Raw genomic sequence first — 111,990 nt, 5'->3', positions numbered from 1 at the left:
TCTCTCTCCATTGCCCCTGTCACACCAGAGATCGATTGCTTCGCGGCCAACGTTGCGCTCAGAGCGTGTCTGCTCATCCTGCTCCCAGAGAAAGTCAGGCTGCAGCTCGGGAGGAACAAGCCAATCTTGAGGGACAGTAGCCCTTGCTGGATAATGCTCCTTCATGGCTCAAGCCTCCTTGTCAGAGGCGAGGCGCAAGAGCCAGGCCGGCAAAGGAACCGGGCGACCGTGCTCAATGTAGACGTGGATCACCTGGCCCTGGGCGACGACCTGCTCTGCTGCGTTCATAAACAGACATCGTGCAGCATAGCTGGTTTTACCGGGCCGATCAATCCAGGCCAGCAGCGTGAGAGTCTCATCCACCTGAACTGGTATGAAGTAGTCACACTCGCTATGGACCGCGGGCGTGGCGGCCCCTTGAGCCAGCAGCTCGCGGACCGTCATGCCGGCGCGACGCAGCAACTGGTGATGAGCCAGTTCGATCCAGCGGTAATACGAGTGGTAGTGGATCTGATAGCTGTCGACATCGGCCATCGAGACGAGGACCTGTAAGCTCAAGGCCCGCGGCGGAGGCTGCCAGATGGTGTCGGGCTTCACGGGAGATGCTCCTTCCCAGCCAAGGGCTGCAGGCGTTCGCGCAAGATTCGTCTCTGCAGCTTGCCGACGTTATCTTTCGGCAGCTCAGGCACAAATTCGATGCGCCGCGGATACTTGTAGAACGCCATTTGGGCCTTGCAGAAGTCCTGGAGAGCATGGGCGAGATCCTCGGAAGGCACCTGGCCCGGGCGCAGCACTACCACTGCTGTCACGGCCTGACCGCGGATCGGATCGGGCAGCCCAATCACCGCCGCTTCCGCAACGGCGGGATGGCGCGTCAGCACGTCCTCCACCTCCCTCGGCGCCACCTGCCTGCCACCAGTCACAATCATGTCGTCCAGCCGCGCATGGAACCAGAGCCAGCCCTCTTGATCCCAGATGTAGGCATCGTCGAGCAGACTCCAGCCCCCACGCACGTCCTGACGGGCCCGCTCCAGAATACCGCTATGCCGATGCACCCAATAGGTGATGCCGCTGGGGCCGCGGATCGCCAGACGCCCCGGCTGCTCGGGGTCTAGCAGCGTTTCGCCACTCACCGGGTCAACCAGGCGAGCCTCGTAGCCTGGCAGGGGACGACCAACCGACAACTGGGGCGCCACCTTCTCCCCCAGCAGATTGGAGTCGATAAACAGATGACGAATCGGCGTCATCCCAACGGTGTTTCTGACGGGGAAGCCTAGAGCCTGCTGCCAGCGCTCGTACGTGGCCTGATCCAGAATCTCACCGGAGCTGATGGCCTGGCGCAGTCGCAACTGCGGATAGCGCTCGCGCGGCGTCGGACAGACCTGGAGCATGATGCGGTAAATGGTCGCTGCCCCGGCCATAACAGTCGCGCCATACCGGGCTACGAGCTGCCAGAGCCGCTCACCGGAAGGGCGCACGGCATAGATGGCGCTGGCCCCGGCACGCAGGGGAAAGTTGATCTTTTCGCCGTTGCCAAAGGCATGACCGATAGGGGCATGCGTAAAGAGCACATCATCAGCAGTGACGGCGCGACTCAGGTTATTGAGATCCGCCAGCGCCACCTCAGCAGCATGGGTATGGAGGCAGCCCTTTGGCTGACCGGTGGTGCCGCCGGTGTAATAGATGCCACTGGCATCCAATGGCTGGGTGGGGTAGGTCGTCGCCTCCTCTGACTGGGTTGCCAGCAGTCGCTCAAAGCTCTCGTAGTCTCTCCCCGAGGCCTCGGGCCAGGCCACCACTGCCCGCAACTGGGGCGCCGCCGCGCGGGCCTGATCGACGTCGTCCAGGTAGTCACGATCAGAGACCACGACTGTTGGCTCGACATCGGAGAAAATAAAGGAGAGTTCTCGCGCTCGCTCAGCCGTGGCTGTGGGGACAATTAAGGCCCCGATCTTCCAGACCGCTAGCTGTACGATCGCCGCCGCAGGCACGTCGTTGAGCCGCATCACGACCCGCTCGCCAGGTCGTACACCCAGCGCCCGCAGGGCATTGGCACAGCGATTGACCGCTGCCTGCAGCCGATGGTAGGTCCAGATCTCCTCTCGATCGGCATCGATGATGGCCGTCCGTGGCCCCAAACCGCGCCGCACCGTGCGATCTAGCAGCTCGTCCGCAGCGTTGAAGATCTGGGCCCGCCTGATGTAATAGAGCCAGGGCACAGCGAAAAGGAACTCGGCCCGGTGTTCCGGCGGCGGTAGAAACTGCTCTGGTACGTTGGCAAAAGGTCGCTGCTCCATGAGATCGTCCTCCTTTTTAATAGGATCGCCCGGCCACGCTGCTCGTCCGATCTTGTCTACGCCTGAGAGGCGGCTGGCCAGGCAGGCGCTACGGACAGTAGACTGCCTGACTTCGCTGCAGACTGCGCTCACAGACCGCACGCTCTCTGTCTCGCTAGAGAGGAGAGAGTTGCCCCTCCTTCTCTGGATATTTACTTACTAGTAAGTAAGTATCGCCGGACTCCTTGACACCTCTCCTCTCCGCGTGCTATAGTTTACTTACTAGTAAGTAAGTCTACTGCGGAGACTGCCCCTTGTCAAGGGGGGAAGAAGGAGGAATACATGGCCACAGCACCTGTTATCGCAGCGGGGGTACGACCGCTTGCGCCGGAGGCTGTTGAGGATCTGGATGCCTTTATTGCCTGGTTGCAGGCGGGAGGACTGGTACAGGCTGGTGATCCGATGCCGGAGAGCTATCGCCAGCATGCCCTGCGCATTGCCTCGTTTCAGGCGTTAGCGGAGCTTGTGGGTGTGCTGCTCTTCTCCGACTGGCTTGAGCGAGTCCCTGCCTTTATCCGCAAGCAGATGATTACCGCCAAAGTGCAAGACGAAGTAGGGCATGGTCATGTCATGGCGCGGGTGGCCGAGGACCTGGGAGGAAACCGCTTAACCATCCTGGAAGATTATCTAGAGGGGCGGAGCAAGCTGCTCAACGTCTTCCATTATGAATTTCAGACCTGGCCCGAAATCGCCGTAGGTGCCATCCTGCAGAACTCGGCGGCCATCGTCCAGTTCCAGAGTCTGGTCAAAGGCAGCTATCTCCCCTACGTGCGAGCCTTGCGCAAGATCCTGCCCGAAGAGTCCTTCCACTTTCATCAGGCGCGCAACCTGATCCAGACCCTGCTTGAGCAGCGTGATCCTGTTGTGCGCCGTCAGCTTGAAGAGGGGTTAGCGCTCTGGTTCCCGCGCGTCCTGGCCTACTTCGGTCCGCCCGAGGGAGAGCGCTTCTGGAGCAACAAGATGGTGCAATTCCGTCTCAAGATGGCCAGTAACGAAGCGCTGCGCCAGGCCTGGCTCACCAAGATCGTCCCCGTGCTCGAACAGCTTGGTTTGCAGATCCCCGATCCGCGGCTGCGGCGCCGAGAAGATGGCACCTGGGAATACACCGAACCTGATTGGGAGGAAGTGCGGCGGGTCATCGCCGGGCAGGGGCCGGCCTCTGCGCGCCGTCGAGAGCAGGTACGCAGCATCTATGAGCGTAATCGCTGGTTAACCGAGATGATGGGCATAGGTGAGCAGCATGTCAAACCAGGTTTTTGAGGTCTTCGTGATCCTCAAGCGCGGCGACCCGGCGACGCACGTCGGCAGCGTGGTTGCGCCTGATCCCGTGCTGGCGCTCCACGAGGCCAAAGAGACCTATGTGCGGCGCACCGAATGTGTCTCGCTCTGGGTCGTGCCGCGCTCCGCCATCACCGCCTTTGCGCCAGAGGATGAGATCCTCTTTCAGGCTGCGCGCACCCGCGATTACCGCCAGGCGGGCTACTTTACGCGGCACGAGCGGCAGCCAGTGAGGCCAGCGCCGGAGCCAGACGGCCAGTCAGGAGAGACATTAGCGGTCTCGCATGGGGGAGCTGTCTCATGAGCGCCTGCCAGAGGCAGCATCCAGGGAAGGAAGGGAGCCACGAGATGGACCACGTAGCTGAGTTTGAGCTACGCGCCTGGGCTGATGACGAATTCATCGTCGGCCATATCCTGGGGAGCCGCATCATAGAATATACCCATCTAGAGGAATGCCTGGCCATCGGCTCGTTTGCCCAGGATGAGATGGCTCATGCGCGAGCGCTCTACGAATATACCGGCTTACACGATCGCGCACTCGACCGCTATGTCTTCTTCAGAGCGGCGGAAGAGTTCGTCGTCACTCCCCTGGCCACCTACCAGCCAGCGGACTTCCCGGAGCTTGTCGTCAAGCAGTATCTCTACGAGGTATTAGATCGTCTGCGCCTGCAGGCCATCAGCGAACGCTCGGGCCGGCAGCTGCAAGAGATTCTGCTGGTCATGCGCTACGAGGAGCATGTCCACAGCGAGCACTGGCGGCGCTGGTTGCAGGTCCTGGCCACCTCGCCGGCCCGCCCTCGCCTGGAGCAGGCCCTGCAGGTCGTCGGGCGTTATTGTGGCCTGCTCCCCTGGCAGCCATCAGCTCAGGTTCAGAGCTGGTATGGGCACTGGCGCCCGCAGGCCGAGCAGGAGCTGGCCGAGCAAGGGCTGACCCTTGGGGCCGCTGCTTCTGTCGACTGGCAGCAGCCCTTTGCTGCCTTGATTGAACATATGCAGTCGGTCTTTCGCGAGCGGCCAGAGGTGAGGCTAGGATGAACGAACAGCATGAGTGTATGAGCGATGTCGCTCTCACTGAAGAAACGGTTCTCCAGGCACTGGAGAGCGTTCTTGATCCCGAGGTACCGGTCAGCATTCGCCAGTTGGGCCTGATCCAGGGGGTGCATCTGGATGAGAATGAGATCAGCGTCGCCCTTGTGCCTACCATGCTGGCCTGCCCGGGCAGGGAGGTCATCGCTGAGGAGATCCGCCAGCGCTTAAGCCAGCTAGCGGGTGAGCGTCGCGTGGTGGTCACCTGGGAGACGCGCGTGATCTGGACGCCGCGGCGCATCACTACGAGCGGACGTCAGCAACTCCAGAGCTGGGGCGTCGTAGCACGCGAACCAACGCCCCACGGCGTGCGCTGCCCATACTGCGGCTCCTACCAGACGCGCCTCAACAACGCTTTTGGAGCGGCTGTCTGTAAAGCTCAGTTTTCATGTAGCACCTGTGGATCAGCCTTTGATGTGCTGCGCGGCGCCTTGCGACCCGTACCAGCGGAGGCTACCAGCCAGAGAGGAGACGGCGATGGATCTCTCCACGATTGAGCTACCTGATGTGACCTTCACAGTGGAGCAGGTCAAGGCCGCCGAGTTTGCGAGCGCCCTGGATACACAGCTCGCCACCGAGGCCGACGGCGCCGTCCTGGTCCCTATCGGGATGGTCTTTTTCGTGCTCTGCCGCGATAGCGCCACCATCTTCGAGCGCCTCGGGGTGCGCTGGGACCGTGCGCTCTTCGGTGGGGTCCGGCTGGAATATGCTCGTCAGATACGCGCTGGCGAGCAGCTTGTGGCCCGCAGCCGCTTTCTGAGCTATCGCGAGCGCTCCAGTGCGGAAGGGCAGCTTGGCATTCTGGAGCTGGAGACCTGCTACTCTGCCTCTGACGGACAGCTTGTGTTGCGGGAGGTCAGTACCCTGATTGCCCGCGGAGGACTGGAGCTTTCATGACTCTCTCATCTTCCTTACCGCATATCCTTCACGAGGACTGGTTTCAGGCGCGTGGTCAGCCGACCTTAAAAGGGTCGCGCTGTCCCAGCTGTGACGCACGCTACTTCCCACCGCGGCGATCCTGTCCTGGCTGTGGGGCCAATGAGCTGCTGCCCTATGAGCCGCCGCGCACAGGCCGTGTACTGGCCTGCACTGTCATCCATGTGGCGCCCGCCCCCTGGCAGGCTCCCTACGCAGTGGCGGCGGTCGAGCTGGATGATGGTCTTGTCGTCTATGCGCACCTGAGCGAGGGGCGCGTCCAACCCGGCACGCCGGTGACTCTCGATGCTCTGACGGTCAGGCGCGCCGATGGGGAGATCGTCACCTATGCCTTTCGCCCCTTGCCCGCCTCTGCTGGACTCCCGGCTGCCGCTGCCAGCGCAAGGCAGCCAACACCCCAGTCTCTCCCGCCAGGAGCCCGGCCCTTAGCGGCCCCAGTCTTCGTTGCCGGCGTTGGCATGGTCCCCTTTGGCAAGCACCCGGATGTGCCTCCGGAGATTCTGGCGTTGCGAGCCGGACTGGCAGCGGTGGATGATGCCGGACTTGATCAGCGGTCCGTCCAGGCCCTTTTCGTGGGCACGGCCTTCGGCGGGACAGCAATGGGACAGAAGATCTTGCGTCATGCCCCCTGGGGACAGCGCCCAGTGATCAACGTTGAGAACGCCTGCGCTTCTGGCAGCACGGCCCTGCTCGAAGCTGCCACCTGGGTGGCCAGCGGGCGCTGCGATGTGGCTCTCGCGATCGGCGTCGATGCCCCGGCCTCGCAGGGAGGAGGCTTGATTCCCTTGCCGCCGGATGATCCTCTGGCGGCGGTAGGCATTCCCCTGCCGGCCCTCTACGCTCTCACCGCCGATCACTATCTCCACCACTCTGGGGCCAGCGTGCGCGAGCTGGCGAGCCTGGTGGTCATAAGCCGCCGGCATGCCGCGGCCAATCCCTATGCCTTTTTCCGTGCGCCGGTGACCGTCGAGGAGGTGCTGCAATCGCGCCCGGTGGCCGAGCCGCTCACCCTCTTCCAGTGCTGTCCCAACGCTGACGGAGCCGCGGCGGCGGTGGTCGTCAGCGCTGCGCGCGCGCGCCAACTCGGGGCCAAAGTGCGACTGCGTGCCGGGCAGTTGCGCAGCGGCAGGGTTCAGAGCCGTTTCGGGCCGCAGAGTGTCGTCGCTCTGACGGCGCGAGAGGTCTATGAGGCCGCCGGTATCGGCCCCGAAGCGATCGCGGTGGCGGAGGTTCACGACGCCTATAGCTCGGCTTTGCCGCCAGCCCTGGAGAAGCTCGGACTGGCGCCGCCGTATGAGGCCGCGGCCCGTCTGGCCCGGGGCGACTATGACTATCAGGGGGCTGGCCCGGTGGTCAATCCCAGCGGAGGCCTGCTCTCACGCGGTCATCCCCCTGGGGCCACGGGCCTGGCCCAGGTCTTCGAAGTGGTCACCCAGTTGCGTGGTCAGGCCGGTGCCAGGCAGGTAGCTGGCGCGCATGTGGGACTCATCCAGAATCAAGGGGGAACAGTCCTCGACCTGGAAACCAACGCCGTGGCTATTCTACTTCTCACGGATTCATAACAGAGGAACGTGCCTTATGACCCCGTTGACACCGTTGCCAGTGGTCAGGCTCAAAGTGGACCGTCTCAAGATTGCCTGGATGGCGGTCGCCATCACGGACCCCAATCCGATCCACCTGGAGGACGCCGTCGCCCATCAGGCCGGATTCCCCAGCGTCATTGCTCATGGCACCTTTGCTATTGGCTTGATGGGCCTGCTCCTGACGCGCTGGGCTGGTCAACAGCAAGTGCGCCGTGTAGAGGCGCGTCTGCTGGAGCCTGTTTTCCCGGGCGAGGAGCTGCTTTGTCAGGGCGAGGTGACGGGCATCGAGGAGGATGAGGTACAGCTGCGACTACAAGTGCTGGCCGGCGAGCGGCAGGTAGCGGTAGGTTCGGCCACGGTCGCCAGGCCAGCCGCAGCCGGCCCACCGCTCGAGCGCGAGGTGAAGGCGCCGCTTGCCTCAGAGCCAGGGCCTGCCCTGTGAGAGAGAGAACCTTTTCCAGGTATGCCAGGGTTGCCGTCAGTCAGGTCAGAGCGAGCGCCCTGGCATACTGCTCTCCGTGGGAGAGGCAGGCGTCTCCTGGCGGGCGGCGGCACTTTTTTCCCTTGTCAGATTGGGGGAGAAGAAGGATAATAAATACTGCCAGGAGCGAGCACACAGGCGGCTCAGCAAGAGACAGGAGCGTCAACTTTGGTGGTGCTCTGCTGTCCAGCAGCCGTGCTGCGGGGAATTGCACTGTGCGCTCGGATGGATCGCGCGCGCAGTGCGAGAGCGAGACAGGCCCCGTCTAAACTCCTCTGTACCCAACTATACCTGGACTGATAGGAGAGTGCGTGACCTTCAATGACACAGATACAGCGCCGACCGGATTCTGTCCGTAGCCAGCAGACGGCTAGAGAACATGTCATCAGCCTGGCTGAGCGACTGCTCCACCCCCAGAGTTCCCACGAACAACGTTTGCTGGAGATTGTCAAAACTGCGGCAGCGGTCTTTCGTGAGCGCGGCTACGAAGCCGGTACCCTGGAAGATATCTCGCAACAACTGGGCATGACCCGCCCGGCTCTCTACCATTACGTACGCAGCAAGCAAGATATCCTCTTCCTGACTATCAATTATCTGCTGGATATCGCCCTCGCCGAGCTGAATGAATTAGAGCGCCAGCAGGACACACGGGAGCGCCTGCGCTCGCTGATCATCCATTTGATCACGCTGATTGGACGGGAGCGTAGCTTCTTCACGGTTTTCTTCCGAGACAAGGCGGGCCTGGAAGAGCCATATCTCTCACTGATTCGCGAGAAAGAGCGGGCCTACGTGGCAGCTTTTCGCCGCGCCGTTCGCGAGGCAATGACGGCAGGCATGCTGCCCACTATCCCCGAAGGGATAGCCACCCAGGCCATTCTCGGCTGCTGCAACTGGACCTATCAGTGGCTTGACCCGGCTGGACCCGTGCCGTTGGAGCAAGCGGCGGAACTGATTGCCTCCTTCCTTGTCGATCCCCACCCTATGCACCTCTCTGGAAAAGAAGACGCCTCAGCGGCAGCGCCCTCAGACGGCCAGGGACAATGAGCCGGTGGCAGAGGAGCACCGGGGGGGAACGCTGCGCGCCGCTGCCACCAGCACTGTGCCATGAATTCTGAGCAGGGCTGAGGCCCCTGCCTGCTTCACCACTCTATCCAGGCTCACTCGGCCTGTAGGGCATGGCCGGAGGACTGTTCGTAGTGCCTGAGGACCTGCTTGGCCAGCGATTCGAGGAGCATTTCGCTGGTACCGCCGGCAATGGTCCAGCCACGGATTTCACGATAGCGGCGTTCTGCCGCGTAATCTTTGGTGATGCCGCGCCAGCCGAGGACCTGAATGGCCTCATCTGCTGCCTGGAGCGCCACCTCTGTAGCCGCCAGCTTGGCCAGGGCAGTCTCATAGGCTGGAGGGAACCCGTAGTCGTCTGAGAGAAGGGCGGCGCGATACGTCAGCAGACGGGCCTGCTCCAGAGCCAGGGCCAGGCGCGCCACCCGCCAGCGCAACCCTTGAGCGGCGGCCAGCGGCGCCCCGAACTGCCGACGCTGCAGTAAATAGGGCACCAGTTGATCGAGCGCCGCCTGAGCAACCCCCAGCGAGTTGGCGGCGATCCCCAGGCGCAGCGCATTGTAGGCGCGCATCACCAGCTTAAAGCCGTTGCTTGTGGCGGGATCGCCCTCGATCAGCACCTGCTCGCGCGGCACCTCGCAATGTTCAAAACGGAGCGCTGCCTCGTGGATGCCGTTGCCCCCGATCTTCTCATAGACTCGCTCGACGGCAAAACCCGGCGTGTCGGCATCCACAAGCACAGCCCCCAGACCACGCGTGCCCTCGCCACCAAAGCGCACCACAACCTCAAAGGTGCCGCCGACGTCCCCGATGGTAGTGAAGCACTTGCGCCCATCGATCACCACCGACGTCGCCCGGACGTGTGCCCGCGTGCTTATCTCGCCCAGCGACGAGCCAGCCTCGTCCTCGGTGATCGCAATGCCAATGAGGCGTTTCCCCGCGACGACCTCCGGCAGGTACCTGGCCTGCAGAGCCTGGCTGCCTAAACGACTGATAGCATAGGATGGGCCATTCATGCAAATATGGGCGATTTCCGCTGTAGTCAGACAAACGCGCGCCAGTTGCTCAAGGACCAGCACGGCTTCCAGGCGTGAGCGCTCCAGGCCCCCGAAGGCTCGTGGCAGGGTAAAGCCAAGGAGTCCCTGCTCCGCCAGCGTCGCCACATGCTCCCAAGGAAAGATGCCCTCACGTTCCCAGCGCTCGGCGCTGGCCTGAAACTCAGCTTGCGCCAGCTCGTAGGCCCAGCGCTGCAGCTTCTGCTGCTCCTCTGTGAGCAGATACGTATTGTGCATGACTACCTCCAACTGCTGTGCTGCCTCGTCGGCAGCCAAGCCGACGAGAGGCCTGACCGATCCTCTATGCTCCTTGCCGTGCCGTTGTCTATCCGACCCGGCGACCGGCTATCGCTGAAGTCACAGAGGATGCCCCTGGCTGCAGGGTTGACAAACCCTGCAGCCCGTGGTTTAATTATACCATAGGTTGCGAACGAATGATCGTTCGCAAACACAGCAAAAGAGTCCGCCATAGGCTGCCGCAGAGGCAAAGAGGAGCGAGTGACATGACAGAGAATGCGGTACTGCTTGCGCGAGTGCAGGCGGGGCAGCTGATCGAAGCCGACGAAGTCTCCGAAGAATATCGGCAGCTTCTGATTGAGACCCTGACCATCACAGCCGACACCGAGCTGTTAGGGGCCCTGATGCATTACGACAACCTCTATCACGAGCGTGTTCCCGAGCCGTTTGTTGGCACCCTCCTGGCGATCACGCAGGACGAATTTGGGCATGCCCACATTGCCTATCGTCTGCTGGAAGACCTTGGGGTAGATATCGACTATCTCCTCTGGGAGCGGCCAGCGCAGCGTTTCAAGCATCCGTATGCGATGGACATGCTCTATACCACCTTTGCCGAATCGGCGCTGATTGGCTTCCTGCAGGATCGGGCCGGCTTCCACCTGCTCGGCGATGTCTACCGCACGACAAGCTACGCTCCCTGGAAGCGCGCCCTGGCCAAGGTTGACCGCGAGGAGGTCTTTCACATGCGTTTCGGCGAGCGGGCGGTAACGATGCTGGCGCGCAGCCCGGAGGGTCGGCAGCAGCTCCAGCAGGCTCTCGACTGGATGTTCCCCATTACGGTCGAGTGGTTTGGTCAGCCGGATCATCTGAAGCGGCGCGATCGCCAGCTAGAGTTTCGCCTCAAGAGCAAGACCAACGACCAGCTCCGGCAGGACTGGTTGGCGGAAGTAGTTCCTTTCCTGACCAGACTGGGGTTGCGCGTACCTGCCCATTACGACGAATCCCAAGGCGCCTATGTCCTTGATTATCCCTTCCCCTGCCGCTTCCTCCCGGAAGAAAAACGCTGGGATTTCTCCGCTCCCGTCTCCTGGGAGGAGGTGCGCGCTCGCTGGCGCCAGCGCGGTCCCTATAACGAGTACCTGGTCCAGACGCTGCGGACGGGTCGGACGCTGCTCACCGCCCTTCAGGCAGCAGGTGAGGTGAGCCAATGATGACCAGCACCGAACGTTTGATGCAGGCGCTGGCTGAGGTCCAGGACCCGGAGCTCTCTATCAGCATTGTCGACATGGGCCTTGTCCAACGTCTCCAGGAGCAGGAGGGGCAGGTGACTGTTGAACTGACGCTAACCTCTACGGGCTGCCCCTGCGCCGACTGGATTCGCGAGGATATCGAACAGCGTCTTCTGGCCGAGCCGGGCGTACGCGAAGTCAAGGTCGTTTTCTCCTGGGAACGGCCCTGGACGCCCCAGCGCTTGACGCTGCGCGGACGCCACGCCCTGCGTCAGCTTGGTTACGCGCTCGAGAGTTAACGTTAACCAGAGGCAGGGCGTGCCAGTGCCATGATGTCATCTCGACCGGAATACATGACGAGAGGAGAAACCGATGAGTAGTCTTGCTCATAGCGAGATCTACCAGGTACTGGCCCGGCGTAAGCCTGACGATGAGCTGCAAGTGATTGGATCTGTGCATGCGCCCACCCGTGAGCTGGCCATGCTCTACGCGGCCTGGACCTATGACGAAGAGACCTGGGCGGAGCTGCAGGTGGTGCGCCGGGGGAGCTTACGCCCAGTGGCGTTCGCGGTCGGCTCTCAAGCGGCGGTGGAAAAGGGAGCAGCCTCATGAGCGCTGTCAGTGACGAGGAGCTGAACCCTGCCATTGTCAAGCTGGTTGCCACACTGGTGGCGGCCAAACGGCGGCTGGCGCGTCACTATCTCGAATGGTGTGTGCGTGGCCCGGTCCTGGAAGCCTCGACCGCAGTCTCTGCAATGGCCCAAGAAGAGTATGGACAGGCGAGGGTGCTGGCCGGTCTGCTCGACGGGGAAGGACTGCAGACTAGCCTGTCGCTGCCGGCTCTTGTGCTCCAGCCCGCTCCGTGCTGGATCAGCCTGATTTGCCTGGCCGCGCTCTTTGATACGGCGGTGACAGAGGCCCTGGCTGTCACTGCCCGCTACTCACCCTCGCTGGCGCGGCGTGTGGCGAAGATCCTACAGGAGGAGAGCTTTCATCAGCTGTTTGCTCAGCAGTGGTTGCAGCTGCTGGGCCAGGAGGCAGCCTTGCGTCCGCGCCTCTTGCAGCAGGTGGAGCAGCTGCGGGCGCAGCTGTTGCCCTGGTTAGAGCAGCTTGATCAGCTGCTCAGCGAGGCTGTTCCGGCTCGCGAACAGTCAGCGCAAGCTGCGGTGGCCTGGCAGCAGCGCATGGCCGACTGGCTTCGCCAGCTTGCACCGCGCGGTGATGCTCCCGGGCCTCATATTCTGCCGGAGGGTGGCTCTTGAGCGTGCCCTCCACCCTCGATGGAGGCTACATGGATAGAATGAGTTCGGTGGGCGGGCTGCACCGTGATCCCGACTGTCCCTGGTGTGGCTCGCAGCGCGTACGTTGTCTGGCTATCTTTGGTCAGAGCCTCTTGAGTTCTACCTGGTATTGCGCTGATTGTCGCTCAACTTTCGAGCGGGTGCGCTGGGGCAGCGATCCTGGCGTCCTCAGCGGGGCCGGGCCAGGTCCAGGCTGGCCGCCTCATCCAGAAGAGCAGGCGTCGCCCGCCGATGAGCCATGACCTTGACCTGGTATTAGCCCTCTTCTACTTGTGTATATCCTTGGTCGACCTGGATCTGTAAGGAGAGAACTGTATGGCAACGCCCCTGACTTTTCGAGATCTCCAACTGGAATTTATCGCCACCGAGCAGCAAGGGCCGATCGCCTACATCAAGCTCAATCGCCCCCCGGTCAACGCCCATCATATGCCTATGCTGCTTGATCTGGAGCGTGCTATTCTGGCGGTGCGCTTCGATCCTTCTGTCAAAGTGGCCATCGTTACGAGCCAGCTCCCGCGCTACTTCTCAGCCGGCGCTGACATCCGCGTGATTCGCGATGAGGACCCTGAGCAGGTGGGGCTGCTCAGCCAGACGAGCAAAGAGATTCTGCAACGCATGCGCACCACAGCCAAGATTTTCATCGCCGGCATTGACGGGCACTGCATGGGCGGCGGCCTGGAAATCGCCCTGGCCTGCGACTACCGCATTGCCAGCAACGGCCCCTGGCAGTTTGGTTTACCGGAGGTTCAGCTTGGAGTATTGCCGGGCGAGGGAGGGACGCAGCTCCTGGGACGCCTGATTGGGCCTCATCTGACGCTGCGACTGAGCGTTTCCGGCGAGTCTTTCGGTGTCCAGAAGGCTCATGAGCTAGGCATCGTTGATGAGGTCTATGAGCCGGAGGCCTATGCGTCCAGTCTGCAAGCCTTTGCCGAGCGCATCGCTCAGGGGCCGACCAGAGCGATCGGCTTCATTAAGATGGTCATCAACGAGGGGCTTGATCTTCCCCTCCAGGGCGGTTTTGCTCTGGAGCGCGAGCTTCAGAATCAGCTGTTGCGTACTGAGGATGTGCGCGAGGGCGTGACCGCCTTCCTGGAGCGACGCCCGCCGCGCTTTCGTGGTAGGTAGCCCAGGCGGGTTCTTCCTTCATCTGCTTTCCTGAGAGAGCTGACCTCCACCAGCAGGCTGCGCTGAGGCCCCTGCCTGGTGTACCCTTGAGCGGACGGACAGTGACGTCTGCTGGCAGCGTTGCTGCGAGCATGGAAGGAGCGATAGATGCCATGCTGTCATCACACAACCGGCAGAGCCGCTACTGGGATGCCTACTGGCAACAGATGCCGCGGGCGGAACTAGATGCCTTCCATTTTCGCCGCCTGCAGCGTCTGATCGCCTTTGCCTATGAGCGTGTTCCTTACTACCGGCGGCTCTACCAGGAGGCGGGATTTCGCCCCGAGCATATCAAGACCTGGGACGACTTCTATCGGCTTGTTCCGGTGACCGATAAGCCGATGATCACTGAGGATCAGTACGGGCAGGGCTCCCTCTTCGGCTTCCAGGCTCTCCCTGCCGAGTATCATCGCTGGTTCCACCGCACATCGGGAACAACCGGCCAGCCATTGAACGAAGCCTTCAGCGGCTACGACCGGCTCATCGCCGCCTACGATAGCTGGTGTTGGGGGTGGTGGGACGTCGGCCTGCGCCCGGGTGACAGTATCTATTTCGCCTTTGGCTACGGGACCTTCATCGGCTTTTGGACGGCGACATTTTCCGCTGAGCGCATGGGTCTCACCATTATCCCAGGCGGCGGCCTCTCCACTGAGCAGCGTCTGCTGCAGATCCTTGAGCTGCATCCGACCTGTGTCTGCGCCACGCCCACCTATCTGCTCCATATGAGCCGGGTCGCGCGCGAGAAGGGGCTTCCGCTGCATGAGGCGGGGGTGCGCGTGCTGACGATGGCCGGAGAGAGCGGGGGCAATGTCCCCTCGATGCGAGCAGCGCTGCGCGCCGGCTGGGGCGATGTGCGCATCTGCGATATCTATGGCATCAGCGAATTGATTTTCCTGGCCACTGAATGTCGCGAGGCCAGCGAAGGCAAGGCTCTGGGGGTGCACGTGGCTGAACGCCACTGCCATTCGTTCGTCGCTGATCCGGCGACCTTCAAGCCTCTCTTTGAGGATGGGGCCGTTGGTGAGCACATCGTCACGACCTTCCGCCCAACACAGCCGCTCATTAAGTATCGCACCCATGATCTGGTGAGGCTGTGGCGCGCGCATGATCATGGCTGCGGCTGGACCTGGACCTTTCTGGAGGGCGGAGTGCTGGGGCGAACGGACTTTATGGTAACGATCAGGGGCACCAATGTCTACCCGACGGCTGTCGAAAACCTGCTCGGTCAGGTGGATGGTCTGACCCCCTATTACGAGATCCATATTGAGCGCCGTCAGGATCAGGATTGCATGTCTGTGGTGGTGGAGGCCGAGCCTGCGCTTGCCCGCGAGGTCTATCCTGCGCTGCAAGAACGGGCTATGCAATTGCTGCACCATGCGATTGGCGTTCGCATCGAGGTACAGGTGGTTGAGCCGCAGAGCCTGCCTCGCTATGAGCTGAAGTCGCGTAAGGTCATTGATCATCGGAGAAAGGGTTGATACTATGTTGTCCGACCCGGCTGCATCTGAGATGTCGCTTGATCCCATCAGTGCCGCCGAGAGCGAGCAGCTTTTGCGCGCCCGGAGACAGGAGGTTGCGCGTCGTTTGCAGGCGATTCGCAACGAGATCGCCGGGCTGATCGCTGAGGCTCCAAGTCCCGCCCTGGAAATGCTGCTCTGGCATGTGCTGGAGCATGTCTTTGTCGCGCAGGAGTACGCCGACCCGGAGACGGTGACAGAGCTGACGCCCTATGATCACCGGCTGGCCCTCGATCCCGCTGACGTGCCAGGCGAGGGACAAGGCAGGCCCTTCAGGACGCCTGCACCTCTTTCTTGAAAGACTGGGCGCTGGTCGGGACCAGCAGGCAGCAGGCCCTCGTGTAGATGAGGTTTCAAACAGCGAGTGACAAGAAAGGAAACGCTGTGCAAGCAACACGCTGGCGTTATCTGGCCGAGATGAGCTGGACCGAGCTGGATCGCCTCGATCGCGAGCGCACCGTGATCCTGATGAGCGCCGGGCCGTTGGAGCAGCACGGCCCTCATCTGCCGGTCGGCACGGATGTCTTTGCCGCCGAGGAGGTGACGCGCCGGCTCCTGGAGTATTTACGTGAGGCCACCGATTGGACATTGCTGCTGGCCCCGACTGTCCTGTATGGCTCGGCAGTGCTCAGTCGCCCCTACCCGGGGACAGTCTCAGTGCGGCGCCGTGTCCAGACCGATTATTGCACCGACATTCTGGCCTCCTTCGTGGAGAACGGTTTCCGCTGGATCATTGTGACTTCACAACACATGGACCCGCCTTATATTCTGGCATGGGAAGAGGCGTGCCAGCGGGTCAATGCGCGTGGCGGTCGCGCGCTGCATGGCTATGAACGCCTGGTCTTTGACGACCTCTTTGAGAGCGGCTCGTTATCCGCGGTCTTGGGCTGCGATGCCGAGGGTGAGAGCCATGCTGGCGTTTTCGAGACTTCACAGTTGCTGGCGACCCGTCCGGAGCTGGTACATCAGGAGGAGCTTGCGGCGCTGCCCCGGGTGCGTCTGGATTTCCTGGGCGAGCTGCGGCGGGCGCGCTCCTGGAGGGAGCTGGCCAACGGCCTGGGCTACACGGGCTATCCGGCCGAGGCCACGGCGGAGCGCGGCGAGTCCATCTATCGTCGTTACGTTGCGCGCTATGCGGCCCTGGTCGAGCAGCATCTTGCTGGGGCCGATGTCTGGTCGGCGCTCACGCTCACCCGCTGGTTCCCGTCTTGACCCAGCTTACTCTCATGCTGGAGAAAGGTCGGTATGTCAGCGGAAACACCACGAACTAAGAGCAATTGGCTACAGCAGGTGCGCGAACTGATCGCGGTCAAGGTCGGTGACGATGCTTTAGTCGAGCAGCGCTATCACGAGCTGATTGAGACGGCGACGTCGCTCTTTCTGGAGCGCGGTTTTCACGGCACCTCGGTGCCAGAGATTGCCAGGGCGATGGGGATGAGCGTGGGAGGTCTCTATCGCTACATCGCTCAGAAGGAGGACATCTTGCTGCTGATCCTGGCCAGTATTCTCTGGCAGTTTCATCAGGAAATCGAGCCAAAGCTGCAGCAGAATAGTGATCCTGCCGAGAAGTTACGTCACTCGATTGCAGCTTATTATCACAATATTGCCCGCAATACGGGCGGAGCCTTGCTAGCTTACCGCGAGAGCTATGTTCTCCAGGGCAAGGCACGCGACTTGCTCAAGCAGCTGGAGCTCCGCACCAATAGCATCTTCGAGGAGATTGTGCGCGAAGGAATCGCCCGCGGGGTATTTAAACCATACCCTCCTGACCTGGTAGCCTACAACATCATTATGCTGGCCCATGCCTGGGCGCTAAAGCGCTGGTACTGGTCTGGACGCGAGACGATCGAGCAGTACATCGAGATGCAAACCGAGTTTATCCTCTCGGCTTTGCAGCAGAGGTAAGCAGTCACGCTGCCGGCGGAGTCGTGCCAGGACGAGGAGAGAGGTGGCGCCCAGGCCAGCAGACGAGCAGAGGAGGAGCACGGCCATGAGCGATATTCCGCTGCCTCTCAGTGGTACTCCAATGACGCTGCCGACGCTTGTCGAGCTAGCTGTAAGCCGGACGCCCGATCAGCTTGCACTGGTAGAGCAGGAGCAGCACTATACCTATGCCCAGCTTTATAGCCAGGTCTGTGCCCAAGGCAACGCTCTGAGTGAGGCGGGAGTTGCTCCGGGGGAGCGAGTTATCACGGTGCTGCCAACGAGCGCGTCCCATGCGCTGCTCTTGCTGGCCATCTTTCAGATCGGCGCGGTAGCGGTACCGATCAATCCCCGTCTCAAGCCCGATGAGGTCGCTTACTGTATCGAGCATGCTCAGGCCAGGGCCGTCTGTTTTGAGAGCCGGACAGCTCCTGTGGTATTAGAGGCGGTTCGCAAGCTAGCGGCCTCCTGGCGGCCCCGGTTGCTGGCCGTCGGTGGCGAGATCTCCGCTCCGGAAGTGACGCCGTTGGACGTGCTCGCTCGTCAGGCAAGACGGGAGCGGCCCGCGGTCACTATTGACCCGACGGACCTCAGCCTGATTCTGTACACCTCTGGGACAACGGGTCGCCCGAAAGGGGTGACCATCACGCATGCCGCCTCGGTGGCGCGCGTGATGGGCCTGGCGCTCAACCACGGCCTCACGGCTCTGGCCGGCCTGCGGGTCTTGGGGCTGATGCCGCTCTTCCACACGGTTGGGCTGCACGGGGTCTTCCTGACGGCCCTGGCGCTGAACGGAACGTACTACCCGCTGGCCGAGTTTCAGCCAGCGCGGGCGCTGCAGTTGATCCAGGATGCCCAGATTGACTATCTCTTTGGCTCACCGACGCATTTTCATGCCCTGCTGTCTCACCCGGCCAGCCAGGAGGTGGATCTGAGCAGCCTCAAGCACTTGCTCTACGCTGGGGCCCCGATGCCAACGCCGTTGCTGCTTCAGTGCTCGCAGCGGCTCTGCTCCAACCTGACGCATATTTATGGCAATACGGAGACCTACAATAGCCTGTTCTATCGCCATGCGGCTGAGGCGCCGCAGGCGCTGGTGCCCGGTGTCTATCACCGCGTGCGCGTCGTCAGCATTGGTGGGGCGCCCGAGGATGAAGTGCCCGCTGAGGTGGAAGGTGAGCTGATTGTGGATACGCACTCGCCTGAGTCGTTTAGTGGCTACTGGCGCAATCCAGAGGCGACGGCGCGCTGTGTGCGCGATGGCTGGTACTATACTGGCGATGTCTGCCTGCGCGATCGGGCCGGTCGCTTCTTCATTGTGGGGCGCGTTGATGACATGATTATCAGCGGCGCCGAGAACATTCACCCGGCGGAGGTTGAGGAGGCGTTGCTTAGCCATCCTGGTGTGGGAGATGCTGGAGTAGTCGGGGTACCTGATCCACACTGGGGGCAGCGGGTAGTGGCCTTCATTGAGCGCCGTGATCCAGCGCTCACTGCTGAGGAGTTAGACCAGCATTGCCGGCAGCATCCGACGTTGGCCACCTTCAAACGCCCACGCCAATACGTGTTTGTCGAGAAGCTGCCGCGCAATCCCAGCGGCAAGCTGCTGCGTTTTCTTCTACGCGAGCAGGCCGCTCAGTCGGGCGCTGTCAGCGAACGTGAGCTGCTACCATAGCGGGCGATGAGCTCACCGGGCGTGGTCGAGGGCGGCTGGCCCAGCGCTTCATGCCAGAGAAGGCCTATGTGGCCCAGGACTGCCTCGGTCTCCATCTGCATACCACCTCTGGAGTGACGGACGCTGGTCGGCCACCACTCTCCTGGAACGCATGCGCTCCCAGGGCTTCGCTCTGATCGCCGTGACCGATCACGATCGCGTGGAGACACCCTGTCCCTGCTCCAGCAGTTGGGCAGCAGTGCTGCCTGCCGTCGAGAGCCGTGTCGTCTGGCAAGGGGAGAAGGAGGCTCCTGCACGAGGGTCTCGAAGACCGCGGGCGCGGTCTGGGTTCGTGCACACACAGCTTCTTTGAGTCAAAGGCATGCCAGAGATCCGTGCGCAGTAACTGCCCCGTGGTGCCGGCCCAGCGGCCCAGGGGGACGGGGATGTCCTGGCTGGTGACGTCCACGCAGCCGGCCTGCTGGAGCAGCGCTCCCAGGCGGCGCAGGACCACCATCTCAAAGCCGAGCTGGCGGCTGATGCCGACGAACCAGTCCAGCAGGCGCCGGGTGGCTGGCCCGGCGGGCTGGATGACATCGCTGGCCTTCACGAGTTCGATCCAGCCGCCAGGCCGCGTCACGCGCACCAGTTCCTGGACAACGCCGGGCCAGGCGTGAGCGGGAATGGCGGCCACCAGCAAGCGCTGATGGGTGGAGGTGAACTGGCCATCAGGGAAGGGCAGCCCTTCCAACACGTTAGCGCGCACGAAGACGCAGGTGGGCGGCACCGGCTGCGGCAGAGACGCGAGGGAGACGTCGCCCCCCACCACGAGGGCGTGGGGAAAGAGCGCGTGCATCTCGACGGCCCCGATGCCGCTGCCCACCCCCAGGAGAGGGCATGGAGGCGCTGACGCCAACGCGGCTCGCTGCGATCCCTCTGGGACCAGGCACCCGCATGGCGGGAGCAGGAGCTCCCTCACGCGTCCCCGGCAGCGCTCTCCCAGGCTCAGGAGCAGTCTCGCCCTTCTTGCGCGGCCCGTTGCCTCTCCCAGCACTGGCGCAGAGCGCGTGTCCAGGCGCGCATCTCTTCTTGCCCTCGTTCCAGATAGCTGGCACGCAGCGCCTCCGGTGGCGGATCGACTGCATAGACCGGCCTGATCCGGTACAGTCCCGGATGATGCCGCTGCACCAGCAGCCGCGTAGCGGGACAGCGGCAGGGCTGCTGGTCATAGAACGCGTCCAGCAGCTCCATCAGCCGCGCGCGCAGCGTTTCCTCCTGGTTCCACTGCGCCTGGGCCAGCTGCAGCTCGGCCAGCGCACGGTAGTAGCCATCGAGCGCGGCAGGGTCGCCGCTCTGGTGTGCCTGCTCCTGGAGCTGGCAGACCTGCTGCCACTGCTGCAGGTAGCGCCGGTGCAGCGCGCGATCGACCACCGTGACCCAGGGAGAGGGGGTGCCGTGGTCGAGGTGTCCTTCGCACGACTGCACAGTGGGAAAGCCGAGGAGGTTGAGCAGCACGACCGTCTCAAAGATGCCGGGGTCGATGGGCGTTCCGAGGGCATCCGTCAGCTGAGCCAGCGCGTCACAGGCTTCCTGCCAACTCGCACCGGTCCAGTCCAGCATGAGAGCAGTGAGCATCTCAGACCTCCACCTCGCCAGAGCCGCCACCTATCTGGCAGGTGTCGCCTTCCTTCACCAAACCGGTGCCCAGGCACCGGAAACACGTGACGGTACGGCGTTACCCCCAGTCATCGATGAGCTCGACGTGGCCCGTCCCCTGGCACCGGGGACACATGCCATCCGCAGTGAAGCCGGTCCCCTGGCAGTTGGGGCAGCTGATGCGCTTTCCCATACCGTCTCCTTTCAGGGGAGCAGGGGAGCAGGGCTACGCGTGTGCTGCGATTGCCCATCCTCCCTTCACATCCCAGCGTGCAAGACGCTTCTCGTGAAGCAGTATCCTCCAGATTCGACAGCGGGTGCAAACTGGAGAGGGGAGACCTGCCTGGTGACTGGGGAGCCAGTCGGTTCCCGACGGCTCTGTGTGTCCAGACGAGGGGGTTCCTCTTGATCGTGAGGGAGCACAGAGGGCAGGTCGGCCAGGCGGCGCCGGCCTGCGGCATCGCGCTGGGCGTGGGCCGGTGGCTCTGCGCCGGGCACTTGCTCCCCCTCTCCAGGCAAGAAGCCGGTGAGGGCTAGTTTCGGACATCGGGGGCATCTCCACCAGGGCATCGTGGTGCGCTGCTGGCTCTTCTGCGGCCCTGTGGCCTCTCGTTGAGCACGAGGCGCGCAGCTGATCCGCTCGTGTCAGGGGGGACCGTTGGGGCCTCGTCGGACAGACCCGGCTCGCTGGGGTCGTGCTCGTCTGAGACGAGGAAGCGAGCAAGCTCGTCATCCCGGGGAGGACAGACCATGATGACAGCCCCTAGACAGCTCGGGTGCTCTCGCCTCATCCGGCTCCTCGGCGAGGGCGGCTTCTCCAGCCTCTCCCTGGGTGAGCACGTGATCCTGGGCCCGCAGGCAGCGGTGAAACGGCCCAAGCGCCGTCTGAACCCCGATGATCTGGCGGCCTTCCGGCGTGAGGCTCAGCTGCTGGCACGCCTGTCATCACCCTATCTGCATATCCTGCACGCCCTGGATGACGACGAGGCGGGACAGCCGTTGCTGGGAGGGGAGACCTGCGTCCGTAGGGGTCTCCTGTCGCTGCCAGGCGCATTCTCGGTGAGCAGAGCGCGTTCCCCCTGGCCCTGCTGCTGACACCCTCAGAAGAGTCTAGAGAGAAGAGGCAGTTTGTGCTCCGGAAGGCAACCAGCCCGGCGGGCTGGAGGGCCAGGGGTCGATGCTGCGTTTCCATCCCCAACAGGCTTCTTCTCTCCTGCTGGCTTTGGTGCGACCGACATCGGTCGGGCTGTTTCTCGTCTTCTGGTTTCCATCCCAGACGGGCTACTTCGCGTCTTCCGACAGAAGCGCTTCGAGCAGGCGCTCACGCTCTTGGAGGTTTCCATCCCAGACGGGCTACTTCGCGTCTTCCGACAAGAGAGCGGAGTACGGTTGATTCATCTGCCGCGGATAAGTTTCAATCCCAGACGGGCTACTTCGCGTCTTCCGACTTCACGGCCTGCGCGACTGGATTATTCCATCTGCCAGTTTCAATCCCAGACGGGCTACTTCGCGTCTTCCGACTCAGGGTCAAGCCGCTTGAGCGCTTTTTGGCAGTCCTGTTTCAATCCCAGACGGGCTACTTCGCGTCTTCCGACGCGCGGGGTGACTGTGGAGCAATTGGTGGCATCATGAGTTTCAATCCCAGACGGGCTACTTCGCGTCTTCCGACCTTTTGGCTCGCAATCGTCTGGTTACTCATTAGTCGCGCTGTTTCAATCCCAGACGGGCTACTTCGCGTCTTCCGACTCAAAGGCTCTCTCGGAGGAGGAGTGGGGTCTTCTCCTGTTTCAATCCCAGACGGGCTACTTCGCGTCTTCCGACCTTTCTCTGCTAGAGCGCTATCCTCGTATTGCGCAGTGTTTCAATCCCAGACGGGCTACTTCGCGTCTTCCGACACGAGGCTGAGGCTCCTCTTAGCCTGGACGCTCTGGAGTTTCAATCCCAGACGGGCTACTTCGCGTCTTCCGACCCAAGTCCACCGGGTCGCTGACCTGGAATGCAGCGAGTTTCAATCCCAGACGGGCTACTTCGCGTCTTCCGACGGTACCCCTTGTACGATAGCATCTGGAGCCGCGTCAGTCAAGCTGTTTCGATGATCCCAAAAAAGCGGTCAGCAGTGACCGCTCTCATGCGGCAATGATGCCAGCCACTCTCGCCCTCAGACGGCCTGGGCAGCCCTTCGAGGATCGCTGCGTGCGATCCCGGGTACTGAGATCCTCGAAGCAACCTGCATAAAGTACTGAAAGTAGGATGATGGTGCTGAAACTGATGCAAGGGAGCCAAGAAGTGGAGCAGACCCGCTGAGGGTCTCCTGTTGCTTGCTGATCCTGGCGACCCTCACCGACACATGAGGGGCAGAGCCACTCCCCATCACCTCTCGGCTGGCTGGCCCTCTCGCCGGCCTTGTTTCCCCCACCCAGAAACAGTGCTCGCCGCAGAGAGCTGAGCCAGAGCGAACCGGTCATTCCCGGTTCGCTTCCCCTCTTGTCCCTGTCTTGTTCCTGTTCTGTTCCCCTGGTGTTGCTCCCGTGGCCCCTGGGGAAACCGCTGGCGTTGCCGATCACTTCCCCCCGGTCTCCAGTCGCCAGGGCTATGCTCAAAGCAGTCCGCCCAGCAGAGGCCGCCATCCGCCGTTGGCTCTCCCCTCCTTTGGGGGCACAGAGACCCGTGCGTCCACGTGGCGAATGGAGGGTGGCAGAACAGCTGAGAGCGGATGTGAGGCCGTTGCTCTGCGATAACTGTACACGATGAGATGAAAGGAGTGATGGACGATGTCTGTCTCTGACCCTCATCAGCCCGCGGCTCAGGGCGATTCCTCTGGGCCTGATCCCTCTGCTGGGACCAGCGCCACCTCGTCTCCTGCGCCGAGTGGCGCCACGGCAGCGAGCCCTTCGCCATGGTCGCCCTACTCGGCTGCTCCAGAGTCGGCCGCTGCGGCGAGCCGGGCGGAGCCGGCCCTGCCTCCAGCCCAGGAGCAGGAATGGTTCACGTGGGAAGATGATGCTGCGGATGCCTCATCCTTCTTTCTGCCCCGACGTTCTGGCCCACTGGCGATGCCCACCGTCCCAGAAGCTACGGCGAGCCAGGCCGACTCGCCGCAGCCAGCGGGCCTGAGGGCCATCACCCGGCGCTCCTTCTGGTCACTACTGCGCCGCTTGGGCCTGGTGGCGGTGACCCTCCTGCTGCTGAGTCTGCTGTTGGCTACCGCCCTGGCTCATGCCCCAACACCTGGTGCGGCTTCCCCCACGCGGACCGCGTCAGGGGTTACCTCCCTGCCTTCCACGGCCACCGTTTCGCACCCCGGCAGCACGCCAGGGATTCACTCTCCCCCCACTGGGGGACCTCCGACGCCTGCTCCTCGTCCCATGCCGACTATCCGTCCTGGCCCGAGTGCACCTGCGGGGTCCACGAGCCCGGCAGGAGGTCAGAATCAGGGCACAACAGCCGTACCCAATGCATGGCTGGCAGATCCACTCCCAGCAGGCTGGACGGCTGCGGGCCTCACGCGTGCCGATGCCATTGAGGCCCTGCGTACTGCCATTACCTTTACCGATCGCGAAATGAGCCTGGATTACCGCAACGTTGGCACGCGGACCAGGCCCGGTGGGACATTGACGGCGGCGGTGTTCTTGCTCACCCCTGGGGGAAAGGCTCGCTTCCAGCAGAATGATCGCCGGATGAATCCGGCCTTCTACGATGCAGTGGTGGGAGAGCAGCTCATTCAAGCAGTGGTGAATGCCGAGCCAGAACTGGTGGCCCTGCAGGTCCGTGGAGGGCAACGCTTCGCCTGGGTAACGGTCCGTTTCTGGCTCTGGCAGATGCGACGCGATCCGGCAACGGGGCAGCTCCAGCAAGGGCTACAAGCCGATCCGACAACAGGCCAACCTGTGCGCCATCAGATGTCGGTGCTGCTGCTACGCGTTCCTCCTGCGGTGCAGGGACCCTCGGCCCCGATGGGGGGTACGGGCTGGCTGGTCTCGAACTATGGTCTCGATGTGCCTGCAGGAGCACCCCTTCCCCTGCTGACGCCGCCCTGAGAAGCCAGTGCCAGTCTGCTACGGACTGGTGCTGGCTTCCTCCTCGTGAAGGAGGTACGCTCGCCATGCCCTACTCGCCTGAAGAACTGAATCTGGAAGCTGCTCCTGCCGACCGGCTTCCTTCCTCTGCTGGCCGGCCTGGCTCTGCTCTGCAGCGACGGAAGACACTGGCCGTCCTGGTGGCTGGACTGCTGCTCGTGCTGCTCGTGCTCCTGCTCTGGGGACAGCCGTCGGTGGGAACCGACCCAGCAGGAAGAAGCCCAGCGCTGGTCGGACGGCTGATTGCGCTGGTCAACTTCCCCGTCATGCTCCCCGTCCTGGCTGGCCTGGGCGTGCTCTGCTTGCTGGGCGTGCTCGGTCTGGTGACGCTGGCTGCGGTCGTGGTACGGACCCTGACTCGACCGCGGAGGCAGGCTGCCGTCTCCACGCTCACCCCGGCCCTTGTGGGGTGGCCAGCCGAAGCCATTTCCTTCCCAGTGACGGTCGGGTCCTGTTCCTATCGAGTGCCCGGGTACTACTGCCCGCAGCCCGGCGCGCGTAGCCTCATCATCGTGAGTCCGGGCTATCGGCGTCCCGTAGAAGATGTCCTCCTGATCTGCCGGGCCCTCTGGCAGGCAGGGCATCACGTCCTGGCGTTCGAATACCTCGGGCATGGACGCCCTCTGCCTGCTGGCGCCGCTGTGCCGCTGACCCTGGGCTATCGGGAAGTCCAGGATTTCCTGGCCGCGGTGCTCTACGCGCAAGAGCGGGCGCCGGGTTGCCGGATTGGAGCGCTGGGCTTCTCGATGGGGGGCGCGGTGAGCTTGCTGGGGGCCGCCTGTTGCCCGGAGGTAGCCGCAGTCGTGGCAGATAGTGCCTTTGCAACACAGTGGCAGGCGGTCGAGCAAGTCGTGCGACAACACCTGCGCCTGCCGCCGCGCTGGTGGGACTGGTTGCTGCCGCCACTCCACTGGGTCAGCAATCAGTTCCTCAGATGGCGGGCGGGCTATTGCTTCGAGCAAGTGCAGCCTGTGCAAGCGATCGCGCAGATCGCGCCGCGACCGGTCTTGCTCATCCACGGACAGCAGGACCGGCTGATCCCGCCGGTGGCGGCGCGCCAGCTCTACGCTGCTGCCCGGCGGCCCAAGGCCCTCTGGCTGGTGCCTGGGGTGGAGCATGTGGGTGCTTGCCTGCACGTGCCTGACCGCTACGTGGCCCGCCTGACTGCCTTCTTCCAGCGGGCGCTCTGGCAAGATCTGCCCGCTCGCCATCGCCAGGCTGGCTCCAGCGTGGTCGCTGCTGCTCAAGGGGAGGAGCCGTCTCCGCCGCAGGCCTCTCCTCTCCACTCACCCGAGCCGGCTCAGCCACCGCCCGCTGGGTGGCGGCTGGGTCTGGTTTGGGGGCGCTGGCTGGTGCGCTGGCGGTGGGTGGTAGGAGGAGCCTGGCTGCTGGTGCTGCTGGTCAGCCTGCCGCTGGCGCAGACGATCGGAGCGCTGCTCCAGCCTGGAGGAACGACCATCCCTGGCAGTGAAGCGGCCCAGGTGCAGACCGTGCTTCGAGACCGTCTCCACCTGCCGGCGACGCAGCTATTTGCCGTGCTCTCTGTCTCCCGCCAGCAGGCCAGAACCCGCGCCTTTGCAGCGCAACAGCAAGCGGTCGTCGCCAGAGCCAGCAGCCTCCCCCATGTCCTGACAGTCCGCTCGCAGGTCAGTCCAGATGGGCAGACCGCCCTGGTGATCTTGGGACTCGATGAGGACAGCGATGCGGTGGCAGCGCTGGTCCCAGCGCTGCAGACCCGGCTGGGAGCCATCCCTGGGCCTGCTCACCTCCAGTTGACAGGTGAGGCGGCAGTCGCTACGGCTCTCCAGCAGGCCACCCAGGAGGATACCGCCCGAGCCGAAGCGCTGGCGCTGCCCCTGACCCTGGCGGCCCTGCTGCTGGTCTTTGACGGGCTCCTCGCCAGCCTGCTCCCGGTAGGGCTGGCTGGGCTGACGCTGATCACGACCCTGGCCGGACTCTCCCTGCTGGCACGGCTCTTCCCGCTGCAGAGTCTGACGGAGAGCCTGGTGGGCATCATTGGTTTGGGCCTGGCTATTGACTACAGCCTGTTGCTGATCCGTCGCTTCCGCGAGGAGCTGGCCCGAACCAGAGCAGTACCCGAGGCCGTGGCTGAGACGATGGCCACAGCGGGCGAGGCGATTGCCTGCAGCGCCTGCATGGTGACACTGGGCTTTGGGGCATTGCTGCTGATCCCCATTCCGCTCGTACGTTCGCTGGGGGTAGGTGGCTGTCTGGTCACAGGCGTTGCTGCGCTGGCAGCCCTGACGCTCTTGCCTGCGCTGCTCAGCTTGCTGGGACCGCGCATCAACGCGCTGGCACTCTCTGCCTTGCTCCCGTGGCGATGGCGGCGCTGGCGAGGCCTGGGACCTGTCCGGCGGCAGCACCCAGCCTCAGGGGCAGAGCCGCACGCAGCTGTCGGACCTGTCTCCTGGTGGGAGCGCTGGGCCTGGACGGTCATGCGCCATCCCTTGCCGCTGCTGGGAGGGGCACTCGGGATACTGCTGCTGTGGAGTTGGCCCGCGCTGGCGCTGCGCCCTGGTCTGCCTGGGGCGGCAGTGCTCCCTGCCGATGCCCCGGCGCGGCAGGGGTGGGAGCACCTCACCCAGGCGTTTCCCACCGTTGACCCGGCACCGATTCTGGTGGTCGTGCAGCCTGCTGATCCGCGATCGACGCGCGCGGCCACTGATCACGCCGCATTGCTGCGGCTGGTCGGCTGGATCGAGCACCTGCCCCACGTGAGTGGCGTCGAGCGTGCACCGGACCAGGCATCTCAGCCTTTCCCATCTGAGCCAGCGCTCCTGCTGGTGCATACGCGCAGTGCTCCTGACTCCCCCGAGGAAGCCAGGCTCCTGGATCAGCTGCACGCGGTGCCAGCTTCCCTCCGAGAGGGATTCCGCCTGCAGATTGGCGGGCCACGCGCCCAGACGCTCGAGTTTGATCGTACGCTCTACCGCGCCAGCGGGCTGGCTCTCCTGTTCTTGCTGGCAGGAACGGTGCTGCTGCTTCTGGTCACCTTCCGTTCGCTGCTCCTGCCCCTCAAGGCGATCCTGATGAACCTGCTCGCTCTCGGAAGCGCCTTTGGTGCACTGGTCTGGGTGTTTCAGGACGGGCATGGAGCCACGTGGCTGGGCTTCACGCCCACTGGCTCCCTCGACCGCTTTGTTCCCATCGTCCTGGGTTGTACGCTCTTTGGTCTCTCGATGGATTACGAAGTCTTCCTGTTGAGTCGCGTGCGGGAGTGCTGGCGACGAGGCCGGAACAACGAGCAGGCGGTCGCTGAGGGACTGGCTCGCACTGGGGGCATGATCACCAGTGCCGCCTGCCTCTTCTTGCTCGTGGCCGGAGCATTTCTCGCGACGCGGCTGGTGGTCACCAAAGAGCTGGGCTTAGGCATCTGCGTAGCTATCGGCCTGGACGCCTTCTTGATTCGTCCCCTGGTTGTGCCAGCGACGATGCGCTTGCTGGGACAATGGAACTGGTGGCTGCCTGGTCAGCGGAGCTGGGAACGGCTGCGCAGGGGAGCAGGAGTCATTCGGAAAGACGGTCGCCACCACTGCAGACGGCTAGCCCGTGGGAGGCCCTGGCATCCCTTGCCTTTCAAGGCGAACGAGCATCAGGCGCAGCGGGCCTGGGAGGCGTTGCTGATCAGGCTGGTGGCCCAGACACTCCCTGTCTCTCCTGCCCACCTGACAGCACAGAGCCACTTCTTCACCTGCGGGGGCGATTCGCGCGCTCTGGAACACCTGCTGCTGCGCATCAACCAGCAGCTCGGGGTCACCCTGACGATGGAAGAAGCGCTGACCTGTCCCAGGCCTGCCGAACTCGCAGCCCTGGTACAGCAGCGGCTACTCCAGCAGGACGAGCAGAGAACCGCTCCCCCTGTCCAGCCTCTCAGCCGGCACGAGCCGGCAAGCACCCGGCAGGAGTGATGAGCACTGGACCAGGGTGCTGATGCGGGTCTCTCGTGCTTCCACTGATACGACTTGTAGGAACAGATCACTCTGTAGCGAAGTCAAGACGACCTCACCAGGAAGGAGGACTCAGGTGAATCCCGTTCCATGTCGCTTTGCCCAGCCGCGCTGGCATCGCTGTCTGTTGTGGGCCAGGAAGGCACGCAGGCTGTGCTGGCTGCTGGTCCTGGTCCTGCTAGCGCTGTTGGCGATGAGCTGGTTACTCTGGCCAGCTTCCCCCAGTCTGGCCAGAACAAAGTCGTTCGAGACCTGCTCGACCGTCCTGCCCAGGGACAAACCAAGGTTTTGCACAGGAACTGATCCGATCGTCGAAGGGTGCTCCCTGGATGCACGGACTGTTACCGAGGTACCCATTCGCTGGGAGGCACGCACGATTGGCCTGGCGCAAGTCCGTCACTCATTGCTCTGCAATACCTATTGGGGCCGCGGCTTCACTTTCCTGGCTGGAGCCAGCATCAGTGTGTACCTGCCCGATCTGGGGACAGGAGCGGAAGCATCCTACCTCTCCACGACGTCGCAGGTCTATTCGAACATGGTCTATGCCTTCATTCCGACCGTGACAATCGAGGTGATTGTGGGTCCAACGCAAGTGATTGCCACGACCATTCCTGGAGTCCATTCCCTCAGTACAGCGGCATAACTGCCCTCTCACATCTCTGCCTGGCCATAGCCTGCCAGGGAGAGACGCAAGAAGGGAGCGGGAAGGGAAGAGGCGACCTCGCATCTGCTGCCTGCCTCTCGCCACCGGCTCGGATGGCAATGAACGGCGCTGGACAGCAACGGGGACGGAGCTGATCCTTCAGTCCCAGAGGCGAGCAGTGAGCGAGAGGGAGGGCAGACTCAGCCTTCGCTCGACTCGAAAGGAGCATCTTGATGCAGCTGTTTTGGTTTCGAAGTGCTGCTGATCTGGCTGGTCCAGGGGGACAGCATCCTGACCTGGCCCTCATCGAGCTCGCGGCCACTGACACCTTTGAAGCCATTATCGCAGGGTTGCCCACAGCTGCCCCAGCGCTGCTCGTGCGGTTTCCAGCAACAGGGCCGCTTGTAGAAGAGCAGGAGCTGCTGCTGCGACGCTGTCAGGCCAGCGCGGAGCGGCTGGCAGTGCTCCTGCCTCCCGAGCAGCTCTGCCAGTGGGGAGCAAGCGCCTACCGGGCAGGCGTGCCGTTTGCCTGTAGGTGGGAACGTGCCCTGGCACTTCTGGGCATTGATGCCCTGGCGTTTCCCCGCGATGAGGCTGGCCAGGAACAGGAGGGTTCTGTCCCAGCACGAGCACAGCCGGTGTCGATAGAGCACCAGCCTCAGACTGAAGGCTTTCGGCCACGGCTCCTCTGGGCCGGCTGCTTCGCCAGCCGCTGGCTCTGTCTGCTGAATCTTCTCTGGAGTGGAGGGTGCTTACTGGGCCTGGTGTTGCTCCTGATCCAACCCGTTCTCTCGCTCCCAGTGCCAGGGAAGCCCTAGTCAGCAGGGTGGAAGCCGGCTGGCTGGCATACAGCAGCCAGCCGGCTTCCTTTCTTTGCTCCTCGGTCTGGGCGAACATAGCTGCCAGCATGCTCCTCGTCTGTAACGTATCTCTGCTCTTGGAAGAAAGGAGGCCACGCATTCCTATGTCACCTGTCAGGTCTGGAGACCGGGATCGGTATCGAGCCACACAGCAAGAGGCGGAACCAACGCTCTCCCCTGCGCGGCGCAAGCGTCTGCTCAAGACCTATGGGCCAGCTCCATCAGGGTACACGACCGAGGATCTGGAGCGCTTTCTGGATCTGCTCTACGGCCTCTACAGTCATATCAGCTCGCCGAAAGCCTTGCGGGAGATTATCGTGAGCGATCCCTTCGATCGCCGCGAGCAGCCACGCCAGCTCCGGCTGGTGGAGCTGGCCGCCTGGCTGGAGGCGATCATCAGCTAAGAAACACTGCTGGGTCTCCCTTCCTCAGCGGGGCCAGAGGAGCAGATGAGACCCGGCAGCTCTCCCTGGGTGGACAGGAGCTGCGGATGGAAAAGGGCTGCTGGCTCAGCCATCGAAGGAGGAGCGACTGAGCAGGCCAGCGATCTCCGTAAACGGCAGAGGGAATCTGGACGCAGGCGATCTCCGATTGGTAAGGCGTTTCAGGCAGCGTCCAGTTGAAAGGGGCCAAAGAGATCTTGCTGGCTCTGAAGAGAATTCTAGCGGCCAGAGAGTGTGTGAACACTTGACTCTCTTGCCTTTTCTAAAAGGAGAGGATATAGTAAGGGACAGTGCAGACAACACAGCCAGGAGAACACATTTGCCAGCAGACCGGGGAAGGGGCAGGTAGTCCTTTCTCGGGGAAGGCAAGGAGTCAGCGAGTGAGGAAGCTATGACCACTTGTGTGAAGCGTGCAGCAAGAGGAAGCGATTCCTGTCAAGCCGCCTGGAGAGCGGCTTCAGGCAGTGGGCTGCCGCTCAAGGGACAACCTGCCTTCCAAGCAGGCTGTCGCGGGTTCGAGTCCCGTCTCCCGCTCCCTCTGTCAGACCGTTGTTCTCCATGCGCTTCACAAGCCACTCCAGCCGGGGTGCGCCGTGAGGACACTGAGCCACGATGGTCTCGGTGGTGCTCATTACGCCTCCAACGACCACCTGCCTGCCGTGGCTGGAAACCACTTGCTTCCTGTCTCGCTCCTGCGTCGTTCCTGGACGCTGCCGGCTCGCTTCCAGGGCGCTCTGCTACACTCCCTCCTGGCTGGTCACTGCACTGGCGAAAATGAATCACCAGCCCAGAAAGGAGGAGACTCCCTCATGGATGGTCTTCTTGCTTCTTCCCGGCGGAAGCTGGAGGCTCGTCCCCCGGCTGCTCTCTGAGGAAGAGGGCGTGCAGCTCGAAGGCCCAGATGCCAGTGCCCACGTCCAGAATCGTGCGGGTGTTCTCCGCGGTGAGCGGGGCCAGGTAGTGGTTGCTCAAGGTGCGATAGAGGGCGTGATACTGGTAGTTGAGGCGCTGGTCTTCCAGCAGGTCCCTGGGCAGCAAATACGGCATGTCCTCCAGCTACTGGCGCTGACGGATGGAGGGAGGCCCGCCGGAAGCAGCCAGGTCCGTGGGGGTGGCCTGGGCCAGGGCCGGTGCTAATCGCGCCTGGCGGTGCGGGAAGAGGAGGCGAATGAGGGCCATGTGACCACTCCTTACTTTGCTGCTCCAGGGCCGACGCCAGGCCTAACTGGCACCAGGCCTTTGCTTGCCTGGAGGGATCATCTCGATGGAGCGGATAACTCGCTCGGCCTCATCGAAGCGCTGAGCCTGCGTCAGGGCTTGAGCCAATCGGTACCATGCCCTTCCTTGCCTGAAACGATCCTCGATGAAGTGAATGAGCCGTTCCGCCTCCTCCAGTAGCTGCGCCTCCACCAGGGCCTCAACTACCTGCTCAAGGGCAGATTCTTGCGAAGGGTCGTCTTGCACGGCCAGGACTCGGCCCTGCACTCTCAGCCAGAGCTGCTGGGCCTGCCGCTCTCTCCCGGGCATCGCTGCCAGGTGTCGCGCGATCAGCAGAAGCAAATGGCTACTTGAGAGCGTGTCCTGCCGTTCGGCCAGCGCCAGTGCCTTGCGCTCCTTCCCGAGCAGTAGCATGAGCTGGAAGGCTTCGTCAGTATACCACCAGGGATACCACAAGGTGTTCTCGCTCAGATAGGCACGTAGCAGCGTATAGCGACAGAGCGTGGGCAGCAGGCGCACGGCCTCATCCTGGCTCCAGCAGCTGGAAGCGGCAGCCCTTTGCCCCAGTTGCAGATCGCGGTCGTACAGACGGAAGCTGTCCTCAACCTGCACCTTCTGCCGCCCATAGCTGCCTTCATCCAGGAGCGCGAAGAGCCGCCGCCACTGGCGCAGACCCGCCTGGTAGAGATGCGTGATATAGTGCTGGCGGGCATAGAGGCGGCGCCGCTGCTCGCCGGGATCGTGCGTCGCGTCCTGCCAGATCCGATCAAGGCCGCCCTCCTCACACCAGGCTGCCAGGATACTCTGCCACTCCTGCTCATCCTCCTCATCAAAGAGATACTCCTTGTCCGGTCGCGTCTGATCCCGGCGCAAGTAGTCGCGCAGGTGCCCATGACCTAACGAGTAAGGCGCCCCCTCCCCCTGCAGATCTCCCACGACCAGCCCTTGGAGGCGCTCTAACCCGGCGGCCAGCTCCTGATCATCGATGGGGGCAGCCCCCTCTCGCCGGTGCTTGCAAGCTCACTATCTCTTGCAGATGTGTCCTCTCTACTGGCTCACACGCAGTCAGCAACACGGCCAGGACCGGCTTGGTCACCCGCTGCCAGAGCGTTGCGAGAGCAGGGCTGCTGCGTCCTGCGCGATCCAGCGCCAGTGAAAGCAGAGACTGGGGATTCACTGACAGATGCTGAAAGATCTCATCTGGCGGACTCTCCCGCTGTTGAGCCAGCGCTTCGGCGGCCAGCCCGAGCAAGAGGGCATGGCCTTCCAACCGCTCGTAGATCCTCCTGATGAGGGAGGCTTCGAGGAGCACGGGGGGCCCTGCGCGATCCGGCCAGCGACGCTGCAGCATCTGCTCAAAATCCTGCAGGCTGAGAGCCGGAAGAGCATATTCCCGGAGAGGCTTCTGCAGCTGGAGGGAGTGCAACGCGTTGGGCCGTGTGCTCAGGACAAAGACGATCCCCGCCGGTGGTCTCCCTCCGGCGAGCAAGCCCAGGTCGCCCATGCCCCCGGTCTCCTCTGGCAGCTGATCCAGCCCATCGATAAAGATCACCTCCTGGCCTGAGCGCTTGACCACCTCTTCGAGCAAAAGGCGAAAGCAGCCACACAATGCCTGCAAATCGTCGTTTGGCAAGATAGAACGTGGGGAGATGATATTTGACAACCAGGCTTGCCATGAGGTGTCTGAGCAGGATCACCCGGTATTGGGGCCCGGCGTTCAGAGGAATGAAGTGATGAATGACCTAATCTTTCGGCCTCTCGCGGTGCCCGCTGCGAGAGAGGTCCACCAGCTTCGCCATCACGCTGCTTTTCCCCTGTGCGGCTGCGCCGGTGATCGCCAGATAGCCGCCGGTTGCAAGGAGCTCCGAGATCTGCCGACGCAGCTCCTGCAGCTCGCCATTCCTGCCCACGAAGCTCTTCAGGCGATCCCGCAGCATGGCGCGACTAAAGGCGTCCACAGCGAGCGAGCGCAGTCGCTGCTCCTCAGTGGCCTGTCGCTCTGCCTGCGCTCGCGGCTCTTGTGCTGCGAAGGCCGGTTGAGGGCCTCTCACCGGGTCCAAAGGCTGCTCTGAAGTGCGATTCTCTGCTGCTGCCATAGCTGAGAGTGACTCCTCGATCGAGCCAGCAATATCGTCGCAAATCTCTGTTGAAGATGGAGGCGCATTCGCTGTCACCCATGAGCACGTTTCCTGTACACCTCTCTAGTATAATAGCTGAAGCGAGCGGCGGTAGCCCTCCATCCTGCCGGAGGGAACGAGCTGAGCGGCAGCGGCAAGATGCGAGCGGGGCGCGGTCCTGGTATTGCATGCACGTCAGCTTGCATCATCGATAGACAAGTATGATTGTGTATTGTATACTCTTTCTATCAGCCCACTGGCTTCTGCTATCGTAGCAGTGCGTGGGGTACGTGCCTGGAGATGTTGCAGACCGATGACAGGACAGCACCAGGAGACATCGCACATGACGACGGGTGCTCCGCCGAAAGGGAAGACGGATCGTGGTCGGCGGCTGGCGCTGGTGATCGGGGTCAATGGACCTCCTGCCCCTGGCCGGGCACCGCTCGCTTTTGCCGAGGCCGATGCCTGTGGCATGGCGGAGGTGCTGCAACAAGACGGTTGCGGTTTCTGCCTGGTGGTTCCTCCTGTGCTGGGTGCGCAAGCCACGACCGAGCAGGTTCGCAAGGCCGTGCTGGCCCTGGCCCTGGAGCTCCAGGAGGAGGATTTCGGGCTGGTCTTCTTCAGTGGCCATGCCGAAGTCCTACCGCGCGAGGCCGGTCTGGATGAGGTCTATCTGGTGACGGCCGACTTTGAGCCTGCCCATCTGAAGATCGACTCCACGGCGCACCTCTCGTTTCGCTGGCTGCGGCAGATCCTCTTTGAGCACGAGCGAGCGGCGCAGCTGCTCCTCATCCTGGACTGCTGCTATGGGGGCAAGTTCGCTGAGAGCGCGCCCGATCCCTCCCTGGATGAACTGCAGCGGCGCCTGGCCTATTACTTTGGAGAACCAGGCGAGCGTAGCCCGGCGCCGGCGGGGAGCGTGCGTCTGGCGCTGACGGCGACAGGCCTGGAGCCAGCCAAAGAAGAGGATGGGCATGGACGCTTCACCGGACAGCTGCTCAAGATCTTGCGGGGCGGGGTGCCACAGGCGGCGGATGAGCAGGGAACCATTTGTTTCGGGCAGCTGTTTACCTGTCTGAAGCAGGCGGTGCCAGAGCAGTCGCCGCGGTTCTACGGAGCGGGCGATGATCTGGTGCTGGCACGCTATCCGCAGCTGGCTCAAGCGCGGCAACGGTCTCGGGCGGAAGACAAGGAGCGGCAGCGGCTCCGGGCGCTGGTGCGCCGTCGGGATGGTTTCTACGAGGATCGCCGACGCAGCTGCGTGGGGCGCCGAGAGGAGCAGGCGGCAGTCTGGCGCTTGGTAGAGGAGCTGCTGCCCTCGGGGGGCTACGTCCTCATCACGGGGGAAGCCGGTCAGGGCAAAAGCTGCCTGATAGCCAGGTTGATCGAGGACCAGGCCCGAGCACAGGGGAGCGAAGAGCGCGTGCTCTTTCACTTCATTCCGCAAGTGCCGCCTCCCGACTACCAGGTCGCCTTGCTGCAGGAGCTGCTGGCGCGCCTGGTGCTCAAGTATGAACTGCCGACCTGGTGGCTGGTTGGGGAAAACCGGGCGGCCCTGAGCGCTGCCTTTGCGCAGCTGCTGCAGGAGCTGGCACGGCACGGAAAGCAGGAGGTCATCTTCATCGATGGGCTGGACCAGTTGCAGCCTGATCCGCAGAGCGGCTGGAGGGATCTGAGCTTTCTGCCGCAGGGACCAGGCCATCCGCCGCCCGGGATCGTCTTCGTGCTGGGCACGCGCCCGGACGATACCTTGCAGCCGCTGGAGCTGGCCAAGCCCCGGCGAGTGTATCCGCTGCCCCGGCTCTCCGCCGGCGATTTTGCGGAGTTGCTGCGGCAGCGGCAGGTGCACCTCTCTGCGGAGCTGGAGCGGCGGAGCTATGAGGTGCTGGACGGGCACGCCCTCTTTCTTGATCTGTTGGCGAAGGAGCTGGCGGTCCGGCGGAGGCTGGCGCCAGGGGAGGTGGAGGCCCTGGTCGAACGACTGAGCAGCGACCCGGAGCAGGTGTTTACGCTGGCACTGGAGCGGCTGCGAAGGGAGCGAGGGCAGTGGCGACGGGTGCTCAAGCCGCTGCTGGGGATCTTGCTGGTGGCGCAGGAGCCGCTGCCTGTCCCAGCGCTGCGGCAGCTCGTGGGGCTGGCGGGCCAGGGAGAGATTGACCTGGAGGAGGTGCAGGAGGGATTGCGGCGGCTGGGTGGGCTGGTGATGCGCGACCAGCAGGGGGGCTACACCCTCTTTCATCTCAAGTTGCGGGACTATCTGCGTGGCGGGTCGGGAGAGCCAGACGGGCCGCAGCGGGAACCAGCGGGTCTGTTTGATGAGGAGGAGGAACGGCGCTGGCACGGGCTGCTGGCTCACTGGTGCGAGCAGGGGGGACTGGCGCGGCTCTGGCAAGCTGGGGCGAAGGAGGAAGCCGAGCGGCGTCGGCGGCAGTATGGACAGCGGCACTATGTGCGGCATCTCTACGAGGCGGGGGAATGGGAGCGGCTCTTTGCGGTGCTGGACGAGGGGAGCTATGGGCGGGCGAAGGTGCAGGCCGACCCGAGCATGCGCGACTACGCGCAGGATCTGGATCTGGGGCGGCAAGCTGCGGCGGCAGTGGGGGAGACGCTGGAGGAGCAGCTGGAGCAGCTGCCGCGACTGTGGGGCTACACGCTGCTGCGCAGCAGCCTGGGGAGTCGGGCGGATGCCTATCCTGATGAGGCATTCCTGCTGCTGTGCCAGTTGGGCCAGGAGGCGAAGGCGTTGGGGCTGGTGGAGCTGCTCACGGAGCGGGAGCGGCAAGCGGATCTGCTGATGGAGTTGGCGCAGTGGTTGCTGAGGCAGCCAGGACGCCGTGAGGAGGGATGGCAGCTCTGCCAGCGAGCGGAGCAACGCATCGCGCTGCTCGCTGATGGCCCAGACAAAGCGCATTGTTTCATCGATCTGGGCGAGGTGCTGGCGGAGGCAGCGCTGCCGCAGGAGGCAGAGCGCTGCTGGCGGCAGGCCGAGCAAGTGATTGCTGGTCTGTCTGAAGATGCATTTACTAAAGCAGCTCTACTAGTGCGGCTGGGTCAAGCTCTGGCAGCGGCAAAGCGGCCATTGCAAGCTGAACAATGCTGGCAGCAGGCCGAACAGCTTAGCACATCGCTCTCTAACGCCAAGCAGAAAGTAAAGATTCTTATCAGGCTGGGTAAAGCACTGGCGATGTGGTCGCTTCGCCAACAGCAGGCCGAAGACTGCTGGCAAGAGGCAGCACACCTTATTGCCTCCTTCCCTGATCATGACTGGAACCGGGTCGATGCACTGATCGAACTGGGAGCAGCGCTGGCGAGTGCAAAATGCTGGCCCAGAGCAGAAGAATGCTGGCAGCAGGCCGAAAAGCTTAGCTCTCAGCTGCCCGAAGATGGCTTGAGGAAAACCTTGGCCCTCACCAGCCTGGCCAAGGCGTTTATCAACGCTCAGCGCTGGCCAGAGGCCGAACGGGTGATCTCCTTCCTTCCCGAACAGCACTGGAGTAAAACCGCAGCCCTCACAGCGCTGGGCAAGGCCCTGGCGGATGCTCGGCACTGGCCAGAGGCTGAACGGTGTTGGCTGCAGGTGCGGCAGCTGATCACTATGCTCTCCGATGACAGCGACAAAGTGGAGGCTCTCGCGGGACTCGCCAAGGCATTAGCAGAGGTCCAATGCTGGCAGGAGGCCGAACAGTGCTGGTTACAGGCCGAGCAGCTCATAGCCACGTACCTTGATCAATACGGCAAGGCGGCGTTGATTGGCCTGGGCGATGCTCTAGTAAGCGCCCAGTGCTGGCAGGAAGCGGAACGGTGCTGGCTGCAGGTAGGAAGAGATATTGCATCTTATACCTGTGACGACTGGAGTAAAGCCAAAGTGTACATCCAACTGGCCAGGACATTGATGAAGGCCCAACGCTGGCGGGACGCTGAACGGTACTGGGTTCAGGCCGAACGCCTTATTTCCTCCCTCCCTGAGGAGCAGGAGAGGTTCTCAGCGCTTAGCCACTTGGGCGAAGCATTAGCGAATGCCCAACGCTGGCCAGAGGCCGAACGGGTGATTTCCTTCCTTCCCGAGCAAGACTGGCGGAAAGCTGGGTCCCTCATAGCCTTGGGCAAAGCCCTGGCAGAGGCACAGCGCTGGCCAGAGGCCGAACAGTGCTGGCAGCAGGCTGAACAGCTCATCACCGCCCTGCCCGATGAGCAAGATGGCTGGCGAAAAACCCCGACCCTCACCAGCCTGGCCGAGGCGCTCATCAGCGCTCAGCGCTGGCCAGAGGCCGAACGGGTGATCTCCTTTCTTCCCGAGCAGGACTGGCGGAAAGCTGGGTCCCTCATAGCCTTGGGCAAAGCCCTGGCAGAGGCACAGCGCTGGCCAGAGGCCGAACAGCGCTGGCAGCAGGCCGAAGAACTTGCCACACTACTCGCCGAGGATAGTGACAAAGTGGAAGTCCTTACAAGGCTTGCCACGGCATTCGCAGAGATGCAACGCTGGCCAGAGGCCGAACAGCGCTGGCAGCAAGTTGAACAGCTCATCGCCGCCCTTCCTGATGAGCAAGATGGCTGGCGGAAAGCGCAGGCGCTCAGCAACCTGGCAGCTTCCCTGGCCATCGCAGAACGTTGGCAGGATGCTCAAGGGATCATCTCCTCTCTTCCTGAGAACAGCGCCCATAAAGCTCTAGCCCTGACCAAGCTGGCCCAAGCACTGGCGAACGCTCGGCATAGGCAAGACGCCGAGCGATGGCTGCCCGAGGTCGTTCAGGTGCTGATCGGCCTTCTCCCAAGCTCAAAGGAAACTGAGGCCCTGATCAGCCTGACCAGGGTATTGATTGGCTACGGGCGTGAGGCTGAGGCTATCTGCCTCATCCAACACGCCTGGCTGCGGGACATGGGACGACACGAGGCATTCTGGTACTTTCCTGCCGTTTTCCCCCTCGTGACCAGATACCCCGCGCTGGGATCCGCCCTCTATGAGGCCACCTGCTGGGCCGACGCCTTCCTGCAAGGCACGCCGAGACCGGCCTCCCTCTCCTTCCGACTGGAAAGGAGCCATGACCCTGCATGAGCGAGCAGCCGCTACCCTTTGCCAGCAAGACCAGGCTGGTCGCCGGTCACTGCGCACCGCCGCGCGGCGCGCTACAGCATAGGCTCGCCCCTGGAGGGCTGACCGCTCCCTCGCTCCTTGGGGCTCTCAGGATATCGATCAGCATCCAAATGCTCCCGATCAACGAAACGATGAAGCCGACGAGACCTACCCAGAATCCGCGCCCGCGCAAGTGGTCGGCGGCGGATGGAGACGGGCCAGCACGCTCATCCGCCCGGCAGCAGCTGCGCCTGTGACTGCCGGAGAAAGTTCACACTCCTCCCCAGCTAGTGGCTCTCTTGCTTCTGCGGACCTTCCAGTGCGAGCGGAGCATGGTTCTTCTATCTAGTGAATGTCTGCCTGCTCCACTTTTAGCAGGTGGTTAGCAGGCGGAAGTCGTGCGGTAGGCAGCGCCTCTGAAATCCTGAGAGAGCACGCGAGCGAAAAGCGATCCCCGCCGCCTCGTGCCATCCGGTCACTTTTCGCTCGTCTGGGCGCGCTGAATCGCTCCCCGATGGACGGGGGAAGCCGTTCCCAGCTGAGGCAGCTTGGCGACAGGGCGCAGCGCGAGGAAGTTATCGTCGCTCCCGACTCGCGTCAGGAGCCAGGCCAGCGCAGGATCGCGAAAGGGGCCAGCACGAGGGTCGCAAGAGCACATTCGCTTGTGACCACGCCAGGCGAGGGAGCGAAGTGATCAGAGGTTGTTTGACGAGCAAGGCACCAGCAGCATAGCCTGTAGTTGCCAGGAGTACCAGCCCTGCTCCCAGCAGCTGTTGCCCATCGTCCCCCACATCCAGACCCAGCAACAGGACGACGCCTCCCATGCTTGTGAGCAACCCGACCAGGCGCAACTGCCTAACCCGTTCACTCCTATCGACGCGGAGAGCGCGCAGGACGACCAGGAGCGGTTCAGTGGCGATCAGCAAGCTTGTCAGTGACGATGCAAGGTGCTGCTCCCCGTAACTGATGAAGAGAAACGGTCCGACGATCTGGATCAAGGAAAAGAGAGGAAGAAGGTACCCTCTCTTGCCCACCAGTTTCGAAGCGTGCTGGTGGGCTGCTCTTGGCAACAGAACCGCCGTCGCCGTGGTCACATGGGCAAAGACGACCACCAGGGGATCCAGTTCCCTCACCACTATCTTAATTAATAAAAAAAAAGAAGTAGGGAATCCCCCAGAACACGGTCATTGCCAGAGAGAGGAACCAGCCTTTCTGCGTCATAGGACCTCCTCTCTGTAGGAGAACAGATGCTATGGCACAGCATATCTGTGGGCAAGAGGCTCAGTCTTGTCTATTCTTGCAGTGGTACAACACCTGCCCCGGCGTCACGCCATAGATACGCTTGAACTGTCGGGTCAGGTGGCTTTGATCGGCGCAGCCAACGGCGTAGGCAACCGTAGCGATCGGGTGCCCTGCCAGCAAGAGCTGCTTGGCCTGTTCCAGCCGCAGCTGATTCAGGTACGCATGGGGCGGCAAGCCCATCACCTGATGGAAGGTGTGCGCCAGGTGGAACGGCGAGAGACCGGTCACTCTGGCCAGCTGTGTCAACGATATATTTGGGCAAAGTGCGCTTCCAGGTACTCTCTGGCCACCCGTACGGCTCGCAGCTCTGGACGGAGCGATCCGGCCACCAGAGGCCGCTCTGCGTGGCGCGTGAGCAAATAGGCATAGGTGTGCAGGGGCCAGGATTCACGTTCGAGGAGGGGTCTGTTTTCGGCCAGTGCCGTCTGCAAACGGCTCAGGAGGTCTGCCAGGGTCTGATCGGAGAGAATAGGCGTTGGCGAAAAATAGGCATGCCAGGAACACCCGGCAACGGTTGCAGCCAGCTCTGCGACCAGTTCCGTGCTTGGATAGATGGCGCGGTAGACCCACCCCTGCGTGCCAGCGACCTGACCCGGATGGATCTCATCCGGGTTCAGCCAGACCTTGACTGCCGGCGGGCGCAAGATGGATGGCACCACGGTACCAGAGCGCTCCTGCACCCTGATCGATGATGCTCAGCACAAAGGAAGCGTGGCGATGGGGGGCAAAGGCATGGGTCAGATAGCTGGCATGCAGCACCTCCAGATCGCCCAAATCGCTGTCTCTCCAGAAGCTGGCTGTTTCTCTCAGGTGCTGTCTCTCATCCATAGCTGGCTCCTGGGGCTTCTGCTGGGAGCGAGCGGGCTGGCGTTAGCGGCGCTTCCGCTTCCGGCGCGGGGGGACGGTGCCCCTCACCCTGACTTTGTTGGGCAGCTTTGCCGGTGTTCCAGACCCAGAGCGAGAGCCAGCGAGGGCGTTCTGGATCCTGCGAGCCAGCTGCAGTGCTGCCTGGACCTGGTCCAGATCCGGCGCCTCCAGCGTAAGCCTGGCCTCCCCCAGCTCGATCGTCCAGCTCAGCGGCTGCTCCTGGCTGGCCTGCGGTCCCACGAGCCTGGCGTGCCGTTCGCGCAGACGCTTGAGGACGGGGAGCAGCTTCTCGAAGAGGGTGACGAGGGCGCTCAGGTCGGCCAGCCCCTCGGCGATGGCGGCATGGTGCTGCCAGACAGCGCCAGCCACCTGCCGCACGAGCAGCCAGGCCTCGGTGACGAGGTCGGCTCCCTTCTGGCCGGTGGGGGCTGGAGCTGGGAGGACAAAGCCCTCGCGCTGGAGTTCGGTCGCCAGCTCGTGCTGCAGGGCCGTGAGCAGGGCGAGATCGGTTGCTCCCGTTGTCTCAGGGGCAGGTACCAGTTGTAGCCAGACCTGCAACCATTCGGCAGGGGACAGCTGATCGCTGGCAGAAGATGACGGCTGCTCGCTCATGCAGGGTCATGGCTCCTTTCCAGTCGAGGTGAGAGGGAGGCAGGTCCCGCCGTTCCTTGGCAGCACCCTCGCCTGTCGCTTCCGCTGTCATGCTCGGCGACTCCCTCTGCTCTCCTGAGGACAATCTGCCGCGCAGCACCTATGCGCGCATGCTCCATGCCTGCGACAGCGTCAGCAGCGAGTGGGCTGCTAGCCATAGTATACACTATCCAATGACACTTGTATATCTATGATGCATGCTGATGCGCATCACCATCAGGACAGGAAACACGGGCAGACATCTGTGACCAGGTAGGCCCTGCTGACGCCGGTGCCAAGAGGACAGCGCCTCTCAGCCAGGACCCGCCGGCCCGGCCCTGCTGGCCGCAATGGACCAACAGAATGACCTCAGCTGGCACGATTCTGACGCGGCGCACCGGGTGCCGTGGTCGGCTCCGCCCCCGTCGGGTTTCAATCCCAAGCGGGCTCTTCCTCTGATTGGTTCTGACAGCCCCCTCTCTACGAGAGCATCTGGAGCGGTCTCCGTCAAGCCGATTCGAGCATTTCCCAAAAAAGGGCCATCGGGACCACTTTTGGGAGCGCTCCCAATATCCAATGATGCCCCCAGGCCGCTTCTAGAGCCTTTCAAGGATTGCTGCATGGACCAGCGTGAGCCGGGATCCTCGAAGCGACAGGCAATTCATCGCAAAAGATTTGCGTTGCTGACTCCAGCTCTGACAAGTCAGAGAGAGAGTCTTGCCATCCTCCACCTCACGTGGGGTGACTGGCCACAGCAGCTGGGGCAGCCTGCAGGAACGCTGGTTCTCTGCGCCTCTCTTGCTTCATACTGCCCTCCAGCCACTTGCACAAAAGACGACCAGCTTGTACACTCTGTGAAAAGCGGTCAGCTCCGTCAGGAGGATACCCGATGCAGCGAGCACGCGCCGTGCGCCTCACCGAGGAGATGAAACGTGTCGTTGACGAACAGCGGCTGGCGTTTGTCGCCACCGTCTGCCCCGACGGCACCCCCAACCTGTCGCCCAAAGGGACCATCGCCGTCTGGGATGACTCCCACCTGATCTTCGCGGATATTTGCTCGCCGGGCACTATCGCCAATCTGAAGGAACGCCCGGTTCTCGAAATCAACGTCGTTGATCCGGTGGCGCGCAAAGGTTATCGGTTTAAAGGGACAGCGACCGTACATGGTGAGGGTCCCTTGTTTGAGCAGATGCTGGCTTTCTATCGCCAGCGCGGAACGCGCAGTCCCATCCAGCACATCGTCTTGATCACTGTGGAACAGGCTTCCCCATTGCTGTCACCAGCCTACGACCAGGGCGAGACTGAGCAACAGATCGCCTCGCGCTGGCTCGCACGCTGGAAACGGCTCTATCGAGAGCGCTATGGCCCCGTTGTGCCCCTGGAGCGCTGAGTCAGAACCTGCGACCGCAGATACAGCTCGCCACCTGGCAGAAGGGATCTTCCTCGACGAGAGAAGGCGCCGCTGCTGATACGAGACGCCCAGTGTGGTGGATAATCCCAAGGAGAGCGCTGGTCGGTGCGCGCAGGTCGCCGGCTGGCTGACCGCGGCCTGCCAGGCCGGGCACACGCTGCTCAGCGAGCCGGAGGCGAAGGCGGTCCTTCAGGCGTACGGCATACCGATCGTCGAGACTCGCATCGCGCTCACCGAAGACGAGGCCGTCCAGCAGGCGGAGCAGCTCGGTTCCCCGGTGGTTCTGAAGCTGCTCTCCCCTACGATCACCCACAAGAGCCGTATGGGGGGCGTCCGCCTGGTCCTACGCACGGCTGAGGAGGTGCGGCAGGCCTATCGGGCCGTCGCCGAGGCTGCAGAGCGCCAGGCGGGAGCCGGACAGATGCAGGGGGTCACGGTGCAGCCGATGGTCACGCTGGAGGGCTACAAGCTGATCGTGGGCAGCTTCTGCGACCCGCAGTTTGGGCCGGTCCTGCTCTTTGGCAGCGGTGGACGCCTGGTCGAGGTGCGACGCGATACCGCCCTGGCACTGCCGCCGCTGACCACGACGCTGGCGCGACGCCTGCTGGAGCGCACGCGCATCTTCACCGCCCTCCAGCATGGGGCTGCCGGACTGCCCGCGGTGGATCTGGCGGCACTCGAGCGTCTGCTGGTGCGCTTCAGTCTGCTCATTGTCGAGCAGCCGCTGATCAGGGAGTGCGACATCAACCCCGTGCTGGCAGCGGGCGATCATCTGCTGGCGCTCGATGCCCGGATCGTGCTGCATTCGATTGATGTGCCCGAAATAGCACTGCCGCGCCTGGCCATTCGTCCCTACCCGAGCCACTACCTCGAAAACTGACAGCTCCCTGATGGCACGCTGGTGACGATCCGCCCGATTCGCCCGGAAGACGAGCCGTTGGTGGTGCGCTTCCACAAGCGGCTCTCAGAGCGCACTGTCTACCTGCGCTGGCTGCATGTCCTTGGCCTGAGCCAGCGCATCGCCCATGAGCGGCTGGTGGACCGCTGCTTCATCGACTACGATCGAGTGCTGGCCCTGATGGCCATCTCGCGGGAGGAGGCCGAGTTTGCCTTGCTAATTGGCGATCAGGTGCAGGGGCAAGGACTGGGAACGAAGCTGTTGCGGCGCTTGATGGAGATCGCCCGGCAGGAGGGCCTACAACGCTTGCAGGGCCGCATGGTGCCGGAGAAGCAGGCCATGCTGCGGATCTGCCGTACACTTGGCTTTCAGCTGGCCTACCATCCCGAGGAGCAGCTGATGCAGGTAAACCTTCCTGTTGTGGGAAGGGAGCGAGCTGATCAAGGGACACCCGTGAGAGAAGGATGGGAGCGCCAAGGAGCCACCAGCACATTGGCCTCGCTGTGTCTGGGAGAGCCTGCGTGCAGGTCCGAGAGGACCTGTAGCTATGGCTGGTGACTCCCTTGCTCCGGTTGTGGTCTCCGACTGGCGACCGCTCAGTCAAGGTCGTCCTGCAGCGTGCCCCAGGGCGGGCGCGGGGTTGCTTCGATTCCCTGGGGGCGAACGACCAGCAGCGGCAGGCGGGTCCGTTCCAGCACCCGCTCGGTCATGCTCCCCAGGAGCCAGCGATTCAGGTCCTCTCTGCTGTGGGTCGACATGACCGGCAGATCACAGCCTCCGGGCAGAGGCGTCTCTACCAGAGTCCTGGTTGTGCTCAGCCACATCAAGAATGGTTTTGCGCTCCATCAGAGCCGGTATGCACCGACCAGGTCAGCTCAAGCTGCAGGCCAGCGGCCTGGAGGGCAGCAAGCCCGGCGTGGATCTCTTCCACGGCGTGAGCCGGATAGCGGCGGGCTCGGGCCAGTCGTCGCTCGCGCTTACCTCTGGCAGACTCATCCTCCGCCTCTTCGTCGACCTCCACAACCGCTAGCAGATGCATGGTGGCCAGGGCGTGCACCAGCGCCGCGGTGGATTCCAGGGCAGCCTTAGCGTGGACAGGCCCATCGAGCGGCACCACGGTCCCACGAGGGCGTTCATAGCCTGGTTGCGGACCGGCCAGCATCTCGCCGTGAGAACGGAGCATCAGGACAGAGAGAGAGGCCTGACGAATCAGCTTGAGCGCTACGCTGCCCAAAGCTCAGCGCTGCGGACTGCGGTGGCCGTGACCGCAACGCGTCAGGAGATCAGTGCCTACCTCTGGCGCAAGACGCCGAAGCTATCTGGCACTGGCAAGAGTCGAACTAAATGCAACAAGCACTTGCTGCTTGGCTTCGAGAGACTGTCTAAGGGTTGTAAGCTGCTTGCACACGATGAGGGGTCTACCTGATTCTGCACGTTTTCTTATGCCTCACCGAGCTAACATGGCAAGTTCTAATCAGTTATTAAAAATATATTAAAGATAGGCAGATACAGATATGCCAGAGTCTCCCTCTCTTGACATTCAAGCTTTTAACCTATACCATGCGTAGTAGATTAGATCTAAACCATAAGGCAGGCACTGCAACGGTCTGCTCGTCATATTGAGCCTCTTCAAGGTATAGTGTTGGATCTAAGGGCTGGTGGATTCCTCGGCCCTGAAGGGGCCGAAAGGAGACGGCGGGCACTCCAGCGTGAGAGACGTGAGGAGGCTGTCGAGGATGCCTGAAATCAGGACTATCTTGAAGCAGGCCCTGGCACCCATCCGTTCCAGAGACTTCACCGTGCTCTGGCTTGGACAAACGATCTCAGCTTGCGGCGACCAGTGCTATGATATCGCCCTGATCTGGCTAGTCACCGGCCTGACCGGCTCCAGCCTGCTGGTTGGAACACTGTTGGCGATCAATTACCTTCCCACCATCCTGATGCTACTCATCGGAGGCGTTTGGGCCGACCGCTCTCCCAGATCCATTCTTCTCTGGTCCGATCTGCTTCGAGGTCTGCTCGTCTTTCTCCTTGCCCTGGCGGTCACTTTGGGCTGGGTCTCGCTGCCTTTGGTCATCTGTGCCTCTTTCATCTTCGGCCTGGTGATGGCCTTTGCGGGGCCATCGCTACTTGTCCTCTGGAACATGCTGGTCGCTCCCGAGGACTACTATGCGGTAACCTCTCTGCGACAACTGAGCCAGCAGCTGGCGCTCCTATTTGGCCCGGCCCTCGGTGGCTTCTTGATCGCCCGCTGGAGTGTGCCAGTTGCCCTGCTCTTTGACGCTGCGACCTTTGTGATCGCCGTGTGCTCTACTCTCCTGCTCCGAGCTCAGAGAAAGCCCCAGCCCTCTCGTGGTGGAGCCGTGTCCTCCTCACCGCGCACGTTCTTTGCTGAGCTGACCACTGGCCTCCGCTTTCTCTGGCGAGAGAAGGGCATCCTGATAGTCGTCCTCCTCATCGCGCTCACGAACGCTCTCAATAATGTAACAGGCGTGCTGGTCCCATTGCTGGTCAGGTATGTCTTGCACGCCTCGGCGGCCCAGTATGGTCTGATGGCAGCCTGTGCGGGGATCGGCACAGCAGTGGGTACGGTAGCGATGAGCCTGGTAGGAAAGCATCTCCGATCTATTGCGACCGTGATCTGCGGCTGGTTAGTGATCATGGGTGGGGCCATCACCCTCATGGGAACAGCAACGACCGTCTGGCTGCTCTACATTGCCCAGATGCTACTCGGGTTGGCTTTCATAGTCGTCGAAATTGTTGCTACTGCCCACTGTTTACAGATGATACCAGAGGACCAGCGTGGCAAAGTATTCAGTACCATAGTGGCCATAGCCATGGGGCTGAATCCGCTCGGCTCGCTGCTGGGGGGCGGACTAGGGAATCTGGTGGGCTTACGCGCTGGCCTCTGGGCAAGCGGGGGAACGATCGTGCTGCTTAGCGTTCTGGCCTTCTTATTTCCGCCAGTGAGAGCTTTGAATCGACCACGAGATGCAGGATATTGAGAGGTCTTGCGCTCCGGCCCAAGACGGTCGCCCTGGACGTGAGCGCTTCTGTCTTGGGCACGGCCAGCCAGATCCTCAGCCCCTTGCCTCGCTTTGGCGAGCCTGGCTACAAGGCTGGATTGAATACGAATCCTAGTGGGCAACACGTGACAGAGGAGGACCTCTATCGGGCTACGATGGCAACGCGGAGCATTGTGAGTGGTTACTGGTTCAATATTCCTGCAGGAGGCCGGTAATGCTCGAAGTGCGGCACACCCCAGCCCCGGATAACCGTTGACTTCCTTCAGTGGTTGTTCGCACAGTGACCACAGGAGCTCCTGCCCCGCTCCGCTTGCCGTCCTCTTCGGGTCGAGCTGGGGTATGGTTCGGCCAGCACTGTTGAGGTTGGAGTTCTCTATCAGTGGGCCTGACCGCAACTGCCCTCTGCTCTCTCTATCGCAGTTGGTAAGATGGAAAACCTATCGATAGTAGATGAGATGATTGGGGAAGCTGATCCATAGTGCTATAAATGATCATAATAGTTTATCTTCATGCTAGATATGATCAGAGTATAATAGTGATGGTAAACCAGCGTTAGCCGTTTCGCTGCTGGCGGCGAAGCTAAGGGTACAGTTCGCTCGACGTTCAGTGGCAGCCCGTATCTTCCAGAGCCGAAATTGAACCCGTTCCTCAAAGAGAATCCCTTAGCCAAAGCGCTCCTTCTTGCAACCGTCTCGCGCTTGATGCGAAAAGAGCAGGTCTTGGTCTGACTCCGAGTCCTGCTCGCTGGATGCTGTCATGTTGTGCTCCTTTTCCTCTCCCTTTGATAGCTGCTGTTCCACGCAGCTGCTGGTTGCATCGCGGCGAGCGCCTGCTGAGAGAGCTGCTCCAGCTCCTCCCTCCCTGGTCGCTACCTGCATCTTCACCAGAAACGGCTGGATCAGCTCCAGCCCGATCAGAGCATCCTTGATGACGGGATAGTGCATCTCGGGGCCCAGCGACCACTCAATGGCGCTCGCAGGTGCACGTCGACAAAGCCGGCTTGTCATACCAGCCGCGGCAGCACGGGCGTGATGCCGAAGTGGCGCCCATCGGGAGAGAAACTCCGCTCTGCTCTCGGGGTGTCCCCCGTGCCAGGACGTGCCAGCTGTTGGGATCAAGTGCCCGCGATGCCCACAGCTGTAGCCTGCTCTTGCCCGGTGCAAGCTGCTTTCCCCAGTGTACCAGAAACCAGCCTGGCTGAGAAAGTGGCAGTGTGCCCGAATCGCTGACCATTGGCATCCGCGGCCAGTCGTGCCGCCTCGGACGGGCACGGCCGTCCGCTGAAGCTAACCGGGCGCCGCCAGGAAAGGGGGCCAGTCCGTCGGGGCGCGATTGATCGCGCCCTTCGCCTGGGCCTTGGCCGCCTGCACGCCTGCACTGCTTGACAGAGGGGCAGTTCATTGATACAGTAGAACCAGAGCAGAAGAGCAGTGTTTGAGGACCAGCGAGCGAGATGGGAACCCACAGGGGGAGCACCATCATGGCGGGCCATCTCGGCAGACAACTAGGGCGGTACCGACTCATCCGGCTGCTCGGCGAGGGCGGCTTTGCAGAGGTGTACCTGGGCAAGCATGTCATCCTGGGTACGCAGGCGGCAGTGAAGCTGCTCAAAAACCGCCTGGACCCCAATGATCTGGCTGCCTTTCGGCGCGAGGCGCAGCTGATGGCGCGCCTGTCAGAGGGCCATCCGCAGATTCTGCGCGTCCTGGATTATGACGACGAAAGGGGGCAGCCCTTTCTGGTGCTGGAGTATGCCCCCGGGGGCACGCTCCGGCAGCGGCACCCCCCAGGGACGCGCGTGCCGCTGGAGACGGTGGTGGGCTACGTGCAGCAGGTGGCAGCCGCCTTGCAGCATGCCCACGAGCAGGAGCCGCCGGTGTTGCATCGGGATATCAAGCCGGAGAACATGCTGGTCGGCCGGCAAGGGGAGATCCTGCTGGGCGACTTTGGGATTGCCACCCTGGTGACGCAGTATGCGCATCCGCGTGCGGTGGGAGGGACGGCGGCGTACATGGCGCCGGAGGCGTTTCGGGGGGAAGTGCATCGGGCGAGCGATCAGTATGCGTTGGGGGTAGTGATCTACGAGTGGTTGTGTGGGCAGCGGCCGTTTCCGGGGCCGGACTTGGTGGCGTATGGGTATCAGCATGTGCATCAGCGGCCGCCGTCGTTGCGGGAGCAGGTGCCGGAGCTGCCAGCGGGAGTAGAGGAGGTGGTGCAGAGAGCGCTGGCGAAGGACTGGCGGGAGCGCTACGGGAGTGTGAAGGAGCTGGCGGAGGCGCTGGAGCAAGCATGGCACGCGGCCACGTCTGCACGGCCGGCTCGTGAGGAAGAAGAGCGACCTCTGGGGAAAGCGTCGCATCCCGAGGAGGCCACTGCAGCCGTCGAGCAGACCGCGGTGCTGGAAGCACCCCAAGCAGTCCCTTCAGCCGGTCCCTCCCTCTCCCTGCCAGCAGAGGGGCCTCGGCCGACTCGGCACCGCCTCTCACGGCGCAGAGTACTCCTGCTCGTCAGTGGAGCAGGGGTGATGGTTCTGGGGGGCGGGATGACCTGGCTGGCCCTTGCTCAAAGACGACTCGTGTCTTCCCTTCTTGATCGACTCTATTATGGCCGTACTACCTATTATGGCCATACTGAGGCCGTGTTGGCGGTAGCGTGGTCGCCCGATGGCAGGCGTATCGCCTCGGCGGGTTGGGATGCGACAGTGCAGGTGTGGGACGCAGCGGATGGAGGCCACGTCTTCACCTATCGCGGCCATACTGAGGCCGTGTTGGCGGTAGCGTGGTCACCCGATGGCAGGCGTATCGCCTCGGCGGGTTGGGATGCGACAGTGCAGGTGTGGGACGCAGCGGATGGAGGCCACGTCTTCACCTATCGCGGCCATACTGAGGCCGTGTTGGCGGTAGCGTGGTCGCCCGATGGCAGGCGTATCGCCTCGGCGAGCGATGACAAGACAGTGCAGGTGTGGGACGCAGCGGATGGAGGCCGCGTCTTCACCTATCACGGCCATACTGCTATCGTGTGGGAGGTGGCGTGGTCGCCCGATGGCAGGCGTATCGCCTCGGCAAGCGATGACAAGACAGTGCAGGTGTGGGACGCAGCGGATGGAGGCCACGTCTTCACCTATCACGGCCATACTAATGCCGTGAATGCGGTGGCGTGGTCACCCGATGGCAGGCGTATCGCCTCGGCGAGCGATGACAAGACAGTGCAGGTGTGGGACGCAGCGGATGGAGGCCGCGTCTTCACCTATCACGGCCATACTGCTATCGTGTGGGAGGTGGCGTGGTCGCCCGATGGCAGGCGTATCGCCTCGGCGAGCGATGACAAGACAGTGCAGGTGTGGGACGCAGCGGATGGAGGCCACGTCTTCACCTATCACGGCCATACTAATGCCGTGAGTGCGGTGGCGTGGTCGCCCGATGGCAGGCGTATCGCCTCGGCGAGCGATGATGAGACGGTGCAGGTGTGGCAGGTGGGCGAGGGTTCCTAGCAGGGTCCTACCGGGTGGGTGTGGCGACCGACGTTCAGCACCGCACTCCGGCCATCGCGTACCAGCCAGCGTGCAATAGAGCCAAAGAAGAATGGCCAGGGGGAAAGCCTCCCCTTCGAGAAAGAGCTGCATTATCTCTACAAGCTCAGCCTCTCACAAAAATCACCCATTTTAGACAAAGTTTGACCATGTTACACTATGAAAGTGCGTCCCTGACGGCCCACCAACATGGTCAAACGTCTGGGGATCGGTGACCGACAACCAGCCGGCTTCACCTGATCTTTTCACCTGGTCAGGTGGTCAGTTGGCCTGCCTCCTGGCGGGTAGCGGGCAGCAGGCGGTGGCATCGGTCGCGCATCGGGGCAGGTCAGCCGTGGGTCGGTCGCGGTCCCGGCGAGGAGGATCGCTATCCTATGACGGCTCTTGCCCTGCAGCTGCCCGACCCAGGCCATCTTCTATGGCACCTACGAGGAGTGGCTGGCGGCAGGCCGGGGAGCGCAGGGGGCCAAGCCCGTCAATCGCTTCTATTTTGGGCGTCAGCGCGTGCGGACCCGCAACTGCGTGGTGCTCACCGAGGAGGATGAGGCTCTCGACCTGCTCGCCCTCCTGGACGAGGTCTCTCTGGGCCTTGGACAGGAGACCCCCGCAGCAACAGCGAGCCGCAACGCTGCTGACTGGGTGGACGCTCGGATGGCGGGCATCCCCGAGTGGGAGGCACCGGCCCAGCCGTGGACGCCACGCGAGCCGGTCCCTGCTCCGGTATCAGTCAGTCAAGCAAGCCATTGACGCAGAGGGGAGGAGATTCTGCCTCTTTTTTGAGGCAATGGCGGTCCCTTTCACCTGGGTGGCTTTTGTCGCCTGGCTGCTGGTGATGGGGGGCTGGTTCTTGGAGATTGGGCGGACGCTGAATCGTCTGCCCGCGGAAGGCCAGCGCCGTTCCCACGACCAGAAAGGCACACAGGAACCGGTGCCAGGCCGCTCAGACGACTGGCGTTCAGCGAGAGAGGAAGACCCGCAGGTGCGCATTGAGCGGGGCAATGGCGGGCTTTTCACCTCGTGGTGTCTCGGGTCACTCAGTGACGTGCACGCCCTAGTACTGTACTGAGACGGCGCCCCGAGATGCTGGGCCACCAGGTGGAGATGCAGGTGGGGGACGTGAGCCCCGAGAACAACAGCGTGGTTTCCATCCCAGACGGGCTACTTCGCGTCTTCTGACTGAGGCGGTTCTCAAAGAACCGCCTCATTTTTATTTCATTTCCATCCCAGACGGGAGGCTTCGCGTCTTCTGACCCTGGTGGGAGGTGCACGCGCCACGAAGTGGCTGAATCAGTTTCCATCCCAGACGGGAGGCTTCGCGTCTTCTGACTCATGGCCGGCGTGTGGTCTGGGGCGGCGCCTATTGTGTTTCCATCCCAGACGGGAGGCTTCGCGTCTTCTGACTCCATCGATACGAGCTTGGGAAGCAGCTCAACCAACCGTTTCAATCCCAGACGGGAGGCTTCGCGTCTTCTGACGGCAGCCTGGGCGATGCCTGCTTTGCGCAAAAAAGGTTTCCATCCCAGACGGGAGGCTTCGCGTCTTCTGACGCTACCGCCCTGGCCAAGCTGGTGGGGTTTGTACGGCTGTTTCCATCCCAGACGGGAGGCTTCGCGTCTTCTGACCCAGGCGCGCGGTTCATCCTCGCCTGGCCATTAATGCGTGTTTCCATCCCAGACGGGAGGCTTCGCGTCTTCTGACCTGGCGGTGCCGGAGTGGCATCAGAATGGCTGGCTGGTTTCAATCCCAGACGGGAGGCTTCGCGTCTTCTGACTTTATAATTGATCAAGGAGAAGCAACGCGCGCGTGTGGGTTTCAATCCCAGACGGGAGGCTTCGCGTCTTCTGACCTAGATCCTCCTGGAGGTTCTCAGGGATGCTACGAGCAGTTTCAATCCCAGACGGGAGGCTTCGCGTCTTCTGACGGTACCCCTTTTACGGTAGCATCTGGAGCCGCGTCAGTCAAGCTATTTCGATGATCCCAAAAAAGCGGTTAACAGTGACCGCTGTTGCGCGGTCATCATGCCAGCCACTGTAGCCCTCTGACGGCCTGGGAAGCCCTTCGAGGATCGCTGCGTGCGATCCCCGGGACTGAGATCCTCGAAGCGACGAGTGAATGATCATCAAAACAGTATGAGATGCTTCACTCCTCTTCGTGCGCATTTCCGTGGGAGTGGCCTCGTGCCTCCCCCTCTCCAGGCTGCAAGCGGCGCAAGCCAGCGCCGCCCTCCCCACAGCAGGCATCCTGCTCACGAAGCGGCACGGGTCGCCCTCCCTCGTGTGCTCCTCCTTCGCTTTAGCGGCTCCCATTAGCGCCAGGGGCTTCCCCGCTCTGCCGCCGGGCAGTCCTGGCAGGGAGAACTCTCTACTACCAGGCTCAGTCCTAGCCTATCGCCAAACGCTCCAGATCTGGCCAGCTCCCGTCGGCTGGGCAATTATTGCCCTGGCCCTGCCAGGGGAAAAGCTACTCTTTATGACTGAGTCTCTCGAAAGGCGAAGAATGCTCATGAAAGTGAGCGCAGACGAAGCGGCTGGCGCTCGGTCTCAACAGCCGGTGATTTTCCTGGATCAGGTCACAAAATCCTACGGCACTGTCCAGGCGCTGCGCGGGGTGAGTCTGCGCATCGAGGCTGGGGAGTCGGTGGCGCTGCTTGGCCCCAATGGAGCCGGCAAGACGACCGCGATCTCCCTGATGCTTGGTCTGCTGCGACCATCAACGGGTCGTGTGCTACTCAACGGTGGTGATCCGACGGTACCCGCGGTCCGGCGTGCCGCATGCCTGGGCGCCATGCTGCAAAACGCCCGCGTGGTCGATCTGGTGCGCGTACGAGAGCTGCTCGATGTCTTCTGCTGCTACTATGCTCAGAGCCTGCCAACAGATGAGCTGCTTGAGATCGCACAGCTCCGCGAGAAGCAGCGGAGCTACACGCAGCATCTTTCGGGGGGGGAGCTACAGCGCCTCCTCTTTGCTCTGGCCCTCGCGGGTAACCCGCGCCTGCTCTTTTTGGATGAGCCAACCGCGGGGATGGATGTCGCCTCACGGCGTCGTTTCTTGCAGCGCTTGCGCGAGCTGCACCGTGATGGACGCACGATCATCCTGACAACACACAACCTGGCTGACGTCGAAGGACTCTCCCAGCGGGTGATTGTGCTCAACGAGGGGCGCATCGTGGCAGATGGCTCTAGCGAGGAGATCCGCGCGATGGCAAGCGGGCAGGTCGTGAGCTTTCTGGCGGAGGAGCCCAACGACCAGTTGCTGGGGGCGATCCCGGGAGTCCTCCGACTCGAGCGGCAGGGGCCGCGAGTAGTGCTCTTCACCCGTGGTAGCGATGCCCTGCTCACAGAGCTGCGGCGGCGTGGCATGGCTACCCCACACCTGGAGATCCGTGGAGCCAGCCTTGAGGAGGCCTTCTTAGCGCTGACGAGGAAGGAGGACAAGGCATGATCCTGTTCGCCTTGCGTGCCCAGAGCAAGCTGGAGTTCCTGCGCTTCCTGCGCAATGGGCGCGCGCTCTTTTTTACGCTGTTGGTCCCGATCGGCTACTATCTGATTTTTTCCTATGGCTTCGGCAATACGCATGCCTTGCAGCTCCACTTTGGTATTGCCATGGCCGGCTTTGGCACCAGCGGCGTCTCGCTTGGAACCCTGGGATCGCGCCTTGCTCAGGAGCGCCAGCTTGGTTGGCTGCGCCTGCGGCAGACTACCCCGCTGTCGCCTCTGGCCTACTTTGCAGCTAAGGTGCTTGCCACCTTCAGCATGGCCGGTATGACGATTATCTGCGTGCTGACGGTCGCGCTCCTGGAAGGATTACGGGTCGACAACTACTGGGCGCTGGTGGCCTCGGCGCTCATTCTCTGGTGCGGCTCACTGCCTTTCATAGCGCTGGCGTTTGTCATCGGCTCCTGGACGGATGCCGAGACGGGCTATATAGTCAGTATTGGCGTCTATCTCGTGCTGGGATATCTGGGGGGCTTGTTGCAACCACTCCAGCTCATGCCAGGCGTGCTGCAGGACGTGGCTCGTTTTCTCCCTTCAGCACACTACTTGCTGCTGGCGCTGCGCCCCTTGCAGGCGGCCTCCTCTGGCTCAGCCCTGGAGGATGTGCTGCTCCTGCTGGGGTATACCGTGCTTTTTACGGCCTTAGCCATCTGGAGCTATCGCCGCTCGGCAACGGCAGGCAGGTAGAAGGAAGAAGCCTCCCTACCTCAGTGACATGCTGTTCCCCCTCCCTTGCCGATTCCGAGCAAGCGAGGGGTTACAGATGACGCTAGAAATAGTATAGCGAGTAGTCGGTGATTTTCCTGGGGAACCATGCTCTTTCTGTATCTCTCGTAGCCAGCGCTGAAACCAGTTGACAGAGAAAGCAAGACTGCTTACCAGAGAAGTCAGCAGTTTGATCTCTCGTGAGCGTGTGCAGGGGGTGAGAGCCTCCATAGATCAGGCCTGGCTGAAGGGTAGTCGCTCTTGCCAGGAAATGGGCACTGCATCTTTCCCCATAGCCTTTGCCATCCGCGGGCAGCAGCAGTTTGCATGAGTAGAGGTCACCTTTACGCTATGGCAGTCCCTGACCGATTCCCAGGCAGGCCGGTCCCAGCAGGGGCCGATGATGGACCCTACCAGTCAACAACTGTCCGAGGAAGAAGGCTGTGCCACGGCTCCATCACTATGCTCCCTGTCAGAAGCCAACAGCAGCCTGCTCGGAGATTGACGCGCCAGGCTACTGCTAATGGACCTTTATGTCAATTGCCTCGATATTTGTGAGGTATAAAATATTTTTATGAGTTTAAAATAGCTTGACAGATTAATTTTAGTTTGGTACACTCTAGCCAATGGATCATTCTACAATCAAAACAAGGGGCTAGCCGGGATCTGTAGTCAGAGAGCGGTGCTGGATCGCTGACAGCGCACCTGGCGCATCAGGGACGAGCATCCTGGCCGGGGGGATTGGCCAGACGCTCTCCTGCCAGATTGCTGGTCTATGTCGCTGGGAGAGGCCGCGAGCACCAAGCGGGCTGCCTCTTGCAATGGTAGATCTCAATCAATGAACGTTGATGGAACCGCCCCCGTCAAAGGGAGGATCAAGGATGGTAAGCTTTTTGCAGTCTCTCCAGCTCAAGCGGATTGCGTCGACAACAGCCATCATCGTCAGTCTCCTCGCCAGCGTGCTCCTCTTCGCGGCACCGGCATCAGCGGCCACCACTCCAAACAGGGCTAGCTCTCGGCCAGCCAGCCAGTCTCGGTTTTCTTTGGGTGGTCAGTGAACGTCTATGGCCCCGGGGGATACAACCGGGCTTGGACATTCGGTGGAGGCATCTTCTCAACTGCCTGGTCCTCTGGGAACATCTACGCACGTGTGAATCTGACAGGACTGTATACCGCGATGGTCAACTCAAGTGGCAGTTGGGTGATCCTGATCGATGGGACCATATGCGGGTCGCTTGGTCCTGTATCCCAAGTCGAAGTCCCCTAAGATTCCAACGTGCCGATGTCTAGCAGTCTATGGTCGCTTGCCTGGACCTGACTCCTAAGGCGAGCCAACCCTGACCTTGCGTGGGAGCTGTGGGGCTGTGTTTCTTTGAGAGGGGAGAGGAGAAGAACAGGACATTCTGGTTGCCTCTCGCGGGCGACAGAGACTCCCGGTAGTACGAGAGGCCTATGCCCTGGCGTCACGGAGAGGAGCAGCTTCTTGCCACGAAACAGGAGAATGCCATGAACGAAGAGCTTAGGAAAATTATTGAGCGAGTCGAGCAATTGGACCCAGTCCTGCAAGATGCTCTTGTCAAAGAGTTTCAGGGGATCGTCGAAAGGCTGAGCAGCATGTCGCCGTGGGTGTTGATGCCCTGGGATGAGCAGCAGTTTGAAGGATTTACCATGCACGCACACATGGCGCTGCATCTGGCGAAGGAAGAAGCCCGGCGTCTCAGCGCTCATGCCGTGGGGCCCGAGCACCTGCTCCTGGGATTGGTGCGTGAAGGAGAGGGGGTCGCCGCCCGGGTACTCAAGCAGCTTGGGGCTGGGGTCGACAATCTGGATCAGCTTGTTGCCTGGGTATTCAAGCCGGACCCGATGCGCGGTCTGGGCCGGGTCGCCACGACCGGTGATCCACCGGTTGAAGGTGAGCTACCGTGGACATCGCGAGCCAAACGAATCTTCGGGTTGGCAAAGGAAGAGGCTCAGAGACTGAAAGAAGAGCACATCGGCACTGAACATTTGCTGCTTGGGTTGCTTCAGGACGAGGACAATCTTGGCGCAGGGATGCTGGCCATGCTGGGGATCGATCTCGCTGAGGCGCGCAGGCAGACGTTGCGTGCCATCGGTAAAGGAGAGTAAGGCCATGCTCTGGAACGGCGATGCGCGCCGGTTCCTGTCCTCCGCCGGAAGGCCTCTCAACAGCGTTTCACTAAGGAATGACTGCCAGGCTGCTCATTGAACCAGCCTGGCAGCGAGGGCTGCTTACGTAGGGCCAGTGCCAGCAGCACTCTGCCTCCTCTAGCAGCTCGGCCTGCCCCAGTCCCTCGCCCAGCCAGATGAACAGAAGTGCTTTGTCTGGGCCATCAGCAAGCAGCGCGATGCATTGCTCTGCTCGCCGGCAGAGCTGCTGACCCTCGTCACGGCGTCCTGGCTGCCTCAGCAGCCACTGTGCCAGCTCAATCAGCAGATCTGCTTGTCGCGCCTGCTCGGTGAGCAGCTCCGCCAGCCCCAACGCCTTCGCCTCCTGTCCTAGCAGGCAACAGGTGGCCCGCGCCGCTATCATCCAGGCACTGCGGCTGCTCATCTCACTGGAGCGGACCCCGCTAGTCTCCTCATTGCTCCTGCGGGCCGCCGGCGGCCTCAGCGGCCAGGTCTTCTCTCTCCGTGTCTGCTTCCAGCCCGAAGATCCCCGCTTCTTCCTGGTAAGTAAAGACCTCAGCGTAGCGCCCCCACTCGATGATCGTCTGCAGCTGAGCCTCCGCCTCCCCCTCACTGAAATGCTCACGCAAGCGTTCGAGATAGCGCTTCGCATCCACCCGCTGCTCAGGTGTCGCTGCCAGGTCTTCCGCGATGCGACGCAGCAGCGCCACGCGTGCCAGCGCTTGCTGACGGAAAAGGCGCTTCTCTTCCTGGACATCGGCCTCAGCAAGCTGCCGTCCTATCTCTGTCAAAACCAGGTCTCCCGCTTGCGGGCGTGCCAGTTGGAGCAAATCGGCGGCATCGACCAGCGGGAGCAGCTCATCAAGTTCCATCTGCAGCTCGCGACCCAGCTCAGCCAGATCTGCCCGGCCCCCGCGAGCCTGAACTAGCTCCAGCAAGCCGATGATATCGGCTGGGGCAACATGGGGCAGCGTTTGATAGGGACGTGTCGGCCTTGGCCGTCCTCGCTGCATGAGGGCAGGCTCCTCCGCTGCCAGCAAAGCAGCCCCATCCTCATCCGGGCTAGTCATCAGCCGATAGATCAGGTCCACTAGCTGCCGATAGGAGGGGCTATGCGGCTCCCGTTGCCCCCGCGGCAGCCCCCGGATCTCCGCGCGGATGTGACCGGGGTCGGCCCCCAGGATCAGCAAGCGGTCGGCCATGCTCACAGCCTCATCGATATTATGGGTGACCAGCAGCATGGCGCGTGTGGGGATGCTTGCCTGGTACCAGAGTTGCAGCAGCTCGCGGCGTAGATTGGCAGCGGTCAGCACATCGAGCGCACTGAAAGGCTCATCCAATAGAAGCAGCTCCGGCTCGACCACCAGCGCGCGGGCAAAGCCGACGCGCTGACGCATCCCGCCCGAAAGCTCTTTGGGATAGGCTTCCTCAAAGCCATCCAGCCCAATTTTATCGATGATCGCCAGGGCGCGTTTCAAGCGCTGCAGGCGGGGAAGCCCCAGGGCCTCCAGTCCCAGCTCGACATTCTGGAGTACGGTCAGCCAGGGAAAAAGGGCGAAGCTCTGGAACACCATCGCGCACGAGGGGGTGGGACCTTGCAGTGGCTGACCATGCACATAGACCGCTCCCCGGGTTGGACGGATCAACCCCGCCAGGATGCGCAGCAGCGTGGACTTCCCCGAGCCAGAGGGCCCCAGCAAGGCGACCAGCTCACCGGCGCGGATCTGCAGCGAAACCGTGTCCAGCACGACCGGCGCGTGTCCTCCCCGCCTCTGCTCGCCGCGTCCCTGATACAGATGCGTAATCTGCTGGGCCTCCAAGATCACCGTGCCATCCGTCTCAATCGTCTGTCTCTGAGCCATTGTCTTCCTTCCTCCTTTCATCTAGTCATCCCATATACAGGAAAGTTGGACCTTCGTGGCGCTCCTGATCTCTTGCAGCCAGAGGGGCCTAGGCCAGGCGATAACGCCGTTCGGCCAGGTGGTAGAGCCGCCGCCATAGGAGCCGATTGAGGAGCACGACCACGACAGCCATGAGCAGCGTCCCTGCCAACAGCACCGGGTAATTGCCGGCCCCAGCCGCCGCGGCGATTTCGGCGCCCAGCCCAAAGGTGTGCAGGGTTTGGCCATGAAACTGCACCAGCTCGGAAACGATGCTGGCATTCCAGGCGCCCCCGCTGGCGGTAAGCAGCCCAGTCACCAGGAAGGGGAAGAGGGCGGGTAAGATCAGGGTGCGCCAGCGGCGCCAGCCAGTCACTCCGAAGAGGGCAGCAGCTTCCAGCAGATCGCGAGGAATAGCCATGGCCCCAGCGATAACGTTGAAGAGCACATACCACTGAGTCCCCAGTAGCATGAGCAGGATCGCTGCTAACGAGAGGCTGCCCGGCAAAGCCACCAGGAGAGCCAGCAGGGCTGGGAACAGAGCTGTGGCCGGGATAGAGGCGACGATCTGAACCAGTGGCTGCAGACGACGCGACCAGCGAGGCGAAAGGCCGATCGCTACGCCGACAGGGACCGTCCACAGGGTGCCGATGGCCAAAGCAGCCAACGTGCGGAGCCAGGTCGCTCCGGCAGCCAGCACCAGGCGTCCCCATGTCGCAAGTGGTACCTGCGCGAGCAACAACCCTCCTTGCCAGCCGATCCAAAGCGCCAGCAGTGCGAGCAGGCCCAGGAACACCATGCCCACGCCGCGCCGCAGCCATAGGAACAACTGGTCCCCACGGCTCTGCTCCACAGAGGACAGGTGTGCTGATCTTTCTTCAGGCAGCGGCTGCAGGCGGTTGAGCAACCAGGCCAGCCCCTCCCCGAGCGGAAGCCCCAGGCGCCTCCACAGCCAGCGCGCGGTTGGTGAGCCTCGAAGCAGATCGAGCACTAGCGAGCGCGGCGGGGCTGTCTCCGCCTGCTCTTCCATCTTAAAGCGTTCGGCCCAGGCCACTAGCGGGCGCCAGAGGCAAACATCCAGCAAGACAATCAAGCCGATCAAGGTGAGCAGTCCAAGCGCGAGTGCCTGCGCATCGCCTTGGTCGGCGGCGAGCTGCAGATAGGAGCCGAGGCCAGGCAGCCGGAAGGAGCGCTCTCCTAACGAAAATTGTTCGGAGGCCATCAGGAAGAACCAGCCGCCGGCCCAGCTCATCATGCTGTTCCAGACCAGGCCGATGACCGAGGTGGCCAGTTCGAGCTTCAAGAAGCGCTGCCAGGGTCGCAAGCGCAGCAAACGGCAGACATCGATAAGATCACGGGGAAGTGTTAGAACGGAATGATAGAAGCTAAAGGTCATGTTCCAGGCCTGACTGGTAAAGATGAGCAGGATACTGGCCAGTTCCAGCCCGATGTTGCTGTGAGGAAAAGCCGCGACCAGGGCCAGTACTACCGCCGGGAGAAAGGAGAGAATGGGAATACTTTGGAGTAGATCAAGCAGCGGGATCAGAACGCGTTCGGCCCGGCGGTTGGTCGCGGCCACATGGCCATACAGCAAGGTGAAAAGCAGCGCTAAACCGTACGCCAGCAGCATGCGCAGCAGCGAATAGCCGGCATAGAGTGGCAGCGCTAGCGGCGACAGCGAGATGGCCACCTGCGGGGTAAGTGGCCCCGCCCAGCGCGAGGCCGCCAGTACGAGTAAGGCGCAGAGCAGCAGCAGAAAGCTTCCGCCCAAGATCAGGTCCCGTAGCCAGAGCCAGCGATGGTTTCCAGGCGCTGGCAGAGCATGCCGGCTCTGCCGCGGCTGGAGTAAGGGATGAAGCATGCGAGCCATGATGTCTCTCCTTGCCGGTGATGAAGATGGACCGGGAGAATGATTGTGCCCATCGCTGGACAGCCAGCGTGCCCGGAGCTGGCTTAAGCAGCGCAGTAAGCGGGAGAGCGGCCAGGTTACCTGTGCCTGAACGAAGGCAAAACTTCCCCTTTCGGCAGTCAGTGACTGCTGGTTTTCACGAAGGGCGCTCGCTGCCCGTGAGGATAACATGCTCTCTCAAGGCCAAAGCAGAGCATGCGAGCGCTTTCCGGCAGCGTGATGACTGCTGGATATCAATGAGCGCTAGTGGCACAATCTGCTGTTATCGATAGAAGTCCAGCTTCTGGCCTCTCGCGCCCGGCACTGGGGGCCAATAAGAAACAGCGGCGTCCAAGCTCAGGCGCTGGGATAGAGGAAAGGAGGGAAGAGAATGGGGGGAGAAACGAGGGAAGAGGGTGAAAGGGTCAACAAGCGCAGGTGATCCTTCAGTTAGTCTTCCACCTCCCCTTCTCGTCGGCGCCCACCTTTCCCGCGCCCAGGCAAGCCGCTCTGCGCGACGGTGGCTCCGTGCATCTACTCGCTGGTTCCATTGATAAGCACAACCTCCTCGCGTTGTCCCAGTTTGATGGCTCCTGTACTGTGCTTGGCAAGTTCCGCGATCCACTTGCAAGGCAAGGCCCAATATCCAGGGGCGATCAAACCAGGCGAGTGCTTTAGAGACGATCTCTGTCGTAGATTGTACGACCGCCAGAAGAGCGCTGTCAAGGGAACGTGCTGGTCAGCGCCTGACCGACCTCCGCCTATCCCGCAGCTTTCTTGAGTTGGGTATACCCTGCACTGCCGGCAAGCTCTGCTTAGACTGATCGCAGAGGAATTCAGGTCATCAAGGGAGTCTGCCAATCTCGTCTTGGGACTCGATGAGCGAGACGAGGTCTTGCAAGGCGCTGCGTAACGCTGCGAACCGCTCGTTGCCCAGGTACTGCGCCCACTCAGCTTCCAGTTCTCCGATGGCGGCACGGGCGATTTGCTCCACTGCACGACCGCGCGCCGTCAAGCGAACGAGCCGCGCTCGTCCATCTTTTGGATCAGGCACCCGTTCAATATACCCTCGTTCCTCCAGATAGTCTACGAGTGCACCCATCGATTGCTTGGTCACCTGGGCCAAGCGTGCTAGTTCGGTCACTCGCATGCCTTCCGGGCGTAGCTGTTGCAACAGAACGAAGTGAGTTGGGCGGAGGTCAGTGTATCCCGCTTCTATGAGGCGCTGATAGACCCGGGCAACAGTCTGCTGAAATGGAATGCGTAGCAAAGCGCCAATCATCCGTGGTAAGGGCTGCATGCTCTCTATGATCCTCCCTCTTGCATTCCTGGTAAGTTTAGCTTACTATATAAATAGTAAGTTTGGCTTACTAGTTTTCTGGAAAGCCCTCTCACGTTCAGACTTTGGCCTGCTGGCTTGATCCGTGGAGGCGAGAGGGTGCAACCAGATCAACCTCTCGCTTCTGGAAGGAGAGCCACCTCCATGACATCCAGCCATGAACCCTACTTCCTCGCCCGCGAAGAAGGCCAGGCTGTCTGGTTTCTCGGCACGCTCATGCTGTTCAAGGCGACCGGACAGGACAATGCTCAGACCTTCAGCCTGATCGAACAGACCTTGCCGCCCGGCTTTGCTCCACCGCTGCATGTGCATCATGCCGAAGACGAGGCATTCTATATCCTCGAAGGGGAACTCACCTTTGTCTGCGGAGAACAGCGCTGGCGTGCTGGTCCTGGAGCCTTCATTTTTCTGCCCCGGCATATCCCGCATGGCTTCCTGGTCGAGGGGAGTCAGCCAGCCAGGCTCTTGCAATTCACCGTTCCAGCCGGCTTGGAAAAGTTTCACGCGGAAATGGGCGAACCGGCCCAATCGTTGACCCTTCCATCACCCACCCCGCCTGATCTCGCGAAAATGCAAGCCCTTACTGCCAAATACCACTTTGAAATCGTCGGCCCTCCTTTAGGGCAAGAGTAATCAGTTTGGTGGGCATGCTTCGAGCTGCCTTGCTGCTCGTCGAGAGAACAGCGGCAGGAGGCAGGGCTACCATGCCAGGGCCAGCGATCTGGCTCTTGCGCAGAGGAAGATGAAAGGCCCAGCAAGTAGCATGGTCTGAGTCGGCGTAGCTTCAAGGGGCCGATTCCTGAGCAAGCCAGCGATCAGCGGTCTGGCGAATGTGGGAAAACCACACCTAGAGGACTGGCAGCAGTCGCCCGGCTGTTCCCACCGCTAACATTGACCACAACCCGATGGCTTGCTCTATCTATTTTAGGAGTAGACGCTTGCTAGTCGTCCTGTGCCTCGGGAGGTAGATCGCAATCGGTCACGGTGCTGTAGCTGGCGCTGCTGTTTCTGGTATAGTCGATCTCTGGACCCGATGTCTGCTCTCTCCCGAGGCCTGTGGGAGTGGCTGCTCTGCGGGACATGCTCCTCTAGCGTGTCATCGGGCAGAAGGAACAGATAGGCATTCTACAGCATGCTCGGACCTCAGACATCTGGATCTGCTCCTGATACAGAAGGAGCGATGTAAGCAGAGACCTGCCCCACGGGCCCGAGGGTCAGGCCGAGAAGACTGCTAGGTGGCCCTGGGCGGTGACGTGCACACGTTGCATCAGGCCGGCCTCGATCAGGAAGAACCGAGACAGCACCTGCGCGCATTCAGCCGGGGAGCGAGTGCCCCGAAAGCGAGGCTCGCTGGCCGGACCTCCAGGCGAGGAGGCCATCCAGCCGAGCGCGGAACAGACCGGCTGTCTGAGCACAGCGGCAGCGCTCTCAATGCCCAGTTCCTCACGTAGGGCGCGCAAGAGACCGGTAGCCACCAGTTCGTCGCCAACGCGGTTTCTACCCTGGCATCGCGAGCTGCTGCCGCCGGATGACGATCTGCTGCAGGCCCCAGAAGGTGCCACTGACCTGGCTCATCCCTCTTGTCCCCCACCCTTCTTCTGCCGGCGCTGCTCTCCGAAGCCGGGCGAGACTTCGCCTCCCAAAGATGAACCCGCCTCGCGTTTCTGAAGGGCGGAGAGAGGGATGTTTACTCGACTGGCAGCGAATCCAGGGGGAATGAGTTGGCAGATCCGCGACGCTGGGACAGCCATCAGATTGACGGAACGCTGCCACTGTCCTCGGCAGCCGATGACCAGGGAGGGCTACTCGGCCTACCACCCCGACGTCGGCACTGGTCCGGTGCCAGCCGCGACTGACTGATCCCCCATAAAGCTCAGAGAGGAGGTCTGGACCGGATGAACTGCCTTCAGTGTGGACAACAGATCCCAGAACAGCTACCTTATTGCCCGATCTGCGGCTCTGCCGTTCCGGGCACCGCTGCGAGTGAGGAGAGAAGAAGAGAAAATCGTGACCTGGGGCCAGAGGAGCCTGGCGCAGCTCAAGCAGAGATGAACTCGACTGAGGCCCTGTCAAGCAGGAGTGAGGAAGGTCCCTCCAGACCAACGCCTGTGAGAGAAGAAGCACAGCGAGAGGCCCTGCTCCCTGTCACAGTGCCAGCCCGGTCACCAACATGGCGGGAGCGCTTGCAGCCGCTGACTGGACGCATTGGCGGCGGTATTGCCATACTGGGAAACATCCTCATGGCTATCGCTTTCTTCCTCCCCTGGTTTCTTGTCGTGATCGTAATGTCGGTCTCGCTGGATTCCTGCGGAACTGCTACGGTGACCATGATGGGCGAAGTGGGTCCCTCGCGCCCAATCCCAGCAGAGGGGACCTCGCTCATCGGGCTTCCTGACTGGCGGACGTTGTTCTACTTGCTCCTGGTCATAGTCTCCTTGCTCCTGAGTATAATCATCCTGCTCCGGCCCAGGGCGCGCAGACGCATATGGGCGGCCGTTGCTCACCTGGCAGTTTCCTTCTTGCAGTGCGGGAATTTCGTGGCCCTTAGCTCCCCGCCATCTAACGCGATGAAATTTGTCATTACCCAGATTCTCGGCGGTTTCTGGGTTGGCTTAACCGGACTCATCATCGCCCTGATCGGAAGCCTCCAGATGCTGTTCGAAAGCCTGCTCGAACCTCGGCAGTGAAGCAAGCCTTGATTCCATGCGACGCTCCAGCTTCATGTAGCAGACAACGGAACAGGCGCGTAGTCTCAGCAAGCGTGCTCGCGTATATCCCATGAGTCTCTTGGCTTCCGGGCTGGCCTCACTCAGCCTGAAATGCCGTAGTCATAGCCACTGCTTCTCATTTACACTATGGGCAGATGGGAACCGCTCTTGAGCGGGGACGACGCTCATCGTTGAGCAGCCTTTGCGCGAGCGCTTCATTCATCAGGCGCATGCTCGGTCTGCCCGCGCATTGCTGTGGTAGATGCTGTTGCTCTCGTTTCCGCTCAGAGGGGCACTCGGAACACCTTTTGAGGAGAGAGAGCATGGATCTCGGACTGCAAGGGCGAGTCGCCATTGTGTTAGCAGCCAGCAGGGGACTCGGCAAGGCCTGCGCCGCTGCCCTGGCCGCCGAAGGTGCACGCCTGACCATCAGCGCACGCCACGCGCAGACACTGGCTCAGACGGCCCAGGAAATCGAGCGGGCGAGCGGCAGCCAGGTGCTGGCAGTGCCCGGCGACGTCACCAGACTGGCGGACCTTGAGGCCGTTGTCGCCGCCACCCTGGAGCGCTTTGGGCGTATCGACATTTTGGTCAATAACGCTGGAGGACCACCCCCAGGTCTCTTTGACCAGATTGACGACGCTCAATGGCAAGCCGCCTTTGAGCAAAATCTGCTGAGTGTCGTGCATGCTGTACGCCTTGTACTACCATCTATGCGCCGTGCTGGCGGCGGACGCATCATCAATATTGTCAGCACTTCCGTCAAGGAGCCGATTGATGGGTTGGTGCTCTCCAATGCCATCAGGACGGGTGTCGTTGGGCTGGCCAAGACGCTTGCCGTTGAACTAGCGCCCGATCAGATCACAGTCAATAACGTGTGCCCCGGGCGCATTCTCACGGATCGCTTGCGCCAGCTCTACCTGACTCCCGAGAGGCTGGCAGGGGGGGCGAGCGAGGCCGAGATTCTGGAGGAAGTGGCTAGAGCGATCCCTTTGCGGCGTATCGGCATGCCTGAGGAAGTCGGTGCGCTGGTAGCTTTCCTGGCCTCGCGCCAGGCTGCCTACATTACTGGCACCACCATCCAGGTCGATGGTGGCCTGGTACGTTCGCTTCTCTAACCCATCACGACCCGGCTCAGTCACTCGTCTACCTCTCTGGTCTGGAGAGCAACAGGCCGTCGATCCCATTTGAGCAGGCCGTTATGGATCGGCAGATCGACGGCCCCTGCTGCTTCATGACCCCGGAGGCCGCGAAAAGATCGCGACACCCCTCTCACTCAAGAGAGAGCAGGCGCTTTGATGCGTCGAAGAAGTGGCGAGCCAAGAGCGTCCGCCAGGGGGCAGCGCGCCAGCCTGGCTTGCTCCCCTGCAGCAATGCCCTGGGCGTGCGTGAAATGCAGAGAGCGAAAGTCGAGTACGTCTTTAAAGATCACCTTCTTCTTCGTAAAGCGCAGCCTCCTCTGCCTCTTCTCGACCTTCAGGGATAGCCCAGAGACCTTCACGAGAGGACGTGCTTTCGACATGGGCAGCGATCTGGAGCTTGTTGACCTCCAAGAAGTCTGTCAGGTTCGTAAAGGCCCGTGGCAAAGAAGTGCTCGTATTTCGGGTAGGTGGCTCTGATCCAGCGCTGCTGCCTGGCTAGCTCTCGCTGAACCGCCTGGGCATGCCAGTGGCGGTACGTCTCTTTGGGATGCTGTGCTTCCAGGGTTTTCAAGCGTTCGATTTCCGCCAGCACCAGGCGGCGTAATTCATCTCGCTGCTGTTCCATGCTGTGTGTTCCTGGCTCACGTGCCTCATCCAAGGGCAGTGATCTGATTAAAAGTATAATCAATAGCTCTTCCGACTGCAAGAAAAAAAGCAGGCGCTTGTCTGACCTCTCTTGCCGAATGAGAGACGCTCTCCATTTTAGAAAGCAGCTTCTTCCTTCCGGCCTGCCAAAGCTGCGGTGCTGCTCAATACAGCAGAGGCAGACTGGTCTCACATCCAGCCAGGCGCCCGTTCGGCGCCTGGCTCTTTCCGCTCCCTACGCAGGAGACGGCCCCGCCTCCTTGTGCTCTGCTCCTTGACAGCTCTTCCTACTATGCTTACAATTTGCTAAGAAAAAGATGTGTAAGGTTTTTATGAGAAGTTTAGACCTCACTGAAAAATCAATGTATTTAATGATGTTTCATTAGAGATCTCTGTATAGATTTATGTAATTGGAAGCTCTCATCAAAAGAGGTGAGCGATGTCTGCCGATGAGCCGACGATTCTGCCTCTAGAAGCGACTGAAGCGACCCAGTTCACCCCAGGCGGCGCTCTCTCCGCAGAGACAGCGCAGGCGGGACCTTATCCGTATGACGCAACGTGGGAGCTGCCACCTCTGCCACCTCCACCGCCCCCAGCCCCGAAGCATTCCAGAAAGCGTATAGTGACCCTGCTTCTCCTGACGTGCCTCGTCATTATCTCAGCCGGTGCTGGAGCGCTTGCGGCAACGCTGTACTGGCGGAGTCAGCCGGACGCACTTATTGCCCTCTCTTCCCGATCAACCCCGAGCCTGGGGCCAAGCCCGACGTCAGACGTGGGCTATACAGCTAATGATATTCTGACGGACTTCATAGCTGCTGGGGCCCATCCTTTCTATATCCAACGGAATGTCACGATCTCCCAATGGAGTGACGGGGTCTTTTCCGTCTCGGTCCCAGCTACCAGCTCAGTAACCTTTGCCGATGCCTCCGACTGCAGCGGTCCCTGTGATCCCCACACTATGGGCCTGTGGGTCTACAAAGATGACGCCACAGCAACTCAGGCCTATAATGAGGTCAATCAGGAGAACAGTCAGGCCTCACTGCATCCTCCCCAAGTACTGGCGCCCGTTCCAACGACCATCTTTATCCATGCCCGTTGTCTATTATTAGGGGCCGACATCCACTCGCTCTATGTCCAGGTGATCAAGCAGTTCTGCAGATGAAGAGAGCGGACACAGCTAGCAGGGGACCCCTGCCTGCCTGAGCATCGCCTGAGAGCAGGCTCTAAGGGAGGCCGAGAGTGCGCCCGCCAGACGATGGCTCACGAAAGGCCTCTTCAGCTAATGAGAGCGGAGAAGAAGAAAGTTGCCTGGGTATCCCAGACCGTGGCGGCTGCAGTGGTGAGCGCCATCGCTTGCCGGCTTAACAGCCCTTTGGGCTTCCTGCGCCTCTGTCTCAGCAGGGGCGACAACCTGTTCAGCCAGTTCCAGCGGCCGCGCTCACCCTGCCAGCCTGGTCAGCCTTGCAGTAGGCCGTCGGAGAGAGAGAGCGTGGCGCGCGCCGTAAAACCGATCACCTGCTCCTTGATGCCCTGGGACGTATGCCAGCGTACCGACCAGTGCGCCTGGCGCTCGCCTGTAATCTGGAGCTGCCAGCCGTCGGCCCCGAGAGGAAGCAAGTGCAGCTCTGTCGCTGCGCCAGAGGCGTCCCAGACGACGCGCCCGGCGCCCGGCGCTCCCGGGTAGACCTCTAGCGTCAACTCATCAGGTGGCTGCTCGCTCAAGAAAGTCCGCTCCGGTCCGAGCGGCAGCACCGTACCAGCGCGCACATACACCGGCAGCAACTCTAATGGAGCCAGACGCGTGACATAGCGACCACCCTCCAGGCGCTCATCACTCCAGAAATCAACCCACTCCCCGGCGGGCAGATAAAGCCGGCGAGCCACAGGCTCACGCGCCTCACTAAAGACTGGCGCCACAAGCAAAGCTGAACCGAGCAAATAGGCATCGTCGATCGAGGCCGCAATGGGATCATCTGGGAATTCCAACAGCAACGGACGCAGCATCGGCAGCCCGTAAGCATGAGCCTCCCAGGCCAGACTGTACAGATAAGGATTGAGGCGCAAGCGCAGCCGCGCATAGCGGCGAAAAATCGTCAGGGCCTCCTCACCAAAAGCCCACGGCTCTCGCGGCGTGGTCCCATGCGCCCGGGCCAGCGGAGAAAAGAGGCCAAACTGCGCCCAGCGGATGTATAGCTCTGGAGAGGGCGGCGGGCCATAAAAGCCCCCAATGTCGTGAGCCCAGAGGCCTGGGGCACTCAAAGCCAGATTCAAACCCCCGCGCAGAGTACAGGCCATCGCCGCAACATCGGTTTTGGGGTCACCTCCCCACTGGGCCGGATAGCGCTGCGTGCCCGCCCAGCCCGAGCGACCCCAAACAAAACCAGGCCGACCCGTCTCCTGCGCGATCACCTCATGAACAGCAGCATTGTAGAGCAGAGCATAAAGATTGCGCAGCTCGTAGCCGGTCATCCCATTCGCCGCACGCGCTTCCAGCGGCACCCCCTCGCCGAAGTCCGTCTTGAAAACCGCCACCCCGGCGCGCAGCAACGGACGATGCAGGTCCTGCCACCAGGCGCGCGCCGCAGGATTGGTGAAGTCCACAATCGCGCGCTTGCGACCATCGGGCGGCGGCCCGCCAAAATCTGCCCCGATCGGCTCCCCACGCTCATCGCGCAAGAAGTAGCCAGCCCGAGCCGCCTCCTGATAGCGAGGCGCCTGCTCAGAGACATAGGGCAGCTCCCAGAGCGAGACCTTAAAGCCGCGCTCGCCCAGCTCCTGAATAAGGCCAGGCAGGTCCGGGAACGCCTCTTCATTGACCGTAAAGTCGCATGAGAGATTCGGCTGAGCCAGCCAGGCCGGATCAATGTGGAGCACATCACAAGGCACACCTTCGGCTCTGGCCCGCGCCGCCACCTCCTCCACTTCCGCCCGGGTCTGGTAACGACAACGAGACAGCCAGACCCCAAAGGCCCAGCGTGGAGGAAGCGTCGCCCGCCCGGTCAGGCGCGTATACGCTTCCAGAATCTCCCGCGCCTCTCGCCCAAAGAACACAAACAGATCAAGCTCCGCCTCGCCGCAGCGCACCAGGGCCGCCCGTGCTGAGGGCGTGCCCAGCGCAAACGCCACCGGGGCCGGCGTATGTACAAAGAGACCATAGCCGCGCGACGAGAGCAGAAAAGGAACATTCTTATACGCTGCCTCTGTTGTGGTTCCCCATGCATCAATATTAAAGAGCGTGACCACTGTACCGCGATGATCCAGGCGCGCAAAGCGCTCCCCTAAGCCGTAGAAATGCTCCTCGGGAGCGATAGCCCAGGACCAGAAAGCTGCCGGCGGCTCCTGGGGGGCGCCATCCAGGCCCGGTGGTGGCGTGCACAAGAGACCGTGCACATTGCGATCATCGAGCGCCGTCCGCCAGCTAACCTCGGGAGCTGCAGCACTAGTGATCTGCAGGCTGAAGGGATCGCGCTCCAGCATGATGCTGATCCCTTCCAGGGTGAGACGCACGCCCGTGGTCGTCTCCTCTAGGGAAGGTAGCGGCACGTGAGGACCATAGGTAGCGCTCAACACCTCTTCCAACGCACCAGGCACCAACATACCATAGGCCCGTGTCCGCTGCAACGCCGCGGGCTGCCCCAGGCGCAGACGCACGATGCGGGGTGACAACACCTGCAGCTCCAGCATCACCTGCGCCTCAACAGCAGCCAACGCGCCACCGACATGGCCCTCACGCTCAGCCAGGCCGCCCGTCTCAGCCGGACGATTAGGCACACCGGTTGTCGTCATCTGCTGAGCCAGCGGCTCAGCGCTCACTACCACGGGACGCAGGGATGAACCAAGCAGACGAAAAGGAATCAGGGCCACCTCAGCGCGCAAGCCTCCCGGCCAGGCCGTGGCCCGCACCAAACGCCGCAGGTAGCGGCCCTGCGTCAGCACCCCGGCTCTGCCCTCAACAAGATCCATCGCGCTCATTGTCCCTGACTCCGCCGATAATCCTGCAAGAACGCCTCAAGGCCCGCCGCCGTCAGCGGATGCTCAATCAACTGCGTCAGAATAGCATAAGCCATTGTCGCAATATGGGCGCCAGCTCGCGCTACCGCCGTCACATGCACAGGATGACGCAAAGCGGCCGCGATAATCTTCCCTGGTTGTTGCTGCACGCGCAGCACCTGCGCCAGCTCGCTCACCAGCGCCACCCCGTCCTCACCGACGGCGTCAAGGCGACCAACAAACGGACTCACATAGGTGGCGCCGGCGGCCAGCGCTAACAGCGCCTGATTGACAGTAAAAATGAGCGTGGCATTGATCTCTGGCCGGCGCGTCAAACGCTGCTGCTGAGCAAAGCGGGTCCGAATCGGGCAATCAGCGACATGGGAGCAACCCTCACAGGTTGCCGTAACCTCGCTGCGGCTCAGGCGCGCCATCGCCTTGAGTCCCTCGACCGTCGTCGGCAGCTTCACCACCACATGAGGCGACCACGTCGCGAAATCGATCCCCTGAGCCACCATCCCATCGGCGTCGAGCGCCACCACCTCGACGCTGATGGGCACATCCGCAATCCAGCACAGCTCCTGAATATGGGCGCGCATATCACGCACGCCCGCGCGCGCGATATGGCTGGGATTGGTCGTCACCCCACGCAACACTCCCCAGGCCACTGCCGCGCGGACTTCGTCCAACTGAGCCGTATCAAGATAGAATTCCATAACTAACCAGCAACCTCCTTTTTAGCCTTTCAAACCACCAGCGGTCAGACCCGCAACAATGCGCCGCTCCAGCAACAGAATAAGCACGACCAGGGGCACCACCGACATAATCATCGCCGCCGAAAGAACGCCGAAGTTCGTCGTAAACTCCGTCTGGCTCAGAATCACGATCCCCACGGGCAGCGTGTACGTGGCCGTCGTCGTATAGTTCAGGGCGAACAGATATTCATTCCAGTCACCGACAAAGACAATCACCGCTGTCGTGAACAGCCCCGGGATGATCATGGGCAGCACAATGCGCACAAAGGCCCCCAGACGGCTCATCCCGTCGAGCGCTGCCGCCTCCTCATATTCAAAAGGCACTTCATGCAGGAAGGACATCAGGATCAGAATGGCCAGCGGCAAGCCGAACACAGAGTAAGGGATGATCAGCGCAAAGAGCGTTCCGATCAGATGCATGCCCTGCAGCATCATATAAAGCGGAATCACCTGGGAGAACGGAGGAAAAAGAGAGAGTGAGACGACGAAGAGCAACACCAGCCGCTTCCAGCGAAAGCGTAAGCGGGCAAAGGCATAAGCGGCCAACGTTGCCAGGACCATCGTGACCAAGGTGGAGACCAGCGAGGCCACGATGCTATTGAGATAGTAGCGCCCGATATCTCCCTGGAGGGCCTCAAGATAGCTGCTCAGCGTCGGGTGAGCTGGCCAGAGCGTCGCCGGGATTGAGGTGGTTTCCTGGGGAGTCATCAACGACGTCAGCAGCGCCCAGATCAGAGGCAGAAACTGCACAACGAGGATCACCGCGAGCACGAGATAGAGCGCTGTGCGCCGCACGACCAGCCCCAGCAACGAGCGACCCCGCCTTGGCCTTCCCGAGGAGACCTCAGTCGCCATCGTGCGAGATGTAGAGGCCAATGCCATACTTCCCTCCTTCAGTTGCGCCTCACTTATCTCGTGCTGGCGCTCATGAACATCCGCATATAGAGCGCGATAAACACCAGCGTAATAGCCGTCAGCACCACAGCAATCGTCGAGCCATAGCCAAAATCACCAAACTGCTGAATCTGGAGATAGATGTACAGCCCGAGATTCTGCGTGGCATTGCCCGGGCCGCCATTGGTAAAGGCGCTGATCAGATCGAAGGCCTGCAGCGACTCGATCGTACGCACAATCAGCGTCACCAGCAGCACTGGGCGCAGCAGTGGCAAAGTGATGCGCCAGAGAAGCTGCCAGCGTGAGGCCCCATCTACGCGCGCCGCCTCATAGACCTCGGCGGAGATGCCCTGCAGTCCAGCCAGCACCAGCAGCGCCACCAGCGAATTGGCCTTCCAGACTGCCAGCACGTAGATCAGCCAGGTCGCTAACTGGGCCGAGCCTAGCCAGACGATAGGGTGAGCCGGATTCAGCAGGCCCAGATGTTCCAGCAAGCTATTGATCAGGCCATACTGGTCATTGAACATATAGGCCCAAATCACCGAGTTCGTAGCGGTCGGAATAGCCCAGGGGAACAGGATCGCCGCGCGTGCCAGCCAACGCCCGGGAAAATGCCGATTGGCGAACAGCGCCAGCGCAGTCCCGCAGACCATCTGGCCACTCACGGTCACGATACTGTAGAGCAGCGAAAAACGCAAAGCACTCCAAAACTGGCCATCATGCAACAGGCGCAGATAATTGGCCAGGCCCGCGCCCGTTGTTCCCAGGCCGAACGAGCCTCCCTGCTGAAACGAAAACCAGAGCGTGCTTAAGACCGGGTAGACGCCCAGGGCGAGCAGGGCCAACAGCACCGGCAGGAGCATCAGCCAGGCCAATCGCTCTTCGCGGCGCTCCAGTGGACCACGAGAGCTGCTCTCTTGGGCTTTCAACAGCGGCGCCCCGATCGTTGCCATGAAACACCTCATTCTTGCTTGCTGTGTGCTTGACCAGCAGCCGTCGAGCAGTCACCAGCGTCTGCTGTGGCAAACGCGCGGAGAAGAAGAGGAAGATGGCCCGTCACACTACCTGGAGCGCCGGGGGGCGCTCTGGCGACGGCTGCCGACCCTGGCCTCTTCTCCTCCTCCAGGCGGCTGACCTGCTCACATCAGGTCAACGCCGTCACCTGCGTTTGGACGCTATTGAGGGCGTCGCTCGGATTGGCCTGGTTACTAAGCACAGAATTGATGGCTGCCTGCAGTGGGGTGGTGAACTGATTGTAGTTCTTTAAGGTTGGACGGTTCAGACCGCTATTGAGAATACTGCTGATCTGCTTGAAGAAGGGCATCTTGGCCTGGACCGAGGCATCACTGACCACATCGGGACGGCTGGGAATCAGGCCAGCGTTGATGGCCATCGACGTCTGCGTCTCCTTGCTTAGCATGTAATCGATAAAGGTCCAGGCGGCATCTTTATAGCGTGAGAAGGCGTTGATCGCCAGTACCCAGCCGCCGGTACAACCATGACCGCTATGACCAGCGGTGGCCAGCGTCGGCGCCACCCCCACCCGCCCAGCTACCTGCGAGCGCGAGGGTGTATTGGCGATCGCATAGGCAAAGACCCAGTTGCGCATAAAGGGCGCCTTGCCCTGGCTGAAGAGCGCCAGAATATCGTTGGGGGCATACGTTGAGGTGCCAGTCGGTGCCAGCCGAAACTTATAGATCAGGTCATGCATGTACTGCAAGGCATCGACCTGAAGGGGGCCATTCACCTGCAGCTTGCCTGGCTCCCCAATAGAGCCGCCGGCGCCCCAAAGGAACTCTAACCACTCATCGACAATCGCCTCAATCTTCTTGCCAGCCAGCAAATACCCATAGCTCACGCCGCGGGAAGACTCGCCGCTCAGAATGCGCTCAGCCATCGCCTGCATCTCCTCCCGCGTTTGGGGGACGCTCCCAGCATCCAATGAGCCTTTCCCGTTCAATGCGTTGCTGAGTAATGTGCTGGGCACGGTGCTCAGTGCCTATAATCGCTGCCGGTGAGGTTCGCATCAAGGGCTGTCGTGAGGGACTGCTGTTGAGAGGATATGCCTGTACTCGGTGGCCAGGGGGCTTTCGGCTGTGGTGATATCTAGTTCGAAAGCAATTCTGTTGCCTATTCGATTGATCTCTCGGAAGCCTGCGTGACGTAGGATTGCTATTCCTGTTGGGGTGGCGCTGGTTGCGTAAAACTTCCTGATCACTACTGATTGCTTGGCCAGATCCTCAAGGAAGTTCATGAGTCCACTAATCAGCCTCGCTCCATACATTGCACGCCTGGATGGCGGAACATCAGGCGTTGTTCCCATGCCCATGATGATGCAGGATAGTTCCTCGCCTGGTTTGAAAGGCAGCACATCCTCTGGCTTAATATCCCATCCTCGAATGCGTCCTTGGAGGAAGTCTTTGATTGCTGTCTCTTGGCATGGCAGGAGATTAAGGAAGCCGACGACTCGACCGTGGTCCAGAACAATGAGGTCAAGATCGGGGTTCCTGGCTAACCAGGCTCGCCGTGTCTCTAGGGAGTGGACTGCGCTCCCAAAAAGTAATGTGGCAAGCTCGTGCTCTTGGAGGAGGTCTTCCTCTGTTCTGGCGTGTCTGACCTGGATGCCTGTATCCTCATCGTAGGTCATGAAAGCCAGTAGCTCTCGTGCCAGCCGGTCGATCTCGGTTTTGAGATAGTATCCTTGTTCTCCCCCAGGTGGGATAAATTTTCGAATTCTCCCCGTCCTGACCAGATAGTTAAAACGATTCTTGTTGATTCCAAGTCGTTCCATAGCCTCCTTCGCAGTGTAGTAGTTCTTTTTATAGTTGATTTTCATGGGGCCTCCATCAAGTCTCAGTAGTTGTTTTGATATTACCACAGCTTTCCGCTTTTGCCAATCTCCAGCTTTGTCCACTGGGGGCAATGTTGGCCAGATTAAACTCTTGACAAATATTGATCTTTCTGATATATTCATCTTAGTAAACTTTCTAATCTTGATAACCCGAGGTAGCTGTAGGTTTCGGGTGTGCCTGCTGGTGCAGGCTTCTACGAGCACCTTAACATCGTGTATTTGCTGTCTATTGGCAGGAGTCGGGTGTCTGGAAGTCAGGTGGTGTGGGGAGGGAAGGATAGGCTGGCGGATTGGAGTGGTGGGGTCCATGTCGTACCAGGGTACTGATCCGCTGGGGACACCTGGCCGAGACTCTGCCTGCTTTGTACTTTCCGTGCTGCCGGAGCGGTCTTTCCTCGATCTGTGTCCTCAGTTGGCAGATGATTGCTCTTTCGTTGGATAATGTTTTCTTCTTGTTGCGGGCTAGCGGATTGTATTCGTTCTTCGTTCCCTCCTGGGAGGTGTCTTGTTGTGATGTCTTTGTCTCGACACTACTCCTCTGCCCGCCGCAGACGACGGTCTCAAACGCCGGTCTCGCCCAGGCAGGCCTATGCACGCCAGGTTTTGCAGGCTCGTCGGCTGTGTGGGCACACGGTGCTTGTCCCCTTCCCTGTTGGCCTTCACCCTGATGGAACCCCAGCGTTCCGCCAGCGGCGGGGGGTCGTTACCGCGGTTTCCCCCGATGGCTGCGTCCGGGTCCGCTTCGACGATGACCACGAGCGCCATTTCGGTGTGGTCTTTGCTTTGCAGTCCTTCCGGGTACTTTCCGCCTGACCTGCTCCCCTGTGTGGTCTCTGCCAGGCTGATGGCGACGCTTGTCGCCTCGTGTCGTCTCTCTGTTTCCCTCCGCTGCTTTCTGGCTGTTGTCTGTCTCGTCTCGGTTTCTTGTTCCCAAGGAGGCACCCTATGGTATCCGATCAACCGTTCTCTCCTGCCTCACCCCAGCCAGCCGCTCAGCAGTCCTGGTGGCTCTGGTGGCGTGGACGCGTCTGGGAGCCCTGTGAACTGCAGGAACCCCTGCGGCTCTGTGGCACTGATCCTGCTGTCTTCCAGGAGCCAGCGCAGGTGCTCCTCCATCCCGCACCTCCTCCCCCAGAAGAGCCTCTTGTGCCCCTGCGCAAGGCCCTTACTGTCCTGTTCCGCTTCGTCCTGAAGGAGGGTGATCCCTTCCCGTTCTTCCAGCCACAGCACACGGCAGATGATTGGCACCTGGCGGGGCGGCTCTTCTACGACTTCGGAGGCTTCCCCTGGACGGATGCCTTGCTCTTCGCCCAGAGGCGCGTGGCGGAGCTGCTGCCCCTGTCCTCGTTTGAGCCCCAGTGTGAGCTGAGAACGTTGAGGACGGCTTTTCTGGCCGGGTTTGTCGCTCGGTTCCTGGAAGTATGGCGGGTGCCGCCTCGGTATTGCCCGCTGGAGTTCCCTGCGGGGGTCTTCCTCCAGGAGGTCCCCCTGGTCCCTGGCACTCCCTCGCCTCAGTCTTCCACGTTATCGGAAGCAGCAGATCGAGCAGCGGTAGCGCTTCCAACTCGTCAGGGCTGGCTCCTCTGCCTCTCCCGGCAGTCTCCTCAGCGCTATGTGGTCTGCTCTCCCCCACCTGCTCCTGAAGCCGTCCGGGTCGATCTGGCCGTGCTGGATCGCCCGTACCCCTGGTGGTAGGAGGACCGGCCAGCAAGCCGGGTGCTCCTGCGGCCGGGGAGGTCAGTCAGGCAATCCGCTTCAGTGGACCTGCCTGCCTGCCTGACTGACCCACCCTTGCTCTCCATCCAGGTCCTCTGCTCGTGGTCTTCCCGGTATGAAGGGAGCATCGTTATGGAACGGTATGCCGCTCATGGGTCTGCCTCTGACCCAGTGGGGGAGGCCCGGGACACGCCAGCGTCGCCAGACTCCCTGGACGTGTTGCTGACTAAAGTCGAGGCCTTGCTCCGGCGTCCGGGCCGCCTCTACTGGATTGGGGCTTCCCCCGCCCTGCCTCCTCTCTGGTTCTTCTGGCCCCCGTGGTTCACTACTGCTCGGCGGGGGCGCTTTCTGGAGACCCGCCGGGCCTACCTGCAAGCCCTGCGGGCTGTCCTGGCACGGGTCACCCGATGGCGCCAGGCTCCTGATCCGCGTCTGCGGGCTGAGGCCTCCCGACTGGAGGAACGGCTACGAGACGAACTCCAGGAGCGGCTGCTCTGGTACCAGATCCGGCCAGGGCCGACCTGGCCCCCCTGGGATGAGCAGACCCGCTCGTCCCCGCCGCGTCGATGGGCACCGGCGTCGACATCCTCTCCCACTGTCAGCCGGCCTGTATCGCCCGCCCGCTCGGTGCCACGAGGGAGGTGATCCCCCGGCTACGCTCTCCCGTTCCCGTTGTCCGGGTTGCTGTGCGTCTCCTTATTCTGTCTGCGAGAGGAGGCTTTCCTCGTGTCATGACCGCTTCTGCTTCTTCCCATTCTGAGGCTTCTGCTATTCCGCCCTGAGCCAGTCGCCTGCGGCGCGTGAGGTCCCCCGCTGTGCCGGTGGAGCCACCGTTCCGGGAGGAACCGCGGGGGGCTGCTGCGAGCGTTCTTGGGAACAGCCGTCGGTCCTCCCGTCCGTCCGTCCGTGCTGCGCGGGCGGCTGCGGGCTGCCCTCAGTCTCGGGGCTGGGATGCTGCTGGCTCTGTGCTGGCTTGGGTGGCTTGGCCCTACACTGAGTACCTGGTGGCAGCAGCAGCAGGCGCAGTACACCTACGGGACGGCCCGTGTCAGCCAGCTTGACGTGGTTGAGCACGGCCAGGTCCATCACCTGCTGGGGCAAGACTGGCATGGGACCATCCTGGTGGTGGAGATCATCGCGTCGGCCCCGGCATCGGGATCGGGGGCCTCGGGGCCTGGGTCAGTGGCTGCGCGCCTGTGTACTTTTCCCCATGTCGTCCAGGAAGCCCCAGGCGAGCCGCCGCGGGTGGTGACCCTGCAGGTGCTCTCGGCTGCGAGCCAGCCTCCGGTGATCCAGGTCCAGGTGGAGGGCGTGCCCTTCGTGCTCACCTGTCACCTGACGGCGGCGGCCAGCCCGCACCTTGCCGTCACGCGTCTGACGCTGGTGCAGCCGGGGGAGGACCAGTGGCCTGCTCCCGCGGAGAGGAGGGGAACCCATGCCTGAGACAGCAGGGTCTCTCGCGCCCGCGGGTCGTTTGCCGGAGCTCCCTGCCCCTGCTGCCCCCTGGCCGTGTTGGGTGGTCTGGCTCTCCCAGGCCATCCAACAGGTCGGGGCCTACGAGGTCCCCCTGTCCGCAGGTCAGCTACGGCAGCTCGTCGACGGGCTGGCTGCTCTGGCAGCACGGCTGGAGACAGAGGCCACCTGTGCCCTAGACCAGCAGCGGCGAACCCGCGCCGGCATGCAGGCAAAGGCCTTCCTCCATCGTCAGTATCTGCGCCTCTCAGCGGCCAGTCAGCAGTGTGATGAGGCTCGCTTGCTGGTGGGGACCCTGGCCCAGCGGGTCAGCCGCGAGCAGCTTGCTCGCCTGCCCCACCGGCATCGGCCCGGGGTCAGTGGCCCGGATCGGTTACGCCAGCAGGTGCGGCAGCAGCTCGTGAGCCTACGGGCGGCTCTGGAACGGCTGGGGAGCAGCTCCCGTCCCGGGGGCGTCGTCAGCCATCTCGCGGGTTCTGCTTCGCTGGAAGGAGGTGAGCACCGATGAGCTTGGCGCGGGCAGGCCGGTTCCCTGCAGGCACCTGGTTACTGTACGAGCGGCCTGGCGGGCTGAAAGTCGCCGTCATTGTCCAGCCAGCAGGGCCATGGCATGACGAGCCGATGCGTGCGGTCCTGATCCTGGATGGGCTGACCGGCAGTGAGATTGAGGCCCTGATCCGCCTGCTGGGACTGGCCCCCTTCGCCGAATGGGCGCCAGCCAGTCCCGCTGACACCCAAGCCTTCTTTGGGGTGGAATAAGCGCCTGCCATTCCCTGCTCCTGGGACCTGGCCCGCCAGCCCGGCTGCCCGAATGCCCGGGCTGGCTTTCCTGACAGTTCGTTGCTTGCGTGTCTTGGGCGTGTCGCAGTGCCTGACGCTGCCACGCCAGGAAGGAGGACGATCATGCAGTGGATCCGAGCGCTCGTGCATCGAACGGTGACGCACCCTGAGCGTTCCCTGCGCCGATTGGAACGACAGATTGCTGCTTACCAGGCCCGCCAGGCCCATCTGGAGGCGGCGATTCAACAGCTCTGTGCCCAACATCTGGCGGTCCAGCTCCAACTGCGCCGCCAGCAACGGCAGCACTCTCGTCCCCAGGCTCCTCGGACAGAGGCCCCTGGCCCGATCCCACTGCTTTCCCCAGGAGGTTCCCATGCTCCCATCAGCTAACCCCCGTCCTGTCCGAGCTGGGAGGGCAGCTTCCAGCCCCCATATCGCCCCCCGCCGCGGGACCGTGGTCCCGAGTGACCCCTTGCACCCGGTCCATCTGTACCTGGAAGATCTAGGGGCTTTCCCCAGACCCGACCCAGACAGCCCCCTGCCTGTGGCTGATCCGGGGAGAGCGCCGGGCACGGCCCTGGTGGAGCGCAACCTGCGTCTGGTGGTCAGTGTGGCCCGGACTTACGCTCCCCTGCTGAGGGCAGGCAGACTCTCCCTCGACCTGGCCGATCTGATCCAGGCAGGGAACCTGGGCCTGCTAGAGGCTGCCAGGCGCTATGATCCGGGACGGGGCTACCGGTTCAGCACGTACGCCGTCTGGTGGATCAGGCTGGCGATCTGTCAGGCCATCTGGGAGGCGGATACGATCCGTCTCCCCAGCACGATGCGGACCCGTCTGCCTACTCGTTCCGCCGAGGGAACAGACGAGGCCCGGGGTGCGGTCCCCGGTGCCCAAGCGGTGCCTCGGGCCGTCTCCCTGGAGGCGCTAACCCGAGAAGAGCGCAGACAGATCCTGGTCCTGCCCGACCCGACAAGGAGCGACCCCGCAGCGATCGTCTGTAGGCAGCACGAGGCCCAGGAACGACGGCGCTGGCTGGAGGAAGCGATGCAGCGGGTCCTCTCCCCCCGAGAACGCGCCGTGCTGCGCGCTCTCCTGGAGCCGGGAGACCGCTGGCATCCGGTCACCCTGGGGGAGGTAGCCCGCACCCTGGGCCTCCACCGCGAGAGCGTTCGACAGCTCCGGGACCGTGCTCTAAGCCGTCTCCGAGCTGCCTGGCTGGCAGACAGCCAGCGTGAGACCAACCCCGAGCGAAACCAGTGCTGTTCACCAGAGCAAGGAGGAAGCAGCCATGACCCTGCCTTGGTCCGAGTATGACCCAGTCCCTAGCCCCATCACCCTGTCCAACCTGCTGACCAGCCTCCTGAGCCTGCTGACAAAGGAGGAATGCGTCCGGCTCTATGGCCGGCTCAGCCTGACTCTGAGCATCAAGGCCTGGCCGATGACCCCCGAGAGCGTCACGCGCGAGGCCTGCCTCAAGCAGGCGGTACCCATCCTGCTGGCCTACGGCTTCGAGCAAGGGTGGGGAACAGCCCTGGCCGCGGTAGACGAGCTGCGGCGCCACCACCCCGTCACCAAGAGCATGCTCCTGGAGCAGGACAGGCAAGCCCTGATCCGCTCCTGGGACCACCGGATCGAACGCGTGCTGCAGGCACTGGAGCACGAGGAGGCAGCCCAGCCCGTGCACCAGCAGGACCCAGTCCAGCCCCCAGAGGGAGCCACCGACCAGTAAGGAGCAGGCACAAGCGTCACCCGCTCTGGGAGCGGGGAAAGGAGATCCCCACGAGAGGCAGCCCAGCCTTCGTACCCTTCCCCGCTCCCGAAGCTGAGGCCAGCCGTCTGCCGGCTCCCGCACGAGCGGAAGACAAGACCAGAGAGGAAGGACTAGCCCATGCCAGGAACCCTCTACAGCATCGGCTACGGAAGCCGCCAGGGGCGGCAGGAACTCGCCCAACTGATGCGAAAGCAGCCGACCTGGCTGCTCGCGGACGTGCGGCTGATCCCTTGCTCAGCGATCCCTGGCGACACAGGGACAGCGCTGAGCAGGCGCTACCCTGGTCGCTCCCAACACCTGCCCGCCTTGGGCAATCGGCGAGACCAGCAGGCATGGAGACAGCGCCCCCGAGGAAGAACGCAGGACCAGCCCGACAGGAGATCGAGATCGCGGACCTGGAACGCGGCCTGCAACAGCTCCAGCGCTTGCTGCAGGACCACGATGTGATCCTGCTCTGCGGCTGTCCGCAGGAAGAGATCTGCCATCGGCGCGTGATCCGAAGCGCTTTGCTCTGGGAAACCAGGTCCCAGCCATGACCGAAACGAACGGGCAGAGGAAGAATACTGGAAGTGGAGAGAGCGTGAGAAGGAAGGAGGTGAACCCATGCAGGTGCAGCGGACGATTCCGCTGCTGCTACCAGCCGACGAGGACCTGCGTCGCACGCTGGCGGTGTTCCAGGCGGTGCAGCAGCAGCTCTCGGCCCCTTGCTTCAACGAGGGCCGGCCCCTCTCTGCCGTGGCCTTGCAGCGGGCCTGCTACCACGAGGTAAAGGGCCAGCTCAACGCGCAGATGACCTGTACGGCCATTCGGCTGGTGGCTGCCGCCTACCAGAGTGCATCGAGCCACCGCCGTCCGCCACAGCGCCCGTTCCAGTTCCGGCGCAGACGGGCCCTGTTCCTGATCGGACAGCGGGGACGGGATGCCCGGCTGTGCCCCGATGGCACGCTCTCGATCTGGACAGTGGCCGGACGCAAGCGGCTCCCCTACCGCGTGCCGGAAGCGTTTCAGCAGCGGCTGGCCCAGGCCAAGACCATCGATAGCCTCACGGTCCTGGAACGCGATGGGCAGCTCATCGGACGACTGACGATTACCCTGGAGGGGCCGGACCCACAGCCGTTGCCGGGGGCGGATGAGGCAGCACGCAGCAGCCAGATCGTGGGAATCGACCTGAACGAGACGAATGCGCTAGTGGCGGTAGACGGACAGGAGCGGGTGCTCTTTGTGAGCGGGAAGGCGGTGAAGGTCCGCAATCGACGGACTGCGAAGACGCGGGCACGACTGCAGCGGAAGCTGGCGGCCCGGAAGGCACAGCACCGGGACACGCGTAGTGTCAGGCGAGTGCTGAAACGGCTTGGCCGCCAGCAACGACACCGCACCCAGACCTTCGCACAAACGGTGGCCAAACGGCTGGCGGAGTGGGTTCCTGCGGGGGCGGTGCTGGTCTTCGAGCGACTGCAAGTGCCCCCACCAGAACACGGGCAGATCCGAGGGAAGGCGCTGCGGCGGCGGCTCGCGTTGTGGCAGCGGGGGCTGATCCGGCGCTGGGTCGAGCAGCAGGCACAGGAGCGAGGGCTGCACGTTGTGGACGTGAACCCGGCCTACACGAGCCAGATCTGTTCGCGCTGCGGGCAACGGGGGAACCGCCGTCGCCATGCCTTCACCTGCCCGCACTGTGGCTTCCAGGAGCACGCCGACATCAATGCCGCACGCAACATTCGGGATCGCTGTACTGTCCTGCGGGGCAGTGGGCTGCTGTCAACCAGCCCCGAAGCCCGGGCCGACGAGGCTGCGGGCAAGCCCCTGGCCTGAGCCGGGGGTCGTTGATGTGGATTTTACCGGCATGCAGATCGTTGAAGCGCTTGATCTCCGCGGTCTGCTCGCCAGTAGTGTCCACCAGGGCAGCGAATTGGATGGTCACCGGGCCACTCGTGGAAGCCGGTGCACCACCGCAGGCGGCCAGCCAGGTGCCAAGCGCAGTCACTCCAACGCTGGCCTTAATCCCCTGGCTCAGCAGCCTGCGCCGCGAGAGCGTGGGAGGGCTGACCTGGCTCGGCTCTACCTCAAGCCGGGGAGCGAGACCGTGCGCTGGTCCCTTCTCAGAGCGTGAAAGCTGCAACTGCAGAGCATCTTCGTTGACTGCCATCTGACATACCGACCTTTCTTTTAGGCTTGGCGCAAGACGAGTCTAGGGAAGGAAGAGGAAGGCATTTCCCGCCAATGGCCGGTGTGGGCGCAAAAAAGAGCGGGATAGAGCAGGCCTATGCTGCGCACCTGCTTGCCCCCCTGGCGTGCCAGTCACCGGTGTGGCACACCTAGAGCGCAACTCTCTCGATCGCTAGCAGCTCTGCCAGGGCCTCAAGCGCCTCTGCCTGATGACCCGCAACAAAAGCGACATGGTGCTCCCAGCCACCCGCAATGAGCGTGTCGAGTACCTGCCGGGCATGGCAGGTAGGACGGAAAACCGCTGTATTCCCCGCGAAGCGATTGACCGGCTCGTCCAACAGCTCGCCTTCGACATACAGCAGGCGATAGCCGCCTGCCCCAACCCCGAGGCGCGCAAGTGTCGCAGGTCCGGGGCGGATAGCAAAATCGCCCGCGACACCGATCCGACGATTGCAGTGGAGCGTCAGCGGAATCTCCTCGCCGGGGCGTGCCAGACAGGCGGGCGCATTGCCGCAGTGCCAAAGCCAGAGGGCACCCCTCTGCTCATTGAGGGCGACAACATCGGCCAGCAGCGGTGCTGCGCCACTGAGCCACTGGAGCATCAACAACGTCACGGCCCCGTGCAGATCGGCTTCGCAAGCGCAAACGAAGCCATCGTCGGCCAGCCGACCTAGCGTAGCACAGGGCATGAGGCCGAAATCTTGGGGAAACTCTGGCCAGCAGCGTACAGCCAGCCCATCCAGGTGCTGTTCCTCGAGTAGCGCGCGCAAGGCTACATAGGCGGCCCCAAAGCGCTGAACCTCCTCCGAGCGCAGCGCTTGCAGACTGGGAGAGCGCCTCTGCGTCGAAGCAATGACCTCGGCAACAGCACTGGCTGGCGCCTGGCTGGCCGCCTTGAAGACCTGGGCGAGATCGATCCGGCTCACGGTGGTCCCGATCACCCGGGCTAGCTCCAGCTCGTCGAACTGACAGCTATAGAAGCCAGTAGGAGCCTCGCCGACAAGACCAAGGCGGCTCGTCCGCAGGCGCTTGCGGGTGGCCGCAGCGCGCGCTAAGGCCCTGAGCGGCGCAAACAGACCGGCTTCGCCCGGATCACCGTAGATGTAGCGCACGACTCTGCCTGCTTTGTGAAGAGCATAGGCCGCCAGATGGGCGCCGCAGAGCGAATTGAGCCAGAGCCGCTCACCGGGCGACCCCGGCTCGCGCAAGGCCCAGAGACAGACGGGGGCGTCGATGTGGGAGGCCAGCTCCACAGCCATGCTGGCGTCGCTGAAAGTAGCGCACAGCAACACGAGGACATCTGGCGCTCGCTCTTTGAGGCCTAGCGCATACTGGCGCGCACTCTGGGCATCCATAAGCAGCGTGGCATCGCCGTAGACAGGCCAACTCTCCTGCTGCAGGGCTGCCAGTGCCTGCCTGGCCATGTCCCCGGCATAATCGACCGCGAAGGTTGGACGCGCGATACAGGCCAGGGCCAGGACAGGCAGAGGCCTTTCGCGTCTATTCTCTATGTTCATCATGACTGTTCTACTTCGCTTACTGTGCCTTGACAGAGGCTGATCGCGGCTGCCTGAGCCTCCTCGCAAAGGCAAGCCGCTGCAAGCGCCCCGACTTGCACGCAAGGGGCAAGCTAGCGCTCGCGGCCGGCGGCGCGCAACACCAACGCTTCCAGCGCCACACTGGCCGCTCCAATGATGCCAGCGTCCTCCCCGAAGGTAGGAGCCACCAGCTCTACAGACTCATCCTTTGTCAGAAAGGCGCGCTGGTGTAGACAGGTGCTGACGGCGGAGAAGAAGAGATCGCCAGCCGCGGCTATGGCTCCGTGCAGCACAATCCGGCTCGGATTAAAGATGTCAGTCAAAGTAGATAGGGCGATGCCCAGCGATTCGCCACAGGTGCGCACAACAGCGCAGGCTGCCTGGTCTCCCTCGCGGGCAAGCAGCGCCAGCCGACGTACCGCCTCCTTCGGGCTGGAGGCTTCCGCAAGGCTGCCAAGACCCTGCGCGCTGGCCAGGCGCACAATGGCTGGCTCCGCCGCGACCGTCTCCAGGCAGCCGCGATTGCCACAGGCGCAGCGCTCACCCGCCGGATCAACAGTGATGTGCCCGATCTCGCCAGCACTGCCGTGGGCTCCACGGTAGGGCTGACCATTGACGATCAGACCAGAACCGATACCAGTGCCAACGTAGACAAAGGCGAAATCGGGCCAGAAGCGCCCTTGACCGAGCAGGGCCTCACCCAGAGCCATTGCCCGGACATTGTTTTCAATGGCAACGGGCGACCCCAGCCGCTTGGCCAGCAGCTCGGCCAGGGGAACCTTTTCCCATCCCAGGCTCGGGGCACGCTTCACAAGACCACGTTCGCTGTCAACCAGACCAACCACGCCGGCCCCAATCCCGATCAGGGAGGCTTGCGTATATCCGGTTTCAGCAAGCAGCTCTTGTAGCTGTTGCTCAATCAGTGTCACCGTCTCCTCGGGACTGATAGGCCGCGGTGTGCTGACCTGGCGGCGCGCCAGCACTCGCCCGCGCAGCGTGCACAGGGCAATGCGGATGGCGCTGACTCCTTGATGAATGGCCCCGATAATGGGAGCCTCTTCCGGCAGATCGAGCAGAATGGCGCTCGCCCCCACACGCTTGCCGCGCTGCGTCCCCACCTCTCTGAGAAGGCCGTCCTCGATGAGTTCGCGCGTGATGTGGCTGATGGCCGCGGCGGTTAGCCCGATGCGCTGCGCCAGATCAATCCGCGCCAGCGGTCCCTCGCGTACAATCGTGCGCAAAGCCTGCTCTCGGTTCACCTCGCGTAGCCCGTGCCGCGTCAGACTAATGCTCATCTCTCCTCCTCGCACCACGCCTTTAAATTGATTTAGTTAATTAATTTGAAGCTCTGTCCAAGACTATACCCGGCGAAGGCGCCCCTGTCAAGAGGGAGGAGCGTCATCAGCAACAGCCAGGAGCACAACTTGCCTTAGCGGAAAGGCTCGCGGGTCTCGCCCCTTGACATCCGCCTCAGCGGCGACTATACTCCTCAGCGTGTGGTCATACCTCCTACCTCTTGGACGAGAGGGAGCAGAGGGTGGCTTGCCGGGAACGGTCCAGAGGTACCCGGCCTAAAAGCTGAAGACTTTCCAGGCTATGCGATCCTGGGCAGAGAGGACAAAGAAAGCAGGAGCGTCATCAACATGAGTCATAGTGACAGTCAGGCCCAGCAGGTGCAACAAAGCAGAGCGACGGCGCCTGATTTTCTCATTCACAACGAAGGCGACCACGTCGCCGTCGCCGTACAGGATATCCAACCTGGTCGTCACACCGCCGTCTACATGGACAGCGAGCGTGAAGTGACCATTACCGTCCTTGAAGCGATCCCCCTGGGGCACAAAGTAGCCCTCAGCGATCTCAAAGAAGGGGAGGCAGTGATCGAATATGGCCTGCCGATTGGGCTGGCGCGCCAGCCTATTCAAGCGGGCCAGCATGTACACATCCACAACATCAGGAGCGCGCGATGGCAGAACAGCATCTAAGCGGCTACCGTCGTCCCGACGGACGTGTTGGCATTCGCAACCATGTCGTGATTCTCCCTGTTGATGACCTCTCGAACGCCGTTTGCGAGGCAGTGGCGCGCACCGTTCCCGGAACGCTGGCCTTGCCCCATGCCTACGGGCGACTACAATACGGCCCTGATCTCGAATTGACCTTTCGTACCTTAACAGGGACCGGAGCCAACCCCAACGTCGCGGCAGCGGTCGTCATCGGCATCGAACCGAACTGGACCCAGCGCATCGTTGATGGCATTGCCGCCAGCGGCAAACCAGTTGAAGGCTTCTCTATCGAACGCTTTGGCGACCTGAGAACGCTGGAGAGAGCGGCCCGAGTGGCTCAGCTGATGCTACAAGATGCCTCAGAACTGCGCCGTGAGCCACTGGAGCGCGAAGAAATCATCATCAGCATCAAATGCGGCGAATCCGATACCACCACAGGACTGGCCTCCTGCCCAACGGTAGCCCAGGTTGTAGACCGTCATGTCTTAGCGGGGGGCACGGTGATCTTTGGCGAGACCTCCGAGTTAACAGGCGGCGAGCACTTAATTGCTCAGCGCTGCATCGATGAGACGGTGCGAGCCCGCTTTCTGGCCATGTATGAGGACTACATTCGTGAAATCGAGGCCAGTGGCGCCAATTTGCTAGGCTCGCAGCCGACGCAGGGCAACATCCGCGGCGGCCTGAGCACCATTGAGGAGAAGGCCCTTGGCAACATTGCCAAAACCGGCACCGTGCCGGTCGTGGATGCTTTAGAGCCAGCCCAGGCGCCGACCAGGCGCGGCCTCAATTTTATGGATTCCTCATCGGCGGCTGCCGAATTCATCACGCTCATGGGGGCGGCGGGGGCCGTAGTGCATTTGTTCCCCACGGGGCAGGGCAATATTGTGGGGCATCCGATTGTCCCTGTGATTAAGATTACAGCCAATCCTCTGACAGCAGAGACAATGGCCGAACACATCGATCTCGATGTCTCGGGGCTGCTTCGGCGGGAATATGGGCTGCGCGAAGCTGGAGACCGCCTGTTGGCCCTCATCGATCGCACCATCAATGGCCGGCTGACCTGTGCGGAAGCCCTGGGCCACCGCGAATTTGTCCTGACGAAGCTCTATCGCAGCGCCTGACAGAATGAATAGCTTCACTGGTCAAGCCAGAGAGAGCGAAGCGCTGCTACAGCGAACGCAACAGAAGGACGATACATCGCTATGGCTGATTACACTCTTTCAACGCTGGCCTCGCTCTACATTCGTGGAGAGTGGCACCGGCCTGACGCGGGCAACGTGCGAGAGATACGCAACCCTGCCGATGGCTCGCTCGTTGCGACCATTGGCTACGGCAGCCAGAGCGAAGCGCTGGCGGCTGCCGAGGCTGCGCGGGAGGCCTTTCCGAGTTGGGCTGGCTTACCGGCGCGCGCGCGAGCCGACCTGCTCTTGCAGGCCAGCCGCTTACTGCAAGAGCGCTCCGAGCGCATTGGCTATCTGCTGGCCCTGGAATCGGGCAAGCGCCTGCCGGAGGCCGTGGCGGAAGTACGTTTCGCCGTCGAATATCTACGCTGGTTTGCCGAACAAGTACGGCGTCCGGCGGGAGAGTTATTGCGCCCTGAGACAGCTCAGCGCCGGCAGCTTACGCTGCGGCAGCCCTGTGGGGTAGCGCTCTGCCTCACGCCGTGGAACTTCCCGGTCTCGATTCAAGCGCGCAAACTGGCGGCCGCCCTGGCTGCTGGCTGTACCATTGTCTCGCGCCCTTCAGAAAAGGCCCCGCTGGCCGTCATGGAACTCTTTCGCTGTCTACACGAGGCGGGCCTACCGCCAGGGGTTGCCAACCTGGTCCACGGACCGGCGGCGGAGATCACCCAGACCCTGCTGAGGCATCCCGCTGTACGCGTTGTGAGCTTCACCGGTTCAACTGAGGTCGGGCGTCAGATCATGCATCAGGCTGCCGAGCGGGTCGTCCGTCCCTTACTGGAGCTTGGAGGCAACGCCCCATTCATTGTCTTCGCCGATGCTGACCTGGACCGCGCGGTGGAGGGGGCCATGCTGGCGAAGTTTCGCAACAACGGGCAATCGTGCATTGCGGCCAATCGCTTTTTCGTGGAGGCGCCGATCTTTGCCGAGTTTGTCGAGCGCTTCGCGGCCCGCATCAACGCCATGCGTGTCGGAAATCCCGTGCAGGAGCCGATCCCCGATCTCGGTCCAGTGATTGATGAGCAGCGTCAGCAGGCCCTCACGAGACTGGTCGCCGAGGCCAAGGCGGCAGGTGCCCAGCCTGTCACAAGGCCGGTAGCACTTCCGTCGCGAGGCACTTTCGTGGCGCCGATGCTCCTGGTTGATCTCCCTGCTGACAACGCACTTGCCCAGGAGGAGATCTTTGGGCCGGTGGCGCTGGTTTTCCCGTTCGAGACGGAAGAGGAGGTCATTGCGCGGGCTAATGCGAGCGAAATGGGGCTGGCGGCCTATTTCTATACGCGCCAGCTTGAGCGAGCCTGGCGGGTAGCGGAAGCCCTGGAAGCTGGCATTATTGGCTTGAACGCGCCTTTGCCCTCCGTGGCCTATGCGCCGATGGGCGGCCTGAAACAGAGCGGGCTGGGGCGTGAAGGCTCACATGAGGGCCTCGACGAGTTTCAAGAGGTCAAATATCTCTGCTGCGAGTGGTGAGCCGGCTCGCCCTGGCGATCACAAAGGAGGAAGCGCGGTGTTAATTGTCGTCAGCGAGTGGCTGGCCTCGCCTGGCCCGGAATTGCTGGCTGCCTCGGGACACAGCATTTGCTTGGACCCCACACTTTGGAATGATCCAGCGCGTCTGCGGGAGTGCCTGGCCGAAGCCGCGGCGCTCATTGTGCGCAACCAGACGCGTGTAACGGCCTCGCTGTTGGAGGCGGCGCCTCACCTGCGTCTGGTTGGGCGCCTGGGAGTAGGACTTGATAACATCGACGTAGAGGCTCTGCGATCGCGGGGAATCGAGCTGGTGACGGCGCGCAACGCCAATGCCATTGCCGTCGCTGAGTACGTTATGGCGGCCATGTTGCATGTCGCTCGCAACCTGACGGCGGCGGATGCCAGTGTACGGGCTGGCAAGTGGGAGCGGACGCAGCTCGGGGGGATGGAGCTATGGGGGCGCACCCTGGGCCTGGTTGGCGTAGGAGAGATTGGAAGGCGCGTGGCCAGGCGTGCTCTCGCCTTCGGTATGAAGGTGATCGGCTATGATCCCTTTATCGGCCCCTACGACTACGCGCCGGCAGAGCTAGGTATTCGTCTCCTCCCGCTCGCCGAGGTCCTGGAACAGGCCGACGTGGTCAGCGTGCATGTTCCCCTCTCGGCTGAGACCTATCATCTGCTCGATGCGTCGCGGCTGGCTCGGATGCGTCCCGAGGCCATCTTGATCAACACGGCGCGTGGCGGCATTGTCGACGAGGGCGCACTGATCGAGGCGCTCAACGCTGGCCGGCTGCGTTATGCCGTACTGGATGTCACTGAAGAGGAGCCGCTGCCGGCGGAGAGTCCCTTGCGCTCCTGCCCTTCTGTGCTCCTCACGCCGCACATCGCTGGTCTGACGGCGGAGGCCCAGGAACGGACCTCGCGCCTGGTCATCACAGAGATCCTGCAGCGCCTGGCCGGTGGGCAGTCGCAGGGGGGCTGACCGCGCAACTAGGCGAGAGAGCCTGTGGAGAAGCTTGCCAGAGGCCGGGGGGTCTTCTTCTGGCGGAGAGAACGCAAGGAAAGGGAAGGAAACGATGACAGAGATGGATAGCGTGGGGCTGTCGCTGGTAGAGGCGGCAGAGCTGGAACGCTTTGCCGCGTCTGTCATGGAGGCCGTCGGACTGCCGTGGGCCGATGCGCGGACGGTGGCCTGGGCGCTCGTGACGGCCAATCTGGAAGGGATCGATACGCATGGGGTTTCACGCCTGGCGCTCTATGCACGGCGGGTGCGCGCTGGCCTGGCTGCTGCTCGCCCGCGGCTGCGCTGGAGCCATCCGGCGCCGGCGGTGGCTCTACTCGATGCGGACAATGCGCTTGGCCCTGTCGCTGCCGTGGCGGCCATAGATGAGGCGGTTCGCCTGGCTCACGGCCAGGGGGTTGGCATGGTGGCTGTCGCCCACACCAATCATGCAGCGGCCCTCTCGGCCTATGTCGAGCGTGCGACTGAGGCTGACTGTCTGGCGCTGATGGTGTGTAATACGCCGCCGGCCATGCCACCCTGGGGTGGGCGGCGGGCCTTTCTCGGCACCAATCCCCTGGCCTTTGCAGCGCCCGGGGCTGGACCCGGAGAGCCGCCGGTGGTGGTCGATATGGCGACAACCGTTGTAGCGCGTGGTAATATTATCATGGCTGCTCGCGAGGGGCGCGCGATCCCCGAGGGGTGGGCCGTTGACGCTGAGGGGCGCCCTACGACAGATGCTCAGGCTGCGCTGGCTGGGGCTGTGCTGCCTATGGCCGGCCCCAAGGGCTATGCGCTGGCGCTCATGATCGAGATCCTTTCTGCGATCGTGTCAGGCTCAAGCTGGGGGCCACGCCTGCGCTCGCCGTATCAGGACTGGACGGGGCCGACCGATGCCGGTCTCTGGTGCCTGGCGCTCTCACTGCCGGCGCTGATGCCGCTGGAAGTCTATCGACAGCGCCTGGGGGCGCTGTTGGAGGCGCTCCGGCAGGAGCCTGCTGCCCCTGGCGAGGAGATCCGTATCCCTGGAGCGCGTCGCGCAGCCATGCGGGCGCGGCGCCTGTCTGAGGGCATTCCTCTTGATCCGGCGACGCGCGCCGAGCTGGAAGCCCTGGGGGCAGAGCTTGGCGTCAGACCGCTTGTGTGGAAGGCACCGTAGAGCGATGGGCCTCTTTCAACCGGTACAGGATGAGAAGCGCAGTCTGGAGGGCCGCATTGTTTCCTATATTCGGGATCTGGTTGAGCGGGGCGTGCTAACGCCCGGTGAGCGTTTGCCGCCCGAGCGGGAATTGGCGGCCCAGTTGCGGGTGAGTCGCACGGCGCTGCGCGAGGCGCTGCATACCTTAGCGGCGCTGGGCCTGGTGGAGGCGCGGCATGGGCGTGGGATCTTTGTGGTGGGGGGGGCGTTGCAGGCCACGGCGCAGCGTCTGTCGCTGGCGCTGGGAGCCCGAGAAGGGGAGGAGGAAGGTGTTGCACGCATTCGGCAGCTCTTTGAGATCCGGCGTGTGCTGGAAGGGGCCGCGGCGGAATGGGCGGCCCAGCGGGCGCAGCCGGAGCAGATCGCGGAGCTGCAGGCGCTGCTAGCCAGAGATCGTGCTCTTCGCACCGCTGAAAAGGTTGACCGCTCGCTCATCAGCGAGGTAGATGGGCAGCTCCATGCTTTAATCGCTGCCAGTACGGCCAATCGTCTACTGGTCTTGCTGATGGCCACCCTGCTGGACGAGCTGGCGACCGCGCGCAGTCGCAGTCTGGTCTTGCCGGAGCGCATCCAGCGCTCTCTTGAGCAGCATGTGGCCATTGTGGAGGCGATTGCAGCGCGCGATCCGCTGGCTGCCCGTACGTCGATGATCGCTCATCTTGACGATGTTGAGCAGGCGATCATCCGTAACTGGGAGGCGGAGACCGCTGCGGGCAAGCGACGCATGGTCCAGGATGAGGAGCAGCCCGACCTGACAGAGAGCGGGGGAGACAGCAGCCAGGAGGAAACACGGGGCTGGCTTCCACCGCGGTAGACTGTTCATCCAAGCAGCGGGGCGGTAGGTGGAGGCGGAAGAAAGCCTCATACGACGACCAGAAAGGGTAGTGCTTGCTGTGCAGGCGACACATTGGCATCATCTGGCTGAGATGACCTGGACCGAGCTGGACCGTCTCAATCGCGAGCGCACCGTGATTCTGATGAGCGCCGGGCCACTGGAGCAGCATGGCCCTCATCTGCCGGTCGGCACGGATGTCTTTGCCGCCGAGGAGGTGACGCGCCGGCTCCTGGACCATTTAAGCAAAACCACGGATTGGACGCTGCTCCTGGCGCCGACCGTCCTCTATGGCTCGGCGGTGCTCAGTCGCCCCTACCCGGGGACAGTCTCGGTGCGGCGCAGTATCCAGACTGAGTATTGCACCGATATCCTGGCCTCCTTCGTGGAGAACGGTTTCCGCTGGATCATTGTGACTTCACAACACATGGACCCGCCGTACATTCTGGCCTGGGAAGAGGCCTGCCAGCGGGTCAATGCGCGTGGCGGTCGCGCGCTGCATGGCTATGAACGCCTGATCTTCGACGACCTCTTCGAGGCCGGTCTGTTATCTGCGATCCTCGGCTGCGATATCGAGGGCGAGAGCCATGCCGGCGTTTTCGAGACCTCGCAGTTGCTGGCGACCCGTCCGGAGTTGGTACGTCAGGAGGAGCTTGCGGCGCTGCCCCGGGTGCGTCTGGATTTCCTGGGCGAGCTGCGGCGGGCGCGCTCCTGGAGGGAGCTGGCCAACGGCCTGGGCTACACGGGCTATCCTGCTGAGGCCACGGCTGAGCGCGGCGAGCTGATCTATCGCCGCTACGTTGCCCGCTATGCGGCCCTGGTCGAGCAGCATCTTGCTGGGGCCGATGTCTGGTCGGCGCTCACGCTCACCCGCTGGTTCCCGTCTTGACTTGAGCCGCTAAGCTCTCAGACTGGGATACGTCGCTGTGACTGAGGAACGCGATGTCGCTCCTGACCGATCCTCTCCCTGACTGGAGATCTGCTGGCCATTAGCTGGTCCACCATCTTGGTTCTCCCCCTGCGCATTACCATCTTGCTCGCCTGCCGCTCGCATGCTTATGCTTCCATTCTCACAGCTACTATAGCATTCAGCCCTACTCTCCATCAAGTGGCTCTGAATCGTGTAGAGCTGCTAAAAGACTGTTCCGGTGCATCTGGCGGACAGAAAAGTATTGCCCGTGCCTCAAGCGAGGGGAGCGACATTAGCCACTGACTCATTGGCTATCGCGCAGCTTGCTCAGTCGGGACGGAAGTAAGGTGTTTCTGTCCTTGCTCTACTGGCTAAGGTGAGAGAAAGATCGCTTCACGAAAGCAGTGTTAGAGAACACTCGGCAAGGAAAGGCTGCTCTTCTGTGCAGAAAGGATATATTCCCCAAAGGTATTGACGAGGAGCCTCTGTGATCAACGTGCTCAATGGTCGGCTGCAACAGGATCATCAAGCAGAAAATCGAATAAGGGTTCCAGAAGGCCAGCGTGGTTCAGCTGATAGCAGCATTTGGTAAGATCTTTTAATTCAATGCAGCTATCTGCAATAGGTTAAATATGATCTTTGGTTATAGAGAGGCGAGCAGATGGACTGGTGTGGCGAGGCGGGCAAGGAAGGCGATGCGAGACGGCGCAAGCCAGCTACGCGGCAGACGTAGGAGCCGTCCTTGAGTGGAGAAGGCCCAGACAAGCCAGTCTGCCATGATGACCAGGGGCAGGCTCGGAGTGGCAGCAGCAGAACGTCGCCCCCTGGGGAGACAGCAGCTACTAGCCGACCTGAACCTAACCAATAGGCCGCAGAGCAGCCATGCTACTGGCTCGCAGGGCCGGCACCTTGCAACGAGCTGGGACCTGGAGATGCAACGGTCTGCCTGCCTGCGCGCTCTGGATAGCGGTCGCCTTTGTCTCCACTTCCCTGACCTGGGTGGATCAAGCGCTGAACTTTCAGCAAATGAGGACTTCCTGGTCTGGCTGCTCCTGCCGTGCCTGCGGCTCAAGTCCGCGTCAAGGGGCCGGCCACGGCGCCCTTGCCATGCCAGGGGTAGATTAAAGATATACTTTTGTTTTGTATAGTTGTGTTTATTTTCATTGACTTTGATTTAAAGATTATATACGATATAGTTGTGAAGATCGATTTTTGATGAGTTTACTTGTGAAGCATGGCAAACGTCTCTCAAAGGGAGAGTGGGACTGAGCTATCTTCAGCGCCTATCGTCCTGGCCGCAAGATAGCGCTGCCAGGAGCATGCTCAGTCTGACAAACGCCGTTGTTTCGCGTGGGCTACGATGCTGTAGTGCTGGCCTGGCCAGTGTAATGGTCAGGCTGACCAGAGAAAGGACGCCAGAGATGAAAGCCGTCGTCTACAAGGAACCCTTTAAGGTAGCGGTCGAACAGGTCCCTGATCCCAAGATTCAGCATCCCAATGACGTGATTGTCCGCATTACCTCGACCTGCATCTGTGGCTCGGATCTGCACATGTATGAGGGGCGCACCGCGGCGCCGCCGGGCCTCATCTTCGGTCATGAGAACCTGGGCATCGTCGAAGAAGTCGGCTCAGCGGTCACCACGCTGAAAAAAGGCGATCGCGTGGTGATGCCCTTCAATGTTGCCTGCGGGTTCTGCAAGAACTGCGAGCGAGGCTTTACCGGCTTCTGCCTGACCGTCAATCCCGGCTTCGCCGGTGGCGCCTATGGCTATGTGGCGATGGGACCCTATCCCGGCGGGCAGGCAGAATATTTGCGGGTGCCCTATGCAGACTTTAATGCGCTCAAGCTGCCACCTGGCACCGAGCACGAGGATGACTTTGTGCTGCTGGCGGATATCTTCCCCACAGGCTACCACGGCGCCGAGCTAGCACAGGTCTCGCCTGGGGAGTCGGTTGTGGTTTTCGGGGCTGGCCCGGTGGGAGCGATGGCCGCCTATAGCTGTCTGCTGCGAGGGGCCGCCGAGGTCTATGTTGTCGACCGTGTGCCCGAGCGCTTAAAGAAGATCGAAGAGATCGGGGCCATTCCGATCGACTTCAGCAAAGGGGACCCGGTTGAGCAGATCCGCCAGATGCGGGGAGGCGATGGCGTTGACAAGGGCATCGATGCTGTTGGCTATCAGGCTATTCAGCCAGGCCAGGACAAAGAGGCTCCTTCGGCAGTCTTGGAGGCCCTCATTCAGATTGTGAACCCCACCGGGATTCTGGGCATCCCGGGCCTCTATGTGCCAGCCGATCCGGGCGGCGTTGATCCACACGCCAAAGAGGGGCGCCTGCTCATCTCCTTCGGCAAGCTCTTTGAGAAGGGCCTGCGCTTGGCCACAGGTCAATGCAATGTCAAGCGCTACAATCGCTACCTGCGCGATCTGATCATTGCGGGTCGGGCCAAGCCCAGTTTCATTGTCTCGCATCATGTGCCCTTAGACGACGCCCCAATGGCCTATGAAAAATTTGATAAGCGCATCGAAGGCTATACTAAGGTTGTGCTGAAGCCCTGAGCGAGGTGGAAAGAGCGCAACAACCGCCAGACGAGCAGGGTGGGCGAGGGCAAAGGCAAAGCTCTCACCCACCCTGCTCTGTTCTGCTCTGCTCTACTTCCTGGTCAAAGCGAGCATTGGTAGTCGGTGAGGGAAGGAGGAAAGCGCAGCAAGGTTGGCCTTAGTCGTTATCCGTTTCTGGAAACACGGGCAAGGGGCGTACCCACCGTATTTGCAGATGGCTGGCACAGAGCGGGCAGCGTCGCTCGGCTGGCAAGGGCACGGCGATCAGCGCTGTGTAGCGCCAGGCGCCGTCTAGATTGCGCTCCCATATCAAGCTACAATCGGGACAAAGATGACGTTCCCAGATCACCATATGATCTTGCTCTCCAGAGAAGCAAACCTTTGCTTGTTTGGTTGGTCTATCCTGCCTCGCCATCTGGACAAAAGCGGCCCGCAGACAACGCGGGCCGCCCATTGCCTTATCGGCAGCGCTGGGTCAGCGTTGCATCTCTACAGATGGCTGTTTGTGGAAGTATAGCAGATCCATGCTGAAAAAGGAACCTCTGCGTAACTCCCCCAAAGAGCAGTAGGCTCCGAGTGATCTTTCTCTCCTCGCCCGCTCTCGCTGGCGCTTAAGGCGTAGAAACACCATCTCGTCTTGGCGCTCCTGTCTGGCCTGGTCGGGTCTTTTCCCTGGCCCCGAAGCCAGGGCGGGGCCTGCCTTCCTCTCTAGCCTGGTACCCGGCCAGCGACCGTGCTGGATGGGCCTGCTGGTGCTGCCAGGTGCGCCAGTTCCCCCTTTCGTTACAAAGTCGGCTGCTGTTACACTTGAAGTGATAGCTTCAGGAACAGGTGGTAGTACTCTGCAGGTGCTCCACCGAGGTAGGTTTTCCTTGCCCTGAGTGGAAAGGAGCTGAGGACATGGACATGGCGGAAGCCGACAATAGCTATGTGATTGATGCTGAAAACGCTGGCGAACTGGCGCGCCTGATGCAGCAGGACCGCCTGCTCACTAAAGCAATGGGGGACCTGCTGCCTGAGTTCGCTACGGAGCTGCTGCCGCCCGACGGAGGAAGAGTGCTGGATCTGGCTTGTGGCCCTGGAGGCTGGGCGTTGGAGCTCGCCTTTGCCTTTCCTCGCATCGAGGTCATCGGCGTTGACATTAGCCAGCAGGTGATCACTTACGCGCGCGCCCAGGCCTGGTCACGGGGCCTGGAGAATGTTCACTTCCAGGTCGGCAATGTCATGGAGCCGCTGAGTTTCTCCGATCGCTCTTTTGATTTGATCAATGGCCGCCTGCTGAGTGGGTTCATGTTGCCAGACGCCTGGCCTCGGCTGCTGGGCGAGTGCTGGCGTCTGCTCAAGCCAGGGGGAGTGATGCGTCTGACTGAGGGAGAGATGCCTCTCAGCACTAGCCCGGCCTCTGAGCGCTTTAACGCCTTATTCACGGAAGCCCTGAAGCGGGCGGGCCGGAGCTTTTCGCCGGATGGGCGCCACATTGGCATTACGCCCATGCTGGCACGCCTCTTGCGACAGGCCGGCTTTGAGGAGGTGCGTCTGCGGGCCACTGTGATTGAGTGGTCGATAGGCACGGAGGCTTATTATCCTGTCTTCAAGGACGCCCTGTTCGGAATAGAGCTGCTTCAGCCTTTTCTAGTAAAGGTGGGTGTGGCCACTAAGGAAGAGCTGGAGCGACTTGCGCAGTTGGCCATCGCAGAGATGCAGCAAGAAGACTTTTGCGCCATCTGGAACCTGGTAACGGCCTGGGGGCGCAAACCAGCCAGTGCGGCTGCTGTGGGATAGGAGAGAGAGGAGGAGCATCCATGACGTAAGGAGAGCATGGCTGCTGGGCTGGCACGGCGCAGCGCAGATGGAGGACTGCCTCTGCTCTGGGTCATACGCTCACCGGCCGTGTGGCCGCTCAGCGAACAGGATGGCTCGCACGCAGCCCGCCTGCCCTGGCTGAGATGCTCGCCCGGCACAGAGAGCGCCGGCTCCGATCGGATCGGCTCTGTAGCCTCTCGGCGCTAGAGTGGTTTATGCTCTGCTGTCTGCACTGGGTATATATATGTGTATGGAAGGAAAGAGGATTGTGTGAGACTGCGCCTGTCCGGAGCGATGCCCGAGAGTAGTTATATTAATAAGGAATACAGGCGCCTGGCGGCGAGAGGCGTTCCTTTGAATAGGCGAGGAGAGAGAGCATGCTCACTCTGATGCGTCCACTGGCGACCTGGCTCGCCAGCCTGAGCAGGCGGGGGAGGCCGTCCCTGTGTGCTCACCAGCCGCCTCCCATGGCCCTCCTCATCGATGGAGAAAATATCGGGGCAGAATGGGCAGCGGCAATCGTGGCCAAAGCAAGCCTGTTCGGTGTCGTGACCATCCGGCGGATCTATGGCGATTGGGCCAGTGCTCAGATGGCCTCGTGGCGAACGATCGCGGAATGCTATGGCTTCCAACAGGTCCAGGTGCCGCGAGCGGTCCCTGGCAAGAACGCTGTTGATCTGGCGCTGGCGGTCGATGCGATGGACCTCTTCTTTGGCGGGCTGCGCTGCTTCTGTCTGGCCAGCAGCGACAGCGACTATGCGCCCCTGGTCCGACGCCTGCGCGCGGCGGGCTGTTTTGTCCTGGGCATTGGCCGACCGCCGATCTCTCAAATGCTGCAGGCCGCCTGCCAGGTCTTCCTTACGACTGACCAGCTTCATCCACTGCTGCTGCAGCGAGAGGCGCCAGCAACAGGACTGATACACCCTGCTGGAGCCAAAGAGGTCAAAGAGTGCCCCGCCCCCGTGAAAGAAGCCTTGGCGCCTCCTATGGTCAGCCAGAGCATGACCACAGGCTCCGCTCAGCCAAAGCAAGGAACCATTCCCGCCGGGCTACTCTGTCTGGCCTACCAGGAGGCCTCTAAGGTGAGCAAGCGTCAGGATGGCTGGGTGAGCGAGTCCCAGCTTGGCCAGCACCTTCATAAACTGGATACCCTGTTCAAGGTCAAAACGTATGGCTTTCGCAGACTGAGGGAGCTGTTAGAGCGAGCGCGAGCTGAGGGCCTCCTTGAGATCCAGCACAGTGACGGCAAACAGTGGTATGTGCGTCTGCTGGCCGCTGCTTCCTCTCAGACCCTGGCTTCTGCCTCGTCGCCCTCAGAGCTGGAAGAGCCTGCCCTAGAGTCATAGCGCACTCGCCGCATCGGCGCGCTGGACCACCCTCGCCTGGCCTGGCGCATCGGGGCCGGTGCTTGGGGTGAACGAGAAGAGAGGAAAGCACATCATGCAGGAATCCCTCCAGGGCGGCTGGCAAAACTTCTACGTGATTATCGGCTCGGCCTCTGCGGCCCTGATCGGCTTAATGTTCGTGGTTATGACGCTCCTGGCCGCAAGGGGAATGCGGCAGACAGGCGAAGAGGCCATAGGAGCTTTCGGCACACCGACGGTGGTCCATTTGTGTACCGGGCTCCTGGTCGCTCTGATACTTACCGCGCCCTGGCCAGCGCTCTGGCAGGTCGCCTTGCTGTTAGCCTGCGGCGGCCTGGCCGGTGTCCTCTACATGCTCATCGTGATCCAGCGAGCGCGTCGCCAAAGGCATTATCAGCCTGTGCTGGAAGATTGGGTCTGGTATGTCATCTTTCCGCTCCTCGCCTACGCCTCATTGGTGGGGGCGGGCATGGCGCTGCTGAGCTATGCCAGGCCAGCGCTCTTCGTCATTGGTGCCGCAGCCACCCTCATGCTTCTGATTGGTATCCATAACGCCTGGGATACAATTACATACTTAACATTTAATCAGGATTCTTTAGATAAAGAAAAGAATAAAGGGCAGGGTCGAGAAACCTAGCCGAGGGCAGGGGCCGACGCGCTAGCAAACGGACGATCTCTTGCCTGGGCGCCGGCCCCTGCTCCGATGCTAGTGGGTGGGCTGAGCTAAGCGGCAGAGGGAGTCAGCAGAGCCTGCAATAGCAGAGCGCCGTCGGGCGTGCCCAGGCCTGTGCAGGCATCCCAGCCGGGGCCGGCGGCATAACCGCCATTATCACCACTGGTTACATCGCGCAGCGCTTTCTGTTGCAACAACTGCGAGTAACGCTGATAGAGGAAGGGATTCAGGTAACCTACGGGTTGACCACGCCGCTGGTTGAGCAGCGCAATCAGCCCGGCCCAGAGCGGAGCGACCGCGCTGGTGCCGCCGACGGAGGTACGCTGGCCGTCGACCAAGATCAGATAGCCTGTCTGTGGGTCTGCATTGCCGGCCACATCGGGCACGCCGCGCCCCCGATGCTGGTCATTGATCGACGGAGGCACCGCTACCCGCTCCTGCCAGGCCGGAAGAGGGAAAACATCGCTGACCCCTCCACCGGTGGCACCACCACCCTCCGCCGCCTCATTCCAGACCACCTCACGGGTCACCTGCCCCGCCTGCGCCTCCAGGCGGGTACCGCCACAGCCCAGAACATAGGGACTGGAAGCCGGAAAGTCAACATGGGCTTTCTGATCGTTCAGGCCATCGCTCGCGCCGTTATCGCCCGAGGCCACGCAGACCGTAATCCCCAGCGCAGCCGCATCCTGGAAGGCCTGATTCATGGCAGTCATGGCCTGGCGCGTCCAGCTTGCCTCGGGGGCACCCCAGCTAATTGAAATCACGGACGGCGCATTGGCCGTATCGTGGATAGCCTGCGTAATGGCATCCAGAAAGCCACGATCGGTATTGGGGGCGAAGTAAACGGCGATGCGGGCGCCGGGCGCAATGGCGCCAGCGATTTCGATGTCCAGGGCAACTTCCCCATCGGCGCTATTGGGGTCGCCCGTCGGGCTATTCTCTCCACCATCGACCGACACGCTAACAACCTCGGGTACGTTCAGGCCGAGCTGCTGAAAATAAGCAGCCAGGTCCTCGCTGCTATAGCCACCCCCCAGCTCGATCAGAGCGATACACTGGCCGCTGCCAGTCAGGCCGCTCGGAAAATCATAGAGCTGAGCCACCTGCAGTGGCGTATAGCTCACCGTAGCAGTGCTCACCAGCGTGCCTCTTCCCGGGGCGGAAGTAAAGCGCAGATGGGGCTGGGCCTGGGGGCGATCATCCAGCCCGAAGATCCCGATAATCACCTGCGCCAGCTCCCTGGGAACATGCAGGTAGCCAGAGCGCCCGCGGAAAGTCTGCCCCTCATATTCGTAATGATGCAATTCGGTAGCGAAGGCAGCGCAGAACTGGGCCACCGTACCGCCCAGCACCAGCTTGCGCGCTGCCCGATCGACAGCCAGCACCTGCAGCTGATGGGCCTGGGCGAAGGCCTCCACCCGTGCCACATCCTCGGGGCTGGCACTGTGCCGGGCCAGGTATTCCTCTCGGCTCATCTGCGGACCGGGCAGACGGGCATGGCGTTCTAGCGCGCCAGCCTCCTCTATCGCTGCAGGATCTCTCAAGTAGACACTGACCTCGATCCGTTCGTTGGGATCAGCCGACCTGACCCGTCGGGCCTGGGCAGGGAGATGACGCTCACTGCCGGCCAAGCGAGTAAATCCTTGAGGAAGCTCAGGCATGGTCTTTTCCCTTCCGTTCTCTCATCTTGGCTTTCCTCTCCTGTCCTGAAACTCGCCTAAACTCCTGGCCAGAAAACGCTCGCCTCCCCTTCGCGAGAGAGCTTCTCATTCCTGGGCCGGGCCTTGTCCTCGCGCGTTCTCTTCCTACATCTGGGGGCCCAGCCAGGGGCGCTCTGCCGAAGAGAACAGCTCCTTCTCTCTACACGGCCTGGCTGTCGCAAGCGGAGCAGGGGCTCATTCTGGCCGGCCTGCGCTTGAGCATCTGTGCTGAACGGGTTTGCCTGTCCTTTCCCTCGTTCGCTGCTTCTGCATGAGCATGCGGCAGCTCGTCAGGTCCCTCTCTCTCCTGCCCCCCAGTTTCCCCAGCCCTATACCTGTGCCTGGCGGCAAAACCAGGACTGGGCAGAGAGCAGAGCGAGCCGTAGTCTCCGGCAGGCGCCTGGGCATGGGGGCAGCGGAGGACTGTCCTGGCGGGCCGGAAGGGCGGAGCGCTCCGCGCGCCTGGGCGGCAGGCAAAGCGGCCTTGCACAAGCAAGACCAGGCATTGGGGATCACAAAGGCGGCCTGGTGCCGCGCTTGCCGGTCCAAGGATAACGTAGATGGATTTCCTTCCACTTCTAACCCTTGTGCTTAAGGTAGCACTGTGAGCCGTCTTTGTCAAGGAAGGTACGTCCCTCACTCAAGGAGTATCCTGCACTTGGAGAACCAGCGCAGGCCGCCTGAAGCAAGCTCCTGGCAGACCTGACCGGCAGAGAAGAGGGGCCTTTCTAGCAAGGCTCTGGAAAGGCCCCTTGCTCCTGGTGGGCAAAAGACGGGGCGACCGATGAGGAGGTGAGCACCCCTGGGCGCCTGCTGGTTGCGACCTCGCGGTAGGTGGTCCTGAACTCAATACTGCCAGTTCACCGTAACAGCGCCGGTGCCGCTACAGGGAGCGGTATAGCTATGATTATTGCCATTCTCCCACTGAACGCTGCCATTAGCGCGGATGATAATAAACTTGAACTGGATGTTCCAGCAGGCAGGAACGCTGACCATCACAAACCAGTTTGGATAGTTCGGATCATTCAGCGGGCCGATGGCGGTAGTAGGGGATGTCCCCCAGTTGCCCAGCTCATCAAACTGCCCGGTGAGATAGACATTATCGCCGTAGTTCGTCGAAGGTGCGTTATTGACTGTGAAGGTCACGGCCACTTGCGCTGTGCTAGAGACACGCGTCTGATAGACATTGCTACAGCCAGTAGAAGTACACACCTGAACGCCGTAGAGGCCGCCGGCGACGTTCGGCGTAATGACCGTGATCGAATGCGGCCCCCAGCTTTTAACGGTGGCCGTTGTTGTACCAAACTTAACGCTGCCGACAGTACTGCCGAAACCCTGACCATCGATCATCACCTGATCGCCGGGTCGACTCAGATTAGGCCCGACGCTCCCGATCTCCGGCGTACTGCTCTCAGGGGCTGTATATTGCCAGACAGACACCTGATTGGCACCCAAGGTAAAGGAGCTGACGGCGCCATTGCTCACCGTAATCGTGGTGCCGCCATGCAGCAATGTCCCCAGATAGTCGCTATATGAGCCATTGGGTAGCGCCGTGTAGAGACCGCTGATGCTATAGCTGGCGGAACCCTTATTGATAGCCACCAGCACTACATTATTGAAAAATTGGCGTTCATAGATGAAAACATCGCTATTGATCCAGCGCTGCTGATAGGTACCGTAGGCCAGAGCTGGATTGCTCTGACGCAGCGTAGCAAGGGCCTTAATCTCGCTATAGGCGGTTGTCGTCGTACTGAAGCTACTCATCATCGGGCGATTATACGGGTCGCCGCCGCCGTTGGTATCGTTATGCAGATACTGCTCAGTACCGTAGTAAATCACGGGAATCCCAGGCAGGGTCAAAACGGCGGCCAGAGCCTCATGCAGGCGATCGTAGCTGCTGTTCAGGGTCAGGAAGCGCGGCATATCATGGTTGTCGACAAAGATGGCCTGGTCATTCAACCAAAGGAAGCCGCTCTCCTCCTGACTAAGAACGCTATCCACCTCACTGGCAGCATTGCCAGAGGCATAGACATCGCGCAGAGCCGTCGTGAGAGGAAAATTCAGCAGACTGATACCACTGCGATTAGCGAACTTCAACGCATACTGATAGGTTGGATCGCTAATACTGCTCAGATACCACTCACCGACCATATAGTGCGGTCCCTGGGCCTCCACACTATCGCTGAGCGTGCGCAGCCAGCCCCCATCGGGCGCGGGCATATGCTTCACGGCATCGACGCGCACGCCATCGACACCGTGGGCCAGGAACTGAGCCATAGCGCCTTTCAGATAACTATCGACACTACTATTCTCCTGAGCAAGGTCGGCGAGATCGGCCAGATTATCGTACTCATCCTGGTAGAGGTTATTGTAGTCCGCAATACCGCCGTTGTGATGAAACCAGCCATTCGGATCATTGTTGTAGGCCGCCTCGAAGGTCCCATTCTGATAGAGGCTACCGTACTCACCAGTATCGTTCGGATTGGAATGGTTAGGAGCAAAATCGACAATGACCTTGATGCCATAATTGTGAGCCGTCGTCACCAGCGTATCGAAATCGCTCCAGGTACCCAGGTGAGGATCAAGGCGATAGAAATCGCGGGCCCAATAGCCATGATAGCCGGCCTCGGGTGCCGACGAACCCGTCTCATAGACTGGCAAATGGACGTTCTCCACCGGTGGAGAGATCCAGATAGCCGTGATCCCCATACCGGCCAAATAGGGGATCTTCTGCGTCAGACCGGCCAGGTCGCCGCCCCAATAGAGCTTCCAATTCGTCTTCGTACTATCGTACAGGCCGGTATCGCCCGACGGATCATTATTAGAGGGATTACCATCGAAGAAGCGGTCCAGCACCACCTGATAGATAACGGCGGGCTTGAAGTCAGCGGTATTGGCTGCCACATTCGGCGTGCTCTGCGCATGGACGATAGTAGGTATGAGGCGCGGAAAGAGTCCACCGCTCACAGCCAGTGAAAAGATCAGAGCCAGGACCAGAAGCAAATAGCTACAACGAGCATGCTGGCGGCTAACAGATTTCATATGCAGACCTCCAGAGCCAATCCCGCGCAAAGGCACGGCGTCACGCACAAAAGCGCTCCTGTAGCGGGTAGCACAGAGGATGGGCCTGGAGCCGGGCTGGCGCAGGCTGCCAGACCGCTCCCCTGGCGGTGCCCACCGTAGCAAGGAAAGGAGAGAAGCAGGCTTACTCTGCAGTCCCTTGCAGGCTAATTCGCCAGGCCGCCCTGGGCCAAGCCAGACCGGAAGTAGCGCTGAGCGAAGAAAAAGATCAGCATGAGCGGAAGCGAAACAATCACCGAAGCGGCGGCAAAGATGCCCCACGGCGTACGAAAATCGCTCTGTAGACTGTAGAGGCCCAGAATAAAAGTCAGATTGCTGCCATTGTCGTTGGCGTTGAGCACCAGATTGGCGAGCGCAAACTCATTCCAGCCGGTCATAAAAGTAAAGAGAGCTGCGACCGCCAGCGCGGGGGTAGCCAGCGGTAAGACGATGTGCCAGAAGGCCTGGAACGGTGTGGCACCATCCAGCAAAGCCGCCTGCTCCAGCTCAACCGGTAGCGCATCAAGATATGTCTTCGTATTCCAGCAGCAGAAGACGATCGCTCCTGCTGAGTAGATCAGCACCAGACCGAGCAGATTATTGAGTAAATGCAGCGCGTTCAAAAGCAGATAATAGGCCGTCAGCGCCAGCAAGCCTGGAAAGGCCTGCAACGTCAGCAACGCGCGGAGCGTCAACTGGCGGCCGGCGAAACGGAAACGTGCCAGGGCATAGGCGCCAGTCGTTGAGCAGGCCAGACCACACAGGGCGGTCAGGCCACAGACCAGCAGCGTATTGCCGATCCAATTGAGCAGCGGCTCCTGAGTAAAGGCTGTCACATAGTTAGCGAAGGTGAAGTGTGCCGGGAAGAGGTGCAGATCCGTGGTATAGAGATTCTGCGCCCCGGCGAACGAAGCCTGAACTACATAGTACAGCGGGAAGAGGGCGAAAACAGCCATTGCCACCAGAAAGGCATAGATGCCGACCAGCCCCAGGCGCGCCCCAAGGCGAGCGAGCGCGCGGCGCTGGCGCTGACGCGGCGCGCGACGCTGCTCTCCACTGAGCGCACTGGAGGCCAACTGTTCCTTTGGCGCCTCTGCCATAGAGAGCTTTTGACTCATGCGCGTGCCTCCCTGATTCCGCTCATCTGTGGCGACCGTGTGCCGAGACCCGAACCGATATAGGTCAGAATCGCCAGGAGCACGAACAACGTAATGGAGAAAGCCGCGATAAAGCCGTAGTGCGGGTTAGCCACGGTGGCCCCGAGGATGCGATTGTACATATAGATCATGACAAATTCAGTGGCCCCAGGCTTGAGAGCGCTGACGATCGGTCCCCCCTGTGTAATCAGAAAGACCGTATTGAACATTTGGAAGGTCGTGATGGCGCTAAGGATCGTCGCGGGCACCAGGGCAGGGGTCACCAGCGGGAGGGTCACATGGCGAAAGTATTGCCAGGGGCCGGCGCCATCGATGCGCGCCGCTTCGCGCAGCTCGCTCGGAATGCTCTGCAGCGCTCCCAGGATAACCACTGTGAAGAAAGGATAGCTTAGCCAGACATTGACGATCACTACCGAGATGAAAGCCAGCGTCGGATTCAGCAGCCAGGGAATGCCGAATTGCCGACCGAAGAACAGGCGCCCGATCTGGTTGAGAGGACCGAAATCATACTGAAAGAGGAACTTCCAGATCAGGGCCGTAATCCCCGAGGGGGCTGCCCAGGGTAAGAGCAGGACCACCCGCCAAAAAGGCAGGCCCTTGACGCGCGGATTATTCAGCGCCAGGGCGGTCAACATGCCCACGATCAAGAAGCAGGCCACACAGACAACCACATAGAGCAGCGTCTGCCAGAGCACCGGGAAGAAGTCGCTATCGAAAGAGAGAAGCAACTGCCGGTAGTTCTCCAGGCCGATAAAGCGGTAGTTGTCCGAGTTAAACTCACTATAATTGGTGGTCGACAGATAGAGGGTATAGAGTATCGGCCACAGATTGATCACGGCCATCATGGCCAGCATTGGGAGTAGAAAGGCCACGATGGTGCGCCGCTTGACTCGCAGCATAGGCATCCTCGCCTCCAGTCCGGTGCGTGCCCCGTCTCCTCCTCCCTTTCCACCGCTGGAAAGGGGGAAGAGACGGGGAAGGAAAGCAGCAGCCATTTCAACGGATGCACAACGGCATCGCGGGCGGGCTGGCAGCGCCCCAGGCGCGCAGAACTACGAGCTGATCTGCGCGATCCCTTTCGTCGCAGCCGCCTGAGCATCGCTGAGGGCTTTCGCTGGCGTCTGCGTGCCGTTCCAAACCGCTGTCAGAGCATTCTGCACAGGCGTCCAGAGAGCGGACATATAGGGAGTATTCGGCAAAGCTACACCGAGCTTGACCTGAGCGGCGTAGCCAGCCACGGCAGGCAGGGCCTGGATAGCCGGGTCATCGGCGGCGGCGCTATTGGCCGGAATTTCGCCGTCCGCGCGCGACATAGCGATCTGATTCGCCTTGTTGGTATAGAACTTCATCAGATCAGCTACCAGGGCCGGGTTTTTAGCCGTCTTCGCCATCCAGAGCGACTTGACCCCGACGAAGGGCTTAGCAGGCGTGCCAGTAGCGCTCACAATCGGCAGCGTAGCAAAGCCGACGTTGATCTTGCCTCCACTGGCATAGTCGGCATATGACCAGGGGCCATTAATGATGATGGCGGCCTTGCCCTCAGCGAAGAGCGAAGACACCACATCGTAGGTCGGCTGCTTCGGGAGATAGGGGCGGAAAGAGGCAATATACTCCATTGCCTGCAGGGCCTGGGGGGTATCGAGGTGGGCTTTACCGTCGGGCGTCACATACTGAGCCCCAAAGCCATAGAACCAGGGCGCATTAAAATAGGCGTCCTCGGTCGGCCAGACAACGCCATACTGACCCGGATGAGTCTGCTGATAGCGCTTAGCGAAGGCCAGCAGATCATCGGTGGTCTTGGGGAGCTGGTCAGCTGAAACGAGATTCTTATTATACATCAGCGTGATAGCCTCGACTGCCTCTGGAACGCCATAGACGTGGCCGTTAAAGACCAGGGCCGAAGCCGCCGCCGGGCTATAGGTCCGGTTCAGATAATCCTGACTGATGTACTGATCGAGGGGCACGACGACGTGGCCGAGCGCCAGCGACCCCAAGTTATCGTCCGTGAAAGCGATGATGTCGGGGCCGTTGCCAGCCTTGACCGCCGTTGCCGCCTTGCTGGCAATGTTGTCCTGGTGGACCAGCACAATCTTGACCTTGGGATGCAGGCGCATATATTCATTGAAAATGGCCTGCTTGGCTTGCAGATAGGCGCCTTGCCAGCCGTGCCAGATAACGATCGTCCCGCTATAATCGATACTACTACCGCTGTTGCTGCTGCTAGAGGAGGTGCCACCACAGGCGGAGAGCAGCAACAAAAGCATGGCAATGAGCGTTGACAGGGCCAGCAGTGGCCGGCTGCCAGATGCGTGCACGGTGAAGAGCTTCTTCTGCATCATCATCTCTCATCCTCTCTGATAAGAGGGAAGATTGCCGGGAAGAGGCGAATTGCTGTGTCCTCTTCCCATCCATTGGCCAGAATCAGGGCAGAGGTTTGAGCGCTTAGCGCGAGAGACTCTTGCGGTCGAAGTCTGTCAAAAGGCAACCACAAAGGACGACGGCTCTCATCCTCCTTCCTGCCACGCGAAGATTGCCCCGCTCAGCGGCTGACAGGTTATAGCAACCTGATGTTGGGATCTACGTACGACCGATACAGAGCCGGTAGCGAGGAGCCTGGTGGCCGCTGACGGCAGCACTGCCTCTGGTAGCACCACGGTTTGAGGCTGCTCATTCAAATTGAAGAGGACCAGGGCATCACCCGGCTGCAGATGCTGATCGGCGGCATGGGTACGCAGATAAGCATAGGTTGCCTGATGGGCATCCAGGTGGACGACCCGGCGCGCGCCGTGGGTCAGCACTGGCAAAGCGCGACGCAGACGGATCAGGGAGCGGTAGAAGGCGAGCAGCTCCTGATTCCAGTGCTCCGGGCGCCAGGGCATATCAGCGCGAGCCTCGGCATCGCCGCCAAAGGCTTTTGATGAGACATCAGCACGTTGGGACATGCCGATCTCTGTTCCGTAGTAGATGATGGGCACTGGGGCAAGCGTAAATTGACAGAGGGCCGCCAGCTTAAGCAATTCCGCTCGATTACCGGAAATAAAGAGGAAGCGATTCATATCATGGTTATCGAGAAAGCTCGCGCGCGCGGGGCCTGTCGCCATATACTCCTCATAGGCGCTGAGGAAACTCTCAAAGCGACGCAGGTCCCAGGTACGCACCCCGAAGGTCGAGCGTAAAGCTGCCGCCAGAGGAAAATCGAGCACGGCATCGAGCCTGCCACGATAGCGACGCAAGGCATCGGGCGTATCGGTGACCTCGCCCAGCAAGAAGACATCGGGGCGCAGGGCACGTGTGGCGAGGCGAAACTCGCACCAGAAGTCCATACTGTGGCCGATGGCATGATCAAGACGGAAGCCATCGAAGCCGAACTCGCCGAGCCAATGCAGTGCGCTCGCAAGAATATGGCGCCGGGCCCCCTCGCTCTCTGAGCGCAGCGAAGGGAGACCGGGAACAGCGTCGAGGAAGGTACCGTAGCGATCTGGCCAGCGCTCGAAATAGAACCAGTCGTGAGAGGGGGCCTGGCGATCCAACTGCGCGGCCACGAAGGCGGGATGATGCCAGGAGACGTGCGCCGGCACGAAGTCAAGCAGGACGCGCATGCCACAGGCGTGGGCCTCCTCGATAAGGGCTTTCAGGTCGGCGCTGCTACCCAGACGAGGATCAACGCTAAAGTAGTCGAGGGCGTCGTAACGATGGTAGCTCTCGGCCAGGTGCAGGGGAGAGAGCCACAGGCAGGTCACACCCAGCTCGGCGAGATAGGGCAGGGCGGCACGCACGCCGTTGAGCGTCCCGCCGTGCAGGGCCTGTGGTTCGCTCTCGGGCGGGAAACTTCCATCGCTGGCATCGCTGCGGAAGCGGTCGAGAAAGATCTGATAGATAACGGCTTCGCTTGTCCAGGCGGGTGGGCGCCGTTGGGCTTCTTCCTCGACCAGGTAGGCAAAGGTCGTAAAGGCGCGCTCGCCCGCGAAATGGAAGGCGAAGCCCTGGCCGTCCTGGGCCCAGATCTCCGGCTCGTCGGAGGCTGGTGAGCCAGGGTGCGCCAGCCAGCCGGCGATGCGATAGCGCACGCGTGTGCCGGCTGGCTGGCCGGGGATGCGAGCCAGCCAGTGGGTGAGGTAGCCGGCGTGCGGGTCCCAGGTCACGCGGACGCGCTCCATCGGGAGGGCCGTCGAGGAGCGATCGGGGCGGCTGCCGTCGACGGTATAGAAGAGCACGGCGCGTTCAATGGGCACTTCCTCGCCGCTGGTGGCCCACACTTCGACTGGCTCGCCGGGGAGAGGAGCCGCGGGCAGAGTGGTGTTATCGTGGCGAAACTGGGTTCGTTGAGCTGTCCAGCGGATGAGGATCTCCCTCAAGGGCAGGTCGCCGGGAACGGCTGCCATCTGCTCGGCGTCCGGCTGCGAGGGAGCTTCATCCGTGGCCGACTCAAAGATCTCTGGCATAGTGACTTTCCTACCTACCTAATTAGCTGCAACTAGGGCGCGGTGTTGTTCGCCTCATGTGAAGTCGCTTCGATCTCGGCGCTCACGACAGCGCGTAAGCGCTTGAGCATGGCGATGAGCTGCCGCTCTTCCTCGCGGCTCAAGACGCTGAAGCGGCGGCGAATGGCCTCTTCGATAGCCGCCTGGGCCTCGCGGCGCCGGGCGATGCCTGCGGCTGTCAGGGTGACGCGCTGCGAGCGGCGATCAGTCGGATCGGGGCTACGGGCGATCAGGCCCTCGCTTTCCAGATAATCTACCAGGCGTGTCACCGTGCTCCGCTCACAAAGCAGACGCTCGCTGAGATCGGTAAGCCGCCAGCCCTCGTCAGGATCGAGCAGGAGCAGGGCGTTGTACTGCAGCGTATTCAGTCTGAACTGACGGAGGACCAGGCGGTCAGCGTGGTCAAGCAGCAAACTCAGCTCTTGGAAGAGACGGTAGTCCTGGTAGTCATCCATGCGCTTCTCTGGCCCCTTTCCCTCTGTAGCGCGGCTCGCAGGTTCGGCATATCGCCAGGCGAGGCCGCAATTTGTTGCGACCGAAATTGTTGCAATAGATATTGTTTCATAGGAAAGTATATCGGGGAAGTGTCCTGTTGTCAAGCTTTTGGACAAGAGCGGCTTGCCCGGCGGCATCCCGGAAGCAGCGATTGCGAGCCGCAGGCTGCTGGCGAAAGAGGCCCCAGTTGCTGGGAGCACAGCTGTGCCCCACTGAAAGGGGGGCCATCAGTGCTCTCGGCATCCAGTGCGTGGGGCCGGGCCCGAAGGAAGAGCCTATGACGACGGGTGGGACAAAAGAAAGGGCAGGAGCCCTGGCTCCTGCTGAAGGGACTGTCTGGTCAGCCTGGTCGTGGTCGGGCGGAGCTCAGGAGGAGGCCGCGGCGAGCAGCCAGCGGCGGGCCTGCTCGCCGTGGAGGAGTTGGGGCTGACCGTCCTCGCCAATGTCGATCCACTCGACGCGGACGGTCTCCAAACCCTGGGCGCCCTGCAAGCGAGCACGCCACAGGCGGGCGCCGGTGAGATCGGCTTCCTTGAGGCGAGCGCCGGTGAGATTGGCGGCCTCGAGCCGGGCCTGGCGCAAGTTGGCCTGGTCGAGAGTGGCTCCCGAGAGATTGGCCTCGCGTAGATCAGAGGCCCAGAAGTCTGTACTGATCCCTTCCAGGCGGCGCAGACTGGCCTGGCGCAGGCAGGCGCGCGAGCAATCGGCACCGCTTAGCCGGGCTTCATCCAGGCTGGCCTGGACGAAGCAGGCCCCCGCGGCGTGCGCTCTCAGCAAATCGGCCTCCTCGAGCCGGGACCCGGTGAGATCGGCCCCCTCCAGCCAGGCCTCTTCAAGGAGCGAGCGCGAGAGATTGCAGGCCTGGAGCTGGGCGTCAGTCAGCCCGCTGCCGCTGAGGTCAAGCTCGTGCAGGTCGGCCTGGCGGAGGACGAGGCGGCGGCCGGCGCGGCCCTGGCTTTGCAGCCAGCGCTCGTGCGCGAGGATCTGAGCCTGCAGGTCAGGAGAAGGAAGGGAATAGAAGATCATGGGAACACCTCCTTAGAGCAACTGAGTGGTTGGTGGGGTATGTCAGGCGGGCTGCTGCTGCTCGGACGCCTCCTTTGAGGAGTGGGCTTGCTGCTTGAAGAGGGCCTGGTAGGCGGAGGAGTAGTAGGCTGCTTCGAGGGAGGTTTCAAGGTGGGCGAGGAGAGGCTGGAACGCGTCGGGGTGACCGAAGCCCCGGCCTTCCTGCGCGAGGGCCCGGAGGTCCTCAGGGGTGTAGAAGGAGTGGGAGGAGTGGCTGCAGTCGTCGAGGAGGCAGGGCCAGCGGGCAGCGAACTGGCAGCAGAACTGGAGACAGAGCTGCTCGCTCTCGGGCGTGCTTGGGAACACGAGCAGGAGGCGGGTCCGGATGGGCTGGCCGAGGGCCTGCTGGAGAGCGGGCGGCTCCAGTTCAGCGAGGGGAGGGAGAGCATGGAGGTGGATGCGGACGAAGGCCGTCTCGCGGGTCAGCAGGTAGGTGAAGAGGGAGTTGAGTGGTTGGGCGCCGGCCTGCAGCAGGAAGGCCTCCAGCTCAGGATCTGGGATAGAGGCGCTGGACAAGAGTGCGACAACGCTGGACATAGGTGGTGCACCTCCGTTTAGGATAGGTGGTGGACATGCAGGTAGTGGAAGAGATCCTCTGGTGATTG

At 62.0% G+C, this 111,990-nt stretch carries 111 protein-coding genes and 2 CRISPR repeat arrays (2 of these 113 cut by a window edge); of the genes, 66 read left to right on the top strand and 45 right to left on the bottom strand.

Annotated features, from left to right (window positions below; all coding sequences use genetic code 11):
- The 3 genes in view from AC6H1L_RS01685 to AC6H1L_RS01675 are tightly spaced (at most 3 nt apart) and all read right to left on the bottom strand, a layout consistent with a single transcriptional unit that may run on beyond the window.
- Positions 1–165 carry the start of a class I adenylate-forming enzyme family protein gene (locus tag AC6H1L_RS01685; RefSeq protein ID WP_497599827.1) on the bottom strand. It extends 1,497 nt beyond the left edge of the window, so 165 of the gene's 1,662 nt are visible here — the first part of the coding sequence; it begins with the start codon at positions 163–165; the stop codon falls past the left edge of the window.
- A 3-nt stretch (positions 166–168) separates the two neighbouring features.
- Positions 169–597, bottom strand: coding sequence for an acyl-CoA thioesterase (locus tag AC6H1L_RS01680; protein ID WP_497599826.1), 429 nt, complete (start codon positions 595–597; stop codon positions 169–171).
- Positions 594–2,297 carry an acetate--CoA ligase gene (locus tag AC6H1L_RS01675; protein ID WP_497599825.1) on the bottom strand — a complete coding sequence of 568 codons (1,704 nt, stop codon included), beginning with the start codon at positions 2,295–2,297 and terminating at the stop codon, positions 594–596. Before AC6H1L_RS01675 ends, AC6H1L_RS01680 begins: the two co-directional genes overlap by 4 nt.
- A gap of 321 nt (positions 2,298–2,618) precedes the next feature.
- On the opposite strand from AC6H1L_RS01675, the gene AC6H1L_RS01670 reads away from it, so the two are divergent.
- The 8 genes from AC6H1L_RS01670 (at position 2,619) to AC6H1L_RS01635 (ending at position 8,744) form a co-directional block, all read left to right on the top strand.
- Entirely contained in the window at positions 2,619–3,596 is a 978-nt protein-coding gene (locus tag AC6H1L_RS01670; protein WP_497599824.1) for a Phenylacetic acid catabolic protein, read from the top strand.
- Positions 3,577–3,918 carry a 1,2-phenylacetyl-CoA epoxidase subunit PaaB gene (paaB, locus tag AC6H1L_RS01665; RefSeq protein ID WP_497599823.1) on the top strand — a complete coding sequence of 114 codons (342 nt, stop codon included), beginning with the start codon at positions 3,577–3,579 and terminating at the stop codon, positions 3,916–3,918. The genes AC6H1L_RS01670 and paaB overlap by 20 nt, the downstream gene beginning before the upstream one ends.
- A 44-nt stretch (positions 3,919–3,962) precedes the next feature.
- Entirely contained in the window at positions 3,963–4,649 is a 687-nt protein-coding gene (locus AC6H1L_RS01660) for a Phenylacetic acid catabolic protein (protein ID WP_497599822.1), read from the top strand.
- Complete coding sequence (locus AC6H1L_RS01655; protein ID WP_497599821.1) at positions 4,646–5,197, top strand: PaaD-like zinc ribbon domain-containing protein; 552 nt, start codon at positions 4,646–4,648, stop codon at positions 5,195–5,197. Before AC6H1L_RS01660 ends, AC6H1L_RS01655 begins: the two co-directional genes overlap by 4 nt.
- Positions 5,178–5,597 (top strand): FAS1-like dehydratase domain-containing protein, encoded by a 420-nt coding sequence (locus AC6H1L_RS01650; RefSeq protein ID WP_497599820.1) that lies wholly within the window; start codon positions 5,178–5,180, stop codon positions 5,595–5,597. Before AC6H1L_RS01655 ends, AC6H1L_RS01650 begins: the two co-directional genes overlap by 20 nt.
- Positions 5,594–7,198, top strand: coding sequence for a thiolase C-terminal domain-containing protein (locus AC6H1L_RS01645; protein ID WP_497599819.1), 1,605 nt, complete (start codon positions 5,594–5,596; stop codon positions 7,196–7,198). Before AC6H1L_RS01650 ends, AC6H1L_RS01645 begins: the two co-directional genes overlap by 4 nt.
- 16 nt (positions 7,199–7,214) lie before the next feature.
- A complete protein-coding gene (locus tag AC6H1L_RS01640; protein ID WP_497599818.1) occupies positions 7,215–7,661 on the top strand; it encodes a MaoC family dehydratase in 447 nt (148 codons plus the stop codon).
- A gap of 360 nt (positions 7,662–8,021) precedes the next feature.
- Positions 8,022–8,744, top strand: a complete 723-nt coding sequence (locus tag AC6H1L_RS01635; protein ID WP_497599817.1) for a TetR/AcrR family transcriptional regulator — start codon at positions 8,022–8,024, stop codon at positions 8,742–8,744.
- A 113-nt stretch (positions 8,745–8,857) separates the two neighbouring features.
- Here the strand turns inward: AC6H1L_RS01635 and AC6H1L_RS01630 are convergent, their stop codons facing one another.
- Positions 8,858–10,093: an acyl-CoA dehydrogenase family protein gene (locus AC6H1L_RS01630; protein WP_497599816.1), complete on the bottom strand. Its 1,236-nt coding sequence runs from the start codon at positions 10,091–10,093 to the stop codon at positions 8,858–8,860.
- Between the two features lie 227 nt (positions 10,094–10,320).
- Between AC6H1L_RS01630 and AC6H1L_RS01625 the strand changes: the two genes are divergently transcribed.
- From AC6H1L_RS01625 to AC6H1L_RS01575, 11 genes are all read left to right on the top strand, one after another.
- A complete protein-coding gene (locus tag AC6H1L_RS01625; RefSeq protein WP_497599815.1) occupies positions 10,321–11,265 on the top strand; it encodes a Phenylacetic acid catabolic protein in 945 nt (314 codons plus the stop codon).
- The gene (locus AC6H1L_RS01620) at positions 11,262–11,582 is read left to right on the top strand and encodes a metal-sulfur cluster assembly factor (RefSeq protein ID WP_497599814.1); all 321 of its coding nucleotides are present in this window, start codon (positions 11,262–11,264) and stop codon (positions 11,580–11,582) included. Before AC6H1L_RS01625 ends, AC6H1L_RS01620 begins: the two co-directional genes overlap by 4 nt.
- A 73-nt stretch (positions 11,583–11,655) precedes the next feature.
- Positions 11,656–11,895, top strand: a complete 240-nt coding sequence (locus tag AC6H1L_RS01615) for a hypothetical protein (RefSeq protein ID WP_497599813.1) — start codon at positions 11,656–11,658, stop codon at positions 11,893–11,895.
- Positions 11,892–12,545, top strand: coding sequence for a Phenylacetic acid catabolic protein (locus tag AC6H1L_RS01610; protein ID WP_497599812.1), 654 nt, complete (start codon positions 11,892–11,894; stop codon positions 12,543–12,545). Before AC6H1L_RS01615 ends, AC6H1L_RS01610 begins: the two co-directional genes overlap by 4 nt.
- A 29-nt stretch (positions 12,546–12,574) precedes the next feature.
- Positions 12,575–12,826, top strand: a complete 252-nt coding sequence (locus AC6H1L_RS01605) for a PaaD-like zinc ribbon domain-containing protein (protein ID WP_497599811.1) — start codon at positions 12,575–12,577, stop codon at positions 12,824–12,826.
- 73 nt (positions 12,827–12,899) lie between these two features.
- Positions 12,900–13,709 (top strand): enoyl-CoA hydratase/isomerase family protein, encoded by an 810-nt coding sequence (locus AC6H1L_RS01600; RefSeq protein ID WP_497599810.1) that lies wholly within the window; start codon positions 12,900–12,902, stop codon positions 13,707–13,709.
- 152 nt (positions 13,710–13,861) lie between these two features.
- On the top strand, positions 13,862–15,226 hold the full coding sequence (locus tag AC6H1L_RS01595) for a phenylacetate--CoA ligase family protein (RefSeq protein ID WP_497599809.1): 1,365 nt from the start codon (positions 13,862–13,864) through the stop codon (positions 15,224–15,226).
- Between the two features lie 4 nt (positions 15,227–15,230).
- The gene (locus tag AC6H1L_RS01590) at positions 15,231–15,563 is read left to right on the top strand and encodes a hypothetical protein (protein ID WP_497599808.1); all 333 of its coding nucleotides are present in this window, start codon (positions 15,231–15,233) and stop codon (positions 15,561–15,563) included.
- A gap of 86 nt (positions 15,564–15,649) precedes the next feature.
- Positions 15,650–16,477 (top strand): creatininase family protein, encoded by an 828-nt coding sequence (locus AC6H1L_RS01585; protein ID WP_497599807.1) that lies wholly within the window; start codon positions 15,650–15,652, stop codon positions 16,475–16,477.
- A gap of 33 nt (positions 16,478–16,510) precedes the next feature.
- Positions 16,511–17,170, top strand: coding sequence for a TetR/AcrR family transcriptional regulator (locus tag AC6H1L_RS01580; protein ID WP_497599806.1), 660 nt, complete (start codon positions 16,511–16,513; stop codon positions 17,168–17,170).
- 85 nt (positions 17,171–17,255) lie between these two features.
- Positions 17,256–18,863 carry an AMP-binding protein gene (locus AC6H1L_RS01575; RefSeq protein ID WP_497599805.1) on the top strand — a complete coding sequence of 536 codons (1,608 nt, stop codon included), beginning with the start codon at positions 17,256–17,258 and terminating at the stop codon, positions 18,861–18,863.
- A gap of 64 nt (positions 18,864–18,927) precedes the next feature.
- On the opposite strand, the gene AC6H1L_RS01570 is transcribed toward AC6H1L_RS01575, so the two are convergent.
- A complete protein-coding gene (locus AC6H1L_RS01570) occupies positions 18,928–19,758 on the bottom strand; it encodes a methyltransferase domain-containing protein (RefSeq protein WP_497599804.1) in 831 nt (276 codons plus the stop codon).
- Positions 19,759–19,847: 89 nt separating this feature from the next.
- The gene (locus AC6H1L_RS01565; protein WP_497599803.1) at positions 19,848–20,477 is read right to left on the bottom strand and encodes a hypothetical protein; all 630 of its coding nucleotides are present in this window, start codon (positions 20,475–20,477) and stop codon (positions 19,848–19,850) included.
- Positions 20,478–21,248: 771 nt separating this feature from the next.
- Between AC6H1L_RS01565 and AC6H1L_RS01560 the strand changes: the two genes are divergently transcribed.
- The 6 genes from AC6H1L_RS01560 (at position 21,249) to AC6H1L_RS01535 (ending at position 30,449) form a co-directional block, all read left to right on the top strand.
- Positions 21,249–21,593 carry a hypothetical protein gene (locus tag AC6H1L_RS01560; protein WP_497599802.1) on the top strand — a complete coding sequence of 115 codons (345 nt, stop codon included), beginning with the start codon at positions 21,249–21,251 and terminating at the stop codon, positions 21,591–21,593.
- 168 nt (positions 21,594–21,761) lie between these two features.
- Positions 21,762–22,540: direct repeats of the CRISPR family, unit length 37 nt; unit sequence GTTTCAATCCCAGACGGGCTACTTCGCGTCTTCCGAC.
- A gap of 729 nt (positions 22,541–23,269) precedes the next feature.
- On the top strand, positions 23,270–24,535 hold the full coding sequence (locus AC6H1L_RS01555; RefSeq protein ID WP_497599801.1) for a hypothetical protein: 1,266 nt from the start codon (positions 23,270–23,272) through the stop codon (positions 24,533–24,535).
- A 65-nt stretch (positions 24,536–24,600) separates the two neighbouring features.
- Positions 24,601–28,503, top strand: coding sequence for an MMPL family transporter (locus tag AC6H1L_RS01550; protein WP_497599800.1), 3,903 nt, complete (start codon positions 24,601–24,603; stop codon positions 28,501–28,503).
- A 115-nt stretch (positions 28,504–28,618) separates the two neighbouring features.
- Positions 28,619–29,185: a hypothetical protein gene (locus AC6H1L_RS01545; protein ID WP_497599799.1), complete on the top strand. Its 567-nt coding sequence runs from the start codon at positions 28,619–28,621 to the stop codon at positions 29,183–29,185.
- Positions 29,186–29,418: 233 nt separating this feature from the next.
- Complete coding sequence (locus AC6H1L_RS01540) at positions 29,419–30,003, top strand: hypothetical protein (protein WP_497599798.1); 585 nt, start codon at positions 29,419–29,421, stop codon at positions 30,001–30,003.
- A 146-nt stretch (positions 30,004–30,149) separates the two neighbouring features.
- Positions 30,150–30,449, top strand: coding sequence for a hypothetical protein (locus AC6H1L_RS01535; RefSeq protein ID WP_497599797.1), 300 nt, complete (start codon positions 30,150–30,152; stop codon positions 30,447–30,449).
- Between the two features lie 846 nt (positions 30,450–31,295).
- Here AC6H1L_RS01535 and AC6H1L_RS01530 read toward each other — a convergent pair.
- The 5 genes from AC6H1L_RS01530 to AC6H1L_RS01510 form a co-directional block, all read right to left on the bottom strand.
- Complete coding sequence (locus AC6H1L_RS01530) at positions 31,296–31,535, bottom strand: hypothetical protein (protein WP_497599796.1); 240 nt, start codon at positions 31,533–31,535, stop codon at positions 31,296–31,298.
- 9 nt (positions 31,536–31,544) lie between these two features.
- Positions 31,545–31,667, bottom strand: coding sequence for a hypothetical protein (locus AC6H1L_RS01525; protein WP_497599795.1), 123 nt, complete (start codon positions 31,665–31,667; stop codon positions 31,545–31,547).
- Between the two features lie 42 nt (positions 31,668–31,709).
- Positions 31,710–32,642, bottom strand: coding sequence for a hypothetical protein (locus AC6H1L_RS01520; RefSeq protein ID WP_497599794.1), 933 nt, complete (start codon positions 32,640–32,642; stop codon positions 31,710–31,712).
- 43 nt (positions 32,643–32,685) lie between these two features.
- Positions 32,686–33,339, bottom strand: coding sequence for a hypothetical protein (locus AC6H1L_RS01515; protein WP_497599793.1), 654 nt, complete (start codon positions 33,337–33,339; stop codon positions 32,686–32,688).
- 109 nt (positions 33,340–33,448) lie between these two features.
- Positions 33,449–33,802, bottom strand: a complete 354-nt coding sequence (locus tag AC6H1L_RS01510) for a hypothetical protein (protein ID WP_497599792.1) — start codon at positions 33,800–33,802, stop codon at positions 33,449–33,451.
- 364 nt (positions 33,803–34,166) lie between these two features.
- On the opposite strand from AC6H1L_RS01510, the gene AC6H1L_RS01505 reads away from it, so the two are divergent.
- Positions 34,167–38,876, top strand: coding sequence for an AAA family ATPase (locus tag AC6H1L_RS01505; RefSeq protein ID WP_497599791.1), 4,710 nt, complete (start codon positions 34,167–34,169; stop codon positions 38,874–38,876).
- Complete coding sequence (locus tag AC6H1L_RS01500; protein ID WP_497599790.1) at positions 38,873–39,151, top strand: hypothetical protein; 279 nt, start codon at positions 38,873–38,875, stop codon at positions 39,149–39,151. The genes AC6H1L_RS01505 and AC6H1L_RS01500 overlap by 4 nt, the downstream gene beginning before the upstream one ends.
- Before the next feature lie 318 nt (positions 39,152–39,469).
- On the opposite strand, the gene AC6H1L_RS01495 is transcribed toward AC6H1L_RS01500, so the two are convergent.
- The 5 genes from AC6H1L_RS01495 to AC6H1L_RS01475 form a co-directional block, all read right to left on the bottom strand.
- Entirely contained in the window at positions 39,470–40,027 is a 558-nt protein-coding gene (locus AC6H1L_RS01495) for an EamA family transporter (protein ID WP_497599789.1), read from the bottom strand.
- Positions 40,028–40,175: 148 nt separating this feature from the next.
- On the bottom strand, positions 40,176–40,442 hold the full coding sequence (locus tag AC6H1L_RS01490) for a helix-turn-helix transcriptional regulator (protein WP_497599788.1): 267 nt from the start codon (positions 40,440–40,442) through the stop codon (positions 40,176–40,178).
- Positions 40,439–40,855 (bottom strand): AraC family ligand binding domain-containing protein, encoded by a 417-nt coding sequence (locus tag AC6H1L_RS01485; RefSeq protein ID WP_497599787.1) that lies wholly within the window; start codon positions 40,853–40,855, stop codon positions 40,439–40,441. Before AC6H1L_RS01485 ends, AC6H1L_RS01490 begins: the two co-directional genes overlap by 4 nt.
- Positions 40,800–41,024: an AraC family ligand binding domain-containing protein gene (locus AC6H1L_RS01480; RefSeq protein WP_497599786.1), complete on the bottom strand. Its 225-nt coding sequence runs from the start codon at positions 41,022–41,024 to the stop codon at positions 40,800–40,802. The genes AC6H1L_RS01485 and AC6H1L_RS01480 overlap by 56 nt, the downstream gene beginning before the upstream one ends.
- A gap of 42 nt (positions 41,025–41,066) precedes the next feature.
- A complete protein-coding gene (locus AC6H1L_RS01475; protein WP_497599785.1) occupies positions 41,067–41,675 on the bottom strand; it encodes a hypothetical protein in 609 nt (202 codons plus the stop codon).
- A 907-nt stretch (positions 41,676–42,582) separates the two neighbouring features.
- Here AC6H1L_RS01475 and AC6H1L_RS01470 point away from each other — a divergent pair.
- The 3 genes from AC6H1L_RS01470 to AC6H1L_RS01460 all read left to right on the top strand — a co-directional run bounded on the left by AC6H1L_RS01470 (position 42,583) and on the right by AC6H1L_RS01460 (position 44,560).
- Positions 42,583–43,083, top strand: a complete 501-nt coding sequence (locus AC6H1L_RS01470; RefSeq protein ID WP_497599784.1) for a pyridoxamine 5'-phosphate oxidase family protein — start codon at positions 42,583–42,585, stop codon at positions 43,081–43,083.
- A gap of 97 nt (positions 43,084–43,180) precedes the next feature.
- Positions 43,181–43,984, top strand: a complete 804-nt coding sequence (locus AC6H1L_RS01465) for an acetate--CoA ligase family protein (protein ID WP_497599783.1) — start codon at positions 43,181–43,183, stop codon at positions 43,982–43,984.
- Between the two features lie 21 nt (positions 43,985–44,005).
- Positions 44,006–44,560 carry a GNAT family N-acetyltransferase gene (locus AC6H1L_RS01460; protein ID WP_497599782.1) on the top strand — a complete coding sequence of 185 codons (555 nt, stop codon included), beginning with the start codon at positions 44,006–44,008 and terminating at the stop codon, positions 44,558–44,560.
- Between the two features lie 38 nt (positions 44,561–44,598).
- On the opposite strand, the gene AC6H1L_RS01455 is transcribed toward AC6H1L_RS01460, so the two are convergent.
- Both AC6H1L_RS01455 and AC6H1L_RS01450 read right to left on the bottom strand, forming a co-directional pair.
- Positions 44,599–44,760: a universal stress protein gene (locus tag AC6H1L_RS01455; protein ID WP_497599781.1), complete on the bottom strand. Its 162-nt coding sequence runs from the start codon at positions 44,758–44,760 to the stop codon at positions 44,599–44,601.
- Positions 44,761–44,825: 65 nt separating this feature from the next.
- On the bottom strand, positions 44,826–45,236 hold the full coding sequence (locus AC6H1L_RS01450) for a hypothetical protein (RefSeq protein WP_497599780.1): 411 nt from the start codon (positions 45,234–45,236) through the stop codon (positions 44,826–44,828).
- A 502-nt stretch (positions 45,237–45,738) separates the two neighbouring features.
- Between AC6H1L_RS01450 and AC6H1L_RS01445 the strand changes: the two genes are divergently transcribed.
- The 8 genes from AC6H1L_RS01445 (at position 45,739) to AC6H1L_RS01410 (ending at position 56,883) form a co-directional block, all read left to right on the top strand.
- The gene (locus AC6H1L_RS01445; RefSeq protein WP_497599779.1) at positions 45,739–47,007 is read left to right on the top strand and encodes an MFS transporter; all 1,269 of its coding nucleotides are present in this window, start codon (positions 45,739–45,741) and stop codon (positions 47,005–47,007) included.
- A gap of 38 nt (positions 47,008–47,045) precedes the next feature.
- Entirely contained in the window at positions 47,046–47,243 is a 198-nt protein-coding gene (locus tag AC6H1L_RS01440) for a hypothetical protein (protein ID WP_497599778.1), read from the top strand.
- Between the two features lie 1,238 nt (positions 47,244–48,481).
- Positions 48,482–50,518: a protein kinase domain-containing protein gene (locus AC6H1L_RS01435; protein ID WP_497599777.1), complete on the top strand. Its 2,037-nt coding sequence runs from the start codon at positions 48,482–48,484 to the stop codon at positions 50,516–50,518.
- 423 nt (positions 50,519–50,941) lie between these two features.
- The gene (locus tag AC6H1L_RS01430; RefSeq protein WP_497599776.1) at positions 50,942–51,304 is read left to right on the top strand and encodes a hypothetical protein; all 363 of its coding nucleotides are present in this window, start codon (positions 50,942–50,944) and stop codon (positions 51,302–51,304) included.
- Positions 51,305–51,341: 37 nt separating this feature from the next.
- Positions 51,342–51,623: a hypothetical protein gene (locus tag AC6H1L_RS01425; protein WP_497599775.1), complete on the top strand. Its 282-nt coding sequence runs from the start codon at positions 51,342–51,344 to the stop codon at positions 51,621–51,623.
- Positions 51,624–51,703: 80 nt separating this feature from the next.
- Positions 51,704–52,478: direct repeats of the CRISPR family, unit length 31 nt; unit sequence ATCCCAGACGGGAGGCTTCGCGTCTTCTGAC.
- 581 nt (positions 52,479–53,059) lie between these two features.
- Positions 53,060–53,998 (top strand): ABC transporter ATP-binding protein, encoded by a 939-nt coding sequence (locus AC6H1L_RS01420; RefSeq protein WP_497599774.1) that lies wholly within the window; start codon positions 53,060–53,062, stop codon positions 53,996–53,998.
- Positions 53,995–54,738: an ABC transporter permease gene (locus AC6H1L_RS01415; protein ID WP_497599773.1), complete on the top strand. Its 744-nt coding sequence runs from the start codon at positions 53,995–53,997 to the stop codon at positions 54,736–54,738. Before AC6H1L_RS01420 ends, AC6H1L_RS01415 begins: the two co-directional genes overlap by 4 nt.
- 1,524 nt (positions 54,739–56,262) lie before the next feature.
- Entirely contained in the window at positions 56,263–56,883 is a 621-nt protein-coding gene (locus AC6H1L_RS01410) for a Clp protease N-terminal domain-containing protein (RefSeq protein ID WP_497599772.1), read from the top strand.
- Positions 56,884–56,953: 70 nt separating this feature from the next.
- On the opposite strand, the gene AC6H1L_RS01405 is transcribed toward AC6H1L_RS01410, so the two are convergent.
- From AC6H1L_RS01405 to AC6H1L_RS01390, 4 genes are all read right to left on the bottom strand, one after another.
- Positions 56,954–57,328 carry a hypothetical protein gene (locus AC6H1L_RS01405; protein WP_497599771.1) on the bottom strand — a complete coding sequence of 125 codons (375 nt, stop codon included), beginning with the start codon at positions 57,326–57,328 and terminating at the stop codon, positions 56,954–56,956.
- Positions 57,329–57,356: 28 nt separating this feature from the next.
- Positions 57,357–58,766: an ABC transporter ATP-binding protein gene (locus AC6H1L_RS01400; protein WP_497599770.1), complete on the bottom strand. Its 1,410-nt coding sequence runs from the start codon at positions 58,764–58,766 to the stop codon at positions 57,357–57,359.
- A gap of 88 nt (positions 58,767–58,854) precedes the next feature.
- Positions 58,855–60,654 carry an ABC transporter permease gene (locus AC6H1L_RS01395; RefSeq protein ID WP_497599769.1) on the bottom strand — a complete coding sequence of 600 codons (1,800 nt, stop codon included), beginning with the start codon at positions 60,652–60,654 and terminating at the stop codon, positions 58,855–58,857.
- 862 nt (positions 60,655–61,516) lie between these two features.
- Positions 61,517–61,972 (bottom strand): MarR family winged helix-turn-helix transcriptional regulator, encoded by a 456-nt coding sequence (locus AC6H1L_RS01390; protein WP_497599768.1) that lies wholly within the window; start codon positions 61,970–61,972, stop codon positions 61,517–61,519.
- Positions 61,973–62,155: 183 nt separating this feature from the next.
- Between AC6H1L_RS01390 and AC6H1L_RS01385 the strand changes: the two genes are divergently transcribed.
- Entirely contained in the window at positions 62,156–62,644 is a 489-nt protein-coding gene (locus tag AC6H1L_RS01385; RefSeq protein WP_497599767.1) for a quercetin 2,3-dioxygenase, read from the top strand.
- Between the two features lie 308 nt (positions 62,645–62,952).
- On the opposite strand, the gene AC6H1L_RS01380 is transcribed toward AC6H1L_RS01385, so the two are convergent.
- Together AC6H1L_RS01380 and AC6H1L_RS01375 are read right to left on the bottom strand one after the other, a co-directional pair.
- Positions 62,953–63,093 carry a hypothetical protein gene (locus AC6H1L_RS01380; protein ID WP_497599766.1) on the bottom strand — a complete coding sequence of 47 codons (141 nt, stop codon included), beginning with the start codon at positions 63,091–63,093 and terminating at the stop codon, positions 62,953–62,955.
- A 132-nt stretch (positions 63,094–63,225) separates the two neighbouring features.
- Complete coding sequence (locus tag AC6H1L_RS01375; RefSeq protein ID WP_497599765.1) at positions 63,226–63,486, bottom strand: hypothetical protein; 261 nt, start codon at positions 63,484–63,486, stop codon at positions 63,226–63,228.
- Between the two features lie 675 nt (positions 63,487–64,161).
- Between AC6H1L_RS01375 and AC6H1L_RS01370 the strand changes: the two genes are divergently transcribed.
- Both AC6H1L_RS01370 and AC6H1L_RS01365 read left to right on the top strand, forming a co-directional pair.
- Positions 64,162–64,698, top strand: a complete 537-nt coding sequence (locus tag AC6H1L_RS01370; RefSeq protein WP_497599764.1) for a hypothetical protein — start codon at positions 64,162–64,164, stop codon at positions 64,696–64,698.
- Positions 64,699–65,042: 344 nt separating this feature from the next.
- The gene (locus AC6H1L_RS01365; RefSeq protein WP_497599763.1) at positions 65,043–65,837 is read left to right on the top strand and encodes an SDR family oxidoreductase; all 795 of its coding nucleotides are present in this window, start codon (positions 65,043–65,045) and stop codon (positions 65,835–65,837) included.
- A gap of 158 nt (positions 65,838–65,995) precedes the next feature.
- Here the strand turns inward: AC6H1L_RS01365 and AC6H1L_RS01360 are convergent, their stop codons facing one another.
- Both AC6H1L_RS01360 and AC6H1L_RS01355 read right to left on the bottom strand, forming a co-directional pair.
- Positions 65,996–66,151: a hypothetical protein gene (locus AC6H1L_RS01360; protein ID WP_497599762.1), complete on the bottom strand. Its 156-nt coding sequence runs from the start codon at positions 66,149–66,151 to the stop codon at positions 65,996–65,998.
- 65 nt (positions 66,152–66,216) lie between these two features.
- Positions 66,217–66,486: a hypothetical protein gene (locus AC6H1L_RS01355; protein ID WP_497599761.1), complete on the bottom strand. Its 270-nt coding sequence runs from the start codon at positions 66,484–66,486 to the stop codon at positions 66,217–66,219.
- Positions 66,487–66,945: 459 nt separating this feature from the next.
- Between AC6H1L_RS01355 and AC6H1L_RS01350 the strand changes: the two genes are divergently transcribed.
- On the top strand, positions 66,946–67,668 hold the full coding sequence (locus tag AC6H1L_RS01350; protein ID WP_497599760.1) for a hypothetical protein: 723 nt from the start codon (positions 66,946–66,948) through the stop codon (positions 67,666–67,668).
- A gap of 293 nt (positions 67,669–67,961) precedes the next feature.
- Here AC6H1L_RS01350 and AC6H1L_RS01345 read toward each other — a convergent pair whose 3' ends face one another.
- The 4 genes from AC6H1L_RS01345 to AC6H1L_RS01330 are packed head-to-tail and all read right to left on the bottom strand — an operon-like array spanning position 67,962 to position 73,098.
- Entirely contained in the window at positions 67,962–70,478 is a 2,517-nt protein-coding gene (locus tag AC6H1L_RS01345) for a glycoside hydrolase family 31 protein (protein ID WP_497599759.1), read from the bottom strand.
- Positions 70,475–71,212 carry a transaldolase family protein gene (locus AC6H1L_RS01340; RefSeq protein ID WP_497599758.1) on the bottom strand — a complete coding sequence of 246 codons (738 nt, stop codon included), beginning with the start codon at positions 71,210–71,212 and terminating at the stop codon, positions 70,475–70,477. Before AC6H1L_RS01340 ends, AC6H1L_RS01345 begins: the two co-directional genes overlap by 4 nt.
- Positions 71,213–71,233: 21 nt before the next feature.
- The gene (locus AC6H1L_RS01335; protein WP_497599757.1) at positions 71,234–72,133 is read right to left on the bottom strand and encodes a carbohydrate ABC transporter permease; all 900 of its coding nucleotides are present in this window, start codon (positions 72,131–72,133) and stop codon (positions 71,234–71,236) included.
- Positions 72,134–72,159: 26 nt separating this feature from the next.
- Positions 72,160–73,098 carry a carbohydrate ABC transporter permease gene (locus AC6H1L_RS01330; RefSeq protein ID WP_497599756.1) on the bottom strand — a complete coding sequence of 313 codons (939 nt, stop codon included), beginning with the start codon at positions 73,096–73,098 and terminating at the stop codon, positions 72,160–72,162.
- Here AC6H1L_RS01330 and AC6H1L_RS01325 point away from each other — a divergent pair.
- Positions 73,097–73,279 (top strand): hypothetical protein, encoded by a 183-nt coding sequence (locus AC6H1L_RS01325; RefSeq protein WP_497599755.1) that lies wholly within the window; start codon positions 73,097–73,099, stop codon positions 73,277–73,279. The genes AC6H1L_RS01330 and AC6H1L_RS01325 overlap by 2 nt on opposite strands.
- A 10-nt stretch (positions 73,280–73,289) precedes the next feature.
- On the opposite strand, the gene AC6H1L_RS01320 is transcribed toward AC6H1L_RS01325, so the two are convergent.
- Positions 73,290–74,042 carry an extracellular solute-binding protein gene (locus AC6H1L_RS01320; protein ID WP_497599754.1) on the bottom strand — a complete coding sequence of 251 codons (753 nt, stop codon included), beginning with the start codon at positions 74,040–74,042 and terminating at the stop codon, positions 73,290–73,292.
- A 129-nt stretch (positions 74,043–74,171) separates the two neighbouring features.
- Positions 74,172–75,023 carry a helix-turn-helix domain-containing protein gene (locus tag AC6H1L_RS01315; RefSeq protein WP_497599753.1) on the bottom strand — a complete coding sequence of 284 codons (852 nt, stop codon included), beginning with the start codon at positions 75,021–75,023 and terminating at the stop codon, positions 74,172–74,174.
- Positions 75,024–75,509: 486 nt separating this feature from the next.
- Here AC6H1L_RS01315 and AC6H1L_RS01310 point away from each other — a divergent pair, with 486 nt between their 5' ends.
- The 12 genes from AC6H1L_RS01310 (at position 75,510) to AC6H1L_RS01255 (ending at position 82,844) form a co-directional block, all read left to right on the top strand.
- On the top strand, positions 75,510–75,809 hold the full coding sequence (locus tag AC6H1L_RS01310; protein ID WP_497599752.1) for a hypothetical protein: 300 nt from the start codon (positions 75,510–75,512) through the stop codon (positions 75,807–75,809).
- Positions 75,810–75,941: 132 nt separating this feature from the next.
- Complete coding sequence (locus tag AC6H1L_RS01305) at positions 75,942–76,691, top strand: hypothetical protein (RefSeq protein ID WP_497599751.1); 750 nt, start codon at positions 75,942–75,944, stop codon at positions 76,689–76,691.
- Between the two features lie 153 nt (positions 76,692–76,844).
- Positions 76,845–77,357: a hypothetical protein gene (locus tag AC6H1L_RS01300; protein WP_497599750.1), complete on the top strand. Its 513-nt coding sequence runs from the start codon at positions 76,845–76,847 to the stop codon at positions 77,355–77,357.
- A 225-nt stretch (positions 77,358–77,582) separates the two neighbouring features.
- On the top strand, positions 77,583–78,155 hold the full coding sequence (locus tag AC6H1L_RS01295; RefSeq protein ID WP_497599749.1) for a hypothetical protein: 573 nt from the start codon (positions 77,583–77,585) through the stop codon (positions 78,153–78,155).
- Positions 78,148–78,693, top strand: coding sequence for a hypothetical protein (locus AC6H1L_RS01290; RefSeq protein ID WP_497599748.1), 546 nt, complete (start codon positions 78,148–78,150; stop codon positions 78,691–78,693). Before AC6H1L_RS01295 ends, AC6H1L_RS01290 begins: the two co-directional genes overlap by 8 nt.
- Positions 78,690–78,944 carry a hypothetical protein gene (locus AC6H1L_RS01285; RefSeq protein WP_497599747.1) on the top strand — a complete coding sequence of 85 codons (255 nt, stop codon included), beginning with the start codon at positions 78,690–78,692 and terminating at the stop codon, positions 78,942–78,944. Before AC6H1L_RS01290 ends, AC6H1L_RS01285 begins: the two co-directional genes overlap by 4 nt.
- Before the next feature lie 144 nt (positions 78,945–79,088).
- Entirely contained in the window at positions 79,089–79,355 is a 267-nt protein-coding gene (locus AC6H1L_RS01280; protein ID WP_497599746.1) for a hypothetical protein, read from the top strand.
- The gene (locus AC6H1L_RS01275; RefSeq protein ID WP_497599745.1) at positions 79,339–80,280 is read left to right on the top strand and encodes a sigma-70 family RNA polymerase sigma factor; all 942 of its coding nucleotides are present in this window, start codon (positions 79,339–79,341) and stop codon (positions 80,278–80,280) included. The genes AC6H1L_RS01280 and AC6H1L_RS01275 overlap by 17 nt, the downstream gene beginning before the upstream one ends.
- Positions 80,255–80,695, top strand: a complete 441-nt coding sequence (locus AC6H1L_RS01270; protein ID WP_497599744.1) for a hypothetical protein — start codon at positions 80,255–80,257, stop codon at positions 80,693–80,695. The genes AC6H1L_RS01275 and AC6H1L_RS01270 overlap by 26 nt, the downstream gene beginning before the upstream one ends.
- A 374-nt stretch (positions 80,696–81,069) precedes the next feature.
- Positions 81,070–81,273 (top strand): DUF488 family protein, N3 subclade, encoded by a 204-nt coding sequence (locus AC6H1L_RS01265; protein ID WP_497599743.1) that lies wholly within the window; start codon positions 81,070–81,072, stop codon positions 81,271–81,273.
- Between the two features lie 67 nt (positions 81,274–81,340).
- Positions 81,341–82,546: an RNA-guided endonuclease InsQ/TnpB family protein gene (locus tag AC6H1L_RS01260; RefSeq protein WP_497599742.1), complete on the top strand. Its 1,206-nt coding sequence runs from the start codon at positions 81,341–81,343 to the stop codon at positions 82,544–82,546.
- Between the two features lie 31 nt (positions 82,547–82,577).
- Positions 82,578–82,844: a hypothetical protein gene (locus AC6H1L_RS01255; protein ID WP_497599741.1), complete on the top strand. Its 267-nt coding sequence runs from the start codon at positions 82,578–82,580 to the stop codon at positions 82,842–82,844.
- 205 nt (positions 82,845–83,049) lie between these two features.
- On the opposite strand, the gene AC6H1L_RS01250 is transcribed toward AC6H1L_RS01255, so the two are convergent.
- Together AC6H1L_RS01250 and AC6H1L_RS01245 are read right to left on the bottom strand one after the other, a co-directional pair.
- Positions 83,050–84,420 (bottom strand): hypothetical protein, encoded by a 1,371-nt coding sequence (locus tag AC6H1L_RS01250; RefSeq protein WP_497599740.1) that lies wholly within the window; start codon positions 84,418–84,420, stop codon positions 83,050–83,052.
- Positions 84,421–84,530: 110 nt separating this feature from the next.
- Positions 84,531–85,733 carry an ROK family transcriptional regulator gene (locus AC6H1L_RS01245; RefSeq protein ID WP_497599739.1) on the bottom strand — a complete coding sequence of 401 codons (1,203 nt, stop codon included), beginning with the start codon at positions 85,731–85,733 and terminating at the stop codon, positions 84,531–84,533.
- Positions 85,734–86,081: 348 nt separating this feature from the next.
- On the opposite strand from AC6H1L_RS01245, the gene AC6H1L_RS01240 reads away from it, so the two are divergent.
- From AC6H1L_RS01240 to AC6H1L_RS01205, 8 genes are all read left to right on the top strand, one after another.
- Complete coding sequence (locus AC6H1L_RS01240; protein ID WP_497599738.1) at positions 86,082–86,420, top strand: UxaA family hydrolase; 339 nt, start codon at positions 86,082–86,084, stop codon at positions 86,418–86,420.
- Complete coding sequence (locus tag AC6H1L_RS01235; RefSeq protein ID WP_497599737.1) at positions 86,402–87,559, top strand: UxaA family hydrolase; 1,158 nt, start codon at positions 86,402–86,404, stop codon at positions 87,557–87,559. Before AC6H1L_RS01240 ends, AC6H1L_RS01235 begins: the two co-directional genes overlap by 19 nt.
- Positions 87,560–87,640: 81 nt before the next feature.
- On the top strand, positions 87,641–89,089 hold the full coding sequence (locus AC6H1L_RS01230) for an NAD-dependent succinate-semialdehyde dehydrogenase (RefSeq protein WP_497599736.1): 1,449 nt from the start codon (positions 87,641–87,643) through the stop codon (positions 89,087–89,089).
- Between the two features lie 37 nt (positions 89,090–89,126).
- Positions 89,127–90,071: a hydroxyacid dehydrogenase gene (locus AC6H1L_RS01225; protein WP_497599735.1), complete on the top strand. Its 945-nt coding sequence runs from the start codon at positions 89,127–89,129 to the stop codon at positions 90,069–90,071.
- Positions 90,072–90,165: 94 nt separating this feature from the next.
- Positions 90,166–91,248, top strand: coding sequence for an Ldh family oxidoreductase (locus tag AC6H1L_RS01220; protein ID WP_497599734.1), 1,083 nt, complete (start codon positions 90,166–90,168; stop codon positions 91,246–91,248).
- A gap of 4 nt (positions 91,249–91,252) precedes the next feature.
- The gene (locus tag AC6H1L_RS01215) at positions 91,253–92,101 is read left to right on the top strand and encodes a FadR/GntR family transcriptional regulator (protein ID WP_497599733.1); all 849 of its coding nucleotides are present in this window, start codon (positions 91,253–91,255) and stop codon (positions 92,099–92,101) included.
- Between the two features lie 79 nt (positions 92,102–92,180).
- Positions 92,181–93,008, top strand: coding sequence for a creatininase family protein (locus AC6H1L_RS01210; protein WP_497599732.1), 828 nt, complete (start codon positions 92,181–92,183; stop codon positions 93,006–93,008).
- Positions 93,009–94,450: 1,442 nt separating this feature from the next.
- On the top strand, positions 94,451–95,584 hold the full coding sequence (locus AC6H1L_RS01205) for a glutathione-independent formaldehyde dehydrogenase (RefSeq protein ID WP_497599731.1): 1,134 nt from the start codon (positions 94,451–94,453) through the stop codon (positions 95,582–95,584).
- Between the two features lie 160 nt (positions 95,585–95,744).
- Here AC6H1L_RS01205 and AC6H1L_RS01200 read toward each other — a convergent pair whose 3' ends face one another.
- A complete protein-coding gene (locus AC6H1L_RS01200) occupies positions 95,745–95,939 on the bottom strand; it encodes a hypothetical protein (protein WP_497599730.1) in 195 nt (64 codons plus the stop codon).
- Between the two features lie 548 nt (positions 95,940–96,487).
- On the opposite strand from AC6H1L_RS01200, the gene AC6H1L_RS01195 reads away from it, so the two are divergent.
- The 3 genes from AC6H1L_RS01195 to AC6H1L_RS01185 all read left to right on the top strand — a co-directional run bounded on the left by AC6H1L_RS01195 (position 96,488) and on the right by AC6H1L_RS01185 (position 99,391).
- Entirely contained in the window at positions 96,488–97,369 is an 882-nt protein-coding gene (locus AC6H1L_RS01195) for a class I SAM-dependent methyltransferase (RefSeq protein WP_497599729.1), read from the top strand.
- Between the two features lie 398 nt (positions 97,370–97,767).
- Positions 97,768–98,736, top strand: coding sequence for an NYN domain-containing protein (locus tag AC6H1L_RS01190; RefSeq protein WP_497599728.1), 969 nt, complete (start codon positions 97,768–97,770; stop codon positions 98,734–98,736).
- Between the two features lie 94 nt (positions 98,737–98,830).
- Entirely contained in the window at positions 98,831–99,391 is a 561-nt protein-coding gene (locus AC6H1L_RS01185; protein WP_497599727.1) for a hypothetical protein, read from the top strand.
- Positions 99,392–99,477: 86 nt separating this feature from the next.
- On the opposite strand, the gene AC6H1L_RS01180 is transcribed toward AC6H1L_RS01185, so the two are convergent.
- The 10 genes from AC6H1L_RS01180 to AC6H1L_RS01135 all read right to left on the bottom strand — a co-directional run.
- Positions 99,478–101,088: a S53 family peptidase gene (locus AC6H1L_RS01180; RefSeq protein ID WP_497599726.1), complete on the bottom strand. Its 1,611-nt coding sequence runs from the start codon at positions 101,086–101,088 to the stop codon at positions 99,478–99,480.
- A gap of 885 nt (positions 101,089–101,973) precedes the next feature.
- Complete coding sequence (locus AC6H1L_RS01175; protein WP_497599725.1) at positions 101,974–104,169, bottom strand: alpha-amylase family glycosyl hydrolase; 2,196 nt, start codon at positions 104,167–104,169, stop codon at positions 101,974–101,976.
- Positions 104,170–104,354: 185 nt separating this feature from the next.
- Positions 104,355–105,305 carry a sugar ABC transporter permease gene (locus tag AC6H1L_RS01170; RefSeq protein WP_497599724.1) on the bottom strand — a complete coding sequence of 317 codons (951 nt, stop codon included), beginning with the start codon at positions 105,303–105,305 and terminating at the stop codon, positions 104,355–104,357.
- Complete coding sequence (locus AC6H1L_RS01165; protein ID WP_497599723.1) at positions 105,302–106,249, bottom strand: carbohydrate ABC transporter permease; 948 nt, start codon at positions 106,247–106,249, stop codon at positions 105,302–105,304. The genes AC6H1L_RS01170 and AC6H1L_RS01165 overlap by 4 nt, the downstream gene beginning before the upstream one ends.
- Before the next feature lie 147 nt (positions 106,250–106,396).
- A complete protein-coding gene (locus AC6H1L_RS01160; protein ID WP_497599722.1) occupies positions 106,397–107,686 on the bottom strand; it encodes a sugar ABC transporter substrate-binding protein in 1,290 nt (429 codons plus the stop codon).
- Positions 107,687–107,848: 162 nt separating this feature from the next.
- Positions 107,849–109,786, bottom strand: a complete 1,938-nt coding sequence (locus tag AC6H1L_RS01155; protein WP_497599721.1) for an alpha-amylase family glycosyl hydrolase — start codon at positions 109,784–109,786, stop codon at positions 107,849–107,851.
- Positions 109,787–109,818: 32 nt separating this feature from the next.
- Positions 109,819–110,280, bottom strand: coding sequence for a MarR family winged helix-turn-helix transcriptional regulator (locus AC6H1L_RS01150; protein ID WP_497599720.1), 462 nt, complete (start codon positions 110,278–110,280; stop codon positions 109,819–109,821).
- Between the two features lie 406 nt (positions 110,281–110,686).
- Complete coding sequence (locus tag AC6H1L_RS01145; protein WP_497599719.1) at positions 110,687–111,346, bottom strand: pentapeptide repeat-containing protein; 660 nt, start codon at positions 111,344–111,346, stop codon at positions 110,687–110,689.
- Between the two features lie 42 nt (positions 111,347–111,388).
- Positions 111,389–111,922 (bottom strand): hypothetical protein, encoded by a 534-nt coding sequence (locus AC6H1L_RS01140; RefSeq protein WP_497599718.1) that lies wholly within the window; start codon positions 111,920–111,922, stop codon positions 111,389–111,391.
- Positions 111,923–111,939: 17 nt separating this feature from the next.
- A protein-coding gene (locus AC6H1L_RS01135) for a pentapeptide repeat-containing protein (RefSeq protein WP_497599717.1) crosses the window boundary here: on the bottom strand, positions 111,940–111,990 show its 3' end. 1,266 nt of this gene lie beyond the right edge of the window; only the last 51 of its 1,317 coding nucleotides appear in the window; its start codon lies beyond the right edge, outside the window; the stop codon is at positions 111,940–111,942.

The sequence above is a fragment of the Thermogemmatispora argillosa genome, assembly GCF_059696725.1.
This window is presented reverse-complemented; position numbering and strand designations above follow the sequence as displayed.

Coding starts and splice junctions, on each gene's coding strand:
- AC6H1L_RS01675 (WP_497599825.1), bottom strand. CDS start 2,297: ATGGAGCAGCGACCTTTTGCCAACGTACCAGAGCAGTTTCTACCGCCG.
- AC6H1L_RS01670 (WP_497599824.1), top strand. CDS start 2,619: ATGGCCACAGCACCTGTTATCGCAGCGGGGGTACGACCGCTTGCGCCG.
- paaB (WP_497599823.1), top strand. CDS start 3,577: ATGTCAAACCAGGTTTTTGAGGTCTTCGTGATCCTCAAGCGCGGCGAC.
- AC6H1L_RS01660 (WP_497599822.1), top strand. CDS start 3,963: ATGGACCACGTAGCTGAGTTTGAGCTACGCGCCTGGGCTGATGACGAA.
- AC6H1L_RS01655 (WP_497599821.1), top strand. CDS start 4,646: ATGAACGAACAGCATGAGTGTATGAGCGATGTCGCTCTCACTGAAGAA.
- AC6H1L_RS01650 (WP_497599820.1), top strand. CDS start 5,178: ATGGATCTCTCCACGATTGAGCTACCTGATGTGACCTTCACAGTGGAG.
- AC6H1L_RS01645 (WP_497599819.1), top strand. CDS start 5,594: ATGACTCTCTCATCTTCCTTACCGCATATCCTTCACGAGGACTGGTTT.
- AC6H1L_RS01640 (WP_497599818.1), top strand. CDS start 7,215: ATGACCCCGTTGACACCGTTGCCAGTGGTCAGGCTCAAAGTGGACCGT.
- AC6H1L_RS01635 (WP_497599817.1), top strand. CDS start 8,022: ATGACACAGATACAGCGCCGACCGGATTCTGTCCGTAGCCAGCAGACG.
- AC6H1L_RS01625 (WP_497599815.1), top strand. CDS start 10,321: ATGACAGAGAATGCGGTACTGCTTGCGCGAGTGCAGGCGGGGCAGCTG.
- AC6H1L_RS01620 (WP_497599814.1), top strand. CDS start 11,262: ATGATGACCAGCACCGAACGTTTGATGCAGGCGCTGGCTGAGGTCCAG.
- AC6H1L_RS01615 (WP_497599813.1), top strand. CDS start 11,656: ATGAGTAGTCTTGCTCATAGCGAGATCTACCAGGTACTGGCCCGGCGT.
- AC6H1L_RS01610 (WP_497599812.1), top strand. CDS start 11,892: ATGAGCGCTGTCAGTGACGAGGAGCTGAACCCTGCCATTGTCAAGCTG.
- AC6H1L_RS01605 (WP_497599811.1), top strand. CDS start 12,575: ATGGATAGAATGAGTTCGGTGGGCGGGCTGCACCGTGATCCCGACTGT.
- AC6H1L_RS01600 (WP_497599810.1), top strand. CDS start 12,900: ATGGCAACGCCCCTGACTTTTCGAGATCTCCAACTGGAATTTATCGCC.
- AC6H1L_RS01595 (WP_497599809.1), top strand. CDS start 13,862: ATGCTGTCATCACACAACCGGCAGAGCCGCTACTGGGATGCCTACTGG.
- AC6H1L_RS01590 (WP_497599808.1), top strand. CDS start 15,231: ATGTTGTCCGACCCGGCTGCATCTGAGATGTCGCTTGATCCCATCAGT.
- AC6H1L_RS01580 (WP_497599806.1), top strand. CDS start 16,511: ATGTCAGCGGAAACACCACGAACTAAGAGCAATTGGCTACAGCAGGTG.
- AC6H1L_RS01575 (WP_497599805.1), top strand. CDS start 17,256: ATGAGCGATATTCCGCTGCCTCTCAGTGGTACTCCAATGACGCTGCCG.
- AC6H1L_RS01565 (WP_497599803.1), bottom strand. CDS start 20,477: ATGCTCACTGCTCTCATGCTGGACTGGACCGGTGCGAGTTGGCAGGAA.
- AC6H1L_RS01560 (WP_497599802.1), top strand. CDS start 21,249: ATGATGACAGCCCCTAGACAGCTCGGGTGCTCTCGCCTCATCCGGCTC.
- AC6H1L_RS01555 (WP_497599801.1), top strand. CDS start 23,270: ATGTCTGTCTCTGACCCTCATCAGCCCGCGGCTCAGGGCGATTCCTCT.
- AC6H1L_RS01550 (WP_497599800.1), top strand. CDS start 24,601: ATGCCCTACTCGCCTGAAGAACTGAATCTGGAAGCTGCTCCTGCCGAC.
- AC6H1L_RS01540 (WP_497599798.1), top strand. CDS start 29,419: ATGCAGCTGTTTTGGTTTCGAAGTGCTGCTGATCTGGCTGGTCCAGGG.
- AC6H1L_RS01535 (WP_497599797.1), top strand. CDS start 30,150: ATGTCACCTGTCAGGTCTGGAGACCGGGATCGGTATCGAGCCACACAG.
- AC6H1L_RS01530 (WP_497599796.1), bottom strand. CDS start 31,535: ATGCCGTATTTGCTGCCCAGGGACCTGCTGGAAGACCAGCGCCTCAAC.
- AC6H1L_RS01525 (WP_497599795.1), bottom strand. CDS start 31,667: ATGGCCCTCATTCGCCTCCTCTTCCCGCACCGCCAGGCGCGATTAGCA.
- AC6H1L_RS01510 (WP_497599792.1), bottom strand. CDS start 33,802: ATGGCAGCAGCAGAGAATCGCACTTCAGAGCAGCCTTTGGACCCGGTG.
- AC6H1L_RS01505 (WP_497599791.1), top strand. CDS start 34,167: ATGACGACGGGTGCTCCGCCGAAAGGGAAGACGGATCGTGGTCGGCGG.
- AC6H1L_RS01500 (WP_497599790.1), top strand. CDS start 38,873: ATGAGCGAGCAGCCGCTACCCTTTGCCAGCAAGACCAGGCTGGTCGCC.
- AC6H1L_RS01480 (WP_497599786.1), bottom strand. CDS start 41,024: ATGGATGAGAGACAGCACCTGAGAGAAACAGCCAGCTTCTGGAGAGAC.
- AC6H1L_RS01475 (WP_497599785.1), bottom strand. CDS start 41,675: ATGAGCGAGCAGCCGTCATCTTCTGCCAGCGATCAGCTGTCCCCTGCC.
- AC6H1L_RS01470 (WP_497599784.1), top strand. CDS start 42,583: ATGCAGCGAGCACGCGCCGTGCGCCTCACCGAGGAGATGAAACGTGTC.
- AC6H1L_RS01455 (WP_497599781.1), bottom strand. CDS start 44,760: ATGTCGACCCACAGCAGAGAGGACCTGAATCGCTGGCTCCTGGGGAGC.
- AC6H1L_RS01445 (WP_497599779.1), top strand. CDS start 45,739: ATGCCTGAAATCAGGACTATCTTGAAGCAGGCCCTGGCACCCATCCGT.
- AC6H1L_RS01435 (WP_497599777.1), top strand. CDS start 48,482: ATGGGAACCCACAGGGGGAGCACCATCATGGCGGGCCATCTCGGCAGA.
- AC6H1L_RS01425 (WP_497599775.1), top strand. CDS start 51,342: ATGGCGGTCCCTTTCACCTGGGTGGCTTTTGTCGCCTGGCTGCTGGTG.
- AC6H1L_RS01420 (WP_497599774.1), top strand. CDS start 53,060: ATGAAAGTGAGCGCAGACGAAGCGGCTGGCGCTCGGTCTCAACAGCCG.
- AC6H1L_RS01415 (WP_497599773.1), top strand. CDS start 53,995: ATGATCCTGTTCGCCTTGCGTGCCCAGAGCAAGCTGGAGTTCCTGCGC.
- AC6H1L_RS01410 (WP_497599772.1), top strand. CDS start 56,263: ATGAACGAAGAGCTTAGGAAAATTATTGAGCGAGTCGAGCAATTGGAC.
- AC6H1L_RS01405 (WP_497599771.1), bottom strand. CDS start 57,328: ATGAGCAGCCGCAGTGCCTGGATGATAGCGGCGCGGGCCACCTGTTGC.
- AC6H1L_RS01400 (WP_497599770.1), bottom strand. CDS start 58,766: ATGGCTCAGAGACAGACGATTGAGACGGATGGCACGGTGATCTTGGAG.
- AC6H1L_RS01395 (WP_497599769.1), bottom strand. CDS start 60,654: ATGGCTCGCATGCTTCATCCCTTACTCCAGCCGCGGCAGAGCCGGCAT.
- AC6H1L_RS01390 (WP_497599768.1), bottom strand. CDS start 61,972: ATGCAGCCCTTACCACGGATGATTGGCGCTTTGCTACGCATTCCATTT.
- AC6H1L_RS01385 (WP_497599767.1), top strand. CDS start 62,156: ATGACATCCAGCCATGAACCCTACTTCCTCGCCCGCGAAGAAGGCCAG.
- AC6H1L_RS01380 (WP_497599766.1), bottom strand. CDS start 63,093: ATGTCCCGCAGAGCAGCCACTCCCACAGGCCTCGGGAGAGAGCAGACA.
- AC6H1L_RS01365 (WP_497599763.1), top strand. CDS start 65,043: ATGGATCTCGGACTGCAAGGGCGAGTCGCCATTGTGTTAGCAGCCAGC.
- AC6H1L_RS01355 (WP_497599761.1), bottom strand. CDS start 66,486: ATGGAACAGCAGCGAGATGAATTACGCCGCCTGGTGCTGGCGGAAATC.
- AC6H1L_RS01350 (WP_497599760.1), top strand. CDS start 66,946: ATGTCTGCCGATGAGCCGACGATTCTGCCTCTAGAAGCGACTGAAGCG.
- AC6H1L_RS01345 (WP_497599759.1), bottom strand. CDS start 70,478: ATGAGCGCGATGGATCTTGTTGAGGGCAGAGCCGGGGTGCTGACGCAG.
- AC6H1L_RS01340 (WP_497599758.1), bottom strand. CDS start 71,212: ATGGAATTCTATCTTGATACGGCTCAGTTGGACGAAGTCCGCGCGGCA.
- AC6H1L_RS01335 (WP_497599757.1), bottom strand. CDS start 72,133: ATGGCATTGGCCTCTACATCTCGCACGATGGCGACTGAGGTCTCCTCG.
- AC6H1L_RS01325 (WP_497599755.1), top strand. CDS start 73,097: ATGAAACACCTCATTCTTGCTTGCTGTGTGCTTGACCAGCAGCCGTCG.
- AC6H1L_RS01330 (WP_497599756.1), bottom strand. CDS start 73,098: ATGGCAACGATCGGGGCGCCGCTGTTGAAAGCCCAAGAGAGCAGCTCT.
- AC6H1L_RS01320 (WP_497599754.1), bottom strand. CDS start 74,042: ATGGCTGAGCGCATTCTGAGCGGCGAGTCTTCCCGCGGCGTGAGCTAT.
- AC6H1L_RS01310 (WP_497599752.1), top strand. CDS start 75,510: ATGTCTTTGTCTCGACACTACTCCTCTGCCCGCCGCAGACGACGGTCT.
- AC6H1L_RS01305 (WP_497599751.1), top strand. CDS start 75,942: ATGGTATCCGATCAACCGTTCTCTCCTGCCTCACCCCAGCCAGCCGCT.
- AC6H1L_RS01300 (WP_497599750.1), top strand. CDS start 76,845: ATGGAACGGTATGCCGCTCATGGGTCTGCCTCTGACCCAGTGGGGGAG.
- AC6H1L_RS01290 (WP_497599748.1), top strand. CDS start 78,148: ATGCCTGAGACAGCAGGGTCTCTCGCGCCCGCGGGTCGTTTGCCGGAG.
- AC6H1L_RS01285 (WP_497599747.1), top strand. CDS start 78,690: ATGAGCTTGGCGCGGGCAGGCCGGTTCCCTGCAGGCACCTGGTTACTG.
- AC6H1L_RS01280 (WP_497599746.1), top strand. CDS start 79,089: ATGCAGTGGATCCGAGCGCTCGTGCATCGAACGGTGACGCACCCTGAG.
- AC6H1L_RS01275 (WP_497599745.1), top strand. CDS start 79,339: ATGCTCCCATCAGCTAACCCCCGTCCTGTCCGAGCTGGGAGGGCAGCT.
- AC6H1L_RS01270 (WP_497599744.1), top strand. CDS start 80,255: ATGACCCTGCCTTGGTCCGAGTATGACCCAGTCCCTAGCCCCATCACC.
- AC6H1L_RS01265 (WP_497599743.1), top strand. CDS start 81,070: ATGGAGACAGCGCCCCCGAGGAAGAACGCAGGACCAGCCCGACAGGAG.
- AC6H1L_RS01260 (WP_497599742.1), top strand. CDS start 81,341: ATGCAGGTGCAGCGGACGATTCCGCTGCTGCTACCAGCCGACGAGGAC.
- AC6H1L_RS01255 (WP_497599741.1), top strand. CDS start 82,578: ATGCAGATCGTTGAAGCGCTTGATCTCCGCGGTCTGCTCGCCAGTAGT.
- AC6H1L_RS01250 (WP_497599740.1), bottom strand. CDS start 84,420: ATGATGAACATAGAGAATAGACGCGAAAGGCCTCTGCCTGTCCTGGCC.
- AC6H1L_RS01245 (WP_497599739.1), bottom strand. CDS start 85,733: ATGAGCATTAGTCTGACGCGGCACGGGCTACGCGAGGTGAACCGAGAG.
- AC6H1L_RS01240 (WP_497599738.1), top strand. CDS start 86,082: ATGAGTCATAGTGACAGTCAGGCCCAGCAGGTGCAACAAAGCAGAGCG.
- AC6H1L_RS01235 (WP_497599737.1), top strand. CDS start 86,402: ATGGCAGAACAGCATCTAAGCGGCTACCGTCGTCCCGACGGACGTGTT.
- AC6H1L_RS01230 (WP_497599736.1), top strand. CDS start 87,641: ATGGCTGATTACACTCTTTCAACGCTGGCCTCGCTCTACATTCGTGGA.
- AC6H1L_RS01220 (WP_497599734.1), top strand. CDS start 90,166: ATGACAGAGATGGATAGCGTGGGGCTGTCGCTGGTAGAGGCGGCAGAG.
- AC6H1L_RS01215 (WP_497599733.1), top strand. CDS start 91,253: ATGGGCCTCTTTCAACCGGTACAGGATGAGAAGCGCAGTCTGGAGGGC.
- AC6H1L_RS01205 (WP_497599731.1), top strand. CDS start 94,451: ATGAAAGCCGTCGTCTACAAGGAACCCTTTAAGGTAGCGGTCGAACAG.
- AC6H1L_RS01200 (WP_497599730.1), bottom strand. CDS start 95,939: ATGGTGATCTGGGAACGTCATCTTTGTCCCGATTGTAGCTTGATATGG.
- AC6H1L_RS01195 (WP_497599729.1), top strand. CDS start 96,488: ATGGACATGGCGGAAGCCGACAATAGCTATGTGATTGATGCTGAAAAC.
- AC6H1L_RS01190 (WP_497599728.1), top strand. CDS start 97,768: ATGCTCACTCTGATGCGTCCACTGGCGACCTGGCTCGCCAGCCTGAGC.
- AC6H1L_RS01185 (WP_497599727.1), top strand. CDS start 98,831: ATGCAGGAATCCCTCCAGGGCGGCTGGCAAAACTTCTACGTGATTATC.
- AC6H1L_RS01180 (WP_497599726.1), bottom strand. CDS start 101,088: ATGCCTGAGCTTCCTCAAGGATTTACTCGCTTGGCCGGCAGTGAGCGT.
- AC6H1L_RS01175 (WP_497599725.1), bottom strand. CDS start 104,169: ATGAAATCTGTTAGCCGCCAGCATGCTCGTTGTAGCTATTTGCTTCTG.
- AC6H1L_RS01170 (WP_497599724.1), bottom strand. CDS start 105,305: ATGAGTCAAAAGCTCTCTATGGCAGAGGCGCCAAAGGAACAGTTGGCC.
- AC6H1L_RS01165 (WP_497599723.1), bottom strand. CDS start 106,249: ATGCCTATGCTGCGAGTCAAGCGGCGCACCATCGTGGCCTTTCTACTC.
- AC6H1L_RS01160 (WP_497599722.1), bottom strand. CDS start 107,686: ATGATGATGCAGAAGAAGCTCTTCACCGTGCACGCATCTGGCAGCCGG.
- AC6H1L_RS01155 (WP_497599721.1), bottom strand. CDS start 109,786: ATGCCAGAGATCTTTGAGTCGGCCACGGATGAAGCTCCCTCGCAGCCG.
- AC6H1L_RS01150 (WP_497599720.1), bottom strand. CDS start 110,280: ATGGATGACTACCAGGACTACCGTCTCTTCCAAGAGCTGAGTTTGCTG.
- AC6H1L_RS01145 (WP_497599719.1), bottom strand. CDS start 111,346: ATGATCTTCTATTCCCTTCCTTCTCCTGACCTGCAGGCTCAGATCCTC.
- AC6H1L_RS01140 (WP_497599718.1), bottom strand. CDS start 111,922: ATGTCCAGCGTTGTCGCACTCTTGTCCAGCGCCTCTATCCCAGATCCT.